A 115,343-nucleotide genomic window follows, 5' to 3' on the forward strand; every position below is an offset into this window, starting at 1 on the left:
CTCACTTCTCACCGCTGGCGGCGGTGCCCAGCGCCTTGTTCAGCGTCTGGCACAATATTTCCGGAGCACTGCTCTCGACCTATTTCCGGCGCATGGAAGGCACCGAGCCGGGCGCGTTGAAGACCGAACCTTGATCCGCCGCACTTGATCCATCGGGCAAGGATGGGCAACATGGTGTTCGGCGCCGGGACGACCCGGCGCCACTTTTCCTGCAAACGGGGACGACCCCATCTTCGATGAGGGTTTTTCCATGTCCTGGTTACTGTTGTTCTTCGCCGGTCTGTTCGAAGTGTGCTGGGCCATCGGCCTGAAGTACACCGACGGCTTTACCCGCCCCCTTCCTACCGTGTTGACCGTTGCCGCCATGGCGGCGAGCCTCGGCCTGCTCGGCCTGGCCATGCGTGAGCTGCCCTTGGGCACCGCCTATGCCATCTGGACCGGGGTCGGTGCGGTGGGTACGGTGATTGCCGGTATCGTGCTGTTTGGCGAGTCGATGGCGCTGATGCGGATGGTCAGTGTGGGTCTGATCATCCTGGGGTTGGTGGGGCTGAAGGTCAGCACTTGATCCTGTAACGCTCCTGTAGGAGCGGTCTGTGGCCGCGAACCGAGCGCTGCGGTGCGTCAGCCAATTTGCGGGGCCCTTTTCGCGGGCAGAGCCCGCTCCCACAATGAGACGATGTACCCGCATTCATTGTGGGAGCGGGCTCTGCCCGCGAAGAATCCCCACCAATCGATCCATCAAGCCAGGCTTTTGCTGACCACTTCGTAGACGTCGCTGGACAGCGGGCCGGAGGCGAGAATCCGTTCAAGCTCGGCTTTCATCAGTGCCTGCCGCGCACTGTCGTACTTTCTCCAACGGGTCAGCGGCGACAGTTGCCGCGAGGCGATCTGCGGGTTCAGGGCATTGAGCTCGATCACCAGGTCGGCCAGGAAACGGTAGCCCGAGCCATCGGCCGCATGGAAGTTGATCAGGTTCTGACCCGCGAAGGCACCGATCAGCGCACGCACCTTGTTCGGGTTCTTCAGGGTGAACGCCGGATGCTGCATCAGCGCCTTCACCCGCTGCAGCCCGCCCGGCAAGCCACTGGCCGCCTGCACGCTGAACCACTGATCCATGACCAGTGGATTGTCCTTGAAGTGTTCGGCAAAGGCTTGCAGGGCACGCGCCTTTTCCGCTTCGAACGGCGAATTGACCAACACCGCCAGGGCCGTCAGGCGCTCGGTCATGTTGTCGCAGGCATCATATTGTTCAAGGGTAGCGGCGAGCACTTCGGGACGTCCGCTGAGCATCAGGTAGGACAACGCGATGTTCTGCAGCGCGCGGCGGGCGAAATGCTCTTTCTCGGCCACGTACGCAGTGGCCCTGGAGACCTCGCGATTGGCCTGGTAGCGCGTCCACAGCCCATCGAACAGACCGTCGGCCAGCTGCTTGCGGGCGAACTCGCGAGCGGCATGGATCGCGTCGACATCGGCCACTTCGCTGATCTCGGCCAGATAGGCCTCGCTGGGCAACGACAACATCTCGGCAACCATCGCCGGATCCAGTTGCGGATTCTCCAGCACGCTGGCCAGGGCCGTGAGCAGGCGTGGATCCATCGACAACGACTCGCCGCGCTGGTACTGGCCGATCATTTCCTGCAGCACCTGGACCGACAGCTGCTGGCCGGCATCCCAGCGGTTGAAACCGTCGCTGTCGTGCTGCATGAGGAACATCAGCTGGTCACGGGTATACGGGAAGATCAGTTTGACCGGCGCACTGAAGCCGCGCAGCAGCGACGGCAATGGTTGCTCGGCGATGTCGACGAAAGTGAACGTCTGCTCCGCCTCGGTCACCGCCAGCACACGGCTGGTACCGACCGCCGCGGCCTCGTCGCTCAAACGCAATGGCAGCTCCTGGCCATTGGCGTCAAGCAGGCCCAGCGCCACGGGAATCACGAACGGCAGCTTCTCGACCTTGTCCGGTGTCTCGGGACAGCTCTGGCGCAGGGTCAGGCTGTAGGTGCGAGCCTGCGCATCGTAGCGTTCGCTGACCTGCAGCCGCGGCGTGCCCGCCTGGCTGTACCAGCGCTTGAACTGCTCGAGCTCGACACCGTTGGCGTCTTCCATCGCACTGATGAAGTCGTCGCAGGTCACGGCCTGGCCATCGTGACGCTCGAAGTACAGGTCGCTGCCCTTGCGGAAGCCTTCGGCGCCCAGCAGGGTGTGCAGCATGCCGACCACTTCCGAGCCCTTCTCGTACACGGTCAAGGTGTAGAAGTTGGAGATCTCGATGAAGCTGTCGGGGCGCACCGCGTGAGCCATCGGCCCGGCATCTTCGGCGAACTGATGGGTGCGCAGGTAGGCGACGTCCTGGATGCGCTTGACGGTCGGCGAATGCATGTCGGCGCTGAAGCCTGCATCACGGTATACGGTGAAGCCTTCCTTGAGCGACAACTGGAACCAGTCGCGGCAGGTCACCCGGTTGCCCGACCAGTTGTGGAAATATTCGTGGGCGACGATGGCCTCGACCCGCTGGTGGGCGGCATCGGTGGCGGTTTCGGCGCGGGCCAGCACGGCGCTGGAGTTGAAGATGTTCAGGCCCTTGTTTTCCATGGCGCCCATGTTGAAGTCGTTGACCGCGACGATCATGAAGATGTCCAGGTCGTACTCACGGCCGTAGGCTTCTTCGTCCCAATGCATGGACTTCTTCAGGCTGGTCATGGCGTGAGCGCACTTGTCGATGTTCTCCGGCTCGACATAGATGCGCAGCGCCACATCGCGACCACTGACGGTGGTGAAGCTGTCTTCCACGCACCACAGGTCACCGGCCACCAGCGCGAACAGGTACGCCGGTTTCACGAACGGGTCTTCCCAGGTGGCCCAGTGCCGGCCATCTTCCTGGGGGCCGTTGCCGACCGGATTGCCGTTGGACAGCAGGATCGGGTACTGCTGCTGGTCGGCGATCAACGTGGTGGTGAAGCGGCTCATCACGTCGGGACGGTCGAGGTAGTAGGTGATCTTGCGGAAGCCTTCGGCCTCGCACTGGGTACAGAACATGCCCGTGGACTTGTACAGGCCTTCCAGTGCGGTGTTGGTTTCGGGGTGGATGCGCACGCTGGTGTCGACGGTGAACGCCTCGCTGCGCGGCTGCAGGGTCAGGCTGTCGGCGGTCAGCTGGTAGTCGGCGGCACCCAGGTCGCTGTCGTCGAGCTTGACGCCGAGCAGTTCCATCAACTCGCCGTCGAGCACCAGCGGTGGCAGCCCGGCCCCGCGCGCCGGGTTGCGGCGCATGACCAACTGCGCGTGGACCAGGCTGTGATCGTCGAACAACTCAAATGTCAGGTGCGTCTCGTCGATCAGATAATCGGGCGCCTGATAGTCTTTCAGGTAGATCATTTTCGGTTGTTCGGTACGCATGCGAAAACCCTTCTACTGATGCACGGCCAATTGGTAAGCCGTGTACTTGCGAATATTGATGACGCCGGAGTCGAAGATCAGGTATTGACCCTTGATGCCCAGCAACGTGCCTTCGGCGATGGGGTTCTTGTCCAGGTTGAAGCTGGCGATCTTGCTCGGGTAGGTGTGCACCGGGTAGCGGATCTCGATGGGGTCCACATCGTTCAGGGCCTGGATCGCCTGCAGGCCGAAACGATCCTGCAGCATCTGGATACCGGCCGCGCAGCTGTCGAACAGTTGCTCGCGGATAGCCACCAGGTCCACCGCCGGGGCGTCACCCTTGAGCAGCGCGCGCCAGTTGGTGCGGTCCGCGACCTGCGAGCGGAACAGGTCTTCGACCAGCCCGGATTGCTGGCGGGTCGCCACGCGCATGATCGGCAGTGCCTGGCTGGCGCCCTGGTCGAGCCAGCGGGTAGGCAACTGGCTGGCGCGGGTGATGCCGACCTTGACCCCTGAAGAGTTGGCCAGATAGACCACATGATCGGTCATGCAGAACTGCTCGCCCCAGGCCGGATCGCGGCAGGTACCGGCGTCGTAGTGGCATTTTTCCGGAGCCATGATGCACACATCGCACTGGGCCAGCTTGGTCATACAGGGGTAGCAGTAGCCTTGGCTGAAACTGGTCTTGGTCTTGCGTCCGCAGTTCACGCAGTGGATGGCGCCGAGAAACTCCAGGCGCAGCTTGCTGCCGATCAAGGGATTGACGGCAATCTGCGTATCGCCCAGACGCAGCTGGTATTGCACCACTGGCGCCTCGAGCTGTGCGGACATCTTGCTGGCCGCACCGCGACCGAGCTCTTGCAGGGTGTCTTGCGCAAAGAGATCGCAGGTCAATGGATCGAATCCGACTTGAACAGGATGTTTTCGATCGGCGCGGACTTCGAGGCGCACTCTTGCGGGCCCATGTAGCCGGTACGCTGATCTTCGGGCAGGTTCTTCATTTCCCAGGCGATGATGGCCTGCAGGGTCAGTTCTTTCTGCTCGGCGGTCAGCTTGCGGCCGTCGGACCATTTGCCGATTTCGACGGCCAGCTTGAGGCTTTCGTAGATATCAGGGGTGATGTTTTCGATCATGTGGGCGAATGACGACATGCGGAGGCCTCCAATGGATGCTGGCATTTTAAACGGTGTACCGAGTGCGTAAAGCGAAATCCCGGCCCCCGGCCCTAGACCGCTAGGGAACCGAGCCAGCCGGGGTCAGTCGCGCGGTGAGGAATTCCAGCAGGGCATGCACCTTGGGCAGGGCTTCACGGCTTTTCAGCCACACCAGGTTCATTGCCAGGCCGTCGGTGGCCAATGGCGCGAGCACTTCGACCAGGGCGCCGCTGTCCAGATGCCGCTGGATCAGCCAGGTCGGCAGCTGGGCGATGCCCTGCCCGGCAAGCACGGCCATCACCTGCCCTTCGCCGTCGCCAACGGCCACGTGCGGATGAATGGTCCGTCGCTCCATGTCGCCGGGCTGGCGGCCCTTGAAGTACCACGGATAGACCGTGCCATCGGTCTGCCCATAGCCAACGCAGCGATGCTGTTCCAGCTCACGCTCGCCCTGTGGCGTGCCGTGCTCGTGCAGGTAGGCGGGTGCTGCGCAGAACACCAGCCGCTGACGCCCCAGGAAGCGTCGCCCGACGTTGCTCGGCCAGGCATCGGAACCCCCGATGCGCACGACGATGTCGATGCCTTCCTGGACAGGGTCGACGAAGCGGTCCGAGAACGACACGTGAGGCTGCAGCCGCGGATGCCGCGCAGCGAACTCGAGAATCAGCGGCAGCACGTGCAATCGGCCGTAGGACGCAGGCAGGTCGATGCGCAGGCGGCCATGGGGTTCGCGCTGCTCGGCGCTCATGGCCAGTTCCACCTCTTCGAGGTCGGCGAGCACGCTGGTGCAGGTGCGGTAGAAGGTCTGCCCTGCCTCGGTCAGCGCCAGGCGCCGCGTGGTGCGCTGGAACAACCGTACGCCGAGCCGCGCTTCCAGGCGCGCAACGCCTTTGCTGACCGCCGAGTTGCTGAGGTTCAGCCTTTCGGCGGCGGCGGTGAAACTGCCCAGGTCGGCGACGCTGACGAAGACGTCGATGCCCTTGAGGCGCTCCGAGGAAAACATCGCACCTCCGATTGGTGAATTCAGTTCAATTCACAAGGTAATTAATGGCCGGGATTTTCCAGGACTTCCCCAATAGGCTATTACAAAATCTTTCCGGAGTTAAGTTCGATGTCTTCTTCCCACATGGCCGAAGCCGCGCCGTCTGCCTTGAGCAGCAGCGCTTCCGGCGTGCAGATCCTGATCATGGCCGTGGCGGCCTTCATCATCGTGACCACCGAGTTCCTGATCGTCGGCTTGTTGCCGAGCCTGGCACGGGACCTGGATATTTCCATTGCCCTGGCCGGTCAGGTGGTGACCCTGTTCGCATTCACCGTGATGCTGTTCGGACCGTATCTGACGGCGCGCCTGGCGCACGTCGAGCGCAAGAAACTGTTCACCCTGATTCTGCTGGTGTTCGCGGCGTCCAATGTGCTGGCGGCGGTGTCCACCAATATCTGGGTGCTGGCCATCGCGCGCTTCATCCCTGCCCTGGCGCTACCGGTGTTCTGGGGCACGGCCAGTGAAACCGCCGGCCAACTGGCTGCGCCCGGACAATCCGGCAAGGCCGTGGCCAAGGTGTACCTGGGCATTTCCGCAGCGTTGGTGTTCGGCGTTCCGCTGGGCACCGTGGCCGCCGACCTGATCGGCTGGCGCGGGAGCTTCTGGGTGCTGGCTGGGGTGTCGCTGCTGATTGGCGTGCTGATGCATCTGGTGATGCCGAAACTGCCCGGCTCGCCCGCCGCCGCGGTCGGCGAGAAGCAGACGGCGATCCTGCGTCAGCCGCGCTTCCTGGCCCACGTGCTGCTGTCGGTGCTGACCTTTACCGCCATGTTCACCGCCTACACCTACCTGGCTGACATCCTCGAGCGGTTGGGTGGTGTGCCGGCAGGTCAGGTCGGTTGGTGGCTGATGGGCTTCGGCGCAGTCGGCATGCTGGGTAACCACTTGGGTGGCAGCATGGTCGACCGGCGTCCGCTCGGCGCGATGGTGGTGTTTCTGCTGGTGCTGGGCGCGGGCATGACCGCTGCCGTAGCGCTGGCCGAGCAGCGCGCCTGGTTGATCGCGGCACTGGTTGCCTGGGGCATCGCCTATACGGCGCTGTTTCCGATCTGCCAGGTACGCGTCATGCAGGCTGGCGCCAAGGCCCAGGCCCTGGCGGCGTCGCTGAACATCTCGGCGGCCAATGCCGGCATTGGTCTGGGCGCTATTTTCGGTGGCCTGGGCATTCGTCAGTTCGGCCTGGAATCCCTCGGTCTGCTGGCCACCGGCGTGGCGGTGCTGGCGCTGATCGTAGCCCTGCTGATGATCAAGCGCCCGGCAGCAGCCCAGTAATCGGATGGTCTGTAGCAGCGGCGCGAGCCGCGTCGGCGGGCAAGGTGGTGTGTCTGTATGAATGCGGTGAGGCCGGACGCGGCTTGCGCCGCTGCTACAGAGGAATGCGGTATGCAGCCTCAACGGCGATCGAATGTAGCAGCGGCGCGAGCCGCGTCGGCGGGCAAGGCGGCGTGTCTGGATGAACGCGGTAAGGCCGGACGCGGCTTGCGCCGCTGCTACAGGTCGGCGGGGATTGGATGTAGCAGCGGCGCGAGCCGCGTCGGCGGGCAAGGTGGTGTGTCTGGATGAATGCGGTGAGGCCGGACGCGGCTTGCGCCGCTGCTACAGGTCGGCGGGGAGTGGGTGTAGCAGCGGCGCGAGCCGCGTCGGCGGGCAAGGCGGTGTGTCTGGATGAACGCGGTGCGGCCGGACGCGGCTTGCGCCGCTGCTACAGGTCGGTGGGGAGTGGGTGTAGCAGCGGCGCGAGCCGCGTCGGTGGGCAAGGTGGTGTGTCTGGATGAATGCGGTGAGGCCGGACGCGGCTTGCGCCGCTGCTACAGGTCGGTGGGGAGTGGGTGTAGCAGCGGCGCGAGCCGCGTCGGCGGGCAAGGCGGTGTGTCTGGATGAACGCGGTAAGGCCGGACGCGGCTTGCGCCGCTGCTACAGGTCGGTGGGGAGTGGGTGTAGCAGCGGCGCGAGCCGCGTCGACTGTGGATGCAGCAAAGTGGAGGGATGCACGGTCTGAACCGGCAAGGAGTTTTCCACCATGCCCTCACTCAGTACCGACATCGAGCTGTTCTATCAGCCGCCTTTCGACTGGCAGCGCCTGCTCAGGTTCTACGGCGGACGCTCCAGCGCCTTGGTCGAGACCGTCATCGACGGCGTCTACCTGCGTACCGTCGAATGGCAGGGTGACGAAGGCCTGCTAAGTGTCCGCCAGGACCCGACCCGTGACTGCCTGATCGCGCGCATCGATGGACCGGCCAGCGTTCACCTGGCCGCGCTGGTGCCACGCCTGCGGCGCATGTTCGATCTGGATCTTGACCCGCAGCGGTTGCACGCGGCGCTGGACAGCGACCCCTGGCTTGGTCGCCTGCTGCTGCAGACGCCGGGACTGCGCGTGCCTGGCACCTGGTCGACCTTCGAGCTGATCGTGCGCACCATCGTCGGCCAGCAAGTCAGCGTCAAGGCGGCCACCACCATTGCCGGGCGTCTGGCCGAGCGGGCCGGGCGGCCGGTGGCGCTGCCACAGCACCCACAGGTCGCGTGGCAGTTTCCCACTCCCGCTGCCTTGGCCGAGGTCAACCTCGACCGCATCGGCATGCCCGGCAAGCGCGTGGCCGCGCTGCAGAACTTCGCCGCTGCAGTGGCTTGCAATCAGGTACAGATCGAAGCGTTCGTCGATGAACACACACGTACCGACCTGACGCCCCTGCGCCAAGGCCTGCTGGCACTGCCGGGTATTGGCCCGTGGACGGTCGAATACGTGGCGATGCGTGCCTGGCGCGACGCCGACGCCTGGCCGGGCAGCGATCTGGTGATCATGCAGGAGATCACGCGCGCACACCCCGAGCTGCTCAAGCCCGGTCATCAACGGCTGCGCAGCGAAGACTGGCGACCATGGCGTGCCTACGCCGTCATGTACATCTGGAATGAGCTCATGGACCGCACCGATGGCCAGCGTGGCGGCTGACACCGGAGGGCCATGACGCCCGGGTGTCAGCCATACGCTCAGCGCTGCAAGGGTGGCGTGCGCAGTGGAATCGCCCGGCGGTTGCCCGTGGCTTCGAAGGCCGCGGCGAACCGCAGCAGTTGCGTGTCGTCATAGGCGCGGCCGGCGAACGTGAGACCCACCGGCATGCCGATATCGGCCATCAGGCCCATCGGCACGGTCACGGTCGGCACGCCCAAATGGCGGATCGCCAGATTGCCGTTGGCCACCCACACACCGTTGCTCCAGGCGATGTCCGCCGCGGCCGGGTCGACGTCGGCATTGGCCGGCGCCACATCGGCGACGGTTGGGAACACCACGGCATCCAGCTGCAGTGCCTGCAACCAGTCTTCCAGGTCGATCTTGCGGGTGTGTTCCAGTGCACGCAGGCCGTCGGCGAGGGTGTCGATCCGGTCCCACGGGGTGATGCCCCGCTCGGCCATCTTCACGTACTCGTCCATGCCGGCGGCCAGGTCGCCTTCGCGGTTGGGCAGCGTGCCGGGGTCGTGCGGAAAGATCAGCGGCCCATCGACGTCCACCAGACGGTTGAGCGCCGGGTCGCCATTGGCGCGCAGGAAATCGTCGAACGCCCAGGCGGTCAGGTCCCACAGCTCATGGTGAAGGAACGCCGGGTCGACGATGCCGCGGTTGAACACGGTTGGCGCACCCGGTCGGTCGCCTTCGCAATTGGACACCAGGGGGAAGTCCACTTCCACGACTTCGGCGCCGGCAGCCTCGAGGGCACGCCGTGCCTGCTGCCACAGTTCGATCACCGAGGCACGGGTGTGGATGCGCTGCCCGGTCGGGCCGCCGATGCCCGGTTGCTCCGCAGTGCCCGCCAGCGGGTCGGCATTGATGTACATGCGCGGGACGCCGAAACGCTTGCCCGCCAGTGCCTCGGCGGGGGCGGCCAGCTCCAGGTAGGACGCCGGGCGCACGCTGGCGACCTGGGGTATCGGCACCCAGGGTTGCAGGCGCCACAGGTCGCCCCGGGTGTCGGGGTCGTCGGCGACCACCACGTCGAGGATTTCCAGCAGATCGGCCATGGTGCGAGCAAATGGCACAACCACATCCATGGTCGGCGTCAGTGGCCAGTTGCCGCGCACCGAGATGATCCCGCGCGAGGGTGTGTAGGCGCACAGACCATTGTTGGACGCCGGACCGCGCCCGCTGGACCAGGTTTCCTCGGCCAGGCCGAAGGCCGCGAAACTGGCGGCGGTCGCGGTGCCGGCGCCATTCGACGAGCCGGAAGCGAAAGGCGCCGTGAGAAAGTCGGCGTTGTACGGGCTTTCGGCGCGTCCATAGACACCGCGCTGCATGCCCCCATTGGCCATCGGCGGCATGTTGGTCTTGCCCAGGCAGATCGCCCCGGCCGCGCGCAGGCGCTCGACGGTGAACGCATCGCGCTGCGCCACCAGCCCGGCGAAGGCCGGGCTGCCGGAAGCTGCGGTCAGGCCCTTGACCAGGTAGCTGTCCTTGGCGGTGTAGGGGATGCCATCGAGCGGCCCCAGCGTCTGGCCACTGGCGCGACGTGCATCCGCCGCGCGGGCTTCGGCCAGCGCCGAGGGGTTCGGCACCACCAGCGCGTTCAGCGCAGTAGGCGTGTCGGCGCCGTCGTAGGCGGCGATGCGCTGCAGATAGGCCTGGACCAGCTCGACAGCGGTGGTCTGGCCGCTTTCCAGCGCGGCACGCAGTTGCGCGATGGAAACCTCGGTGACTTCGATCATGCTGCTCTCCTGCACGATCAGCCCTTGGCTGCCATGGCGGTGACTTCCACGCGCATGCCTGTGGCAGCGAGCGCGGTGATGCCCACCGCCGCACGCACCGGCCAGGGCTTGGCGAAAAAGCGCTGGTAGACCTCGTTGAACGCGGGACGATCAGCCATGTCGGTCAGGTAGATGGTCAGGTGCAGGACGCGATCGAGCGAACTGCCCGCCGCCTCCAGCGCCACTTTCAGCGCCTGCAGCGTGCATTCGCTCTGCTCGGTGATGCTGCCCAGCTCCAGGCTGCCGTCGGCGCGGGTCGGGATCTGAGTGGTTACCAGCAGGCCGCCGAAACCTGCGACGTCCGAGGAAATCGACTCGGGGTCGGGGTCTGGCAGGAACGTGATGTCGGAATGGGCCATGGGAGGCTCCTGAAATGAGGGATGGCAATGGCCGGCATGTTACCGCCCGGCCATTGCAAATTGAAACGGCGTGAAGCTCAACCCACCAGGTGCAGGAAGTGCATGTGCCGCTCGTAGTGGTCGAGAATGTCGCCGATCACCTCGTCGCGGGACCAGCCCATCACGTCGTGATCCTGGCCACCCTCGCGCAGATGCACTTCGGCGCGGAAGTACTTGCGCTCTTCGCCCGGCGGCCCGCTCATGACGAAGCTGGGTGTGGCATAGGCATGGGGCCTGATCTCGTAGATGAAGGCGGTGTCGGCAGGACCGACGCTCAGGCGCACGCCGCCCTCCTCGCCATCTTCCACGGTGCAGTCGTAACCCTGCAGGCGCCATTCCTCGGCAACGCCAAGGCACGCCGGACGTGCCACGTCCTCGATGAAACGAACCACGTGGGCACGCCGCGGAAACATCGCCAGGGTGCGCAGGCGGCGCTGCCAGGTGCCGCCGGTACGCGGCGTGCTTGGCGAGATGGCCAGTGCCTGGTGACGCAGGTCACGCTTGGTGGCGTCGAGCTTGAGCGCCTTGAGCAGGCCGCGCATGCTCAGCAGCAAAGCCAGGGTAAAGGGCAGCGCGCTGGCGATGGTTGCGGTCTGCAAGGCCTTGAGGCCGTCGGCCAGCAGCAGCGCGATCGCCACCAGGCCCATGCTCGAGGCCCAGAAGATGCGCTGGCGCACGGGGGTGTTTTCCGAACCGCCGGACGCAAGCATGTCGACCACCATGGCGCCGGAGTCGGCGGACGTCACGAAGAACACCACTACCATGATGATCGCCAGCGCGCTGATCACCCCGGAAAACGGGAAGTGCTGGAGAAACGCGAACAGTGCCAGGGAGGTGTCCTTGTCCACGGCAATGCCCAGGTCCACCATGCCCTGCTCGAGGATCATGTGGATCGCGGTGTTGCCGAACACGGTCATCCACAGCAGGGTGAACGCGGTAGGCACCAGCAGCACGCCGGTGACGAATTCACGAATGGTGCGGCCGCGCGAGATGCGCGCGATGAACAGCCCCACGAACGGCGACCAGGCCAGCCACCAGCCCCAGTAGAACAGGGTCCAGCCGCCGATCCAGTCGGTGGGCTGGTAGGCATTGAGGTTGAGCGTGCGGCTGACGATTTCGCTCAGGTACCCGCCGGTGTTCTGCACGAAAGTCTGCAGGATCAGCACGGTGGGGCCGAGAATCATCACCATGGCCATCAACAGCACAGCCAGCCCGAGGTTGAGCTCGGACAACCGGCGGATGCCCTTGTCCAGACCCGACACCACCGACAGCGTGGCCAGCGCAGTGGTGCCGATGATCAGCGCGATCTGGATCGGGATCGACACCGGCACGCCGAACAGCGCGTTGAGGCCGGTGTTGATCTGCGCCACGCCGAAGCCCAGCGAAGTGGCCACACCCAGCACCGTACCGATGATGGCGAAGATGTCCACGGCATGCCCGATGGGGCCGTAGATGCGCTCGCCGATCAGCGGATAGAGTGCTGAACGCAGGGTCAGCGGCAGGCCGTGGCGAAAGCTGAAATAGGCCAGGATCAAGGCAACGATGGCGTAGATGGCCCAGGCGTGCAGGCCCCAGTGAAAGAAGTGATCTTCATCGCCTCGCCCGCCGCAGCGACCGTGGCACCCTCCCCGTAGGGCGGGTTGAGGAAATGCATGACCGGCTCGGCGACGCCGAAGAACATCAGGCCGATGCCCATGCCTGCCGAAAAAAGCATGGCAAACCAGGTCATGCTGCTGTAGTCCGGGGTGCTGTGGTCCGGGCCCAGCTTGATGTCGCCGTAGCGACTCACGCCCAGGAACACCACGGTGCCCAGGATGATCGCCACGGCCAGGATGTAAAACCAGCTGACGTTGGTGAAAATCCAGTCTTGCACCACGGCAAAGAAGGTCTGCGCCTGCCGCGGCATCAGGCTGGCGAACAGCACCAGCAGCAAAAGCAAGATGGCCGATATCCAGAATACCGGTGGGTTGAGGGTCGAGGGTTCGACGGGGTCTGACTTCACAGTCATCGAAAAGCTCCTGGTGGGACGTGCAGCGCTTGCCTGCGGTGGAAAGTGTAGGTGTGACCGCACTGGGCCCTTGAGGTTTAGCGGACAGGAAAATCAGTCACCCGTTTGCGGTTGATGTATTTGCAAACATATTCATCCGTGCACTTGGGCAACGTTGGCCAGGCCTTCCGGTCTATCACTGAACAGGCGTTCGCGACGACGCTGCGTGACTATCTATTGGAGGATTCGATGGCATTTGTCGACAGCTATGTGAAAGAGATCATCGCACTGGAAGTGGCGCTCTTTCATGCGCGGGTACGTCTGCAGGCAGCGACCGACGTAGAGGCGCTGCACGATCTGCGCATTGCCGTACGGCGCATTCGCAGCCTGTTGATACCGGTTCGTGCGCTGCCGGCGCTGCAACCGCTGCTGAGCGCAGCCAAGAACGTGGGCCGCTTCACCACGCCCACCCGCGATCTGGAAGTCATGGTGCAGGAGCTGGAGCGGCGTGGCTTGCACGGCGCGGCCGAGAAACGTCGCGCGCGGCTTGCAGGCGAGCATCGGGTGATCGTCGACCATTCGAGCCTGAACGCCCTGTTCAGTGCGCTGGACACCTGGTCGGCCGCGTTCCGCGCCAGTGAACTGGGCAGCCACTCGCGAGCGTTCGAAAAGCTCGTGGTCAAGACCCTCGACAAGCACGTGCGCAAGCTGCGGCACGCCTTGAAGGATGCCGAGTTCGATCGCCACGAACTGCGGATCCTGGTCAAGCGCACACGCTACCTGATCCAGGCGTTCGGGGACCTGTCGCCGCTGTCGCCCAAGGCGGAGAAATCCCTCAAGGCGGTGCAGTCGGCACTGGGCTCGTGGCACGACCATCACCAGTGGTGCATCAAGGTCAAGGTCGAGCCCGACCTGCAGCCGCTGCAGCGGGTCTGGGAAGAGGCGTCGGCCACGGAGCTGGCCAAGGCCGAAGTGGAGATGCGCAAGCTGGCGCGGCTGCTGCCCAAGGGCAAGTAGCGCCAGCTGGCGGCGGGGCGCTCGCTCAAGCCGCCTTGATGCGCGCGGTGACCTGAGCCAGTTCCGCCGACAATTGATGCAGGTGGCTGCTGGCAGCCTGGGTGCGCTCGACGCTGCCCTGGTTGGTGGTGGCGATGGCGGTGATTTCAACCAGATTCTGCGCGATGTCTTCGACCACCGCGTTCTGTTCCTCGGCAGCGGTGGCAATCTGCCGGTTCATGTCCCTGATCGACTCGATGGCCTGGGTGATGCGGGTCAGAGTCTGACCCGCCGCCACCACTTGCTCGCCACCCTCGTCGCTGCGCTTCTGCCCGCTTTCGATGGCCTGCACGGCGTTCACCGCGCCGGTCTGCACGGTGTCGATGATCTGATGGATCTCCTGGGTGGAGGCGGCGGTGCGCTGCGCCAGGGTGCGCACTTCGTCGGCCACAACGGCAAACCCGCGGCCGGCATCGCCCGCGCGCGCGGCTTCGATGGCGGCGTTGAGCGCGAGCAGATTGGTCTGGTCGGCAATGCCGCGGATGACTTCCAATACCTTGCCGATGCGGCCACTGTCGTCGCGCAACTGACGAATGACATCGCCGGTCACGGCAATTTCACCGCGCATGCGGGTGATGGTATGGATGGTGGCTTGCATCGCCTGCTCGCCGTCCTGGGCTTCGCGGTCGGCGTCATCCGCCGCAGTGGCGGCGCCAGCGGCGTGGCGTGCGACTTCCTGGGCGGTCGCAGACATTTCCTGCATCGCCGTGGCCACCTGGTCGGTGCGTTCGAACTGCTCGCTGGTGCCCTGCAGCATGACTGCAGCGATGGTGTTGAGCTCGCCGCTGGCCTGGTCCAGATTGGCCGTGCTGCGTTGCAGGCGGGTGAAGGTGTCGGCGAGGAAATCACGCAGGGTGTTCGCGGCCACGGCCAGGCGACCCAGCTCGTCACGGCGATGGCTGACCACGCGCTCGGCCAGATGACCCTGGCTCAGGCGCGCTACGTAGTCGATCAGATCGCGTACCGGGGTGACCAGGTTGCGGTTGACCAGCCACAGGCTCAGGGCCGTGATCAACAGGCCCGACATCAGCATGATGACGATGCCCCAGATGATCGCCTGGTGGCCTTGGTGGTTGATCAGCAGCGATTGTTCGTCGGCGAGTGTACGCAGTTCGCTGACCAGGGCATTGAGCTGCTCGCTGGTAGCGCGATCGACGCCTGCCACGGCGCGGTCACCGCTGGCAGCATCGGCGCCGCTGGCCAGGAAGGCGTCGCGCCCCTTGCGATAGGCCGCACCCAGCACCGCGTGTTCGGCGCGCAGGCGTTGCGCATTCTGACTGATGCCGGCGGGCACCCCCGGCAGCTCGCCAAGCGCTTGCAAGGTCGCCGCCACCGCGCGCTCCTGCTCCTCGAACTGCGCCCAATACTTGTCCGCCGCCTTGGCATCCTTCCCGCGCAGCAGCACGTTCTTCCATTCCTGCACCTGGGTCTTGAACTGGACGTTGGCCCGGTCCACCAGTTCAGTGGCACGCAGGGGGCCCGCCACCAGCGCCGTGTAGTCATCCAGGCTGGCCGCAAGAAACTTGAAACTGCCCAGGGCGATCAGCAGCAGGATCAGCAACCCACTGGCCAGCAGCGCCAGGACCTGTGCGCGCAGAGACGTTTTGAACATGACAGACCTCGAGAAGGGGAACCCTGCGAAAGCATGGGCTGGCGTTGTATCGGCCACTCGAGGCGATTGATTGAATGAAGATCGCGGCGGCCGACGGCCGGTGGCGTCTGGCTCGGGCCATTGCGCTGGGCTGCGCATGCGCCGCGTAAAATATTTCGACACGAAGCCTGGTGAACTAACAGTTGGCGTCGGCGATCCCTTGCTATGCGCACCCTGCGCCCCTGACGAGCCGGTACACCCGTGCCGATGTTGTCCAACGATGAGGAACAATCGTGACCACTTCTACCCAACTCGCCTATCGACACAGGCCAGGCCCGCTGCATGCGATTTTTCTGGCTGGCACCGTGCCGCTGTTTCTCGGCGCCCTGCTCAGTGATATCGCCTACTACCAGAGCTACCAGATCCAATGGAGCAACTTCGCCGCCTGGCTCATCGCCGGTGGCCTGGTGTTCTGCGGGCTGGCGCTGGTCTTTGCGCTGATCAACCTGATCCGTGCCGAGCACAAGGGCGGCCGTGCGGTGCTGTATTTTCTGCTGTTGCTGATCACGTGGGTGCTGGGCCTGGTGAACGCCTTCGAGCACGCCAAGGATGCCTGGGCGGTGATGCCCACCGGGTTGGTCATGTCGGTGGTGGTGACCGTACTGTCGCTGGTGGCGGCATGGATCGGCTTGAGCAATCTGCGTTCGGGAGGTGTTCGATGAAATATTCAGGCGCATTGACGGCCTTGAGCATGGCGCTGCTGCTCGCCGGCTGCGGCAGCGAAGCCGACAGCACCCAGGCACGCGGGCCCGACCCGAAGTTGCCGGAAGCGCAGCGCGGCCTGCTGCCGAGCATGAAGATCGCCGAGCCGGTGGCGTGGGGTGACAGCAAGCCGACCGTGCCGCAAGGCTATACCATCAGCGCGATCGCCACCGGCCTGGCCATCCCGCGGCAGACCCTGGTCTTGCCCAATGGTGACATCCTGGTGGCCGAGGGTCGCGGCGGCAGCGCCGCCAAGCTCAAGCCCAAGGACGTGATCGCCAGCTACATCAAGGCCCAGGGCAACACCCAGGTCAAAGGCGGCAACCGCCTGACCCTGCTGCGCGACGCCGATGGCGACGGCACCTATGAGCTGAAAACGGTGTTCGCGGAAAACCTCAACGCGCCCTACGGCCTGGCCTATGCCAACGGCAAACTGTACGTGGCCAACCAGGATGCCCTGGTGCGCTTCGACTACACCGACGGGCAGACCAAAGCCAGCGCGGCACCGACCAAACTGGCCGACCTGCCGTCGGCGATCAACCACCACTGGACCAAGTCGCTGGCCATCAGTGACGACGCGCGCTACCTGTACGTGGGCATCGGCTCCAACAGCAACGTGACCGAACGCGGCATGGAGGTCGAGATCGACCGCGCCATGGTCTGGCAGATCGATGCGCAGACCGGTGCGCACAAGCCCTACGCGACCGGTATACGCAACCCGACGGCGCTGACCATTCAGCCGGGGACCGGCCAGTTGTGGGCGGTGGTCAACGAGCGTGACGAATTGGGCCCGGACCTGGTGCCCGACTACCTGAGCTCGGTACGTGAAGGCCAGTTCTATGGCTGGCCGTACAGCTACTGGGGCCAGAACGTCGATTCCCGCGCTCAGCCGCAAAACCCGGCGAAAGTCGCCGCTGCCGTCAAGCCCGACTACAGCCTGGGCTCCCACGTGGCTGCACTGGGTGTGGACTTCTCGATCCCGGCCATGGGCGAGAAATTTGCTCAGGGTGCATTCGTCGGTGAGCACGGCAGCTGGAACCGCGACAATCCCGTGGGCTACAAGGTGATCTTCGTGCCGTTCTCCGGTGACAAACCCGCCGGCGAGCCGATCGACTTCGCTACCGGCTTCCGCGGCGACGACGGCAAGACCCGCGGCCGCCCTGTCGGTGTAACGGTCGATCCGCGCGGTGCGCTGATCATCGCCGACGACCTGGCCAACACCATCTGGCGGGTCACCCCCAACCGTTGAGGCCGGCCTGGGGGCGCCCTGCCCTTGGGTGATCTGGATCTGCGCGGCACCCGCCGCGCAGATCTTCTATGGCAACCGCGTTCACTTACTCGCTCATCAGCGCCAAGGCGCTCGCCAAGGCATGCATGTCGGCCGGCGTGGTGTTGATGCCTGGCGTCACCCGTATGCAGGGCCCGCACGCCGAGCCAGCGCGGGCCACCGTGAAGATATTGAACTGCGCCAGCAACTGGTCGATCTTGCCTTGTTGATCCTCGACGTCGCGAAAGCGGAACGAGGCGATGCCGCACGCCAGGCGCGGATCGTCCGGCGTGAGCACTTCAATGCCGGGCAGCGCACGCGCCGCCGGCAACCAGAGGTCGCGCAGGTAGCGCAGGCGTGCACCCTTCACCTGCCAACCGCCGAGCGCCTCATGTTCGGCAAACACGGTCGGCAGGCTCATCAGCGCCGGTACATTGGGCGTGCCATAAGGTGTGAGGCAGCGTATGTCGCCGGCCGGGTAGCTAGGGTTGCCCATGTCCGGCGCGAAATCGGCCAAGCGCTCGCGGCGTACGTGAATGACCCCGAGGCTGAGCGGCGCGCCGATCCATTTCTGCAAATTGAAGCCGGCCATTTCCACGCCCATGTCGGCCAGATCGACCTCCATCTGGCCCAGTGAATGCGCGCCGTCGAGAATCACGTCGATCCCATGCGCCCTGGCCTCGGTGGCGATGGTTTTTACCGGCATGACCAGGCCGGTGCGATGGGTGACGTGGGTCAACGCCATGAGCTTGAGCCGTGGGTGGGTGGCGAAGGCCTCACGGTAGCTGTGCAGCAGGCCGTCGTGGGTTGCAGGGTGGGCATGGACCAGGGTGACCAGCTCGACCCCGCGCGCCTGCTGCAGCCAGTCGAACGCGCCCTGTACCGAACCGTAGTCCAGGTCGCTGATCAGCACCTGGTCGCCCGGCTGCAGACGCTGGTAATTGCGGATCAGGGAATAGAGGGCTTCCGACGCGCTGCGGGCGAAAGCCAGCTCGTCGGCAGGCACCCCCATCAGCTCGGCGAGTTGCTGGCGGATGGCTTCGGCCTGGTGCTTGTCGAAATGCTCACGGACCTGCACCGAGTTGCCGCGGTTGACCTGCCTGATCGCATCTTCATAGGCCTGTACCACGCCCTCGCTCATGCGCCCGAAATAGCCGCCATCGAGGTTGATTGGCCCATCGTCGCGCGGGTAACGCGCTGCAACGTCCTTCCAGAAGGTTTCATCCATGGCCAGTTCGGCAGGGCTTCGCGTTACGCAGGGCATGACAGCGCTCTCGGTTGGAAAAGCCTGTGAGCATCGCCGCGCCGCTCGCGCGAAGCAAGCGTCGGCGCCGACCGTCGCCGGGGATGAATACAGCGCCAATGGTTATTTGACCATTCGTTCAAGAATCCCTAGGGTAGCCAGCTTCATTTTTGTCCGAGATGCTCATGACCACCCGTTCCAAGCTTCCGCCGACCGTCTACCTGTTGGGTTTGACGATTTTCTCGCTGGTGACCGCCGAGTTCATGGTGGCGGGCATGATGCCTGCCCTGGCCTCGGCGTTTTCCGTGAGCCTGGCCCAGGTCGGCAACCTGATCGCCCTGTATGCGCTGGGCATGGCCCTGGGCGGGCCGCCGGTGACCATGCTGCTGCTGTCGCGCGGGATCAGCAACCAGCGCGCCCTGGTCGGGCTGCTGGCGGTGTATGTGCTGGCTGGCGCCTTGGCCGCCGCCGCGCCCACCTATACGGTGCTGGCACTGGCCCGGATCGTCATGGGGGTTTCCAGCGCGGCCTGCATCGGCCTGTGCATGACCTTGTGCGCGGGGTTGGTCAGCCTGCAGGACCGCGGCCGGGCCATTTCGGTGGTGCTGGCCGGGCTAATGCTGTCGCCGGTGGCCGGCGTGCCGGCGACCGCCTGGGTCGAGCATCACTATGGCTGGCGTGCCAGTGCCTGGTTGGTAGTGGCGCTGGCCTCGCTGTGCACGGTGCTGGTTGCCACCCGCCTGCCTCGCGCCGAGGCCGGAGACGAGCCGTCGCTGGGCAGCCAGTGGATCAGCCTGAAGAATCGCAGCCTGTGGGGTGCCTATGTCACCAGCGGACTGATCATCGGCGCCACCTTCGCCGCCTTCAGCTATTGCACGCCGATCCTCATCGAGGAAGTCGGTGTGGCGCCCGCCCAGGTGGCGCCGTTGCTGGCGCTGTACGGCGTGGCCAACGTGCTCGGCAACATGGTGGTAGGGCGCATCGCCGATCGGCACACCTACGCGGCGCTGGGTTGGGGCCTGGCGCTGCTGGTACTGGCCCTGGGCGGATTCGCCCTGGCCGGCCAGGTGTTCTGGCTGAACCTGGCCTGCTTCCTCACGGTCGGCCTGACCGGGGTGGCATTGAACCCGGCCATGGTCGCGCGGGTGATGAAAGCCGCCGAGCCCGGCGCACTGGTCAACACCCTGCACACCTCGGTCATCACCGCCGGGCTGGCACTGGGCAGCTGGGCCGGCGGCGCGGTGATCGATGCCGGGCTGGGTCTGCGAGCGCCCCTTTGGCTGGGCGCAGGCATGGCGCTGCTGGGCCTGCTCAGCCTGCTGCGACCCTGGTATCACGCTTCGCCAGCGGCCGCTGCGCGCTAGCCCCAGGTCGGTTACAGCGGCTTGGCCAACACCCCTGCCGGGGCATGGTCGGCCGCCGTGGCTGGTTCGCCCTGATCCAGTTCACGCGACACCGACAGGCGTTCCTCAGCGATGCGCTGGACCAGATTGAGCGCGCGCTCGGCGCTGCCCAGCAATGCCAGAATCGCGCCGCGTTCATCCCAGCCAAGCTTCTGTTCGCCCTGCAGGCTACGTTCGCGCAAGGCCAGCAAGTCCTTGGCGTGGGCATTCGGCAGGTAGACCCCTTGCGGCCCCTTGCGCACTGCCGGCTCGACGATATCGAGGATGGCGTCGATGATCTTGCGCGCGTTGGCGCTGAACACCTGACGCTCGATGCGGCGGGTGATCTGCGACAGGGTTCGGGTCAGGCTCGCGCTGAAATCCTCTTCCTCGATGAGGCTGGCCAGCAGGTTGGTCTGGCGCGCAGTCAGATCGTTCTTGAACATCTGCGCGGTGTAGCCGCGGATCTCCTGGCTCAGGGTGTCCAGCGCGTGCTCATGTTCCGTGGCGTTCTTCAGCGCCTGGGACTGGCCGCGCGCCGCATCCAGCAGCAAACCCATGCCTTGGCCATGGCGGGTCAGTTCCTGGCTGACCGCCGCGACACCGGTGTTCACGCTGGCCAGCGCGGCGCGGTCGAGATAGCGCGGCACGGCGTAGTCCTCCTCGTCGCTGCGGCTGGCGCCGATGCGCGACAGCACGCGGTCGAACACGCCGATGAAGGGAAACATCAGCGCCGTGTTGAAGATATTGAAGCCGATTGAATAGAGCCCCACTGCCACGGGCACCAGCGGGAAGCTTTCCTTGCCGTCGACCATTTCCGAGCGGGTGACGTCCATGCCGAACAGGCCCATGGCGCCTTGCAGGATGTCCATGGACAGAAAGAACAGCGGAAACATCACTGCCACGCCGATGAAGTTGAAAGCGATGTGCGCGTAAGCGGCGCGCTTGGAGTTCTTCGACAGGTTCAGCGAAGCCAGCCATGAGGTGACGGTGGTGCCCAGGTCGGCGCCCAGGGAGAACGCGACGGCGGTCTGCCAGTCCAGGATGCCCGCGGCGCCCAGGCCCATGACGATGCCGATGGTGGCTGAGGACGAATGGATCATCGCGGTGATGCCCGCGGCAGTCAGCACGCAGATGGCCAGCCCGGTATAGCTGTCGGCCTGCAGACTGGAAATGACCGACATCACCTCGGGCAGGCCGCGCAGGGGTTTGAGGCCGCCGGTGAGCAGGTTCAGGCCATAGAAGATCAGCGAGAAGCCAATGATGGCCAGCGCGAGGTGACGGGTTTTCTCGCTCTTGCTGAACACGTAGACCAGGGCAAACACCCCGGCGAAGATCAGCCCCAGCGGACCCAGCGGCATGGCGATCAGGCCGTTGCCCAGGGTGGTGCCGATGTTGGCCCCCATGATCACGCTGATGGCGGGTCGCAGGCCGACCACGCCGGCGTTGACCAGGCCAACCACCATGACTGTCATGGCCGTGCTCGATTGCAGCACGCCGGTGATCACCGTGCCGGCGGCCAAGCCTTTCACCGGCGTGCCGGCCAGCTTGGCGAGCCAGGCGCGCATGCGGTTGGCCGCCAGGTTGTTGATGCCATCGGACATGAACTCCAGGCCGAGCATGAAGATGCCCAGACCACCGATGACGGGGACCAGCAGGTCTTTGAAGATATCGATTTCCATGGCGGCTCTTTGCGGTAGGGAAGAAGGCCGGCGCCCGGGGTGTGATGATCGAAGCTAGACATGAAATGTGACATATGGGTGACGCGTCGGCCCTGTAGGCCCTGGCCGCGACCACCGGTACATCCGGGACCCCGTAGGAGCGGTCATCGGCCGCGAATGGAGCGCCACGGATCGGCTGATGCATCGTGGCGCCGGGTTCGCGGCCGATGACCGCTCCTACAAGCCAGCGAGCAATTCGCAGAATGGAAGGCGGTTTTTTTGATACGCCTGCGCCATGTGTAGGAATTTTCTGAGACAATAGTGCTAACGATTCGCATTAACCTTGTCTGGCCAGGAAGCTTTACATGTCACGCCCTACCCCGCTGCAACGCCCCCACGCTCCGCGCAATCTGTTGGCCATGGCCATCTGCATGGCCACGATGGCCCCGGCACTGGCCGCCGATGGCACCCAGACCCAGGGACAGACGGCCCCGGGCGTCATCGAATTGGGTGCCAGCCAGATCACCTCGGACTCGTTCCAGCTGGGCAGCTTCACCGAAGGCTCGCAGTCCTACACCACCGGCGCCATGGCAACCGCCACCAAGCTGCCGCTTAGCCTGCGCGAAACGCCGCAATCGGTGACCGTGATCACCCGTCAGCGCATGGATGACCAGGCCATGACCAGCATCAACGATGCGGTGCGCGCCACCCCGGGCCTGTTCCTCAACTATGCCAACGGCCCCGGCCGCCAGGCCTATTCGGCGCGCGGCTTCGACATCGACAACTTGATGTACGACGGCATACCCAGCGGCTATTCGGGCGTAACCATCGGTGCCCAGCCCAACCTGGCCATGTTCGATCGGGTCGAGGTCGTGCGCGGCGCGACAGGGCTGGTGACCGGTGCCGGCAACCCCTCGGCGGCGATCAACCTGGTGCGCAAACGGCCATTGGCCGAGCAGAAGGTGACCTTGACCGGCGCTGCCGGCAGCCACGACGACTACCGTGGCGAGATCGACGCGTCCAGCCCGCTCAACGAGGCCGGCACGTTGCGGGGCCGAGTGGTGGGTTCGTACCGAGACGCAAACAGTTTCATCGACGGCGTCGAAGAGGACCACGGCCTGTTCTACGCCGTCACCGAGGCGGACCTGGGCGAAGACACCCTGCTGACCCTCGGTTTCTCCCATCAGAAAGACAAGACCAACTACTTCTGGGGCTCCTCGATGATCGGCCAGGACGGCCATCATCTGGACCTGCCGCGTTCCTACAATCCGGGTACCGACTGGGAAAACAAGGACCAGGAAATCAATACCGTGTTCGCCGAAGTGCGCCAGCGCCTGGCCAACGACTGGAACCTGCAGGTCAACGCCAACTACGCCGAGCAGAACGGCTTGTTCTCCGGCTCTTATCAGTCGCGCTGGGTCAACAACACGCTGGCACGTACCGTCTACCAGTCCGCCCACGACGAAAACCAGGCCGGCCTCGATGCCTTTGCCAGCGGTCCTTTCCAGGCGTTCGGGCGAACGCACGAACTGGTCGTGGGGGCCAGCAAGCGCATCTACGACATGACCACCCACAACTACGACCCGTACGACACCAACTGGCCGATCGACGCCGGCAAGCCGAACTTCACCCACACCGACAACGGCCGCGAAGTCACTACCCAGGATGGCGTGTACCTGACCACGCGGCTGAGCCTTGCCGACCCGCTGAAGCTGATCCTGGGTGGTCGGGTGGACTGGTACGACTATGACAATCGCGACGGCGAAGGCGACTACAAGGTGACTCGCAACGTCACCCGCTACGCCGGCCTGATCTACACGCTGGACGACCACCATTCGGTGTACGCCAGCTACAGCGATATCTTCACCCCGCAGAGCGCGCAGGACACCAGCGGCACGCCGGTCAAGCCGATCGTGGGCAAGAACTACGAAATCGGCATCAAGGGCGAGTACTTCGACGGCGCCTTGAACGCCAGCCTGGCGTTGTTCCGGGTCGACCAGGAAAACCGCGCGGTGCAGATCTTCGTCGACAACTGCCCGCAACTCAGCTGCTACGAAGCCTCGGGCGAGGTGCGCAGCCAGGGTATCGACTTCGAGCTGCAAGGGGCGCTGACCGATAACTGGCAGGTGGGCGGTGGCTACACCTACGCGCGGGTCCACACGCTCAAGGACAACGCGAACCCACAGAATGAAAACCAGCGTTTCGACACCGACATTCCCGAGCACCTGTTCAAGGTCACCACCAGCTACCGCTTCCAGGGCCCGTTGGAAAAACTGCGCGTGGGCGGCACCTTGTCCTGGCAGAGCCGCCTGTACAACGACATCGACCTGGCCGACGGCAGCCGCTACCGCCTGGAACAGGGTGGCTATGCCATCACCGACCTGATGGCCGGCTATCAGGTCAACCGCAACCTGGACCTGCAGTTGAATGCCAACAACGTGTTCGACCGCAAGTACTACAATGCCATCGCCAACTCGACCAGCTATGGCGGCGACAGCTACGGCAATCCGCGCAACCTGATGCTGACGGCCAAGTACAGCTTCTGATCGGGCGCAACAAGCGGGTCGATGAGCAGTACTGGTATCATCGCCCCACTTTCCGCTTGGGCCACGCCATGAATCGCCGTAAGAAAATCAAACAGCTGTTGCAGGCACACGCCAAGAAGGCCAGCGCCAAGCTGGCGCCACAGAGCAAGGACCGCTACATCAGCAAGGCCGATCGGGCGAAGCTGGCGCTCGAGGCGGATGCCCCAAGCCCGGCCGCCGAGCAGGACTGACGCGAGTTCGGGTGGCGCGTCACGGGCCATGCGGCGGCAGTGTGCGGTCGCCTGTCAGGGCGCAGGGTAGCTATCCATGAACGCCCCCTTAGAACGTTCGACCGCAGTGCCGGGTCCTATCGGTACGATCCTTGTCCCGGGCGGTGCAGCATGGCGTTGATACCCGATCTATCCAGTGGCGCCTGCGCGCTGATCTGTGGTGCCAGTCAGGGCATCGGCTTGGCGTTATGCGAGCAGCTGTTGCAGCGTGAGGATGTCGCGCAGGTGTTTGCGGTCTCCCGCGAGGCCACCACGAGCGTCGAACTCGCGGCATTGGCCCAGCGCCATGGATCGCGGTTGGTCACCCATGATTGTGATGCGCGCGATGAGCAGGCGCTGCAGCGGCTGGCCAGTGCAGTAGCGGGCGATTGCAATCATTTGCACCTGGTGATCAGCACGCTGGGCATTCTGCATCAGGACGGCGCGCGGCCGGAAAAAGGTCTGGCGCAACTGGAGCTGAGCAGTCTGCAGGCCAGTTTTGCCACCAATGCCTTTGCGCCGGTGCTGCTGCTCAAGCATCTGCTGCCGTTGTTGCGCAAACAGCCTACGACCTTCGCGGCGCTGTCGGCCCGCGTCGGTTCGATCGGCGACAACCGCCTGGGTGGCTGGTACAGCTATCGCGCCAGCAAGGCGGCGCTCAACCAGCTGCTGCGCACTGCCAGCATCGAGCTCAAGCGTTTGAACCCCGCCGCCACGGTCCTGGCCTTGCACCCGGGCACCACCGACACCCGCCTGTCCCAGCCCTTTCAAGCCAACGTGCCGGCCGACAAACTGTTCGACCCCGACTTCGCCGCACGCTGCCTGCTCGAATTGATCGGCCAGCACGGACCGACGCAGACCGGCAGCTTCTGGGCCTGGGATGGGCAACCCATACAGTGGTGAGTCCGACGCACCGCGTAAGCTGTAACGAGGCTTGCGCCGCTGCTACAAGGGATTGAGGGATTCGATCCAGTCGATGTGTTCGGCCAGCTCCACTCGTTTGCTTTCGAGCCCGTTCTGCCGGGCGTGGGCCAGCCGCTCGAGGGTGCGGCGCTTGAGGTGCAGCAGGCGTTGCCACTTGGCCAGGAACGCCGGCGTGCGTTGCTGCAGTTGCAAGGGCCCGAAAAACAATTCCTGTGGGCTGTACGCGACCGGCTCGCCAGGGTCAGCGACGATGATCTCGTAGTCGAAGCGATTTTCCCGCAGCACCTCTTCATGGCGGATGCCATAGCCATTGTCCATCAGCCACTGCCGCAGGTGGCGTTCACCGCCATTGGGCTGCAGGATCAACCGCTCGCCGGTGCTCAAACGCGCCTTGCCCGCCTGCAGAATGTCGCGAATGGTTTCGCCGCCCATCCCGCAGAGGGTCACGGCCGTGATCCGGTCGCTCGCTTCGATTGCCGCCAGGCCGTCGGCCTGACGCACGCTGATGCAATGCGCCAGCCCGTTCTCGTCAACGCTGCGCCGGGCCGCCAGAAACGGCGTCAGGGCGACCTCCCCGACCACGGCCCGAGGGACGATGCCACGCAGGACCAAGGCCACCGGCAGGTAGGCATGATCCGAACCGATGTCAGCCAGGCGCGCGCCGGCGGGGACCTGGGCGGCGACCTGCTCCAGGCGGTGAGACAAGCTCTGCGGGTTCACGAGGCAACGATTCTCCAGGTTCAACGCGTGCCGTTCAGGCCCGCATGGGCGGGCATTCTGGCGAGCACGCCAGCGTATTTCAACTCATCCGGCAGGATCCTGCGCAGCGCGTGCCGCCAGCAGGCCCACGACCCATTCACGGCTGTACGCCAGCGCCCGCGCGGCCATGGGCGTGGGGAAGTGGATGAAGCCATGGGGCGAGGCCGGCAACAGGCGCAGCTCCACGCCGGCCACCCTGCCCCAGCGTTCGGCCATCAGCAGGGTATCGTCGCGCAATGGGTCCAGTTCACCGACGAACATCAGCGCCGGCGGCAGTCCATCCAGGTCGCCATGCAGCGGCGACAGCGACGGTTGCCGCCGTTGCTCGTCGTCCAGGCCGGGGGTTAGCCGACGGAAGGCCTCGAGCATGCCTGGCCCGTCCAGCACCAGGGTTTCGGGGCCCGCCTCGCGCACGCTGGGCGTGCCGGTCAGGTCGAATACCCCGTAATACAGCAGCGCCCCGCAGACGCGCTGCAGCAACGCCGGCCATCGCTTGAGCTGCAGCAGCGTGGCCGCTGCCAGGTGGCCACCGGCGGACTCACCGACCATGATCACCGGCAGGCCCTCGAGCTCGGGAAAGCCGCCACCGAGCACGCAGCGCGTGGCCGCCAGGCAGTCGTCGAGCAAGCCCTGCAGCGGGGTCGACACGGCCAGCCGGTAGTCCACCGAGACCACCGCCACGTCGCAGGCCTGAACCAGGGCGATGTTCACGTCATCGTTCATCTGCGCGTTGCCGATCACCCAGCCGCCGCCATGGAAATCCAGCACCAAGCCCTTGGCTGGCCCCTGCGGGCGGATGATGCGCACCCTCACCGGAACGGCATCGGCGCTGACCAGCACGCGATTCTCGATGGCCAGGCCATGGTTGACAGGCTTCAGCGCCTTGCCCAGCTGGCCGGCACGCAGCAGTGTCTGGATCAGCATTGGCGTGACGCGGTTGCGGATGCGGAACCGCGGCAGGCGCTCGAGGGTCTTGTTGAAGCGCTGCGCCTGCGCGATCTGCGCTGCATCGAACGACCAGCTTTGCTTGGTCTCCACCTGGAGTGTCCTCAGTGCGTAGGTATGTATCGGATATGGATGGGCTGAGGTCGACGCGGTTCCCATGCGAGCAGGTAGCGCCATTAGCGACTATGCTGGCCGTCCAGGAGCCTGCCATTGAAAGTCATCGGATCGTTGCCATGGGTCATCTGAACCGCACTTGCGGATTGCTGTTCAAGTCTGTCTGCGGTCTGCTGCTGTGCAGCGCTCTCCTCCCGGCTGCCTGGGCCGCGCACCCGCGCACCTTCGATCTGTACATGCCCGAGGCGCCGCCGCTGAGCATGGCGGGGGATGCGGGGCAGCAAGGTATCGTCGCTGACGCCGCTCGGCAGGCCATGACGTTGGCGGGTTATCACATGAATATCAATGTGCTGCCCTGGCTTCGCGCGCAACGGACTGTGCAGCACGGGCAGGACCTGCTTATCGTGCCGCTGTCGCGAACTCCCGACAGGGAAACCAGCTACACCTGGATCGCCCCGATCATGAGCATGGACCGGGCGTTTTTCACCCTCGACAAGCGCGTCGACAGCTTTGCCCAGGCACGTCGGACCTATCGACGGATCGCCGTGGGCATGGGCAGCGCGCAGGAGCGCAAGCTGTACGACGAAGGGTTCGATGCGTCGCAGATCTACCCGTTGCGCATCGGTGAGAATCCGGCGCAGATGCTGCTGCTGGGGCGGGTCGATGCCTGGTTCAACGGGGTGCCGGAATCGCAGTACATCTGGCGCCAGGTTTCCAAGCAGCCGCTGCTGATGAGCCCGGTGCTGATGACCACGGACCTGTACCTGGCGTGTTCGAAGACATGCTCGCCGCGCGTGGTGAGCAGTTTGCGCAAGGCGGTGGAGACGCTGCACCGCAACGGCTCCATCCAGCGTCTGCTGGACCACTACCTGCCTGCCGCGCCTTGAAGGCGGTGTTGCCTTTTTCCGTAGGAACGGCCCGTGGCCGCGAAAAGGGCACCGCGGTGGATCAGACAGTTCGCAGCGCGTTCTTCGCGGCCGATGACCGCTCCTACGGGCGGCTGAGTTTTCCGTAGGAGCGGTCCGTGGCCGCGAAAAGGGCAGCGCGGTGGATCAGACAGTCCGCAGCGCGTTCTTCGCGGCCGATGACCGCTCCTACGGGCGGCTGAGTTTTCCGTAGGAGCAGCCCGTGGCCGCGAAAAAGGCAGCGCGGTGGAGCAGACAGTCCGCAGCGCGTTCTTCGCGGCCGATGACCGCTCCTACGGGCGGCTGAGTTTTCCGTAGGAGCGGCCCGTGGCCGCGAAAAGGGCAGCGCGGGGGATCAGGCCCTGGCGCGGGCGCTGTGCAGTTTCTTGTAGCTGTCGATCAGGCGCAGGTGACGGTCCAGCCCTTCGAGCTTCATGCTGGTCGGGGTCAGGCCGTGAAAACGCACGCTGCCATCCACGGATCCAAGCGCCGCCTCCATCCGCGCGTCACCGAACATGCGGCGGAAGTTGACCTCGTAGTCGGCCATGTCCAGGTCGCTGTCCAGCTGCACCTCGAGCACCACGTTCAGCGCCTGGAAGAACAGGCCGCGCTCAAGCGTATTGGCGTTGTACTGCAGGAACATCTCGACCAGCTCCTTGGCGTCGTCGAAGCGCTCGAGCACCAGCTGGATCAGCACCTTCAACTCCAGAATGGTCAGTTGCCCCCACACGGTGTTCTCGTCGAACTCGATACCGATCAAGGTGCGGATGTCGGTGTAGTCATCCAGCTCCGACTCCTCCAGGCGCTGCAACAGATTGCCCAGCGCATCGTCATCGAGCTGGTGCAGGTTGAGAATGTCTTCGCGGAAAAACAGCGCCTTGTTGGTGTTGTCCCAGATCAGATCTTCGATCGGATAGATCTCCGAATACCCCGGCACCAGGATCCGGCACGCCTTGGCGCCCAAGTGCTCATAGACCGCCATGTACACCTGCTTCTCCATGTCGGCGAGAATCCCGAACAACGTCGCCGCTTCCTCGGCGTTGGCGTTGGCGTTCTCACCCTGTGCGGTGAAATCCCAATCGACAAAGGCAAAATCGGCCTTGGCACTGAAGAAGCGCCACGACACCACGCCGCTCGAATCGATGAAATGCTCGACGAAGTTGTTCGGCTCCATCAGCGCATGGCTTTCGAAGGTCGGCTGGGGCAAGTCGTTGAGCCCCTCGAAACTGCGGCCCTGAAGCAACTCGGTGAGGCTGCGCTCGAGCGCTACTTCCAGGCTTGGATGGGCGCCGAACGAGGCGAACACGCCGCCGGTGCGCGGGTTCATCAAGGTCACGCACATTACCGGGAAGCGACCGCCCAGGGAGGCATCCTTGACCAGCACCGGAAAGCCCTGCTCCTCCAGCCCCTGAATGCCGGCCTGGATAGCGGGATAGCGCGCCAGCACCTCGGCCGGGACATCGGGCAGCGCCAGTTCGCTTTCGAGAATCTCGCGCTTGACCGCGCGCTCGAAGATCTCCGACAGGCACTGCACCTGGGCCTCGGCCAAGGTGTTGCCGGCACTCATGCCGTTGCTCAGGTAGAGGTTTTCGATCAGGTTGGACGGGAAATACACCATCTCGCCGTCCGACTGGCGCACGAAAGGCAGCGAACAGATGCCCCGCTCCACGTTGCCCGAGTTGGTGTCGTAGAGGTGAGAACCGCGCAGTTCGCCGTCGGCGTTGTAGATGGCCAGGCAGTGGGCATCGAGTATCTCGGCAGGCAGCGCATCCTTGCGGCCCGGCTGGAACCAGCGCTCGTCGGGGTAGTGCACGAAGGCCGCATTGGCGATGTCTTCGCCCCAGAACTGATCGTTGTAGAAGAAGTTGCAGTTGAGCCGCTCGATGAATTCACCAAGGGCCGACGCCAGCGCGCTTTCCTTGGTCGAACCCTTGCCGTTGGTGAAGCACATCGGCGAGTAGGCATCGCGGATGTGCAACGACCAGACGTTGGGCACGATGTTGCGCCACGAGGCGATCTCGATCTTCATCCCCAGCCCGGCAAGGATGCCAGACATGTTGGCGATGGTCTGCTCCAGCGGCAGGTCCTTGCCCAGCACATAGGTGCTCGCCCCTTCCGCCTGCGCGGGCATCAGCAAGGCCTGGGCATCGGCGTCGAGGTTGTCGACCTCCTCGATGATGAAATCCGGGCCGGTCTGCACGACCTTCTTCACGGTGCAGCGGTCGATCGAGCGCAGGATGCCCTGGCGATCCTTGGCCGAGATGTCCGCAGGCAGTTCGACCTGGATCTTGAAGATCTGGTTGTAGCGGTTTTCCGGGTCGACGATGTTGTTCTGCGACAGGCGGATGTTGTCGGTGGGAATGTTGCGGGTGTTGCAGTAGAGCTTGACGAAGTAGGCCGCGCACAACGCCGAGGATGCCAGGAAGTAATCGAACGGGCCCGGCGCCGAGCCGTCGCCCTTGTAGCGGATCGGTTGGTCGGCCACCACCGTGAAATCGTCGAACTTGGCCTCAAGTCGAAGGTTGTCGAGAAAATTGACCTTGATTTCCATGGGGCAGCACCTGATGACAGCTAAAACGAATGGCCGGCATTATCCGGTTTTTTGGCGTCTTCGTCTTGGGCGATCTGTCGCTCCCATGGGTACGCTGGCGCCCGGACAACCGCTGCGATACTAAATCGCCGTCATCAGTGAATTATTTAGTGTCATTTTGTATCTCATGGGGACAAGCCGCTTTGACACAAGAGAAACACCCATGAAATCTCGCAGAAAAACCGTCAACCCGATCGGGTTGAACGACATCACCATCGTCGACGACGTCAAGATGCGCAAGGCGATCACCGCCGCCGCGCTTGGCAACGCCATGGAATGGTTCGACTTCGGCGTCTACGGCTTCGTGGCCTACGCCTTGGGCAAAGTGTTCTTCCCGGACGTCGATCCCAGTGTGCAGATGATCGCGGCCTTGGCCACCTTCTCGGTACCCTTCCTGATTCGCCCGCTGGGCGGCCTGTTCTTCGGCGCCCTGGGCGACAAGTACGGACGGCAGAAAGTCCTGGCTGCCACCATCGTGATCATGTCGTTGAGTACGTTCGCGATCGGCTTGATTCCGTCCTATGCCTCCATCGGCATCTGGGCACCCATCCTGCTGCTGCTGGCGAAGATGGCCCAGGGCTTCTCGGTGGGCGGTGAATACACTGGCGCCTCGATCTTCGTCGCCGAGTACGCTCCGGACCGCAAACGCGGCTTCCTCGGCAGCTGGCTGGACTTCGGCTCGATCGCCGGTTTCGTACTCGGTGCGGGCGTGGTGGTGGGCATCTCCGCAGTGATCGGCGAAGAGAAGTTTCTCGACTGGGGCTGGCGCGTGCCGTTCTTCCTGGCCCTGCCGCTGGGCATGATCGGCCTCTACCTGCGCCACGCGCTGGAAGAAACCCCAGCGTTCCAGCAGCACGTCGAGAAGCTCGAACAAGGCGACCGCGAAGGCCTGGCCGGCGGCCCCAAGGTATCGTTCAAGGAAGTGGCAACCAAGCATTGGCGCAGCCTGCTGACCTGCATCGGCATCGTCGCGGTGACCAACGTCACCTACTACATGCTGCTCACCTACATGCCCAGCTACCTGTCGCACAACCTGCACTACAGCGAAAGCCATGGCGTGCTGATCATCATCGCGATCATGGTCGGCATGCTGTTCGCCCAGCCGCTGATCGGCTTCGCCAGCGACAAGTTCGGCCGCAAGCCTTTCATTCTGTTCGGCAGCATCGGCCTGTTCTTCCTGGCCATCCCGGCCTTCATGCTGATCAACAGCGGCCAGATCGGTTGGATCTTCGCCGGGCTGCTGATGCTGGCCGTGGTGCTTAACTTCTTCATCGGCGTCATGGCGTCCACGTTGCCCGCGATGTTCCCCACGCACATCCGCTACAGCGCCCTGGCCAGTGCATTCAACGTTTCGGTACTGATCGCCGGCCTGACGCCGACGGCCGTGGCCTGGCTGGTGGAAAGCACCGACGACCTGTACATGCCTGCCTATTACCTAATGGTGTTTGCAGTGGTCGGCTTCATCACCGCCATCACCATGAAGGAAACGGCCAACAAGCCGTTGCGCGGCGCTGCGCCAGCGGCCTCGGACATCGCCGAAGCCCGAGAACTGCTGGTCGAGCACCACGACAACATCGAGCAGAAGATCGAGGACATCGACAGCGAGATCGCCGCGCTGCAAGCCAAGCGCGAGCTTCTGGTGCAACAGCACCCGCGGATCAACTGAGCCAAGCCCGGCCGGGGGCTGAAGACTGCACTCGCCGTCTTCAGCCCCTGGCCAGACGATCGCGCAGGTAGTCGACCACGGCTGCCTGATCGCCGGCGAACTCGATGCGCGCCGCCTTGCTCTCGCGTTGATAGGCGTACATCGGGTCGTAGTACTCGTGCAGCAGGCCTTCGATCCAGCCGCGGTGCAGGTCGACCAGGCCATAGCGCCGCTGCTCTTCCAGCGCGGCCTGCATCAGCCCCTGCAGACGTTGATGGCGCTCGCCGCCCAGACGCTTGTGGATGCGGTCCAGACTCTGCAGCAGACGCTCGGCAAACAGCGCTTCACCGCGCTCGCCATACAACCCGACGAAGTCTGCGCACAGGTCTACCACGTAGTCGCGCAGAATACGCTTGACGCGATTCTGGAAGCTGTCTTCCAGCCAGACCAACGGATACGCCTGCATGCCCTGATGCAGGCTCAACGGCACGTTGCAACTGCCCACCAGGCGGCTTTCGTCCTCGAGCACGAACTGCTCGATGCCGGCAGCCCGCTTCTTCAACACGTCGATCGCCAGGCTGTTCTCGAAATCGATCTGCGCAGGCTGCCCGGTCGCACGCTTGCCGAAGCTGGAGCCGCGGTGGTTGGCATGGCCTTCCAGGTCCAAAGCGTTGCTCAATTGCGCCAGTACGTCGGTCTTGCCGGTGCCGGTCATGCCGCCCAGCACGACGAACTGGCACTGTTCGACGGCTTGTTCCAGGGTGTCGAGCAGAAAGCTGCGCATGGCCTTGTAGCCGCCCAGTACCCGCGGGTACTCGACGCCTGCCTCGCGCAGCCAGCGCTGCACCGTCTGCGAGCGCAGGCCGCCGCGGAAGCAATACAGATAGCCCTCGGGATTGGCCTTGGCGAATGCCACCCAGGCTTCGACCCGGCGTGCCTTGATCTCGCCGGACACCAGCCGGTACCCCAACTCGATGGCGGCTTCCTGGCCGTGCTGCTTGTAGCAGGTACCGACTTTCTGCCGTTCCAGGTCGTCCATCAAGGGCAGGTTGTGCACCCCGGGGAATGCACCCTTGTCGAATTCGACCGGCGCGCGCGCGTCCATCATCGCTACCTCGCCGAGGAACAACGCGCGGTAGTCGCTGCTGTCTTCGCGCATCAGAACACCTCGACAGCGTGGGGCTGGCGCTCGATCAAGGTGCCGATCGGCGCCAGGTGCAGACCCAATTCGGCGGCCAGCGCGACGAACTCGGCTTCGCCGGCAGCGCTGACGGCTACCAGCAGGCCGCCGCTGGTCTGCGGATCGCAGAGCAGTTCACGCTGCTCGTCGCTCAACGCGGCGATGCGTTCGCCGTAGCTGTCGAAGTTGCGCTGGGTGCCGCCCGGCACGCAGCCCTCGCGCAGGTAGTGGTCGATGCCGGGCAGGCGCGGCACCGCGGCGTATTCCAGGCGTGCGGTTAGTTGGGCACCGTCGGCCATTTCGACCAGGTGCCCGAGCAGGCCGAAACCGGTGACGTCGGTCATCGCGGTGACCTCGCGCAGCTTGCCGAAGCGGCTGCCGGGCTTGTTCAGCGTGCACATCCAGTCGCGGGCCACGCCCACGTCTTCTTCACGCAGCCGGGATTTCTTCTCCGCCGTGGTGAGAATGCCGATGCCCAGCGGCTTGGTCAGATACAGGCGGTCGCCGACCTGGGCGGTGTCGTTGCGTTTCATGTGGCTCTTGTCGACCAGGCCGGTCACCGCCAGGCCGAAGATGGGTTCGGGAGCGTCGATCGAATGGCCACCGGCCAGGGGAATGCCGGCAGCATCGCACACCGCCCGACCGCCGCGGATCACCTCGCGGGCAACCTCCGGGGGCAGCAGGTTGACCGGCCAGCCGAGAATGGCGATGGCCATCAACGGATCGCCGCCCATGGCATAGATGTCGCTGATGGCGTTGGTGGCGGCAATGCGCCCGAAATCGAAGGGGTCATCGACGATGGGCATGAAGAAATCGGTGGTCGACACCACACCGCGCTCGTCGTCGATGGCATACACCGCGGCATCGTCGCGCGAAGCATTGCCGACCCACAGCTTCGGGTCCAGGTTCTGTGCGCCGCTGCCGGCCAGAATCACCTCCAATACCTTGGGCGAAATCTTGCAGCCGCAACCGGCTCCATGGCTGTACTGGGTCAAACGGATAGGCGAATTCATGGCAGCATTCTCGACGTCCTGGAATCAGGCTGCGAATTCTATCAAAGCTGGCCTTTCCTGCAGTGACTCTTATAATCGCGCCACCTCTATCCACGCGCCACGCGTGCCGGGCGTTGCCCGCGCTGCCTGCGTCATCTTTCGGAGACCCACCATGTTCAAGCGCTCCCTGTCACTGGTAGCCGGCCTCGCTCTTTGCGCCAGCGCCGTCACCAGCTTCGCCGCCGATGTCTTGCGGGTTTCGGCCATCCCGGACGAGGCGCCCACCGAACTGCTGCGCAAGTTCAAGCCGCTGGGTGCCTACCTTGAAAAGCAGATCGGCATGAAGGTCGAGTTCGTGCCGGTGGCCGACTACCCTGCCGTGGTCGAGGCGCTGGCGACCGATCGCCTGGACATGGCCTGGCTGGGCGGTTTCACCTTCGTTCAGGTCAACCTGAAGACCGGCAACGCGATTCCCCTGGTACAGCGCGAGCAGGATGCGCAGTTCACCAGCAAGTTCATCACCAGCGACCCGAACGTCAAGTCGCTGGCCGACCTCAAGGGCAAGACCTTCGCCTTCGGTTCGATCTCGTCGACCTCCGGCAGCCTGATGCCGCGCTACTTCATGCTGCAGGACAACATCAAGCCGGAAACCTACTTCAGCCGGGTCGCCTACTCCGGCGCCCATGACGCCACCGCGGCGTGGGTACAGGCGGGCAAGGTCGACGCCGGCGTGCTCAATGCCAGCGTGTGGGACAAGCTGGTCAACAGCGGCAAGGTCGATACCAACAAGGTCAAGGTGTTCGCCACCACGCCGACCTACTTCGACTACAACTGGACCGTGCGCGGTACCCTGGACCCGGCCCTGGCAGAAAAGATCAAACAGGCCTTCCTCGCCCTCGACCCGGCCAAGCCCGACGACAAGGCCATTCTCGACCTGCAGGCGGCCAGCCGCTTCATCGCCACCAAGCCTGAGAACTACAAGGGTATCGAGGACGCCGCTCGCGCTGCCGACCTGTTGAAATGACCCTGCGGCTGTCGGCCATCGACCTGCGCCACCGTAACGGTGTGCAGGCCCTGCGCGATGTGAACCTGAGCATCGAGCCCGGCGAGCGCGTGGCAATCATCGGCCCTTCGGGCGCTGGCAAGTCCAGCCTGCTCAACGTGCTGGCAACCGCTCTGCCGCCCAGCGCCGGTGAGCTGCAGGTGCTGGGCATGCAGCCCTGGCGCCTCGGCAGTCGCGCGCGCCAGCGTCTGCGCGCACGTATCGCGCTGATCCATCAGGCCCCGCCGCTGCCGCCGCGGCAACGGGTGGTGACTGCCGTGCTGGCCGGCAAGCTGGGGCAATGGGGGCTGGGCAAGAGCCTGCTCAACCTGCTGCACCCGGTGGACATCGACGGTGCCCGTGCGCTGCTGGCGCGGCTGGACCTGGACGACAAGCTGTTCGCCCAGTGCCAGCAATTGTCCGGCGGCCAGTTGCAGCGTGTCGGCATCGCCCGCGCCCTGTACCAGGCGCCGGAGCTATTGCTGGCGGACGAGCCCGTCTCGGCGATGGACCCGCGACTGGCCAGGCACACGCTGGACATGCTCTGCCAGCACGCCAGCGAACAGCACGTCACGCTGGTGGCCAGCCTGCACACGGTGGAGCTGGCGCTGGCCTGCTTCCCACGGATCGTCGGCGTGCGCGACGGCCAGATCGCTTTCGACCTGGAGGCCACGCAGGTCACCGCGCAGCGCCTGGAGGCGTTGTACGCGAACGAACACCTGAGCCGCGTGCAAACGCCGGCCGACACCCCTGCTCACTGGCTGCCGCGATGCTGAGCAGGGACCGACGCGACCCTGCCGCGCTGCCGCGCCTTCTGCTTGCCGCCCTGGCGGTGCTGTTGTTGTGGCCCGGCATACGCCTGGCCGAGCTCGATCCATGGGTCCTGTTCGACCCTGCCAGCACCCAGTCCATGGGGGCCTTTCTCGCCGACTTCTGGCCGCCCGCGCATGACCCCGCGTTTCTGACGCTGCTGCTGGACGCCACCTTGCAGACCCTGGCCATCGCCACGGCCGGCATGGCCCTGGCGCTGACCTTGGCCATTCCCGCCGGCCTGCTGGCCAGCCGCGCGCTGTCGCTGTCGGCTGCCAACCTCGGCGGCCAACCCGGATGGGCTGGCACCTGCGTACGCTGGCCGGTGCGTGGCGTGTTGATTTTTCTGCGCAGCGTGCCGGAAATCGTCTGGGCCCTGCTGTTCGTCCGCGCCGTCGGCCTGGGCCCGACGGCCGGCGTGCTGGCCATCGCCATCACCTACGCCGGCATGCTCGGCAAGGTGTATGCCGAGATCTGTGAGTCGGTCGACCAGCGCCCGGCCCAGGCGCTGCTGCGCGCCGGCGCCGGCCGGCTGGCTGCGTTCGCCTACGGCATTCTCCCGGCCGCTGCCGCCGAGCTGACCTCCTACACCGTGTACCGCTGGGAATGCGCCGTGCGCGCCTCGGTGGTGATGGGCTTCGTCGGCGCCGGCGGGCTGGGCCAGCAGATCGACCTGTCGATGCGCATGTTCGCCTCGGCCGAGGTGGCCAGCATGCTGCTGACGTTCATCGCCCTGGTGTTGCTCGCGGATCTGCTCAGTCGCCTGCTCAGGGGACGCTTCGCATGAGGCGCCTAAGCAACCTGCTGCTGGTGCTGGCGATGGTGCTGGCGGTGGTCGGCTCCTTCGTCTATCTGGGGCTGGACCTGTTCACCCTGGGCAATGTCGACAGCCTGCGGCACATGACCAGCTACGCGGCACGCTTCATGTCGCCTGACCTCAGTGCTACCCACCTGCGGGCGGTGGGCCATGGCGCGCTGGAAACCCTGGCGATGTCGGCGTTGGGCACGCTGCTGGCGGCGCTCGCCGGTCTGCTGCTGGCCATCCCCGCAGCCGGGCGCCTGGGCTGGCTGGCGCAAGGCGTGACAAAACTGGTGCTCAATGCCCTGCGGGCCATTCCCGAACTGGTCTGGGCGGTGTTGATGGTGCTAGCCGCAGGCCTGGGGCCGAATGCCGGCACCCTGGCCCTGGCGCTGCACACCGCCGGGGTCCTCGGCCGTCTGTTTGCCGAGGCCCTGGAAAACACCCCTGCCGCACCCGCCGCCGCCATCCGCCTGCAGGGCGGCAATGCCTGGCTGGCCTTCTGTTACGGCACCTTGCCCAATCTGTGGCCGCAACTGCTGGCCTACACCCTGTACCGCTGGGAAAACAACATCCGCATGGCCAGCATCCTCGGTTTCGTCGGTGCCGGCGGGCTGGGACAGATGCTCTACGTGAGCCTGAGCCTGTTCCAGGAAGCACGGGCCAGCACGCTCATTCTGGCCATGCTGGCCCTGGTGCTGGCGGTGGATGCCTTGAGCGGCTGGATGCGCCAGCGCTGGATTCGCCTGTAGCCAGGCCGTGCTGACCGCAAGCGGCATTCGACCTTGGTGTATTTCGACATTAGTCGCGTTGACAAGATCGCCGAGAGCTGTCGATAATCCGAAATAAGTCATACGACAACAGATGACAAAATAATAACGATAAAAGGACTCGCTCATGACAGGCACTCACTCCGTCCAGAATCCCTTCGATCGCCTTCTCCTGACCGGCGCCGCCGGCGGTCTGGGGAAGGTGCTGCGAGAAAGTCTGAAACCCTTCGCCCGCACCCTGCGGCTCTCCGATATCGTCCCGCTTCCCGCCTCTACCAATACAGCTACTCGTTCCGATACCCAGGAAGAATTCCAGTTGTGCGATCTCGCCGACAAGCAGGCAGTGCACGAGCTGGTGCAGGGCGTGGACGCCATCGTGCATTTTGGCGGGGTGTCGGTGGAGCACGCGTTCGAAGACATCCTGGGGCCCAATATCTGCGGGGTCTTCCACATCTACGAAGCCGCACGCCGGCATGGCGTCAAGCGCGTGGTGTTCGCCAGCTCCAACCATGTGATAGGTTTCTACAAGCAGGACCAGACCATCGACGCCCATTCGCCCCGGCGTCCGGACAGCTACTACGGCCTGTCCAAGTCCTACGGCGAAGACCTGGCAACGTTCTACTTCGATCGCTACGGCATCGAAACCGTCAGCATCCGCATCGGCTCTTCGTTCCCCGAGCCGGCCAATCGCCGAATGATGAGCACCTGGCTTAGTTTCGACGACCTGACCCGCCTCATCGAGCTGAGCCTGTTCACCCCGGACGTCGGCCACACGGTGGTCTACGGGGCTTCGGCCAACCGTGATCTGTGGTGGGACAACCGTTTTGCCGCGCACCTGGGCTTCACACCCAAGGACAGCTCGGAAGTGTTCCGCGACAAGATCGAAGCCCAGCCGATGCCTGCCGCCGACGACCCGGCGAGGGTCTATCAGGGCGGCGCCTTCGTGGCCGCCGGGCCGTTTGGCGACAACTGAATCCTTTGCGACTTTAAAACAACAACAACGCTGGAGTTATCCATGGATTTCAAACGCACGTTACTCGTAGCCGCTCTCCCGCTCGCCTTCTGCCTGTCCGGGCTGGCGCAGGCCGAGATCAAGATTAAGTTCGCCGAAGTGCACCCGGCCGGCTACCCGCCGGTGGTGGCCGAGCAGGCCATGGGCAAGAAACTCGAAGAGCAGAGCAAGGGCGAGATCAGCTTCAAGATGTTCGCAGGCGGTGTACTGGGTTCCGAGAAGGAAGTGGTCGAGCAGGTGCAGAGCAACGCGGTGCAGATGACCCGCGTGAGCCTGGGCATCGTCGGCCCGGTAGTACCGGACGTGAACGTGTTCAACCTGCCGTTCATTTTCCGCGACCAGGCCCACATGCGCAGCATCATCGACGGCGAGATCGGTCAGGAGATTCTCGACAAGATCACCAACTCCGAATTCAACCTGGTCGCGCTGGGCTGGATGGATGGCGGTACGCGCAACCTCTACACCAAGAAGCCGGTACGGCAGATCAGTGACCTGAAGGGCATGAAGATCCGCGTGCAAGGCAACCCGGTGTTCATCGACACCATCAACCAGATGGGCGGCAACGGCATCGCCATGGCCACCGGCGAGATCTTCAGCGCCCTGCAGACCGGCGTGATCGACGGCGCCGAGAACAACCCGCCGACCATGCTCGAACACAACCACTACCAGAACGCCAAGTTCTACACGCTCACCGAACACCTGATCCTGCCCGAGCCCATCGTGATGTCGAAGATCACCTGGAACAAGCTCAACCCGGAGCAACAGGCGCTGGTGAAAAAGCTCTCTCGCGAAGCACAAATGGAAGAGCGTGTGCTGTGGGACAAGAAATCCAGCGAAGCCGAAGCCAAGCTCAAGGCCGGTGGCGTGGAGTTCATCACCCTCACGCCCGAGCAGAAGAAAGCCTTCTACGACGCGACCCAGCCGGTGCGCGACAAGTACGGCGCGCCGTACAAAGAGTTGATCACCCGCATCGAAGCCGTCAAGTAAGTCTGTCCGTCAACACCACGGGGGACCGGGCATTTGCCCGCTCCCCCGCCGCTGGGTGAGCCTCATGAAAAACACTGTGCTGCGTTTCAACGACCTGCTTTACCGGGTGTGCATCGGGATCGCCGGCTTGTCGGTCCTGACCATGACCCTGATCATTCCATGGGGCATCTTTACTCGCTACGCGCTGGGCAGCGGTTCCAGTTGGCCGGAGCCGGTGGCGATCCTGCTGATGGTGGTCTTCACCTTCTTCGGCGCCGCCGCCAGCTACCGCGCCGGCGCGCACATGGCCGTGGCCATGGCCGTGGACCGCATGCCGGCGCAGGTTCGCCGAGTGGCGGCATTCGCGGTTCAGCTGCTGATGGCGGTGGTCGCGCTGTTCATGATTTTCAAGGGCTTCAAGCTGTGCGCCAACACCTGGAACCAGTACCTGGGTGAAGTTCCTTCCATGCGGGTAGGCATTTCCTACCTGCCCATCCCGATCGGCGGCATCGTGACTTTGGTCTTCATCCTGGAAAAGCTGTTCCTGGGTGACCAAAGCCACCGCGCCGTGATGCGGTTCGACGTCGTAGAAGCCAGTGAAGGTACTGCGTAAATGGATGCTCTCATACTGTTGGGCAGCTTCATCGCCTTGATCCTGGTGGGCATGCCGGTGGCCTATGCGCTGGGTCTGTCGGCGCTGATCGGAGCCTGGTGGATCGACATCCCGGCCGATGCGCTGATGATCCAGATCGCCGGTGGGGTGAACAAATTCTCGCTGCTGGCCATTCCGTTCTTCGTGCTGGCCGGTGCGATCATGGCCGAAGGCGGCATGTCGCGCCGGCTGGTAGCCTTCGCCGGGGTGCTGGTGGGTTTCGTGCGCGGTGGGTTGTCACTGGTCAACATCGTCGCTTCGACCTTTTTCGGCGCCATCTCCGGCTCGTCGGTCGCCGATACCGCGTCGGTGGGTTCGGTGTTGATTCCGGAAATGGAACGGGCCGGCTATCCGCGTGATTTCTCCACGGCCGTAACCGTCAGCGGCTCGGTCCAGGCCCTGCTGACGCCACCTAGCCACAACTCGGTGCTGTACTCGCTGGCCGCTGGCGGCTCGGTGTCGATCGCTTCGCTGTTCATGGCCGGGATCATGCCAGGGCTGTTGCTCAGTGCGGTGATGATGGGCTTGTGCATGATCTTTGCGCGCAAGCGCAACTATCCCAAGGGCGAAGTCATTCCGATGCGCCAGGCGCTTAAGATCGCCGGTGAGGCATTGTGGGGAATGATGGCGCTGGTGATCATTCTCGGCGGCATTCTCTCGGGCGTGTTCACCGCGACCGAATCGGCAGCCATCGCCGTGTTGTGGTCGTTCTTCGTGACCATGTTCATCTACCGCGACTACAAGTGGCGCGACCTGCCCAAGCTGATGCACCGGGCGGCACGGACCATTTCCATCGTGATGATTCTGATCGGTTTCGCTGCCAGTTTCGGGTACATCCTGACGCTGATGGAAATCCCGATGAAGATCACCACGGCGTTCCTGACGCTGTCGGACAACCGCTACGTGATCCTGATGTGCATCAACGTGATGCTGCTGATGCTGGGCACGATCATGGACATGGCGCCGTTGATTCTGATCCTGACACCGATCCTGTTGCCGGTGATCGTCAGCGTGGGTGTGGATCCGGTGCATTTCGGCATGATCATGCTGGTCAACCTGGGCATAGGCCTGATCACACCGCCGGTGGGTGCGGTGCTGTTCGTCGGTGCGGCGGTCGGCAAGGTGACCATCGAAGCCACGGTCAAGGCGCTGCTGCCGTTCTACCTGGCGCTGTTCATGGTGCTGATGCTGGTCACCTACGTTCCGGCCATCTCCCTCTGGCTGCCGAGTGTGGTGTTGTAAATCCAAGTATTGCGGGGTGTCCAACACCCTGCAACGAACCGATGCACTGAAATCCCTTGTAGCAGCGGCGCAAGCCGCGTCGGCGGTGCGTGCTATCCGCCTGTCACATCGCGGCGTATCCGGACGCGGCTTGCGCCGCTGCTACAGGGGGACGGAGGTGTTCCTCAAGGGCCTTCGTAGGAGCGGTCCGTGGCCGCGAAGTTGTCGCCGCGGTGTGCCAGACCATCCGCGGTGCCCTTTCGCGGCCGATGACCGCTCCTACGGGGAGTGCAGGCGCGTCGGCGGACACACACCCCCGCAGCCCCTGTAGCAGCGGCGCAAGCCGCGTCGGCGGTGCATGCTATCCGGCTGTCACACCGCGGCGTGTTCGGACGCGGCTCGCGCCGCTGCTACAGGGGACACAGGCGTGCCTGCAGGGCCTTCGTAGAAGCGGTCTGTGGCCGCGAAGCCGTCGCCGCGGTGTGCCAGATAATCCACAGCGCCCCTTCGCGGCCAATGACCGCTCCTACGGGGAGTGCAGGCGCCCCCACACACCCCCGCAGCCCTGTAGCAGCGGCGCAAGCCGCGTCAGCGGTGCATGCTATCCGGCTGTCACACCGCGGCGTATTCGGACGCGGCTCGCGCCGCTGCTACAGGGGATGGAGGCGTGCCTGCAGGGCCTTCGTAGGAGCGGTCTATGGCCGCGAAGCCGTCGTCGTGGTGTGTCAGATAATCCACAGCGCCCCTTCGCGGCCATTGACCGCTCCTACGGGGAGTGCAGGCGCGTCGGCGGACACACACCCCCGCAGCCCCTGTAGCAGCGGCGCGAGCCGCGTCGGCGGTGCATGCGATACCCGCGGGCTTTGGAGGGTTGGCCTGGTCGATCAACGCGCGCAACTGGCCAGCAGCAGCTCTTCGAACCGCGCGCCGTCCAGGGGCCGACTCAAGTAATAACCCTGGCCCTCGTCGCAGGCCACCGAATCCAGCAGCTGCAGCTGTTCCAGCGTTTCCACGCCTTCGGCCGTCACCGTCAGCGACAGTGCCCGACCCAGGCCGATCACCGCCTCGATGATGGCCAGGTCGGGTTGGCTGTCGCCCAGCCGGCCGACGAAACTGCGGTCGATCTTGAGCCCATCGAAGGGAAACGTGCGCAGGTAGCTCAGCGATGAATAGCCGGTGCCGAAATCATCCATGGCCAGCCGGACGCCGAGGCCCTTCAGCGCTCTCATCAGGGTCAACGCATTGTCGGCATCTTCGAGCATCACGCTTTCGGTAACCTCAAGCTCCAGCCTCGCCGCCGTCAGGCCCGACCTCAACAAGGCGGCCCTGACCCGCTCCACCAATTGTCCGCCCTGGAACTCCTTGGAAGACACGTTGACCGACACGAACAGCTCTTCAGGCCATTGACTGGCCTGCCGGCAGGCCGCGTTCATCACCCAGTCGCCAAGTGCGGTGATCAAGCCCGTGTCTTCGGCGATCGGAATGAATGCATCAGGCGCCAGCAGGCCACGCTGTGGATGCTGCCAGCGCACCAGCGCCTCGGCCCCGACCATCTGGCCGTCGGCAATGCGGAAGCGCGGCTGGTATTGCAGGCATAACTCGCCATGCTTGATCGCATAGCGCAGGTCGCTTTCCAGGCGCCGACGTTCGATGATCCGCTCATTCATGTCGCCATCATAGAAACGCCAGGTGCCGCGCCCGCTCGCCTTCGCCTCGTACAAAGCGATGTCCGAATAGCGCAGCAGTTCAGGGGCGTGCGCCGCATCGCCCGGCGACACGGCAATGCCGATACTGGCGCTGACATGGATGTCCTGGTCGTCGACCTCGATGACCTGCTCGATCAGCTCGATCAGCCGTCGACACAGTGCCTCGATCTCCGCATGCCCGACCGCGCCCGCCACGACCATGACGAACTCGTCGCCACCGACCCGGGCGACGATGTCCTGGCTGCGCACGCATTGCCTGATGCGCTCGCCGATCTGGTACAGCACGCGGTCGCCGGTAGCATGGCCGAGCAGGTCGTTGACCGGCTTGAACCGATCCAGGTCGATGGTCAGCATGACCAGGGGCTGGCGGGCGGCGAGCGCGTTTTCCAGACGGCTTTCCAGGTAGTCGCGCAACTGGCTGCGGTTGGGCAGGCCGGTCAGCACGTCATGGCGCGACAGGTACTCGACCCGTCGCCGCGCGTCGATCTCCTCGGTGACATCGGTGGCGGTACCCCGAAAGCCTTGATCGCCGATGGTCCGCGCAGCGATCCGCGCCGTACGCCGTTGCCGATGCACGTCCATATAGCTGCATTCGGTGGTCAGGTTGCCCTGCCCTGGATTGCCGCGCAGCCACGCCAGGAGCGTGCCCTGGGGCAATTCGACCAGGTCGTCGATCGAGATGCCCAGCCATTGCGCCTTGCCCACGCCAGTGACCGTCTCGAAGCGGTCGGACAGGTAGGTGACATGACCATCGCCATCGGTTTCCCAGATCCAGTCGGAGCTGGCTTCGGCTACGTCGCGAAAGCGCGACTCGCTCAGCGCCAGCGCCACCTGGCTGTCGCGCAGCAGTTCGTGGCTGCCGTCCAGGGCGCGCGCAGCGCGGGTATTGCGCCGCAGCATGACCCAGGTCATGCCGAGGATGATCAGCGTCGCCAGGATGATCATGGGCAATACCACGATGATCATCTGCCGCCCAGGCCTTGCTGCGTCCCACTGCATGTCGAAAGTCGTGCCGTGCTCGGCCGCGACCAGCGCGTGGGCAACCGTGGTGTCATCGGTACGGGCCACCCGTAGCCCGCGCAGGCCCATGCTCTCGCCGAGCGCTTGAAGCCGCTGCGGATCGAGACGATTGACCACCAGCATGACCGACGGCGGCCGGTCGTCGGTCTGCACCGTAGGGTCGGTGCTGGGCGTGATCGCTGCCGCCACGACCAGGGCCGGTGTTCCGGCCAGGCTGGTCAGTGCGGTGAAGACCTTTTCGTCGTCGGCCAGGGCGCGTGCGGCAGCGACCCACTCATCGACGGGGCGGCCCAGCCAATCCGCAGCCGCTATGGTTTCATACTTGCCGTCGATTACCGCATACACCGAGCGGTTGCCCGGCCCTATGACGAACGCGGCCTGGTAGCCGAAATCGTCGTACAACGCCGGACCGAAGTTTTCCCGCACATAGGCCCATTCCATGTCCACCTTGAGATGCAGGTGCCGATAGGCCTCCCCCCAGAACGAGTAGTCCTTGATGGTCAGTTGCAGGAGCCGGCGTTCGGACTCGATGCTTTTCTGCACCATCGACTGACCCTGGACGCGCTCGGTGCGATCCAGACCGTGGGCGAAATACAGGGACAGAGCGACCGCCAGTGCAAAGACCACGGCGAGGCTGGCGCAAAAGGTGACCAACGAGGTCTGCGCCAGGGCGGTGCTGCTCGCAGGCCTGGCGGGGGATGCCGGAGAGGTGAAACTGGACTTGAGCATGGATGGCCTGAAAGAGAATGCGCGGAACCGATACAAGGCTATCGGCCAGCCGCGCGCTTCCATGAACACCTAGGCTCTTGCCAAAGCAGACTCATATGGCCAGCAGCAGATTCATGTGGGCAGCAGCAGATTCATGTGACCAGCAGCAGATTCATGTGGGAGCGGGCTCTGCCCGCGAAGAGGTCCACGCTGGCCTCTTCGCGGGCAGAGCCCGCTCCCACAAAAGCCAGAACTAGCTCAAGCCTCCCACAGAAGCTAGCACTAGCTCAGGCCTTCGGTATCACACCGGCCGCGCCTTGCCGAACGTCAGCTTGCCCCAGACCAGACCCAGCACCGCCGCCACCGTGGACGCCGCCAGTACACTGAGCTTGGCCGAAGCCAGCAGGGTCGGGTCGGAGAACGCCAGCGACGCGATGAAGATCGACATGGTGAAGCCGATCCCGGCGAGCAGACCGACCAAGCCTACCCCACTCCAGGTCACACCCTCGGGCAGCCTGCAGATGTTCAGCCTGACCAGCAGAAAGCTGAACAGCAGCACGCCCAGCGGTTTGCCCAGCACCAGGGCCAGCATCACACCGCCAAACACATGCTGCGACACCGCGTCACTGAGGTTGGCGCCGGCGAAACTGACCCCGGCATTGGCCAGGGCAAACAGCGGCATGACGCCGAACGCCACCCACAGGTGCAGCCCGACCTGTATCCGCTGCACCGGCGGCAGCACTTCACGCTGCGCATCACGCAATTGCCTGAGCGGCTCGGCCACCGCCTCGCGGTTGTCCGTGCCGGGGGTGAAGCGTTCCATCAGCTCGTTGAAGTTGCGGCGGATGATATCCACCGGGCGCTCGCTCATCGGCTTGGAATAGACCGGCGTCATCAAGCCCAGAATCACCCCGGCCAGGGTGGGATGCACGCCCGTCTTGAGCAGACCGAACCAGACGATCGCGCCCGGCAACACATAGGCATACGCCTTGCTGATGCCCATGCGCTGGAACAGCAGCACCAGCAGCAGCCCGGCCACGGCCACCAGCAGACCCAGGTAGTCGAGGCTGGCGGTATAGAACACCGCGATGATCAGGATGGCGACGATATCGTCGATGATCGCCAGGGCCAGCAGCAGGATCCGCACGCTGGCGGGAATGGATTTACCCAGCAGCGCCAGCACGCCGACGGCGAAGGCGATGTCGGTGGCGGTCGGCACTGCCCAGCCGGCACTGGCCGGAGTGCCGTGGTTGAGGGCAAGGTAGAGCAAGGCGGGCATCAGCACGCCACCCAGTGCCGCACCCAGCGGCAGGGCTGCCAGCTGCAGGTTGGCCAGCGCGCCATCCTTGATTTCCTGGCGTATCTCGGCACCCACCACCAGAAAGAAAATGGTCATCAGGCCATCGTTGACCAGAAAATGCAGGGACTGCGAAACGCTGAAATCGCCGAGGCCCAAGGTGACCTGGGTGTGCCAGAAGTGCTCGTAGGAATCACCTACCGAACTGTTGGCCCAGACCAGTGCGGTGATCGCGGCGAGCAGCAACACGATGCCGCTGACGGCCTCGATGTGCGAGAAGCGTTCGAGCGCCGCCAGGGCGCGTTCGGTGAGCTGTTGAGGGCGGGGAATGGCAGGTGTCGCCGGTCTTTTTGCAGGCACGGTAGCTCTCCGCTGGCGGCCCGACCAACGCTGAACTTTAACCTGCCCCCTGCCGTATGCAGCGGTGCACCCGCGGCGATGATAGAAAGCCTGGGGCCAAGTTGCAACGCATCATCTCAATCCGGCACCGGTGTCGGCATCAAAGTGGCGATCAGCGCGCGAACCGTGCCGGGCAACGCCTCGAGCTCGCGTACCAGAATGCTGCGCTCACGTATCGCCCAGGGCTCGTCCAGTTCGATGGTCACCAGGCGCATGGTACGGCTGTGCCGCAGGGCCGCCGACTCTGGAATGATACCGATGCCGACCCCGGCCTCGACCATCCGGCAGATCGCTTCGAAGCTCGACACCTGGATGCGCAGCGACAGCCCCTGGCCGATTCGCTCGACGTGCTCGCGCAGAAAGCTGAGCAAGGTGCTGCCTTCGTGCAGGGCAATGTGCTGAAACGCCAGGGTCTGTTTCAGGCTGACGCGCTTGCACTGTGCCAGCTCGTGCCCTACGGGCACGGTGAGCACCAGGCGGTCGGTGCTGAAATGCATCACCTGCAGCCCCGCCGCTTCGACCGGGCCGGCGATGATGCCCATGTCGGTGCTGCCGTCGAGCACGCCGCGAACGATGTCGCGCGACAGCCGCTCCTGCAGATCTACGCTTACCCCGGGGCGCCGGGCGAGAAAACCGGCCAGCACTTCGGGCAGGAACTCGGTCACCGCCGTGGTGTTGGCGAAGATACGGATGTGCCCGGCCGAGTCGGCGCCCAGGTGGGTGAAGTCGGCCTTGAGGTAGTCGACCTGACGCATGATCAGCCGGGCATGCACGAGCAGCTTCTGCCCTGCCGGCGTCAGCTCCACGCCGCGGCTGTCACGGTACAGCAGGCGCGTATCGAGTTGCTGCTCCAGCGCCTTGATCCGGGCACTGGCCGCAGCCGGCGAGAGGAACGCCCGGCGCGCGCCCTGGGTCAGGCTGGGTGATTCGCCGATATGGATGAAAAGGCGCAGGTCGGCCAGGTCGAAGTGCATGGTGGGGATCCTACCTTCAAGCGTTCGGCAAATATGAACGCCGCCTTACGCAAATGCAAATTCACAGAATGCCGCGGCCCTCGCATCATCGCAGCACAACAAAAATGCAGAGGCCACCCATGAGCGCATCAGATTCAGCCATCGACTACAGCGCCTGGATGGGCCGCACCGAGCAGGCGCAGGATGTGCTCAGCCAGAACATTGCCGAGCGCATCGCCGCGACTTTCGGCGAACCTGCGCCAAAAGACGGCGAGCCGCTGCCGCCCCTGTGGCAGTGGTGCTTTTTCCAGGCGCCGGTCACCGAAGACCAGTTGGGCACCGATGGCCACCCGTTGCGCGGCGGCTTTCTGCCCGCCGCCGACAATCGCAACCGCATGTGGGCCGGTGGCCGTCTGGAGTTCATCGCGCCACTGACGGTGGGCAGCGCTGCCGAGCGCCTGTCCACTATCCTGCGTATCGAGGAAAAGCACGGCCACACCGGCGCGCTGCTGTTCGTCACGGTGCGCCACGACTACACCCAGGGCGGCCGCCTGTGCCTGCGCGAAGAGCAGGACATCGTCTACCGGGAGCCGAACCCTCCCAAGCTGTCCAGTGACCCTGCACCGGTCGCTGCGCAGTGGAGTGAAACGGTAAAGCCGACCCCGACCCTGCTGTTCCGCTACTCGGCCGTCACTTTCAACGGCCATCGCATCCACTACGACCACCCCTACGTGACTGACGTCGAGGGCTACGCTGGCCTGGTGGTGCACGGGCCGCTGATCGCCACCTTGCTGCTGCGCAGCTTCATCCGCGCCAACCCTCGAAAGCCTGTGCGCCACTTCGCCTACCGCGGCGTACGCCCTTTGACCGTGCCCACTGCGTTCCAGCTCAGCGGCTGCCTGCTCGAACAGGGCAAGGCGCGGCTGTGGGCCGGCAACGAGGCGGGCGTTGCGCAAAGCGCCGATGTCACCTTCGACTCCAGCTCCCCGCCCCAGTCCGGCCACTGACCGCGAACCCATCATCGACTCCGAGAACCGTGCCATGTCCGTCTACGATGAAGAAGACCTCAATGCCATCCGCGAGGGCGTTCGTGCCCTGTGCGCAGATTTCGACGCTGCCTACTGGCGCAAGATCGATGAGGACAAGGGTTTTCCCGAAACCTTCGTCAAGGCCCTCACCGATGCCGGTTGGCTGTCGGCGATGATTCCCAGCGAATACGGCGGCTCGGGCCTGGGCCTGGCCGAGGCCTCGGTGATCCTCGAAGAGGTCAACGCCTGCGGTGGTAACTCGGGCACGGTGCATGGGCAGATGTACAACATGTTCACCTTGCTGCGCCACGGCAGGGAGGCGCAGAAGCGCCACTACCTGCCCAAGCTGGCCAGTGGCGAATTGCGCCTGCAATCGATGGCGGTAACCGAGCCGACCACCGGCACCGACACCACCAAGATCAAGACCACCGCCGTGCGCCAGGGCGACAAGTACGTCATCAATGGGCAGAAGGTGTGGATCTCCCGAGTGCAGCATTCGGACCTGATGATTCTGCTGGCGCGTACTACACCGCTGGCCCAGGTGACGAAGAAATCCGAAGGCATGTCGATCTTCCTGGTCGATCTGCGTGAAGCGATCGGCAAGGGGCTGACCGTGCAGCCGATCGCCAACATGGTCAACCACGAGACCAACGAGCTGTTCTTCGACAACCTCGAACTGCCCGCCGACAGCCTCATCGGCGAAGAAGGCAAGGGGTTTCGCTATATCCTCGACGGCCTCAATGCCGAGCGGACGCTGATCGCCGCCGAATGCATCGGCGATGGTCGCTGGTTCATCGAAAAGGCCAGTGCCTACGCCCGCGATCGAGTGGTCTTCGGCCGGCCGATCGGACAGAACCAAGGCGTGCAGTTCCCGATTGCCGAAGCGCACATCGAGATCGAAGCAGCCGACCTGATGCGCTGGCGCGCCTGTGCCGAATATGACAGCGGGCAGAACGCCGGCGCCAGCGCCAACATGGCCAAGTACCTGGCGGCCAAGGCTTCGTGGGAGGCCGCCAATGCCTGCCTGCAGACCCATGGCGGCTTCGGTTTCGCCTGCGAATACGACGTCGAGCGCAAGTTTCGCGAAACCCGCCTGTACCAGGTCGCGCCGATCTCCACCAATTTGATCCTGTCCTACGTGGCCGAGCATCTGCTCGAATTGCCACGCAGTTTCTGAGGAGCTGTCGATGAACGCCACGCACCGTTTGGCCACCTTCCTCGCCGACCTGCACTACGAGCACATTCCCGAGCCCGTCCTCGCCCGTTGCGAAGACCTGTTCCTGGACTGGATGGGCTCGGCGCTGGCCAGCCAGGGGGCCCATCCCATTCCCCTGTTCGAGCGCTATGCGCGGCGCATGGGGCCCGGCGACGGCCCCGCCAGGATGCTGGGCAGCGGCCAAGGCACTTCGGCCTACTTCGCCGCGCTGGTGAACGGTGCCGCGTCGCACCTGGTCGAGCAGGACGACCTGCACAACAGCTCGGTACTGCACCCCGCCACGGTGGTGTTTTCCGCCGTCCTGGCTGCGGCTCAGGATCGCGGCAAGTCGGGGCGCGAGCTGCTGCTGGCGGCCGTGGCCGGTTACGAGGCCGGCATCCGCATCGGCGAGTTCATGGGCCGCTCCCACTATCGGATCTTCCACACCACAGCCACGGTCGGCACCCTGGCTGCCGCCGTGGCCGTGGGCAAGCTGCTGGAGTTCGACCGCGAACAGTTCGTCAACCTGTTGGGCACTGCCGGCACCCAGGCCGCCGGGCTCTGGGAATTCCTGCGCGATGCGGCCGATTCCAAGCAGTTGCACGCCGCCAAGGCTGCTGCCGATGGCTTGCTGGCGGCGTACATGACCGAAGACGGTTTGAGCGGTGCGCGCAACATCCTCGAAGGCGAGCAAGGCCTGGCGGCCGGTATGTCCAGCGACGCCGACGCCACCCGCCTGGACGATCGGCTCGGCAGCCGCTGGGCGCTGGCGGAAACCTCGTTCAAGTTCCACGCATCGTGCCGCCACACCCACCCTGCTGCCGACGCCTTGCTGCACTTGATGCAACGCGAGGGCCTGCAGCACGAACAGATCGCCAAGGTCGTCACGCGCGTCCATCAGGGTGCCATCGATGTGCTCGGGCGGGTGGTCAAGCCCAGCACGGTGCACCAGGCCAAGTTTTCCATGGGCGCGGTATTGGGTCTGATTGCCGTACACGGCAGTGCGCAATTGATCGAGTTCCGCGATCTGGCGCTGACCGACCCTGCTGTCGACGGCTTCCGAGATAAGGTCAGCATGGAGCTGGACCGCGAGGTCGACGCCGCCTACCCCGCGCGCTGGCTGGGACGGGTCGTCGTCACCACCACCGATGGCCGCACCTTGAGCGCCGCGATCGACGAGCCCAAGGGCGACCCTGGCAATACCCTTTCGCGCGCAGAACTGGAAGACAAGTTCCTGCGTCTGCTGGCCTTTTCCGGTGCACGTACGGCGAGCCAGGCGCGCGTGCTGATCGACAAGATCTGGCACCTGCGCGACGCATCGACCCTGAACGATTTGTTCTGACCCACAGGTGACCCCATGACCGAGCTCAACCCGCGTCCGCTGGACGGTATCACCGTCGTCAGCCTGGAACACGCCATCGCCGCGCCGTTCTGCACCCGCCAACTGGCCGACCTCGGTGCGCGCGTGGTGAAAATCGAACGCCCCGGCAGCGGCGACTTCGCCCGTGGCTACGACCAGCGTGTCGACGGCCTGGCGTCGCATTTCGTCTGGACCAACCGTTCCAAGGAAAGCCTGACCCTGGACCTCAAGCAGCAAGCCGCCGACGCGGTCCTGCACGGCCTGCTGGCCAAGGCCGACGTGCTGGTGCAGAACCTGGCACCCGGCGCTGCAGCGCGGATGGGCCTGTCGTTCGAGGCGTTGCACGCGCGTTATCCGCGACTGATCGTCTGCGACATTTCCGGCTACGGCGAAGGCGGCCCCTATGAGAAGAAAAAGGCCTACGACCTGTTGATCCAGAGCGAGGGCGGCTTTCTCTCGGTGACCGGCGGCCCCGGCGAAGACGAGCGGGCCAAGGCCGGCTGCTCGATCGCCGACATCGCCGCCGGCATGTACGCCTACACCGGGGTGCTCTCGGCGTTGATGCTGCGCGACAAGACTGGGGTGGGCAGCCGGATCGACGTGTCGATGCTCGAAAGCCTGGTGGAGTGGATGGGCTATCCGCTGTATTACGCCTACAAGGGTGCGCCACCGCCCGCCCGCGCCGGTGCGGCGCATTCCACGATCTATCCGTACGGACCGTTCCCGACCGGGCACGGCGGGACCATCATGCTCGGCCTGCAGAACGAGCGTGAATGGGCGCTGTTCTGCGACAAGGTGCTGCTGGATGCGTCGCTGGCCGACGACGCGCGCTTTTCCAGCAACTTCGAACGCTCGCGCAACCGCGATGAACTGCGGCAGATCATCGTCGACAGCTTTGCGCAGCTGTCGGTCGAACAGGTGCTGGCCCGTCTGGAAACCGCACAGATCGCCAATGCCCAGGTCAACGACATGGCCGGCGTCTGGCGGCATCCGCAACTCGCCGCACGCGAGCGCTGGCGTGAGGTGGACAGCCCCTCCGGCAAGCTTCCCGCTTTGTTGCCACCGGCCAGCAACACCGCGTTCGTCCCGCGCATGGACGCGGTGCCCGCGCTGGGACAGCACACGGCGGGAATTCTCGAGGAACTGGGCTACTCCGCCGATCAACGGGCGCAGATGAGCGCCAGCGGCGTGATCTGACGCACCAACCGGCACCTTCGGTATCGCCGCCGCCTGCTGCGGCGTGCCACGACCAACACGGGAATCCGCGCCATGCCGACCTCTCCCCTTCGCTCGGCGCTGTTCGTGCCGGGCAGCCGCCCCGAACGGTTCGCCAAGGCCCTCGCCGCTGGCGCCGACGCGGTGATCGTCGATTTCGAAGACGCCGTGGAAGAAGCACTCAAACCCCACGCGCGTCAGCACCTTGCAGATTTCCTCCGGCACACCGACACGGCGCAGGTCATGGTTCGAGTGAATGCCCCAGGGCATGCCCAGCACGCCAGCGACCTGGCCTTCTGCGCGAACTATCCTGGCGTGGTGGGGGTGGTGCTGCCCAAGACCGAGACCTGCGCGCAACTCGCCACGGCCTGCCAGAGCGGCAAGCCTTTGTGGCCCATCATCGAGAGCGCCAAAGGCTTGCTGGCGCTGCAGGCGATCGCCCATGGCCCCGGGGTGCAGCGCCTGTGCTTTGGCAGTCTGGACCTGGCCCTGGATCTGGGCCTGAGCCACGGTACGCCCGCGGCGGAGGCTTTTCTGGATCAGGGCCGCATGAGCGTGCAACTGCACTCGCGGGCCGCCGCCCTGCTGCCGCCCCTGGACGGTGTGTTCGCCGCCCTGGACGACACGCCGGGGTTGCAACGTGCCATCGAACACGCGCGCAACCTCGGCTACGGCGGTGCACTGTGCATTCACCCCAGACAGGTGGCGATCATTCATGCCGCACTGGCGCCCAGCGCGGCAGAGCTCCAATGGGCTCATGCGGTGCTGGCGGCCAGTACGGCTGCGGGAGGTGCGGGGGCTTTCCAGTTCGAGGGCCAGATGATCGATGCACCGGTACTGCTGCGTGCCAGGCGCCTGGTGCAATCGTCGGGCGGCTAGCCTGCGCATTGGCGTTCGCCAGAGCCGAACGCCGGGTTATGCAAATACAGATTTTCGCCACAGGCGCGATTGAGCGACCCTGAAGCTGAAAACACTTCTACGCTGCATCGGGCCGGTTGGCTCGAAACAGCCGCCGAAAATGGATTGTCCTACAACAATAACAAGGTGATCTCGATGTTCAAGCTGACCCAGGCGCTGCTCTGCGCCGCCGCCGTTTCGATGGCAACCCTGGCCCAGGCCGCCGATCCCGTCGTCATCAAGTTCGCCCATGTGGTGGCGGAGAACACCCCCAAGGGCCAAGGCGCGCTGCTGTTCCAGAAACTGGTGGCCGCCGACCCCAAGCTCAAGGACAAGGTGAAAGTGGAGGTCTATCCCAACTCCTCGTTGTTCGGCGACGGCAAGGAGATGGAAGCACTGTTGCTGGGCGACGTGCAGATGCTCGCCCCCTCGCTGGCCAAGTTCGAGCACTACACCAAGCAGGTGCAGATCTTCGATCTGCCGTTTCTGTTCGATGACCTGGCTGCGGTCGACCGCTTCCAGCAGGGGCCGCAGGGCAAGGCGCTGTTGACCTCGATGGACGACAAGGGCATTCATGGCCTGGCCTATTGGCACAACGGCCTGAAGCAACTGTCGGCGAACAAGAAGGTGATCCTGCCCAAGGACGCCCGCGGTCTGAAATTCCGTGTGCAAGCCTCCAGCGTACTCGAGGAGCAGTTCAAGGCGATCCGCGCCAACCCGCGCAAGATGAGTTTCGCCGAGGTCTACCAGGGCCTGCAGACCGGCACCGTGAATGGCACCGAGAACACCTGGTCGAACTACGAAAGCCAGAAGGTCCATGAGGTCCAGCCGTTCTTCACCGAGACCAACCATGGCCTGATCGACTACATGGTGATCACCAACTCCAAGTTCTGGAACGGCCTGCCCGACGATGTCCGCGGCGAACTGCAAACGCTCATGGACCAGGTCACCGTCGAGGTGAACAAGCAGGCCGAGGCCCTGAACCAGACCGCCCGGCAGAAAATCATCGATGCCAAGACCAGTGAGATCGACCCACTGACCGCCGAGCAACGCGAACAGTGGCGCGAAGCCATGCGCCCGGTCTGGGACAAATTCTCCGAGCAGATCGGACCCGACCTGATCAAGGCAGCCGAAGCCTCCAACAAGGCCTCGTAAGCGCCTGTCCCGTACCCATCACCGCTGGCCAGGGCCAGCGGTGATGGACGCGCGGCTGCCCGGTGGGCGGCGGTCGCTCTCACGACGTTCGGAGAATTCCTATGCAATCGCTCAGGCAAGTCTGGGAGCGTTTCGAGGAAGGCATGATCGCCTTCCTGCTGGCTGCCATGACACTGGTGACGTTCACTTACGTCGCGCTCAACAACCTCTACACGATGTTCTACGTCCTCAGCGACAAATGGGCGTGGAGCAGCGATCTGTTCGCCGGTATCGGTGATCACCTGATGGGTTACGCCCAGGAAATGACCTGGAGCATCGCGCTGACCAAAGCACTGTTCGGCTGGCTGATCTTCTTCGGCATCGCCTATGGCGTGCGTACTGCCGGCCACTTGGGAGTCGACGTGCTGGTCAAGAAAACCAGCAAGCCTGCCCAGCGTGTCCTGGCAATGATCGCCTGCGGCTGCTGCCTGCTGTATGCCGGCCTGTTCCTGGTCGCCAGCATCAAGTGGGTGTCGGCGGTTCTGGTCGCCGGCATCGGTGCCGAGGATCTGGATCGCTACGGCATCGAAGTCGGCCACATCGCGCTGATCGTGCCGATCGGCTTCGCCCTGATCATCGCCCGCTACCTGGAAATCATGTACCGCATTTACAGCCATCGGCAGACCGGGCTGGGCCTGGCCGACGAGGCTGCTGAAGCCAGCAAGCTGGCCCACCCTGGCGAGGAGCAACGCTGATGACCGTTATCTGCCTGTTCCTGCTGCTGTTCGTGTTCATGTTCCTGGGCGTGCCCATCGCCATTTCGCTGGGCCTGTCCGGCGCGGTGTCGATCCTGCTGTTCAGCCAGGACTCCCTGAGCTCGCTGGCGATCAAACTGTTCGAGACCTCGGACAGCTACACCTTTCTGGCGATCCCGTTCTTTCTGCTGTCCGGCGCCTTCATGACCACCGGCGGCGTGGCACAACGGCTGATCGATTTCGCCAACGCCTGCGTGGGCCATATCCGTGGCGGCCTGGCGATCGCTGCGGTGCTGGCCTGCATGCTGTTCGCCGCGCTGTCCGGATCGTCGCCGGCCACCGTTGCAGCGGTCGGTTCGATTGCCGTAGCCGGCATGGTGCGCTCTGGCTATCCACGCGAGTTCGGCGCCGGCATCATCTGCAACGCCGGCACCCTGGGCATTCTCATCCCGCCTTCGATCGTGATGGTGGTGTATTCGGCGGCCACCGAGACCTCGGTGGGCAAGCTGTTCATGGCCGGGGTGATTCCGGGCATCCTGCTCGGCGTGATCTTGATGGTGGTGATCTACATCGTTGCGCGGATCAAGAAACTGCCGGCGCAGCCCAGGGCCACCTTCCGCGAATGGCTGAGCACTGCCCGCCGTGCCTTCTGGGGCCTGCTGTTGCTGGTGATCATCCTCGGCGGCATCTACAGCGGCATGTTCACTCCCACCGAAGCGGCCGCCGTGGCGGCGGTCTACTCGGCGTTCATCGCGCTGTTCGTATACAAGGACATGCGCCTCGCCGAATGCCCGAAGGTGCTCCTCGAATCGGGCCGGCTGACGATCATGTTGTTGTTCATCATCGCCAACGCCATGCTCTTCGCCCACGTGCTGACCACCGAACAGATACCGCAGCAGATCACCAACTGGGTGCTGTCCGAAGGACTGACGCCACTGGGCTTCCTGATCATGGTCAACATCGTGTTGCTGGTGGCCGGCAGCTTCATGGAGCCTTCGGCGATCATCCTGATCCTGGCGCCGATCTTCTTCCCGATCGCCATGGAGCTGGGCATCGACCCGATTCACCTGGGCATCGTCATGGTGGTCAACATGGAGATCGGCCTGGTCCATCCGCCGGTAGGCCTGAACCTGTTCGTCACCTCGGCCGTCACCGGACTGACCCTGGGCCAGACCATTCGCGCCGCCCTGCCGTGGCTGTCGATCCTGCTGATGTTCCTGCTGCTGGTGACCTACGTGCCCTTCATCTCCCTGGCCCTGCCGAACTGGCTGGGCATGCCGTAGCTACCCGCTGCTGCCGGGCCCTGCAGGGCTCGGTGGCTCAGGATCGAACGCCGAGCAGTGCCTGTCGCAGTTCACTCGAAGCCCCGGACAGCGGCACGTGGCCGCGCATGAGGACCTGCGTGCTGCGGCGGTAGGCCGCGCTGTGGATCTGCAGATGCCCAGCGTCCAAGGCCGCCACAACCGTGGTGTCCAGGCGACCGGCCGGGTTTTCGATGCTGACCTGGATGTCCATCAGGGATACACCCGGTGTGGCAATACCCAAGGCCACGCGGTGGGCAGTGGTGCCCGGCAGCAGGCAGGCGGCAGCCAGGCAGCAACCGCCGGATACGGCCATGGAGGCGTGGCCGGTCTGAGGCGTGAAGTAGCGCACCGCGATGTTGCCGCCATCGCGTGGGGCGGCGACGATGCAGATTTTCGGAATGGTTTCGCTGCGGGCCAGTTCGGCGGCGGTCATCAACACGCCATCCTTGCGGCGCAGGCCCATTTTCAATCCGGCCTGGGTCCACAGGGTACGCAGCGTGGCCATGAAGGCTTGATCGGCCGCCAGTGTCGCCACAGGTTCATGGCCGGTCTTGCCCAGGCTGCTCGCCTCCACGATGACCATCGGCACCGCTACGTCCACGCAGGACACCTCGATGCCCTCGATGCGGTCGATTACCGCTCCGGTCGGCAGCAGGGCGCCGGTCTTGTTGCCCACCGGTGCATGGAGAAACAGATCGACCGCCGGATACTCGCCCAACACGCCGGGAATCGCCGATTCGGTGAAACGTCCTTGCGCATCACGCTGCATGCGCGCCGTGGTGATCACGCCGGTGTTGGTATTGCGAATGTCGACTTCGCAGAGGCCACTGGCCGATGCTTCGACCAGCTCCATGTCCAGCGCCCACAGCAGCAGCGCACTGGACATGTTGCCGCAGTTGACGCTCCAGTCGATCTGCGCGTGATCGCTGGCCAGCTGCGCCAGGGTGCTGATCAAACGGACACCGTCGCCGACGCGCTCGGTGTTCATCACGAAGACTTTGTTGCTGGTCGCCGGGCCACGGCCCAGGCCGGTGATCTGCCTATTGCCGGCATAGCTGCCCACGGCCGGCACACCCATCAATTGGCGCAGCAGCTGCTCGCGCAGCACGCTGTCGGCAGGCAGCAACGGCTCCCACAGGACAACGCCAGTCGACGTACCGCCACGCATGTAGTGCGCGGGGATTTCCACCGAGCCAAGGCGGCATCGCGACTGCCAGCCGGGTTGCAGATCTGCCGTGGTGGCAACGAATCGGTTCATCGACAACTCCTGCGAAGGCCTGCGCTACGACGCGCGGCTCAAAGGCTCATCAGCTCCCGGACCCTGGCAGCCAGGGAATCCATGGCAAACGGTTTGGTCAGCACCTGCATGTCCGGACCCAGATAGCCGTTGCCGATCGCTGCGTTTTCCGCGTAGCCAGTGATGAACAGCACCTTGAGGTCGGAGCGCACCTCACGCCCGGCATCGGCCATCTGCCGGCCGTTCATGCCGCCTGGCAAACCGACGTCGGTGATCAGCAGATCGATGCGCACATCCGACTGCAGGACCTTGAGCCCGGCGAGGCTGTCCGCCGCCTCGATCAGGGTATAGCCCAGATCGCCGAGCACATCGATCAGCAGCATGCGCACCGTCGGTTCGTCGTCGACGACCAGGATGGTTTCTCCGGCATGGGCCGCGGCAGCCAGCGACTCGCGGGTTTCCGGCAGTTCGTCATCGACCTCGCCATAATAACGTGGCAGGTAGATGCGCATGGTGGTGCCCTGCCCCAGCTCGGAATAGATCCGCACCTGGCCACCCGACTGCTTGGCGAAGCCATAGATCATCGACAGGCCCAGGCCTGTGCCCTGGCCGATGGGCTTGGTGGTGAAAAACGGATCGAACGCCTTGGCGATGATATCCGGCGACATACCGGTGCCGGTGTCGGTGACGCTGACCGACAGGTATTGCCCTTCGGGAATGTCATGGGTACGGGCCGCCTCCCGGTCCATCCAGCGGTTGGCCGTCTCGATGGTGATCTGACCGCCATCGGGCATGGCATCGCGGGCGTTGATGCACAGGTTGAGCAACGCGTTTTCCAACTGGCTGACATCGACCAGGGTCGGCCACAGGTTGATGGCGCCGACCGTCTCCACGCGAATACTGGGGCCTACCGTGCGCTGGATCAGCTCGGTCATGCCTTCCATCAGCACGTTGACATCGGTGGGTCGCGGGTCGAGCGTCTGTCGCCGCGAGAAGGCCAGCAAACGGTGGGTCAGCGCCGCCGCGCGCTTGGTGGCGCCTTGGGCAGTGCTGATGTACTTGTCGGTTTCCATCCAACGGCCTTGGGCAATGCGCGTGCTCATCAGCTCCAGCGCGCCGGAAATGCCCGCCAGCAGGTTGTTGAAATCATGGGCCAGACCACCGGTGAGCTGGCCGACCGCTTCCATTTTCTGCGACTGGCGCAGTTTTTCTTCGGCCTGGATCAGCTTGACCGTGCGCTCGGTCACTCGTTGTTCCAGCGTATCGTTGAGCGCGCGCAACGCAGACAGGGCCCGATCGCGCTCGGCCTCGACCGAGCGGCGCGCCTCGACGTCGATCAGCACGCCTGGAAAACGCAGTGGCTGGCCTTGCGCATCGTTCTCGACGCGACCGTTGGCTTCGATCCAGTAGTAGTGGCCGTCGGCCCGGCGCACCCGATACTGATGGGAATAACTGCCACCGCGCTGGATCACTTCATCGATGGCGGCAGCCAAGCCCTCCTGGTCATCGGGATGCACAGTGGCCACGATCGTCTCGAGGCTCAGGCCTTCGCGGCCCAATTTCGGGTCCAGCCCGAACGCCGCCGCAAACCCCTCATCGACCGCAAAACGATCGGTTGGCAGATGCCAGTGCCACGTCCCGATGATGGCCCCGGCCGCCAGTGCCAGCTGGACGCGCTCGACGTTTTCCCGGGCCACGGCCTCGCTGGCGCGCAGCCGCTCCTCGGCATTACGCCGCTCGGTAACGTCGCTGAAGATGATGGCTATGATGCGCTCGTCGCTGGAACCGAACTTCACCGCCCGCACATCGAACCAGCGCTTGAACGCTTCGGCGTAGTTCTCGAACGTCGCGGGCTCACCGGTCTTGGCCACATGGCCATAGGTGTCGAACCAGAACTGTTCCAGGTCCGGAGCGAATTCGGTCACCCAACGCCCACGCAGGTTGACCCCGGCCTGGCGCTCGAAGGCCGGATTGGCTTCCAGGAACCGGTAATCGACCGGCAGATCCTGCTCGTCGAACTTGACCTCGACGATGGCAAAGGCCGATTCGATGTTTTCAAGAATCTTGCGGAAGCGCTCTTCGCTTTCGCGCAGCGCGCTTTCGGCAGCGCGTGTGCGGGTCAGGTCGAGCATCGCACCGATCATGCGCACCGCCTGGCCTTCGGCATTGCGGATCACATGGCCGCGGTCGAGCACTTCGGCATAGCTGCCATCGTGCCGCTGGAAACGGTATTCACCGGACCAAGCCGACAGCGTGCCGTCTATCACTGCATGGATGGAAGTGTCGACGCGGGTGCGGTCTTCTGGGTGGATGTGCTCGATCCACCATTCGCCAGTGCCTTCCACTGAAGCCAGAGGATGCCCATAGGCCTGTTCCAGCGCCTCGTTCCACACCACATGGTTGCGGCTCAGGTCCCAATCCCAGATCGCGTCGTTGGTGGCCTTGACGGCCAGGCGGTAACGCTCCTGGGTTTCCTTGAAGCTTTCGAGGGCCGCTCGTTCACGGGCATCACTCGTGGCCTGCGATAGACCGTCAGCGTCATCGCCTGCGAGCTCTGGATGTGGAACCGACGCTTGCAGCTGCTCCAGGGCGGCACGGGTCCGAGCGTCGCCCGGATCGAAGCCTGCTTCTTGCAATACCCGGCGCAGACGCTCGACCTGAGAAGCAGTTGCCACGTTTGTCGTGTGATTCAGAACGCCTCCAACTACCCTATCAAGGTGATATCAATGGTTGCATCGCCATGCCTTATAGGCAGTGGCCTGACCGCACAGTTCCAGACGCGAGAGATGCCAGAAGGCCAAGGTAGCGACCACAGGCGTTTCGCCAGGCAATGTTCGAGGTCCCGTCAATAGAAGCGATCGCAACGGGATCGATGCACAGTATATTGTGGGTAGAGAGAGGATGGGACGAGAATGCTGGTTCAAGTGACCGGTTAATGGCAGGGGCGGCTGGATTCGAACCAACGCATGGCAGGATCAAAACCTGCTGCCTTACCGCTTGGCGACGCCCCTGTATCCGGTGCAAGAAGTGCCAATTGCTGGCCTCTGCATGAACGAGCGGGAATTTATCAGGTTTCTTTTCCACAGGAAACCCCATGCGCAACAAATATTCTTGAAAAACAGCTGGTTGCTACTCGACGGTACTGCAACGGGTCCCGAACGGTACGGGGATGAACTGTACCGGCCCGGGCCAAGTCCTATCTTCACCACATACTTCCCACGCCAGGCACGGGTGTTCAAGCACCGTGAAGGCACATCTCAAGCCCATCAGGAGGCGCACTGCATGAGCCCTACCCCCTACGTTCCGCCCAAGGTCTGGAAAAACGACGCAGACTCCGGCGGCCAGTTCTCCAAGACCAATCGCCCCACTGCCGGGGCCACCCACGAACAGCCATTGCCGGTGGGCAAGCACCCGCTGCAGCTCTATTCACTGGCGACGCCCAATGGTGTGAAGGTCAGCATCATGCTCGAGGAGCTGTTGGAACTGGGCCACGCCGAAGCTGAATACGATGCCTGGCCGATTCGCATCGGCGATGGCGATCAGTTCTCCAGTGGTTTCGTGGAAATCAATCCGAACTCGAAAATTCCCGCGCTGCTGGACCGCAGCGCAGGCGCAAGCGTGCGGGTGTTCGAGTCGGGATCCATCCTGCTGTATCTGGCGCAGAAATTTGGCGAGTTCCTGCCGGCGGACCCCGTCGCCCGTACCGAAGCGATGAACTGGCTGTTCTGGCAGATGGGCGCGGCGCCTTACCTGGGCGGCGGCTTCGGGCATTTCTACGCCTATGCACCGGAGAAGCTGGAATACCCGCTCAATCGCTTCACCATGGAAGCCAAGCGCCAGCTCGATGTGCTGGACAAGCAATTGGCCCAGACCCGTTATGTGGCCGGTGCCGACTACACCATTGCCGACATCGCCATCTGGCCCTGGTACGGGCAACTGGTGCGCGGCAATCTGTATGACGCGGCGCAGTTTCTGTCGGTCGAGGAGTACCCTCATCTACAGCGCTGGGCTGAAGAGATCGCCCAACGTCCTGCCGTGCAGCGCGGCCAGCGGGTCAACCGCACCTGGGGCGATGAAGCGACCCAAGTGCCGGAACGGCATAGCGCTGCGGATTTCAAATAACCCCGAGCTTGCCCCTGGGCATGCATCCCCACCGCGGCTTGCGCAATCCCTGTAGCAGCGGCGCAAGCCGCGTCAGGCCTCGCCGGTGAGCTGTAGGAGCGGTCAGCGGCCGCGAAAAGGGCACCGCGCACTGCCTGATCCACCGCGCTGTCCGGTTCGCGGTCACAGACCGCTCCTACAGATCGCCGACAGCCCTGCGCCGCATCACGCCTTGTGCAGGGCATCGGCGTGGTGGAGCGCCGAATGCCCGGTCTTGTCGCTCTTCACCTCGTACTGCGGTTCGTCCTTGGACGCCGGGCGGTGCTTGCCCATGAACTCCACATCCTTGACGTGGACCTTGGTCACCTTGCCGTGGATCTCGCCCGCTTCGGAATTCCAGCGTACCGCATCGCCTACCTTGAATGCATTGCTCATCTGCTCGCCCCTGTTGTGATTGAACACGCGTCAGACAAGTGAGTACGGCCTGCGCCGTTGATTCCAATCAGCTGCCGATTCATTGGCCGGACGGTACCGCACGCAAGGTGAACTCGGTGATCTCGGACGGCACGCCCAGGCGGATCGGAAAGCCGTTCCACAACCCGCTGCCGTTGCTGACATACAACTGCAGGCCGGCGCGGCGATACAAACCCGAGACGAACCCTTCGTTGGCCCTGGCCACTACCTGGTCGAAGCCGCGAATCATCCCGCCGTGGGTGTGCCCGGAAAGCTGCAGGTCGACCCCGGCAGCGATCGCCTCATCGATCCCCGCAGGTCGGTGGTTGAGCAAGACGATCGGCGCCCCGGCCGGTGCGCCGCGCAGGGCCAGATCCAGGTCCGGCGCACTGCCGCCGTACTGGGTGGCGACCTTGTCGGTGATACCGGCGATGACCAACTGCCCGCGCGCGTCGCCAACCACTTCATGCTGGTTGATCAGGCTGTGCATGCCGGCTTCGCGGAATCTGGCCATCCAGCCTTCGTTGCCAAAATAGTATTCGTGGTTGCCGGGGATGGCGATCACGCCATTGCGGGCGCGCAGTTGCGCCAACGGCCGCACATCGGTGGCCCGCGCCTGCAAGGTCCCATCGATGAGGTCGCCGGTGATCACCACCAGATCAGGCGCCAGCGCGTTGCTGCGCTTGACCACTTCTTCCACCCAGGGCTCGGGAAACAGCACGCTGATGTGCAGGTCGGACAACTGCACCAGCCTGAAGCCGTCCATCGACGCGGCAAGCCCGGGAATCTGCAGTTCCAGCTGACGCACTTCGGGCACGCGGGCGGCCTGGGCAACGCCGAAACCCGAGATGGCGACCGCCAGGGCCGCCACGCCGCAGCGCCACTTGGTCAGGGCTTCGCGCGACGGGCGATGGCGCCGTAGCAGACGGGTCAACAGCATGCCGAGGTCCAGCACCAGCACCAACACGAACAACAGGGCAAACGCAGTGAAGGCCCATCCGGCGCCATAGGCCACCGCGTACGGCACTTCGGGCGAGTACATCGTCCCGGTGAAGGCGAGGATCAACATGTGGTACTTGGACGCGGCCAGCAGTGCCAGGCCGATCAGCACGCGCCAGCCGGTGGCCAGGGGCAGCGGGTAGACGAAGCGCAGCGCAACATACAGGAAGGCGACAGTCGCATAGATATGAAACACAGGGATTCCTCATGGTCAGTGGCACTCTGACAGCTAGCCGCTTCGATGGTTGGTTGGCGAAGTTGCTACAGAACATGTAGGAGCGGTCTGTGGCCGCTAAATGAGCGCCGCGGTACGGCAGATAATACGCAGGGCGCCCTTCGCGGCCGATGAGCGCTCCCACAGGGGATCGGGTATCCGATCAACTGTCCGGAAACGGAATGGACAACAACCACTCGCGGAAGGCTACCAGCGACGGCAGCTGCTGGTTGTGCGTCGGGTACGCCAGGTAGTAGCCGCGCCCGCTTTCCATGGGTTCGAACAAGGTCACCAACTCACCCTGGGCGATCTCGTCCTGCACCAGGATGCGCGGCACCAGCCCGATCCCGATGCCGGCGATGACGGCCTGAATCAGATGCGCGGTGTGCTCGAAGCTCGGCCCCAGACGCATGCTCGGCGACCCTGCCAGCCCGACGCTGGCGAACCAGTCCGACCAGGCGTGGGGGCGCGACACTACACCCAGCAACAGCTGCCGAGCGGCGTCCTGCACCGACACGTGCGCATGCCCAGGCAGGGCCTTGGGGCTGGCCACCACCACCAGCTTCTCTGAAAGCAGCCGGTGCGCCATATAGCCGGGCCACTGGCCCGACCCCGCGCAGATGATCGCGCTCATGTCCTGCGCGCCTTCGGACAGGTCCCCACGCACGATTCTCGAATGGATATGCACCAGGCTGCCGGGATGGCGAGCGTAGAAATCGCCCATCCGCGGCATCAGCCATTTGGAAGCGAAGGTCGGCAGCACCGCCAGGTGCAGGGTATCGGCCTCGGCACGGTGCGAAATGGTCTGCAGGGTAGCGCCACGAATGCGCGCCAGCGCTCCGGCCAGTTCGTGCTGATACAGCGCGCCCGCCGCCGTCAGCTCGATGTGCCTGCCGTCACGCCTGAACAGCGTCACTTCCAGCAGCGCTTCAAGCGCCTGCACCTGTCGGCTCACTGCACTCTGGGTCAGGGCCAACTCGGCCGCCGCCCGAGTGAAACTGCCGTGGCGGCCGGCCGCTTCGAACGCCAGCAACAACGACATGGAGGGCGTGAGCCGTCTGGGATTCATTCATTGAACTCATGCAAAAACCGAAGGATATACGTTTGCCAGCTCGTCGTGCATTCGCGAAAATACGTCCACACCCCCTGTGTTGCAAGCAACCTGCAGCATGGGCAGGCCTGTCTCTGCAGAGCGACCGCGGTAAGTAGTGCCCACTGCCAGCCCGCATATTTCGAATGCAGACCCTTCAAACCAGCCGGATACCGCCTGCCATGATCGCCGAACTGTCCCGTCAGAAAGCCCCTCTTGCGCCCTACCAGGCACTGCTGCGCCAGCTCGAAGGTGCGGGCTTCCAGGGCGAGATCGTCGACGACTACGCCACCCGCACGGTCCTGGCCACTGACAACTCGATCTATCAGCGCCTGCCCCAGGCGGCGGTGTTCCCACGGCATGAGGCCGATGTGCAACTGCTCGCGCACCTGGCCAGCCAGCCGGAACATCGCGGCGTTGTGCTGACCCCGCGCGGCGGCGGTACTGGCACCAACGGCCAGTCGCTGACCGATGGCCTGGTGGTGGATCTCTCCCGGCACATGAACCAGGTGCTGGAGATCAACGTCGAGCAGCGCTGGGTGCGAGTGCAGAGCGGCGTGGTCAAGGACCAGCTCAATGCGGCCCTGAAACCCCACGGCCTGTTCTTCGCACCGGAGCTGTCGACCTCGAACCGCGCAACCATTGGCGGCATGATCAACACCGACGCCAGCGGCCAGGGCAGCTGCACCTACGGCAAGACCCGCGACCACGTGCTGGAACTGACCACCCTGTTGCTGGGTGGCGAGCGCCTGCACAGCCATACCCTCGATGCCGCGCAATTGCAGGCTAATCGGGTTGGCGACGGGCGGATCGCCGAAGTCTATCGCTGCGCATCGACCATCGCCGACGAGCAGGCCGAGCTGATCGACGCGGTGTTCCCCAAGCTCAACCGCTGCCTCACCGGCTACGACCTGGCCCACCTGCGCGAGGCCGACGGGCGCTTCAACCTGAACAGCGTGCTGTGCGGTTCGGAAGGCTCGCTGGGCTTCATCGTCGAGGCCAAGTTGAACGTGCTGCCGATCCCCAAGCATTCGATCCTGGTGAACGTGCGCTACGCCGGCTTCATGGACGCGCTGAACGATGCCAACGCATTGATGGCGCACCAGCCGCTGTCGATCGAAACCGTCGACTCCAAAGTCCTCTTGCTGGCGATGAACGACATCGTCTGGCATGGCGTGGCCGAATACTTCCCTACCGACGTGCAGGCGCCGACCCTGGGCATCAACCTGGTGGAATTCAGCGGCGACGACCTGGACGCGGTCGAGCAGCGTGTCGAGCAGTTCATCGCCCACTTGCAACAGGACGCCACGGTACGGCGCCTGGGGCACACTCTGGCGGTCGGCGCCCTGGCGGTGGGGCGCGTGTATGCCATGCGCAAGCGGGCGGTCGGCCTGCTCGGCAATGTCCAGGGCGAGGCCCGGCCGCAGCCGTTCGTCGAGGACACCGCGGTGCCGCCGCACAACCTGGCGGCCTACATCGGCGAATTTCGCGCGTTGCTCGACAGTCACGGCCTGCAATACGGCATGTTCGGCCATGTCGATGCCGGGGTGCTGCACGTGCGGCCGATCCTGGACATGAAGGATCCGCGCCAGGCGGCCCTGATCCGGCCCATTTCCGATCAGGTCGCGGCCCTCACGCAGCGCCACGGCGGCTTGCTCTGGGGCGAGCACGGCAAAGGCCTGCGCTCGCAATACGTGCCCGAGTATTTCGGCGAGCTGTACCCTGCCCTGCAGGCGCTCAAGGCCGCCTTCGACCCGTTCAACCAGCTCAACCCCGGCAAGATCGCCACGCCGGCCAGCGTCGCCAGTGCGCGCCTGACCCAGGTCGACGAGGTGACCCTGCGCGGCGAGCTGGATCGCCGCATCGACGAACGCGTCTGGCGCAGCTACGACAGTGCGTTGCACTGCAACGGCAACGGTGCCTGCTACAACTTCGATCCGAACGACGCCATGTGCCCGTCATGGAAAGCCACACGCAACCGCATTCATTCGCCCAAGGGACGTGCCTCGCTGATCCGCGAATGGCTGCGCCTGCAGGGCCTGCACGGCGCCAACGTATTGCACACCGCCAGCGGCAGCCTGTTCGAACGCGTCCGCAACAGCCTGGCTCGGCGCATGGGCCGCGAAGACTTTTCCCATGAGGTCTACGACGCCATGGCCGGTTGCCTGGCCTGCAAGTCGTGCGCAGGACAGTGCCCGGTCAAGGTCAACGTGCCGGAATTCCGCTCGCGCTTTCTGCAGCTCTACCATGGCCGCTACCTACGGCCGCTGAAGGACTACCTGATCGGTTCCCTGGAATTCAGCATTCCGTACCTGGCACGCTTTCCACGGGCCTACAACGCGGTCATGTCGTTCTCGCCGGTGCGTCATGCGCTGCAACACGTGGCCGGCATGGTCGACAGCCCGTTGCTCAGCCTGGTCGATTTCCAGGCTCACTGCCGGGACTGGAACGTACGCCCGGCGAGCGCCGAGCAGCTCGCCCGGCTGACCACCGAGCAGCGTCAGCGTAGCGTGGTCCTGGTGCAGGATGCCTTCACCCGTTACTTCGACACACCGGTCATGGCCGACTGGCTCGAACTGATCGCGCGGCTGGGTTTCGATATCTACCTGGCGCCCTTCGCGGCCAACGGCAAGCCGCTGCAGGTGCAGGGATTTCTCGGTGCTTTCGACAAGGCCGCGCGGCACAACGCGCAATCACTGCGCCAATTGCAGGCCAGCGGTGTCGCCCTGGTCGGCCTGGACCCGGCCATGACCCTGGTCTATCGCCAGGAGTACGCCAAGACCCTGGGCCAGGACCATGCGCCTACCGTACTGCTGCCCCAGGAGTGGCTCGCCCAGGTGCTGCCACAGACCGACCGGCCCGGCACCGCTGGGATCTACCAGCTGTTGCCGCACTGCACCGAAAAGACCAACGAGCCCGGCAGCATCACCCATTGGCAACAGGTGTTCAGCCGTCTGGGCGCGACCCTGCAGGTGCTGGCAAGTGGCTGTTGCGGCATGTCCGGGACCTATGGCCACGAAGCGCGCAATGTCGCCACTTCCAAGGTCATCTACGGGCAGTCCTGGCAGCCGTTGCTGGCCCGTTATCATGACACTGGCAATCTGCTTGCCGACGGTTACTCCTGCCGCAGCCAGGTCAAGCGCGAAGAAGGCCACACGGTCCGTCACCCGCTGCAGGCACTGCTCGAACACGTGAGAAAAAACACCGTTTGAAAACGCTGGCGAGCCTGACGCTGGTGGCTATGCTCCGGTAGACTAGCGGTCCGATTGGCCCCGCATGCTCGCTTGCGCAAACAGGAATTTCACGGATGTCGGTTCAGGCTCGCAACAATGTGGTGATCAAGGGCAAAGGCCCGCTGACACTGGTGTTTGCCCATGGTTTTGGCTGTGACCAGAACATGTGGCGATTGGTCGAGCCGACCTTTGCCGAGCACTACCGGACCGTGTTGTTCGACATGGTCGGCTGCGGCAATTCGGACGTGAGCGCCTACGACATCGACAAGTACTCGACACTGGCGGGCTACGCCGACGACATCGTCGAGATCATCCAGGAGTTCGGCGAGGGCCCGGTGGTGTTCATCGGTCACTCGGTCGGCGCGATGGCCGGCGCCATGGTCGCCAGGCGCAGCCCCGGACTGATCGGCGCCCATGCCATGGTTGGCCCATCGCCCTGCTACATTACCGATACGGACTATCCCGGCGGCTTCACCCGCGACGATATCGATGCCCTGCTCGCGACCCTTGAAAGCAACTACCTGGGCTGGTCCAGTGCCATGGCGCCGAGCATCATGGGCAATCCCGAACATCCGGAACTGGGCGTCGAGCTGACCAACAGTTTCTGCCAGACCGACCCGGACATCGCCAAGCGTTTTGCCCGCGTCACCTTCCTCACCGATAGCCGTGCGGACGTGCGCGAGCTGCGCGAGCCGGTGCTGGTGATCCAGTCTTCGGACGACTTCATTGCGCCCAAGGCCGTTGGCCAATACCTGACCGAAGCTATCACCGACTGCCGCATGGTGGTCATCGAGAACGAGGGCCACTGCCCGCACCTGAGCCAGCCCGCAGCCTGCATCGACGCCATCCAGACGTTCCTGACCCAGACCTGCGGCCGCCTGCACGCATGACCGCCGAGCCCGACGCCGAGGCGCTCTACCAGCAAGCGCCATGCGCCCTGCTGCTGACTAACGACAAGGGCCTGATCCTTCAGGTCAACCAGACCTTCTGCCACTGGCTGGGCTACACCCGCGAACAACTGGTCGGGGTGCGCAAGCTGCAGGAGCTGCTGACCGTGGGCGGCCGCATCTTCTATCAAACGCACTGGATGCCGTTGCTGGTGATGCAGCGCTCGATTGTCGAGGTCAAGCTGGACTTCCTGACGGCCACCGGCAAGGTCACGCCGATGGTGCTCAATGCCAGTCGCCGCGATCACTGCGGCGAGGTATTCGACGAGATATCGGCGTTCATCGTCGCCGACCGAATCCGTTTCGAACAGGAACTGCTGCAAGCCAAGCGGCAGGCCGAAGACGCGCTGCAGCGGCATGTGGTGCTCGAGCACGAACTCAATCGGCAACGGGAACTGGCGGTCGACCGCGCACTGTTCGCCGAGCAGATGATCGGCATCGTCAGCCACGATCTGCGCAACCCGCTGCAGGTCGTGTCCATGGCCGCGCAGTATTTGCGTTCTCTGGACATGACCGAGCGCCAGAGCACCATGCTTGGCCATATAAGCGATGCGACTGCTCGGTCGCAGCGCCTGATCAACGATCTTCTGGACTTCACCCAGGCTCGCATTGGCCAGGGCCTGGCCGTGAGCCGGGCGCCGGTGCAGCTGGACCGCGCCATTGCCGCCGCCGTGGATTCACTGCGCCTGCTGTACCCGCAACGAACGATTGTTTTCAGCGCCAGCGACGAAGCATTGTTCTGCCAGGCCGATGCAGACCGCCTAGCACAGTTGCTGGGCAATCTGGTGTCCAACGCCATGACCTATGGCGATGGCACCAGTCCGATCGAGGTCCGAGTCGCGGCAGCCCAGGGCGCGGTCGAAATCACGGTGCACAATCAGGGCAAAGCGATCGACGAAGCGCAGTTGAGCTCGATCTTCTCGCCCATGACACGGGGCTCGGAGGCAGGCCGCGAAGTACGCAGCGTGGGCCTCGGCCTGTTCATCGTCAGCGAGATTGCCAAGGCCCACGGCGGTATCGTCGAGGTAGTATCCAGCGCTCAGGCCGGCACCACCTTCACTACCCGGTTTCCCGCCTACGCGTCGGCCGGGCATTGACCCCCGGCCGGGTGGTTCAGCGCGGCTCGTGAATCGGGCAGCCGTTGTGCTGGGCGCGAAAGCCTGCGGACATTTCATAGGTCGGCTTGCGCACGCGCATGACGCCACCCAGAGGACGGTGCGCGGCCAGACCGTGCCACGGGCTGAATGACATCTGCTCGTTGATGGTCTGAATAGCCTCTTCGCTCCAGGCCGCCTGCGCCGGCACTTCGATACGCGCCACGGTGACGTAGGGGCTCAGCTCTTCGGACCAGACTTTCGAAGCGTCCTCGATCGGCATTTCGTCGAGATCGGTGGCCAGTTGGATACGCACTTCCCACGTACCCCCCTGGCTTGCAAAATAGTGACTGACCGCTTCACGCAGGCCGTCCGGTTTATCGTCCAGGTCGACAGGTTGATCCGTCAACTCGGTCAGCGTCGGTGCCACCGGCACCACCGCCAGCTTGGCGTAATGCTCGCCATACAGAAACGGCACCACACTGTAGAAGGTTTCACCGAGCACATGGGTCAGCGGATGCCCACCCATGCTCTTCAGCGTGCCGCTCTCGCCGCCCATGGTTTCGATCACCGACTCCACACCGCGCAGAAGCGCCGAAAAAGCTTTCTTCAGGCCCGGACCTTTGTCGGTGGTCTTGGCCAGCAGCTTGAGATTCTTCAGGAAAGCCTTTGGCGTGGCTGCCGTGAACGCCTTGGCGTTCTGCATGACGAAATCCTGGGTGACGTCCCCCTCGCTGCCCGGCAAACGCGCACCCTGTACCCCGACGATCTTCAAGCCAAGGCCCCGTGGGGTCGAAACCTTGTCGTCCAGCAGATCACCGGGATTGGTGGAAAAACGCATTACCACGGGGAACCTTTCAGGGGTGGCAAAAGCCCCCTGCGCCAACGGCGCAGGAAGGCCATCGAGCACCGTGATGTGCCCGCGTACCAACCCATGAGCCTTGGCATGCACGCCACGCAACGCGTGGCCGCCATCTTCGAACGTGGTGTCCAGAATGCTGCGCATCACTTCCGTCAGCTCTCGGCTGGTGTCTTCCTCGTCGTCGGGCACCTGCTCGAATGAGGGCTGAAACACCAGTGGAGTGACGGTCAGTCGATTGTCTGGCAATTGACTGTCTGGATATTGAGTGTCTGAAGAATGGCTCATGTACACACCTCGGCTCGGTTCAGGTCTTTATCACGGTGGATGTTCTTGTTATTTGGCCAGGTCGGCTTTCAGACGCTCACCGGCATAGGCCTGCGCTTCTTCGGCTTTTTTCACCACGGCTGCGGTGCCGAAGAATTCGTGGGTCACGCCTGGATAGACTTTGCGCTCGACGCTGACACCTGCAGTACGCAGCGCCTGTTCCAGCTGGGCACCATCGTCACGCAGTGGGTCGATTTCGGCGTTGATCACGGTGACCGGTGGCAGGCCTTTGAGGTCGGCATGCACCAGGTCGATACGTGGATCCTTGGCGTCGGCCGGACCTTTGGTCACGTTGTCGATGAACCACAGCATCATCGGGCGGTTGAGCGGCATGGCGTCGGCGTATTTGCGATAGGACTCGGTTTCAGTGTTGGACTGAGCGACCGGATAAACCGACAGCACGTGCTTGGGCGCGGTTAACCCGGCCTTGTGTGCGGCCACGGCGGTTGCCACGGCGAGGTTGCCGCCAGCGCTTTCACCGGCCAGTGCCAGGCGCTTCGCGTCACCGTTGAGCGAAGCGGCGTTCTTGCTCAACCAGCGATAGGCAGCCAGTGCATCTTCATGAGCTGCAGGAAACTTGTTTTCGGGCGCGCGGCGGTAGTCCACGGAGACGACCACGGCATTGGCTTGCTTGGAGATCCCGCGTGCGCCGCCGTCATACACCTTGCGATCGGCAAATACCCAACCACCACCGTGGAAATACAGGACTACCGGGAACGGGCCGGTGCCTTCAGGCGTGTAGACGGTTGCTGGCAAAGAGCCTGCGGCGCCAGGTACGGTGATGTCACGGGTGGTGACGCCGGGGACCAGTGCAGTCGGGGTGCTGTCGCGTTTCTCATCGGCGAGCACGCCTTTCACGGCGTCGGCGATGGTAGGTTGCTGCCGTGCCTCGACTGCCGTGATCTTCTCCACGGCCTTGGCATCGAAGCTGGCGAATTTGTTCAGGACGGTCTGCATGTCCGAATCGGTACGGAACATGCTCTTGGTGCCGCTCACGGCGAGTTCGGAAACCGAGCGTTTTTCTGGATCGCGAGCGCAACCGCTCAACGCCATTGCCACGCCGGCGGCGCACAGCGCTACCATCCATTTGCGGTCAGTCTTGATCATTGTTATTGCCTCGCACGAGAGTGGGAACGTTACGAAATATCAGGCCGTTGACAGCAACTTGATGTTCCAAAATTCCCGACTCGCGCCAGACGAACGGTTAATCCACTAAATACCGCGACCCCAGTTGCTACTCTCGGGAATCACTCTGCACACCGTCCCGTAGGAGCGGCCAGTGGCCGCGAACCAGACACCACGGTGCACCAGACAATCGCGGGGCCCTTTTCGCGCCCACAGACCGCTCCTACAACAGCATTTACAACAGATTACGCACTGGCATCCCAGGCACGGTCGCCGGAGGCGTCCTTGATGCGCGTCGGCAGGCCCATGGCGTCGAGCGCCCTGAGGAACGGCTCGGCCGGCAGCTCTTCGACGTTGGCCATGCGCTGCACGTCCCATTCGCCGCGGGCGACCAACAGGGCTGCAGCCACGGGCGGCACACCCGCGGTGTAGGAAATACCCTGGCTGTCGGTTTCGGCGTAGGCGTCTTCGTGATCCGCAACGTTGTAGATGAACATTTCGTGCGGCTGGCCGTTGCGAGTGCCCTTGACCAGATCGCCGATGCAGGTCTTGCCGGTATAGCCCGGTGCCAGCGACGACGGATCCGGCAGGACTGCCTTGACCACCTTGAGCGGCACTACCTGCAGGCCTTCGGCAGTCGTTACCGGCTGCTCGGACAGCAAACCGAGATTCTTCAGCACCGTGAACACGTTGATGTAGTGCTCGCCGAAACTCATCCAGAAGCGCACGTTGGGCACATCGAGATTCTTCGACAGCGAATGCACTTCGTCATGTCCGGTCAGGTAAAGGTTCTGCGAACCCACCACCGGCAGGTCATCGGTGCGTTTGACTTCGAACATGGTGTTGCTGGTCCACTGGCTGTTCTGCCAGCTCCAGACCTGCCCGGTGAATTCGCGAAAATTGATTTCCGGATCGAAATTGGTGGCGAAATACTTGCCGTGGGAGCCAGCATTGACGTCGAGGATATCGATCGAGTCGATACGATCGAAATGCTGTTGCTGCGCCAGCGCGGCATAGGCATTGACCACGCCTGGATCGAAGCCCACACCCAGAATGGCCGTCACGTTTTTCTGCTGGCACTCTTCCAGGTGTTTCCACTCGTAGTTGCCATACCAGGGCGGCGTTTCACAGACCTTGCCCGGTTCTTCGTGGATGGCGGTGTCCAGGTAGGCCACGCCGGTGTCGATGCAGGCACGCAGTACCGACATGTTCAGAAAGGCGGAACCGACGTTGATGACGATCTGCGATTCGGTTTCCACGATCAGCGCCTTGGTCGCCTCGACATCCAGCGCATCGAGCGCGAAAGCCTTGATGTCGGCGGGCTGCTTGAGGCTGCCCTTGGCCTTGACGCTGTCGATGATGGCCTGGCATTTGGAGATGTTGCGCGACGCGATGGCAATACGACCAAGTTCATCGTTGTGCTGCGCGCACTTGTGGGCCACCACCTTGGCAACACCTCCTGCACCAATGATAAGAACGTTCTTCTTCAATTTATTCACTTCTCCTCGGCTGTCCGCTCACGAAAGGCTGGACAGGTAGTCTTCGAAACCAAACTCACGAACCACCTCGACTGTACCGTCGAGTTGTTTCACTACGATGGACGGCATCTTCAAGCCGTTGAACCAGTTCTTCTTGACCATGGTGTAGCCCGCCGCGTCGACGAACGACAGGCGATCACCGATGGCCAGAGGGCGCTCGAACGGGTATTCGCCGAAAATGTCCCCGGCCAGACAGGATTTTCCGCACACCATGTAGGTGTGTTCGCCGCTGCTGGGCGCAAGCTTCGCATTGAGCCGGTAGATCAGCAGGTCGAGCATGTGCGCTTCGATCGAGCTGTCGACCACGGCCAGGTGCTTGCCGTTATAGAGGGTGTCGAGCACGGTGACTTCCAGCGAGGCACTGTTGGTGATCGCCGCCTCGCCAGGCTCCAGGTACACCTGCACGCCGTACTTCTGCGAAAAGGCCTTGAGCCGGGCGCAGAACTCGTCCAGAGCATAGCCTTCGCCGGTGAAATGAATGCCGCCACCGAGGCTGACCCATTCGACCTTGTGCAGCAGGTGACCGAAGCGCTCTTCGATGGTCCCCAGCATCTGGTCGAACAGGGCGAAATCACCGTTCTCGCAGTTGTTGTGGAACATGAAGCCGGAGATCTGCTCGATCACCGTCTCGACCTTGGCTGGGTCCCATTCGCCCAGACGGCTGAACGGACGCGCCGGGTCGGCCAACAGGTAGTCGGAGCTGCTCACCTGCGGGTTGACCCGCAGACCGCGGGTCTTGCCTTGGGACGCCTGGGCGAAACGCTGCAGTTGGCCGATCGAGTTGAAGATGATCTTGTCGCAGTTGGCGAGCATCTCCTCGATCTCGTCGTCGGCCCAGGCCACGCTGTAGGCGTGGGTTTCGCCGGCGAACTTCTGCCGACCCAGCTTGAGCTCGTACAGCGACGACGACGTGGTGCCGTCCATGTACTGCTCCATCAGGTCGAACACCGACCAGGTGGCGAAGCACTTGAGCGCCAGCAACGCCTTGGCCCCGGAGTGTTCACGCACGTAGGCGATCTTCTCCAGGTTGCCCAAGAGCTTCTGTTTGTCGATGAGGTAATACGGCGTATTGATCATTTCGAGGCCCCAGGCATGGCCAGCCAAAAAAAGGACCCGCATTGTGCCCGCAGTTACCCCGGACCGAAAGAGCAGCCGACCAATTTCCAACCACCCCCACCGCCGAGGCGGCTTGCGTTCAGCGAATCTTGCGGCGGGCCAGAAAGCCGCCGACCAGGCCGGTCGCGCAGCCGATCAGCAGGCCACCGACGTGCGCGCCATTGGCGATTTCGCCGAAGCCCAGCACGCTGACCAGCCCGCTCATGCACAGCGCCAGCCACACCAGCATCATCACCAGCACGCCGCGCGGCAGGCGGTAGATCGGGTTGGGCGCCAGCCACTGGTACAGCCAGCAGTGCCCCAGCAAGCCATACAGCACGCCCGACAGACCGCCGAACAGACTGGGCCCGCTGACCAGGTACTGGACCACGTTGGAGACCAGGCTGAACGACAGGGTCAGGCCGATCAGGTTGATGCGCCCCTGCAGCGCCTCGATGCGTCGCCCAAGCTCCCAGTACCACAAGGCGTTCATCGCCAGATGCAACAAGCCGAAATGAATCAGCATGGGGCTGAACAGCCGCCACCATTGGCCGCTGGCCAAGGTATCGGCCAAGGGCGTGAAATAGATGTATTCACCGTTGACCTGAAAATCAAGAAAGGTCAGCCAGCGCAGGTTGCCCAGGTTCTCGCCCAGAAGTGTCAACCCCGCCACCACCAGACAGGCCAGCAGCACCAGGGCGGTGGCGGGGCTGGACTTGAGCTGCTGGGCAAACCCCGGACCGCGCACCGGCGCATGCCGCGCCATCAATTCAGGATCGACCTCGGCATTGCCCTCAGGGTAGCGCTGGTACAGCTCGCGAACATCCTGGGCCAGACGCTCGTCGGGTACCCACAACACTTGACTGCCCTGCTCCTCGCTGACGCGATGAGGCACCTTCAGACGCCTCAACAGGCCCACGAAGCCACTCAGATCGGTGTTCAGCGGCAGACGCATTACAGCAATTGCACTCATCAAAACGCCTCCGGGCGCTCGACCTCGACCCACGCGAACTTGCGCGGATCGATGCGGGTTTCCTGATCCAGGCGGTACGCCACCAATTTGCCGTACAACACCGCGCTGTAGTCCAGGCAGGCCAGGTTCGGGCGTATCGCCGCCGGTCGCCCGCTGCGCCAGTAGTGACCGACGAACAGCAATGGCTCGTCGACCCCATAACGCAGCAGAGCGCTTTTCTGTTCAGGACTCAACGGCGCGCAGGCTACATCGTCAGGCAGTGCATCGGGCTGGAATACCACGTCGCCGTAGGTTTGCGGGTCGTCTTCCCAGAACTTGGTGCGAAAGAACGCACGGCTCAGGCCATCGGCGCCCGTCAGCGTCAGGCCGTCGGGCAGGCGCATGTCGGTGCCGCGCAACAACCGATCGAAGACCTGGCAGGCAAAGCTGCCCTTGACCGCCGATGCCTGGAGAAAATGGGCGTCGATGCAGCCATCCGGGTGCTGGCGGCGCAAAGGTTCGATCAGGCCGGCATCCCAGCACGCGTGCACCAGGCGAAAGCGCTCGGCATCGAGGAACAGCGGCAACTCGTAGAACCAGCCGAGGAAATCGTGCCAGTCGCCGGGGTGGTGGGCGAACTGGTCCAGCGTCGCCTGGAGCAGACGCTCGTGCCGCGGCACGTGCTCGCGCACGTACTGCTTGCCGCTGCCGGGTAATGCCGGGGTGCTCCAGCCCAATGCATTGAACTCGTGATTGCCCATGATGCAGCGCGCCTGATCGGCCTCGACCATGTCGTGGACAATGTGCAGCGACTCGCGGATACGCGGTCCGCGGTCGATGATGTCGCCCAGGAACAGCGCCTGGCGCGAGGCATGCCGCCACACGCCGCCCTGCTTGTGATAGCCCAGCCGGTCGAGCAGATGTTCGAGGGTATGCGCGCATCCGTGCACATCGCCGATCAGGTCATAACTTCGCGCCGGGTCAAGCATCAATCGCCTCCGGTATTGCCGAGCCGGCTGCCCCAGCCGAGTTTGGTCCGGCACACTTCGTAGTAGTTGTGGTCCAGTGGGTGGATCAGGCGCAGTTTCTGCGATTTCTTGCGCACCGTGACGGTGTCGCCCGGAGCGCAGGTGAAATGGTTCTGGCCATCGCACGAAACCTGCGGGTAGATCTGCATGTTCTTTGAGACAACGATTTTCATCTCGCTGTTGCCGTCGACGACGATCGGCCGACCCGAGAGGGTGTGCGGGTACATGGGCACGATCACGATGGCATCGAGCTTGGGATGCATGATCGGCCCGCCCGCCGACAGCGCGTAGGCGGTGGAGCCGGTCGGCGTGGCCAGGATCAGGCCGTCGGCTTTCTGGCTGCAGACGAACTGGCCGTCGATGTAGATCTCGAACTCGATCATGCGGGTCGACTTGCCGGGGTGCAGTACCACATCGTTGAGCGCGTCGCCCTGGCCAATGGCCTCGCCATGGCGGCGAACCTCGGCCTCGAGCAGAAAACGGTTTTCGACCAGGTAGTGACCATCGAGCACCTCGGCCACCTTGACCTCGAGCTCGTCGGGGCGGATGTCGGTAAGAAACCCCAGGCTGCCGCGGTTGATCCCCAGCACCGGCGTGTTGTGTCGCGCCAGTGCCCGCGCTGCGCCCAGCAGGCTGCCGTCGCCGCCGACCACGATGACCAGGTCGCAGACCTCGCCCAGCATCTTGCGCGATGACGTCTGCAGGTTGTGCCCCGGCAGCACTTCGGCGATCGTGTCCTCGAGAATGACATGCATGTGCCTGTCCAGCAGGAAGCGCTTGAGGCGGCGAATGGTATCGAGCACCTGCGAGCTGCCGAGGCGGCCAATGATACCGATGTTGCGAAATTGCTCCATGAGGCTCCTGCTCGGGTCTGGTCTGGCTATCGGGATGCGCCAGGCACATTCCACAACGCTGTCGCGCAACCGCCGGTTGCGGACACAAATACGGATCTGGATTATGGAGTAAAGCCGTTGCCGCACAAAACCCTTTCCACCACCGCGCCATTGACCGGGACCGTCCCATGAATCCATTCGCTGCCCTTGCCGACTTTCCGCGCCGCCTGCGCCAGCCCCAGGTGCGCGACCTGGCGTGGGTCATCCTCGCCCCACCCCTGCTGCACACGGCGCCCTGGCAGCAACGTCATCCACTGGCCGGCAGCACCTGGGCCGAACAGCCCGAGCACCTGCAGGTGTGGCTGAACGGTCTGGACGACGCCAGCCAACCGCTGCTCGACTGGCTGGCGCAGGCCCCTACCCGGCGCCTGGGCCTCTACTACGAGCGCCTCTGGCAGTTCGCCCTGCAGCAGGCTCCCGGTATCGAGCCGCTGGCGGCCAACCTGCCGATCCGCCGTGACAAGCACACCCTGGGCGAGCTCGACATGGTGATCCGCGACCGCGACGGGGTGCATCATCTGGAACTGGCGATCAAGCTCTACCTGGGCCCGGTGGCCGCCGACGGTCGCGATGTTTTCCAGTGGCTGGGTCCCAACAGCCAGGATCGGCTGGGTCGCAAGCTGACCCACCTGACCGAGCACCAGTTGCCCATCTCCACCTCCAGCGAGGGTCGCGAAGCCATGCTGGCCCTGGGCATCGAGCAGTTCGACGCGCACCTGTGGCTCGGCGGCTATCTGTTCTATCCCTGGCCCGGTAAGGCCCAGTCACCCGAGCACGCCCACCCTGATCATCTGCGCGGCAGCTGGGTGCATCAGCGCGACTGGCCCATTTTCGTCGAGCAACGCCCGGAGGGTCGCTGGCAGCCGTTGCCGCGCGATGCCTGGCTGGCGCCGGCACGCCTCGCCGCCGCCGACGCCTGGGCACCCGATCAGCTCAAGGCCTGGATGCAGCAACTGGACCCGCTCGCCGCGGCGCAGATGCTCGTGCGCCTGACCCGCGACGACCACGGCGACTGGCAGGAAGCCGAACGGGTTTTCCTGGTCGCCGATGCCTGGCCGGCCCTGCCGGGCGTGTGAATCGCAGGGGCGGCTAAAGATGTCCATGGCCGGCCCGATACCCTGTGCATGACCGCCCGAGTAGTCACCCGATGAACTGGAGAAACACCCACGCCCGCTATGGCAGCCTGTCCATCGCCCTGCACTGGTCGATGCTGGTCCTGTTGGCCGCCACCTATGCCTGCATCGAGCTGCGTGGCCAGTTCGTCAGAGGCAGTGGCGCACGCGCGCTGATCGTGCAGTTCCACTTCATGCTGGGCCTGAGCGTGGGGCTGCTGGTCTGGCTGCGTCTGCTGGTGCGCAGCCTGGGTGTCACGCCGCGCATCGTGCCGCCGCTGCCGGTGTGGCAGACGCGTCTGGCGAGCCTGATGCACGCCGCACTCTACGCACTGATGATCGGCCTGCCGCTGCTGGGCTGGCTGATCCTCAGCGCACAGAACAGGTCCGTATCATTCTGGGGCATCGAACTGCCCCACCTGATCGCCGAAGACCGCGACCTCGGCGGACGCTTGCAGGAATGGCACATGAGCATTGCCGGCTGGGGCTATTGGTTGATCGGCCTGCACGGCGTGCTGGGCCTGGCCCACCATTACCTGCGCCATGACAACACCCTGCGACGCATGCTGCCGCACCGCGACTGACCGTTCAGGCGGCGGCGCGCCATCCCTGCAAGCCACCGGTGTGCACGAACACCAGACGACAACCCGGCCGCAGCGAGCCTGCCGCACAGGCATCGCGCAATGCCCACAGCGCCTTGGCCGTGTACACCGGTTCCAATGGAATGCCCGACTCGGCTTCACAGGCGTGCATGAACGCGAGCAGTTCGCTGTCCATCCTGGCAAAGCCGCCACGACTGGCGTCGATCAAGCTATGCCCCTGGTCGCCACACAGCGCATTGACCTGCTCGTTCACGCCATGCTTCGGCCCTACCGCCACCGCCCCGTACACCCAGCGGCGGCCGGCTTCGGCGAGGACCAGGCCAGCCAATGTCGTACCGGTACCCACGGCCAGCCACCATCCATCGAAATTATCCCACCCCATATCAGCGAGCTGCGCCTGCACCTGCAAGGGCAGGTCGGCGCAGCCCTTGGCGCCCAGCAGCCCACCGCCGCCCTCGGGTACCGGCCGCAGATCGGGGTAGCGTGCCTGCCAGGGGGCCCAGAAGTCGTCCCGGTGGCGCTGACGATAGCCCTCGTAACCCAGCCAGTGCAGCTCCATGCCCCATTGCTGCAAGTCGCTCACGGTCGGCGTGGCCTGAGCATGGCCGCGCAGCAGCCCGACCGTGCGCAGGCCCAGGCGCTTGCCGGCGGCAGCCAGGGCATGCAGGTGATTGGAATGGGCCCCGCCCAGGCTGATGATGCCGCTGCAGCCACTGGCCTGGGCGGCCAGCAGGTGATGCTGCAACTTGAATGCCTTGTTGCCGCTGATGAGCGGGTCGACGAGGTCCAGGCGCAGCACGGCAGCCTCTATGCCGGCCGCGCCGAGCCAGGAAAGTCGCAAGGGTTGCAGCGGTGCACGCGGTAGATCGAGAAGCATGGATGCCTGGCCAGCCAAAGGAAACGAAGAGGGCCGCGTCGGGTCCGGCGCGGCAGCCGATTCTACAGCACCGCCGCCAGGCGCGAGCCTTGATCGATGGCCCGTTTGGCGTCGAGTTCGGCGGCCACGTCGGCGCCGCCGATAAGGTGCACGCGCTGCCCGGCTTCGCGCAGCCCCTGCTCCAGCTCGCGCAACGGATCCTGCCCTGCGCAGATCACTACGTTGTCCACTGGCAGCACCCGTGGCTCGCCCCCGGCGACCCGAACGTGCAGGCCGTCGTCGTCGATCTTCAGGTACTCGACGCTGTTGACCATGCGCACGCCCTTGTTCTTCAGACCGGCGCGATGGATCCAGCCAGTGGTCTTGCCCAGGCCGTCGCCCACCTTGCCGGCCTTGCGCTGCAGCAGATACACCTCGCGCGCCGGTGCATGGGTCTGCGCCGCAACCCCGGCCACGCCACCGCGGGCCTGCAGGGTCAGGTCGATACCCCATTCCTGCCAGAAGGCCTCGCGATCGAGGCTGGTGAACGGCCCCTGATGCACCAGGAACTCGCTGACGTCGAAGCCGATGCCACCGGCGCCGATCACCGCCACACGCGGGCCCACGGGCCGCCTTTCGAGCAGCACGTCGAGGTAGCCGAGCACCATGGGGTGGTCGATGCCCGGGATGTCGGGCAGCCGCGGGGCAATCCCGGTGGCCAGCACGATCTCGTCGAAGCCACCCTTGACCAGCGCAGCGACATCGACCCGCGCACCCAGGCGCACGTCGACGCCGAGGCGGGTCAGCCGACGATCGAAATACCGCAGGGTTTCGTTGAATTCTTCCTTGCCGGGAATGCGCTTGGCCACGTTGAACTGACCGCCGATTTCATCACGGGAATCGAACAGGGTCACCGCATGTCCGCGCTCGGCCGCCACGGTCGCTGCGGCCAGCCCTGCCGGCCCGGCGCCGACCACGGCGATCCGGCGCACCTGAGTCACGGGCAGGTAATTGAGTTCGGTCTCATGGCAGGCGCGTGGGTTGACCAGGCAACTGGTCAACTTGCCGGCGAAGGTGTGGTCCAGGCAGGCCTGATTGCAGGCAATGCAGGTGTTGATCTCATCGCCGCGGTTGGCCGCAGCCTTGTTGATGAATTCGGGGTCGGCCAGAAACGGCCGGGCCATCGAAACCATATCCGCGTCGCCCTCGGCGAGAATGCGCTCGGCCACCTCCGGGGTGTTGATGCGATTGGTGGTGATCAGCGGCAGCCGCACCGCCGTACGCAGCTTGGCGGTGACCTTGCTGAACGCCGCACGTGGCACCTTGGTGGCGATGGTAGGAATGCGCGCTTCGTGCCAGCCGATGCCCGTGTTGATCAGGGTGGCCCCGGCAGCCTCGACGGCCTGCGCCAGTTCGACCACTTCCTCCCAGATGCTGCCGCCTTCAATCAGGTCGAGCATCGACAGGCGAAAGATGATGATGAACTCGCGCCCGACCGCCTGCCGCACCTGCCCGACGATCTCCACCGCCAGGCGCATGCGATTGGCATAGCTGCCGCCCCAGCGATCGCTGCGCTGGTTGCTGTGAGCCGCCAGGAACTGGTTGATGAAGTAGCCTTCCGACCCCATGATTTCAACGCCGTCGTAGCCGGCCGACTGGGCCAGCCGGGCACAGCCGACGAAATCGGCGATCTGTTTCCGAATGCCCTGCTCGTCCAGCTCCAGCGGCTTGAACGGATTGATCGGCGCCTGGATGGCGCTGGGTGCCACCAGCTTGGGACTGTAGGCATAGCGCCCGGCATGCAGTATCTGCAGGCAGATCTTGCCGCCCGCCGCGTGCACGGCCTGGGTGACGATTTCATGCCGCTGCGCTTCCTCGGGCGTGCTCAGCTTCGCCGCCCCGGCATACACCCCGCCCTCTTCGTTCGGGGCGATGCCGCCGGTGACGATGAGGCCGACCCCACCCCGCGCACGCTCGGCGAAATACGCCGCCATGCGCTCGAAGCCACCGGGCTTTTCCTCGAGACCCGTGTGCATGGAGCCCATCAAGCTTCGGTTGCGCAGGGTGGTGAAGCCCAGGTCCAGCGGTGCCAGCAGATGAGGATAGGAAGCAGCGGCCATGGGAACTCCACAGGCGGATCACGGAAAAGTGCCAAGCCTCTTGCGGCGGGCTCGGTCACAGGTAGGGTCAAACAGTAGACACCCGAGCCGCACGCCTCAATGACCTGAAATGACAAGTCATTGATCATGCTGCACGCGACGTCTACCCTAGTGCGGATTCACGAACAGGAGCTGGTTGTTGTCCCTCATGCGCAAAATCCTGATGTCCGTGGTTGCCCTGCTTTGCCTGGCGGCGTTGAGTACCTACGCGCTTTGGACGACCCAGCGCCCCGCCGGGCACTACCTGTCCGACCTGCGCATCGAGCTCGATGGTGTCGACGGCGCGCCGTCCGAGCGCGGCAATCTGCTGGGGATCCAGCCCGAGCTGTTCCCGGCGGATTACCAGAGCGTCGAGCGCCTGCGCCTGAAACTGGCCGGATACCTGCAGCATGCCCAGGATGCAGGCCTTGTCGGCAGCAAGACCATCGTGGTCTTGCCCGAGCACATCGGTACCTGGTTATGGGCGGTGGGCGAGAAGAACGAGTTCTACCAGGTGGTGCAGCGTCGCGATGCCGAACAGTGGCTGGCCGCCAGCAATCCATTGCGCCTGCTTGGCGGCTGGGCCATGGCCGAGGGCGAAGATCGCTTCGCCGACGCCTACCTGCGCATGAAGGCCGCGAGCATGGCCGAGCAGTACCAGCAGCTGTTTGGCGGCCTGGCCAGGCAATTCAGGGTGACCCTGGTGGCAGGCTCGATCATCCTGCCCAAGCCTTCTGTCGTGGAGGGTCGCCTGCGAACCGGGAACGGCGCCTTGTACAACGCCAGTGTCGTGTTCGCGCCCGATGGCTCCGTGCTGGGCCAGCCACAGCTCCAGCATTTCACCAGCCATCCCACTCGCCGCTACGTGCAACCCTTGGGTGACGCACCGTTCAACGTGTTCGACACCCCGGCGGGCAAACTGGCCGTCCTGATCGGCACCGACAGCTGGCATCCGGCGAGTCACGCCCAGTTGCGCCAGCAAGACGTGCAGCTGCTCGCGGTGCCCGCCTCGGTACTCGGGCGTGGGCGCTGGTCCGAGCCCTGGCGCGGCTTTCGCATCGACGCAACGCCGAGCGATGCCGCCCTGCTGCCCGGCGAGGTCAGCGAGGCCCAGGCCTGGCAACGGCTGGTCGCAGAAAGCGCGCCACTGGCAAGCATGACCGTGTTCATGGGCGGGCACTTCTGGAATCAGTTCTACGAAGGGCACAGCTTCGCCCGCCAACGCGAGCGTTTCGGCCAGGTCGGTGACGGGCGTGGCGCGCGCCTGATCAATCTGTGGCTGTAGGCGCGTGAGCGGCCAGCGGATCAAACTCGGCGACCTGTCGGTCGGCTTCACCCAGAGCCTGGCACAGGCAGTACGCAGCCATGGCCACGACCCGCTGCCCCTGTTGGCCCAGTATGGGTTGGAGCCAAGCCGGCTCAACGTCGCCGGAGCGCGACTGACCATCGCCCGCTACATGCGCCTGGGCCATGCGGCGATCGCCCTTACCGGCGACCCCGCGCTGGGCCTGCGCATCGGCCAGGCAAGCCGCCTGAGCCAGGCAGGCCTGGCCGGCGTCACGGCCGCGCAGGCACCGACAGTGCGCGAGGCAGCCCGTACGCTGATTCGTTTCGAACCCCTGTACGCCGCCAACTATCGCGGGCAATCGAGTTTTCACGAAGACCGCGAAGGCGCCTGGCTGCGGTTCTATTCGATCAGTCCCTACAATGCCTACAACCGTTTTGTGGTGGACTCGCTGCTGACCGGCTGGCTGCAGCAACTGACTGTACTTGCCGGGCAGAACGTGATTGCACAGCGGATGGAAATCGAGTTCGACCCGCCCGGCTATGCAGCACACTACCCCGCCCATACCGCCTTCAACTGCGAGCACAACCAGCTGCGCCTGACCCATGCCAGCCTGAACCTGCGCAACCCCGAGCACTGCCCGAGCACCTGGCAGCATTTGTTGCAGCTGAGTGAACAGGAACTGGAGCGTTTGACGCGCGTGCGCACCGTTGGCGAGCGGGTCGCCCAACTGCTGGGTTCACAGCTCAACGGCGGACGCGAGCCGACGCTGGACGAAATCGCTGCCTGCCTGAAGATGCCGGCCTGGACCTTGCGGCGCAAGCTGACCCACGAGGGCACGCAGTTCCGCTCGATTCTCAACGACACCCGCCGTGACCTGGCGCAGACCTACATCCGCGACACCGAACTTGCATTCGGCGAAATAGCCTACCTGCTGGGATTCACATCGGCCGAGGCTTTTCAGCGCGCCTTCAAACGCTGGTGCGCAATGACGCCCGGCGAGTACCGCCGCGCCAGCCGTCAGTGACCCCAGCGCTCGCTCAGGGCTGCGAAACGGGCGCCTCTACAGAGGGCGCCTGCGGTACGACCTCAGGCGTCGCCTCGGTGGCCTCGGGAACCGGGATGACTTCTATGGGTGCCGGTTGTGCCGGGGGCGCGACAGGCTGCGAAGCCTCCTGCTCAGGCACCACCTCTGCCTGCTGCGCCTGAGCGGGCGGAGTAGGCGGAACCAGCGGCGCGGCTACAGGCACGACTGGCTTCGCAGTCGCAGGCGCTGCAGATGCAGATGCAGCGGGGGCCGCAGGTGCAGTGTCCGGCATGCCCAGCTCATCCTTGGCAGGCGGGGTCGATACGACCTTCTTCGCCTGCACGGGCATGAAGCTCTCCACCAGAGAGAAATAACGGTCGTAGAACTTGTCCGACGCCACCGTTTCACTGGCCACCTTGACCATGGAATCGTCGGTGGAACCGATCGGCATCGAGACCGAACCCAGCACCCCCACGCCTACGCTGGCCGAGTTGTTGACCTTCTTCAGCGCATAGCGATCCTGCAGCGCATTGGCGAACAGCGTGGAGCTGTGCTCGCTGTTGGCATCGGCGACGCAGACCACGTTGAAACTGATCTCCAGGTGACTCTCGCCGGTTTGCTGGAAGCTCTTGTGTCCACTCACCTGACGCGGATCGTTGCTGGTGATGATGTAGCCCTGGCTCAACAATGCCCGACGCGCGGCTTCACAGGAGGCGATATCGCTGACCGGGTAGTTTCGAGAAAACGTACCTGAGTCAGCAAAATTTTCATGTTCATAGATGGCGGTCTTGGGGGAAGAACACCCTGCCAGGCCGAGCCATGCAATAACCAGCACGGCGCCTGGAAGGTGTCGCCCGTAACGGAATGGAAATGACATTGTGGGTCCTGGAAAACGGTCTGCGGCTATTGTGCAACAGAACGCGCTGGCACGGCGCAGGAAATGCCGTTCGCTCAGGACACGCGGTAATACGCGATGTTTCCGCAGTGGATACGGAACCCTCAGGGCGTATTACTTGACCACCGCCTGCTGGGGTGCGGCGACAGTGGCTTTCGAATCGGTGGATGCAGCGGCCAGGGTTGCACGTTGCTCCGCTCGGGCCTTGGCGCGCAGCTGCTTGCGCCAACGGTGCTTGCTGCTCAGGGCGATATACCAGCCGAACAATGGGCCGATCAGCATGCCTGCCAGCACGCCTGCCAACACGAACACAGACACTGGCAACGACGGGGTGGACCAACCAAGAGCGCTCAACGCAACGGCCTGTTGGTTCTCCAGTACGAACACCAACACGACAGCAGCGACTGCCAGGAAAATCAGCACCAGCAGCAACTTCTTGAGATTACGCAAAGCCTTCTCCTTCAACGTCGATCAAGCGAGCTCTTCGTCTTCGTTCACCCGATCGCGCAACTCCTTGCCGGGCTTGAAATGCGGAACGAACTTGCCATCCAGGCTTACCGACTGCCCGGTCTTGGGATTGCGCCCGACCCGAGGGGCGCGATAGTGCAGGGAAAAGCTGCCGAAACCACGTATCTCGATCCTGTCACCTGTGGCCAGGCACTGCGACATTTGCTCGAGCATGGTCTTGATGGCCAATTCCACATCCTTGGATGAAAGTAGACCTTGATGGGTGACAATACGTTCGATCAATTCCGACTTCGTCATATTTTTCCCTTCTTTATCAAGCAGCTAGATCAGTGCTTAGAAGGTTTTAGCATGGCTTGACAGATTTGAACAGCCCGACTCTTGACTTCTTGAAAATGAGTTGTGCGTGCCCTATTTGAACGCAGTGCTCTTGCGGCATTTGACGATCATGCTGCGCGTTGAATAACCCGCGGGGTTGAGGCCGAAGACATAGTCGTCCGGTTCTTCCTTGACGTCGCTGGACTTGGCGAGGGTACGGTAACCGGCAGGGCCGCAGGCCGATTCGGCCTCTTTCTCGCACTGGGCCCAGGACGAGGTCAGCCCGGAACAGGTGATGTGCATTCCACGACTGCCGCGCTTGCCGTGGGACGTGGAGGTGGCGGCGCAGGCGGTCACCAGCAGCAATGCTGCGATGAGCAGGGTAAATTTCATGACTCGGGCCTTGTCTACTTCTGGGAGGGACACGGGTTCAAGGAGCAGGAATTCAATCGAAAACGATGACTGCCAATACACCACCTACCCTATCCAAGTAGATGGCCGATTGCTAATTTACTTCAGGCGGGTGTCAGAGACGTGACGGAAAAGTTTGTAACCATTCGTATGCCATTTACCAGCCGCAGGTCAGCTGGAGCAACTTCAAGGGCTACTCAACCTTGACCGTTGCAGCGCACGAACATGGTTCGGCTGGCCATGCCCGGATTCCAGCCGAGGAAGCCGTCTTCGGGCTCTTCCTTGATATCGGAAGTCTTCGCCAGGACTTTGTAGCCCATCGCGCGGCAGGCATGCTGCGCTTTGTCATAGCACTTGCCCCAGGACGAGCCCAGGCCACTGCAATTGATCTGCAATGCCTGCATGCCCCGATAATCTCGTTTGACCACCGACGTGGTGGAGCATGCGGATGTCAGACCCACTACGACGAACAGCACTGCGGTTACTACGGTTTTCATCCCTGGAGATCCTTGGGTATTCACTTATCCCTTTGAGCATCCGAGGTCGGGGTTAGTTCGGCGCCCGCCGCGTTCAACTCTCGACACGGCACGAATCGCAGGCACAAAAAAGGGCGACCGAAGTCGCCCTTTTTCTACAGGTCAAACAGAACTTAGTTCTGCTTTTCCATCTGAGCACGCAGCAGGTCGCCCAGAGTGGTCGGACCGGCAGCGATATCCGAAGTGGCTGGCTTCTCGCGCAGGCTCTGGATCGCTTCTTTCTCGTCTTCAACGTCTTTCGATTTGATCGACAGTTGGATGACGCGGGACTTGCGGTCGACGCTGATGATCTTGGCTTCGACTTCTTCGCCTTCCTTCAGAACGTTGCGCGCGTCTTCAACGCGGTCACGGCTGATTTCGGAAGCTTTCAAAGTGGCTTCGATGTCGTCGGCCAGGGTGATGACAGCGCCCTTGGCGTCAACTTCCTTGACGATACCGCGAACGATGGCGCCCTTGTCATTGACAGACACGTAGTTGGAGAACGGATCGTCTTCCAGCTGCTTGATGCCCAGGGAGATGCGCTCGCGCTCTGGATCTACCGACAGGATGACGGTGTCGAGCTCGTCGCCCTTCTTGAAACGACGTACGGCTTCTTCGCCCACTTCGTTCCAGGAGATGTCGGACAGGTGAACCAGACCGTCGATGCCGCCGTCCAGACCAATGAAGATACCGAAATCGGTGATCGACTTGATGGTGCCGGAGATCTTGTCACCCTTGTTGAACTGGCCAGAGAAGTCTTCCCACGGGTTCGACTTGCACTGCTTGATACCCAGGGAGATACGACGACGCTCTTCGTCGATGTCCAGAACCATGACTTCCACTTCGTCGCCGACTTGTACGACTTTCGAAGGATGGATGTTCTTGTTGGTCCAGTCCATTTCGGAAACGTGTACCAGGCCTTCCACGCCTTCTTCCAGCTCTGCGAAGCAGCCGTAGTCGGTCAGGTTGGTGACGCGCGCCATGACGCGGGTGCTCTCTGGGTAACGTGCCTTGATGGCAACCCATGGATCTTCGCCCAGCTGCTTCAAGCCCAGGGAAACACGGTTGCGCTCGCGGTCGTACTTCAGGACCTTGACATCGATCTCGTCGCCAACATTGACGATTTCCGATGGATGCTTGATGCGCTTCCAGGCCATGTCGGTGATGTGCAGCAGGCCATCGACGCCACCCAGATCGACGAATGCGCCGTAATCCGTGAGGTTCTTGACGATACCCTTGACTTGCTGACCTTCCTGCAGGGATTCCAGCAGAGCTTCGCGCTCGGCGGAGTTCTCGGCTTCCAGGACACTGCGACGGGAAACGACAACGTTGTTGCGCTTCTGGTCCAGCTTGATGACCTTGAATTCGAGCTCTTTACCTTCCAGGTGGGTGGTGTCGCGCACAGGGCGAACATCGACCAGGGAACCAGGCAGGAACGCACGGATGCCGTTAACGTCGACAGTGAAGCCGCCCTTAACCTTACCGTTGATAACGCCCTTGACCACTTCCTCGGCGGCGAAAGCTGCTTCCAGAACGATCCAGCACTCGGCACGCTTGGCTTTTTCGCGGGACAGCTTGGTTTCGCCAAAGCCGTCTTCTACCGCGTCCAGCGCAACGTGAACTTCGTCACCGACCTTAATGGTCAGTTCGCCAGCGTCGTTGTAGAACTGCTCGAGCGGGATGACACCCTCGGACTTCAGGCCGGCGTGGACAGTAACCCAGTCACCGTCGATATCAACAACGATACCGGTGATGATTGCGCCTGGCTGAAGATTGAGAGTTTTTAGGCTTTCTTCAAAGAGTTCTGCAAAGCTTTCGCTCATTTTAATTCCTGTAGATTTGGGCGAAACATACGCCCATCAGCCACGCTCCAGACAACGTGGGTTTCGTTCAAGTAAAAGAAAGCCACCGGGATGTTGACTGGGTTCCCGTATGGCTTCTTCGTCACCCGGCGATGTCGCGTAGTGCGATCTCGCTCATGATGCGTTCCAACACCTGCTCGATGGACAACTCCGTGGAATCCAGCTGTAAGGCATCGGCCGCCGGCTTGAGCGGGGCCACTGCGCGCTGGGTGTCACGCTCATCGCGTGCACGTATCTCATCTAGCAGACTCGACAGACTAACATCGTTGCCCGCTGCCTTCAACTGCAAGTAACGCCTGCGGGCACGTTCCTCCGCGCTGGCGGTGAGGAACACCTTCAACGCCGCTTCGGGGAACACCACCGTGCCCATGTCGCGACCGTCGGCCACCAGGCCCGGCGACTCCTGGAATGCTCGCTGGCGCTGCAACAGCGCGTCGCGCACTGCCGGCAGGGCCGCGACCTGGGAGGCGCCGGCACCCACCTGCTCGTTGCGGATGTCACGGGTGACGTCGTCGCCTTCCAGCACGATGCGCTGGGGCTGGCCGTCGGCGGCGGCGATGAACTGCACATCGAGATGGGCTGCCATCACCATCAGCGACGCTTCGTTGCTCAGATCGACGCCATGGTTGCGTGCCGCGTAGGCCAGCAAGCGATACAACGCGCCTGAATCGAGCAGCTTCCAGCCCAGGCGCTTGGCGAGGATACCGGCGATGGTGCCCTTGCCCGAACCGCTTGGCCCGTCGATGGTGATGACCGGCGCCTGGTTCACGACGCGCCCTCTTCGGCCACGTTGATACCCACCTGGGCGCAGAGACCGAGGAAGTTGGGGAACGAAGTGGCGACGTTGGCGCAGTCGTGGATGCGGATCGGCGCACTGGCGCGCAGCGAGGCAACACTGAAGGCCATGGCGATGCGGTGATCGCCGTGGCCGTGGACCTCGCCGCCGCCCATGGCCGGCAGCCCACGACCGACGCCGTCGATGATGATGCCGTCTGCGGTCGGCTCGCATTTCACACCGAGCGCCTGCAGGCCGTCGGCCATGACCTGGATACGGTCGGATTCCTTGACGCGCAGCTCTTCGGCGCCGCGCAGCACGGTGCGCCCTTCGGCGCAGGCCGCGGCCACGAACAGCACCGGGAACTCGTCGATTGCCAGGGGGACCAGCGCCTCGGGGATCTCGATACCCTTGAGTCGAGCCGCCCGCACGTGCAGGTCGGCAACCGGCTCGCCACCCACTTCACGCTGATTTTCCAGGGTGATGTCGGCACCCATCAGGCGCAGGATATCAATGACACCGGTGCGCGTCGGGTTGATACCCACGTGCTCGAGGGTCAGGTCCGAGCCTTCGGCGATCGAGGCGGCCACCAGGAAGAATGCGGAAGACGAGATATCGCCGGGCACTTCGATGTGGGTCGCCTTCAGCGTGCGGCCGGACTCGACCGACGCCTGCGGGCCATTGACCTCGACCGGATAACCGAAGCCGCGCAGCATCCGCTCGGTGTGGTCGCGGGTCGGTGCCGGCTCGGTGGTGGTCGTCCTGCCTTCGGCCCACAATCCGGCCAGCAGCAGGCAGGATTTGACCTGTGCAGAGGCCATCGGCAAGGTGTAGTCGAGCGCCTTGAGCCGCTGCCCGCCGCGGATCACCATCGGCGGACGACCCTCGGCCGCCGTCTCGATGACCGCGCCCATTTCCCGCAGTGGATTGGCCACGCGGTTCATCGGGCGCTTGGACAGCGAGGCGTCGCCGGTCAACGTGGTGTCGAAGCTCTGCGCCGCAAGAATGCCGGCGAGCAGGCGCATCGAGGTCCCGGAGTTGCCCAGGTAGATCGGCCCGGGCGGCGCCTGCAGGCCGTGCAGACCAACACCATGGATGGTCACCCGGCCCTGGTTGGGACCTTCGATGACCACGCCCATGTCGCGGAAGGCCTGCAGGGTCGCCAGGGCGTCCTCGCCTTCGAGGAAGCCTTCGACTTCGGTAGTGCCCTCGGCCAGGGAGCCAAGCATGATCGAGCGGTGCGAAATGGATTTGTCACCCGGTACGCGAATGCGGCCCTTGAGGCTGCCACCGGGTTTGCCCAGGAAGATCAGGTCGTCGTTGGAGTTCATAGCGTCCACATAGGCCCGACGGGCCAGGATTTTACTGAAATGCTCGCGGGCCACCTTGGCGCGTGTGAACACGCCCAGCAGGTGATGCCCATCCCCTGCATCGACCGCGTCGCGCAGGGCGTCGAGATCGCTGCGAAATGTATCGAGTGTGCGCAGTACAGCCTCGCGGTTGGCGAGGAAGATGTCGTGCCACATGACCGGGTCACTGCCGGCGATCCTCGTGAAATCACGGAAACCGCCCGCAGCGTAGCGGAAGATTTCCAGGTTTTCACTGCGCTTGGCCAGCGAATCGACCAGGCCGAACGCCAGCAGGTGCGGCAGGTGACTGGTGGCGGCAAGCACCTCATCGTGACGCTCGACCTGCATATGCTCGACGTCCGCACCCAGGGCGCGCCACAGGCCATCGACGCATTGCAACGCATCGGGCGCGGTTTGGGCCAACGGCGTGAGGATCACCTTGTGCCGCTTGAACAGCTCGGCATTGGCCGCCTCTACCCCGCTCTGCTCTGAACCGGCGATCGGATGGCCCGGAACGAAGCGTGACAGGTCCCCGCCAAAAGCGTCGCGAAAGGCCCGTACCACATTGCCCTTGGCGCTGCCGACATCGGTGATCACGGCTCGGCCCAGGTCAAGCCGGGCCAGGGCCGCCAGCAATTTTTCCATGCCCAGGATCGGCACCGCCAACTGGATCACATCGGCGCCGACACAGGCACGGGCCAGCTCGCTTTCGCAGCGGTCGACCACGCCCAACTCGACGGCCCGCAGGCAGGCGCGCGAATCGAGATCGACCCCCACCACTTCGTCAGCCAAGCCACTTTGCTTGATGCCCTTGGCGAACGAGCCGCCGATCAGTCCCAGCCCCACAACCACCAGGCGGCCTATTCTGGCAGCGCCCGGTTGCAATTGCGTGAACTCAGACACGGGCCAGCACCAGGCGCAACGCCTCCAAGAAACGGTTGTTTTCTGTGGCCAGGCCGATGGTCACGCGCAAGTGGTTGGGCATGCCGTAGCCGGCCACCGGGCGCACGATCACCCCTTCGCGCAGCAGGCCCTGATATACCGGCCCGGCAACGCGACCCACGTCCACGGCAATGAAATTGCCCTTGGAAGGAATCCAGTCCAGGCCCAGCTCGGCGAACCCCGCCTCCAGCTGCTGCATGCCGGCACTGTTGAGTTCGCGGCTGCGCTGCAGGTAATCGGTGTCCGTCAACGCGGCGCAGGCCGCAGCCAATGCCAGGCTGTTCACGTTGAACGGCTGGCGGACACGGTTGAGCACATCGGCAATGACCGGCGAAGACAAGCCATAGCCTACCCGCAGCCCAGCCAGGCCATAAGCCTTGGAAAAGGTGCGCGAGACCAGCAGGTTCGGGTAGCGCGCCAGGTAGTCGAGGCCGTCGGGCAGCTCGCCACCGACGGCGTACTCGATATAGGCCTCGTCGAGCACCACGACCACGCTGGGCGGGACCGCGGCGAGGAAGTCCTCCAGCGCCTGCGGGCCGAACCAGGTACCGGTCGGGTTGTTCGGGTTGGCCAGGAACACCACGCGGGTCTTGTCGTCGATCGCTGCCAGCATCGCCGGCAGGTCATGGCCGAACTGCCTGGCCGGGATGACCCGCGCACCGGCATTCACGGCCTGCACGACCAATGGATAGACGGCAAAGGCGTGCTCGCTGAACACCGCGTTCAAGCCCGGTGCCAGGTAGGCTCGGGCGACCAGTTCGAGAATGTCGTTGGAGCCGTTGCCCAGGGTCACCTGGTCCAGCTGTACGCGGCACTGCTGCGCCAGCAGGGTCTTGAGGTCGAAGCCGTTGCCGTCGGGGTAGCGTGTGAGCTCGGCCAGTTCGCGTTCGATCGCGGCACGGGTCTTGGGGCTTGCACCCAACGGGTTCTCGTTGCTGGCCAACTTGATGATGTTGGCCGGATCCAGGTTCAGCTCTCTGGCCAGCTCATCCACCGGCTTGCCGGGAACGTAGGGGGACAGTTGTTGAACGCCGGTCTGGGCCAGGGCAAGGAAATCGGTCATGCGTACTAACCCTTCTGTTAAAGAACCGCTTTGGGGTATGAGCCCAGCACCTTGAGTGCCACGGCTTCCTGACTGATCTGCTCCAGCACGCCCTTGATCAACGGGTCGCGATGATGGCCGATGAAGTCGATGAAGAACACGTAGGTCCATTTGCCGCTGCGCGATGGCCGTGTCTCGATTCGGGTAAGGTCGATGCCGTTGTCGTGAAACGGCACCAGCAGCTCGTGCAACGCACCCGGCCGGTTGCTCATGGACACGATGATCGAGGTCTTGTCGTCGCCGGTAGGCGGCACTTCCTGGCTGCCGATGATGAGGAACCGTGTGGCGTTGTCCGGACGGTCTTCGATCTTCTCGGCCAGGCGCTCCAGGCCATACAGGCCGGCAGCCATGTCGCCGGCGATGGCCGCCGAGTTCCATTCGCCCTTGACCCGCTTGGCCGCCTCGGCATTGCTGGCGACCGCGATGCGCTCGACGTTCGGGTAGTGCGCGTCCAGCCACTTGCGACATTGCGCCAGCGACTGTGCGTGGGAATAGATGCGACTGATGCTGTCGGTCTTGGTGTTGTCGCCGATCAGCAGGTGGTGGTGGATGCGCAGTTCGACTTCGCCGCAGATCACCATGTCGTGTTCGAGGAAGCTGTCGAGGGTGTGGTTCACCGCGCCTTCGGTGGAGTTTTCCACCGGCACCACGCCGAAGTTCACTGCACCTGCAACCACCTCGCGGAACACTTCGTCGATCGCCGCCATGGGCTTGCTGATCACAGCGTGGCCGAAGTGTTTCATGGCAGCTGCCTGGGTGAAGGTACCTTCGGGGCCCAGGTAGGCGACCTTGAGCGGGTTCTCCAACGCCAGGCAGGATGACATGACCTCGCGGAACAGGCGCGCCATCTCCTCGTTGCTCAGCGGCCCCTTGTTGCGCTCCATGACCCGCTTGAGCACTTGCGCCTCGCGTTCGGGCCGATAGAACACCGGCACTTCGCCTTCGGCCAGCGCGGCCATCTTGACCCGCGCGACTTCTTCGGCGCAGCGGGCGCGATCACTGATCAGCTCGAGAATCTTCTCGTCGAGGCTGTCGATGCGTACCCGCAAGGCCTTGAGTTCATGTTCGGACATCAGCCGTTTTCCTTTTCGAACTCCGCCATGTAGCCGACCAGCGCTTCGATGGCGTCAAGGCCCAGGGCGTTGTAGATGGAGGCGCGCATGCCACCGACCGAACGGTGACCCTTGAGGTTGAGCAGACCGCGCGCATCGGCGCCGGCCAGGAATGCCTTGTCCAGACGCTCGTCGGCCAGGCGGAACGGCACGTTCATCCAGGACCGGGCGTTGACCGAGATCGGGTTGCTGTAGAAATCGCTGGCATCGATGAAGCCGTACAGGCGGTCTTTCTTGGCACGGTTGCGGGCTTCCATGGCCGCAACGCCGCCCTGCTCCTTTAGCCACTCGAACACCAGGCCCGAGAGGTACCAGGAGTAGGTCGCAGGCGTGTTGTACATCGAGCCGTTGTCGGCAGCGATCCGGTAATCGAGCATGGTCGGACAGGCGCTGCGCGCCTTGCCCAGCAGGTCTTCGCGCACGATCACCACGACCAGGCCGCTGGGGCCGATGTTCTTCTGCGCGCCGGCATAGATCAAGCCGAACTGGGACACGTCAATGGGACGCGAGAGAATGTCCGAGGACATGTCGACGACCAGTGGCGTATCACCGGTCTGCGGCACCCAGTCGAACTGCAGGCCACCGATGGTTTCATTGGAAGCGTAATGGACGTAGGCCGCGCCGGGCGTCAGTTTCCACTCGTTCTGGCCGGGGATGGCCAGGTAGTCGTAGGGCTTGGCGCTGGCAGCGACATTGATGTTGCCGTAGCGACGCGCTTCCTCGATGGCCTTCTTCGACCAGATACCGGTTTCGACGTAGTCCGCCGTGCCGCTTTCGGGAAGCAGGTTCAGAGGGATTTCGGCGAACTGCTGGCTGGCGCCACCCTGCAGGAACAGGACCTTGTAGTTGGACGGGACGCCAAGCAGGTCGCGCAGGTCTTGTTCGGCCTTTTCGGCGATGGCGGTGTAGTCCTCGCTGCGATGGCTCATCTCCATCACCGAAAGGCCCTTGCCACGCCAGTTCAGCATTTCCGCCTGGGCGCGCTGCAGCACAGCTTCGGGAAGCGCAGCGGGGCCTGCGCAGAAGTTAAAGGCTCGATTGCTCACATCCACTCTCGCTCTGCTTGAATTCGGGCCTGGCCCGGGTGTGTCCGCCGGAAGATCGGCGGTGCTGCCTTCGCGGCGGCTGACCGCTCCCACGAGGCTCCCGATGCAACGGAGAACTTGTGGGAGCGGGCTCTGCCCGCGAAGGGCGCACCGCCCAATCCCCTGCCCTACAGCTTACTCCTCGGGCGCTTCGTCGGCGGCATCGGGCTCGACATCACCCTGGGCCACTTCGGAATCGACCGCATCGCCGCCTTCGGCGCTTTCAACGCCTTCGACACCCTCTTCCAGCTCGTCATCCTCGACTTCCGATGGCTCCTGGACTCGCTCCAGGCCCACCAGCTTCTCGTCGGTGACCAGCTTGATCAGGGTCACGCCCTGGGTGTTGCGGCCAAGGCTGGAGACTTCGCCAACACGGGTGCGCACCAGCGTGCCCTGGTCGGAGATGAGCATGATCTCTTCACCTTCCTGGGACTGGATCGCGCCGACCAGCTTGCCGTTGCGCTCCTTGGTGACCATGGCGATCACGCCCTGGCCGCCACGGCCGCGACGGGGGAACTTGCTCAACGGCGTGCGCTTGCCGAAGCCGCGTTCGGAGGCGGTGAGAATCTGCGCGCCGGATTCGGGGATCAGCATGGAAATCAGCTGCTGGCCCTTGCCCAGGCGCATGCCGCGGATACCGCGGGCACCACGGCCCATCTGCCGCACCACGCCTTCGGCGAAGCGGATCACCTTGCCGGCGTCGGAGAACAGCATGACTTCCTTGGCGCCGTCGGTGATGGCTGCAGCGATCAGGGTGTCGCCTTCCTTGAGTTTCAAGGCGATCAAGCCGCTGGAGCGCGGACGGGCGAACTGCGCCAACGGCGTCTTCTTGACCGTACCGAAGGCGGTCGCCATGAAGATATAGGCACCGGTAGGCTCGGCCACCAGCTCGGGGGTGTCGCCCTCGTCGCCTTCAACGGCTTCGACGACTTCTTCGGCTTCGACGATTTCGCCTTCGATGACGGTATCGTCGGCGTCGTCCAGGTCTTCGTCGGCGCCGGCGGTGGCCTGCAGGGCCTCGAGGTCGATCTGCAGCATGGTGGTGATGTACTCGCCATCATCCAGCGGCAGCAGGTTGACCAGCGGACGGCCGCGCGCAGCACGGGACGCCTCGGGAATTTCATAGGTCTTGAGCCAGTACACCTTGCCCTTGCTGGAAAACAGCAGCAGCGTGGCATGGCTGTTGGCGACCAGCAGGTGCGAGATGTAGTCCTCGTCCTTGACGCCGGTGGCCGACTTGCCCTTGCCGCCCCGGCGCTGGGCCTGGTAGGACGACAGCGGCTGGGTCTTGGCGTAACCACTGTGGGAAATGGTCACCACGCGCTCTTCTTCCGGGATCATGTCGCCCAGCGTCAGGTCAAGGCGCGAATCGAGGATCTCGGTCCGGCGCACATCGCCATATTCGGAGCGAATCAGTTCCAGTTCCTCGCGGATCACTTCCATCAGGCGCTCGGCGCTGTTGAGGATGCGGATCAGCTCGGCGATCTGGTTGAGAATCTCCTGGTACTCGGCCAGCAGCTTCTCGTGCTCCAGACCGGTCAGGCGATGCAGGCGCAGCTCGAGGATGGCCTGGGCCTGTTCCGGCGACAGGAAATACTTGCCGTCGCGCAGGCCGTACTGTGGATCGAGGTTTTCCGGACGCGAGGACTCGGCACCGGCACGTTCGACCATCGCCACCACGGCGCTGGACTCCCATGGCGTGCTGATCAGCGCCTCCTTGGCTTCGGACGGCGTCGGCGAGGCCTTGATCAGGGCGATGACCGGATCGATGTTGGACAACGCAACCGCCTGGCCTTCGAGAATGTGGCCGCGCTCGCGCGCCTTGCGCAGTTCGAACACGGTGCGCCGGGTGACGACTTCACGGCGGTGGCGAACGAAGGCTTCGAGCAGGTCCTTGAGGTTGAGGATGCGCGGACGGTTGTCGATCAGGGCAACGATGTTGATCCCGAACACGGCCTGCAGCTGGGTCTGGGCATAGAGGTTGTTGAGGATCACCTCCGGCACTTCACCGCGGCGCAGCTCGATGACGATGCGCATGCCGTCCTTGTCGGACTCGTCGCGCAACTCGGAGATGCCTTCGAGTTTCTTCTCTTTTACCAGCTCGGCGATCTTCTCGATCAGGCGCGCCTTGTTCAACTGGTACGGCAGCTCGGTGACGACGATCTGCTGGCGACCGCCGACCTTGTCGATGTCCTCGACATGGGAGCGGGCGCGCATGTAGATCCGGCCACGACCGGTGCGGTAGGCCTCGATGATGCCCTGGCGACCGTTGATGATGGCGGCAGTCGGGAAGTCCGGCCCGGGAATGAACTGCATCAGTTCATCGATGGTGACGTCCGGGTTGTCGATGACCGCCAGGCAGCCGTCGAGCACCTCGCCCAGGTTGTGCGGCGGGATATTGGTCGCCATGCCCACGGCGATACCGCTGGAACCGTTGACCAGCAGGTTGGGGATGCGCGTCGGCATGACCGCAGGGATCAACTCGGTGCCGTCGTAGTTGGGCACCCAGTCGACGGTTTCCTTGTGCAGGTCGGCCAGCAGCTCGTGGGCCAGCTTGGTCATGCGCACTTCGGTGTAGCGCATGGCGGCGGCGTTGTCGCCGTCCACGGAACCGAAGTTGCCCTGGCCATCGACCAGCAGGTAGCGCAGCGAGAACGGCTGGGCCATGCGCACGATGGTGTCGTAGACCGCGGTATCACCGTGCGGGTGATACTTACCGATCACGTCACCGACCACACGGGCCGATTTCTTGTAGGGTTTGTTCCAATCGTTGCCCAGCTCACTCATCGCAAACAGAACGCGGCGATGCACGGGCTTCAAGCCATCACGTGCATCAGGCAGTGCACGACCGACGATCACGCTCATGGCGTAGTCGAGGTAGGACTGTCTCAGCTCGTCTTCGATATTGACCGGGAGGATTTCTTTGGCCAGTTCGCCCATGAGAAGCCTGATTCCTTTTTCTGGTGAAACTCCGTTGCCTCCCTGTGAGAAGAACGAAGCTTGCCACCGCTGGCCGATGCCAACGGCGACTTACGACAAATCAACGAGTTACGCCTTGGACCTGCGGCGTTGGGGGGACACCGCGATGCACCCCCGAAAACCGCCGGATGGTAGCACAATCGCCGTCAGACACCTATCCCCTTAAACCCTGACAGGACCCTTGATCGAGTGAGATCAAGCCTCTCACACGGCGCTGCGGCGCTGCTAGGCCAGGCCCGCATCGAAAAAAGGCCGATTTGTCGGTGCGACGGACTCAATGCAGGCGCCGGCGACACATCAGCTGCGCCAGCTTGGCCGTATCAGGCCGCTCGACGATGCCCTTTTCAGTGACGATCACGTCGATCAGGTCGGCCGGCGTCACGTCGTGGACCGGGTTGAACGCTTCGACATCCGCGCCGATGCGTGTCCCGGACACTTCCAGAAGTTCTCGGCCATCGCGTTCGAGCAGCGGAATGTCATCGCCGCTCTCCAGCGCCATGTCGATCGCCGCACTGGTGGCTACCACCATGAAACGAACACCGTGGTGCATCGCGCATACAGCCAGCTGGTAGGTGCCGATCCGGGCCGCGATATCGCCGTTGGCGGCGATCCGCTCGGCACCGACGATTACCCATGTGATGCCCTTGCTTTTCATCAGGTGCGCAGCTGCCGAGTCGGCGGCCACGGTCACCGGCACGCCCTCGCTGGACAGCTCCCAGGCGGTCAGCCGCGAGCCTTGCAGGCCCGGCCGGGTTTCGTCGACATAGACACGTTCGAGCATGCCGTCGTGGAACGCGGCGCGCACCACCCCCAGCGCCGTGCCGAACCCGCCGCTGGCCAGGGCACCGGGATTGGCGTGGGTCAGCACGGTCTGCAGATTGCCCTGGTGCCGACGGATCAATTCCACGCCCAACTGAGCCATGGTCAGGTTGGCTTCGCGGTCGCTTTCGTGAATGGCCAGGGCTTCGGCCTCGAGCGCGGGCAGCGGGTCCTCGCCGGCACGCACCCGGCCCAGGCGCTCGCGCATGCGCTCCAGCGCCCAGAACAGGTCGGCGGTGGCCGGGCGGATCGCCGCCAGCAGGCGCAGGTCCTCGTCCAGCGCGGTGCGCCAGTCAGGCCCGGCCGCACGGTGCAGGCGTGCCGCCAGCACTACCGCATAGGCAACGCTGATGGCAACGGCCGAGGCACCGGCCACGACCCCGATGCGGACCGCGTCGGCCACGCCGGGTGCATCGATACAGGGGCGCCAGACCTGCTGCGCAGGCAGCGCGCGCTGGTCGAGCAGGTGCAACGCGTCACCTCGCCAATCAACGGCTTTGACCCGTTCCGCCGCCAACAATCGATCACGCATGCCCCACTCCGTACTCAGACACCAAAAGCGCTCGATTATAGCGAGCCCCCGTCCAAGACGCTCGGGTATACTTCGCCATCACCTGCCGAAGCCCCGGAACTTGCCATGCCCGATGTCGATACCGCCCTGGACCTGCTGCTACTGCCCACCTGGCTGGTACCGGTCGAGCCCGCCGGTGTCGTGCTCGAAGACCATGCCCTGGGTATCCGCGACGGCCAGATCGCATTCATCGGCCCGCGCAGCGCAGCCGCCCGGCTGCAGGCGCGAGAAACCCGCGAACTGCCGGGCCAGCTGCTCGCTCCGGGGCTGGTCAATGCGCACGGGCACGCGGCCATGACGCTGTTCCGCGGCCTGGCCGACGACCTGCCGCTGATGACCTGGCTCGAACGACACATCTGGCCCGCCGAGGCACGCTGGGTCAGCGAGGCGTTCGTCCGCGACGGCACCGACCTGGCCATTGCCGAGCAACTCCAAGGCGGCATCACCTGCTTTTCCGACATGTATTTCTTTCCCGAAGTGGCCGCCGAGCGCGTGCACGCCAGTGGCATGCGCGCACAGATCACCGTGCCGGTGCTGAACTTCCCCATTCCCGGCGCGCGTGATGCCGACGAGGCGCTGCACAAGGGGGTCGAGCTGTTCAACGACCTCAAGCACCATCCACGCGTCAGCATTGCCTTCGGCCCCCATGCGCCCTACACGGTGAGCGACGAAAACCTGGAAAAGATCCGGGTACTGGCGGACGAAATGGATGCCGCCATCCACATGCATGTTCACGAAACCGCAGGCGAAGTGCACGATGCCCTGCAACAGAGCGGCGAGCGTCCGCTGGCCAGGCTGGCCCGCCTCGGCCTGCTGGGGCCGCGCTTCCAGGCGGTGCACATGACTCAGATAGACGACGCCGACCTCGCGCTGCTGGTGGAAAGCAACAGCAACGTCGTGCACTGCCCGCTGTCCAACCTCAAGCTGGCCAGTGGCTTCTGTCCGGTGGAAAAGCTCTGGCAGGCCGGCGTCAATGTGGCCGTGGGCACCGATGGGGCGGCGAGCAACAATAGCCTCGACCTGCTCGGCGACACGCGCATCGCAGCGCTGCTGGCCAAGGCCGTGGCCGGTTCGGCGACCGCATTGGATGCCCATCGCGCACTGCGCATGGCCACCCTCAATGGCGCCCGAGCCCTGGGCATGGAGACGCACATCGGCTCGCTGGAGGTTGGCAAGGCTGCGGACCTGGCGTCGTTCGACCTGTCCAGACTGGCTCAGCAGCCGGTCTACGACCCGGTGTCGCAACTGATCTACGCCAGTAGCCGCGATTGTGTCCGGCATGTCTGGGTCGCCGGCAGGCAACTGCTCGACGAAGGTCGCCTGACCCGCCTGGACGAGCAACTGCTACGTGACAAGGCATGCGCCTGGGGCGAGCGTATCGCCGCCGAGCGATGACGACTGCGCCGCCCGGCCCTACAGAATTCAAGAATCACATCGTTTAGAGGACACCCAATGAGCAACGTCGACCACGCTGAAATCGCCAAGTTCGAAGCCCTGGCGCACCGCTGGTGGGATCGCAACAGCGAGTTCAAGCCGCTGCACGACATCAATCCGTTGCGCGTCAACTGGATCGACGAGCGCGTCAACCTGGCGGGCAAGCAGGTCCTGGATGTAGGTTGCGGCGGCGGTATCCTGAGCGAGGCCATGGCCCTGCGCGGCGCCAAGGTCACCGGGATCGACATGGGCGAGGCGCCGCTGGCGGTTGCCCGCCTGCACCAGCTGGAATCCGGGGTGGAAGTGGAATACCGCCAGATCACCGCCGAAGCCCTGTCGGCCGAATGCCCGCAGCGCTTCGATGTGGTCACCTGCCTGGAAATGCTCGAACACGTGCCAGACCCATCGTCGGTGATCCGCGCCTGCTTCCGCATGGTCAAGCCTGGCGGCCAGGTGTTCTTCTCGACCATCAACCGCAACCCCAAGGCGTACCTGTTCGCGATCATCGGCGCCGAGTACATCATGAAGCTGCTGCCGCGCGGCACCCACGACTTCAAGAAATTCATCCGCCCTTCCGAGCTCGGCGCGTGGAGCCGCGAGGCCGGACTGACCGTCAAGGACATCACCGGCCTGACCTACAACCCGCTCACCAAGCACTACAAGCTGGCGTCGGACGTCGACGTCAACTACATGATCCAGACCCTTCGCGAGGAATGAGCATGCGCCTTCGAGCGGTACTTTTCGATATGGACGGCACGCTGCTCGATACCGCGCCGGACTTCGTCGCCATATGCCAGGCCATGCGCGCCGAACGCGGCCTGGCGCCGATCGACGAGCAGCGTGTGCGCGACGTGATCTCCGGCGGCGCCAAGGCCATGGTCCAGGCGTCGTTCGACCTGGCACCCGAGTCAGCTGAGTTCGAAGCCTTGCGCCTGGAGTTCCTCGAGCGCTACCAACACGGCTGCGCGGTCCACAGCCATCTCTACGAAGGCATGGCGCAACTGCTCGCGGATATCGAGCAGGCCAAGCTGATCTGGGGCGTGGTGACCAACAAGCCGTTGCGCTTCGCCGAGCCCATCATGCAGCAACTGGGGTTGGCACAGCGTTCGGCGGTGCTGATCTGCCCCGACCATGTAACGCGCAGCAAGCCGGACCCCGAACCCGTGCTGCTGGCCTGCAGCAGGCTCGACCTGGACCCGGCCAGCGTGCTGTTCGTCGGTGATGATCTGCGCGACATCGAATCGGGCCGCGATGCCGGGACCAGGACCGCCGCAGTGCGCTACGGCTACATCCATCCCGACGACAACCCGGATCACTGGGGCGCCGACGTGGTAGTCGATCACCCGTCGGATCTGCGCCGTGTGCTCGACCAGGCCCTTTGCGGCTGCTGAACCGTACTACTTTCCAGGAGTTTCCATGTTCGATTACTCAGCCCGCCCCGACCTGCTGGCCGGGCGCATCATCCTGGTGACCGGTGCCGGCCGTGGCATTGGCGCTGCCGCCGCGAAAACCTTCGCCGCCCATGGCGCCACCGTGCTGCTGCTGGGCAAGACCGAATCCAACCTGACCACCGTGTACGACGAAATCGAAGCCGCCGGGCATGCCCAGCCGGTGGTCATCACCTTCGACCTGCAGAGCGCGCGAAGCGAACAGTACGCGCAATTGGCACAGGTGATCGAGACCACCTTCGGCCGCCTCGACGGCCTGCTGCACAACGCCTCGATCATTGGCCCGCGCACACCACTGGACGTGCTGCCCGACGACGAGTTCATCCAGGTGATGCAGGTCAACGTGAACGCCACGTTCATGCTCACTCGCGCACTGCTGCCTCTGCTCAAGCAGGCGGCAGATGGCTCGGTGGCGTTCACCTCCAGCAGTGTCGGTCGCAAGGGGCGCGCCCACTGGGGCGCCTACGGCGTGTCGAAGTTCGCCACCGAAGGCCTGATGCAGACCCTCGCCGACGAGCTGGAAGGTGTCAGCGCGGTACGTTCCAACAGCATCAACCCCGGTGCCACGCGCACGGCCATGCGCGCGCAGGCCTATCCGGCCGAGGAGCCTGGCCGCAACCCGTTGCCCGAACAGATCATGCCGGTGTATCTGTACCTGATGGGACCCGACAGTATCGGGGTCAATGGCCGGGCGTTGGACGCCCAGTGAAATGTGTCCTCAGGGCGGGCACCCACCGCTGTAACGACCGGCCAGCCAGCCTGTCGCGCAACCGTGGTGCCGCCTGAGGCGATCCTGCTAGTCCTGCGTCATGCCCCTACCCTGTTTCAAGCCACGACCCTTTTGTCCAGGGTGGTGGTGCGCTGCAGCTCCAGCGCCATGCAGCGTTCCAGGAACAGGAACATGAAGTCGTAGCTCTTGCAGATGGCGTTGCGCAGCTCGGCCTGCTGCAGTTCGGTGGCATGGTTGCCAACCAGGGTGCAGATGATCTCCAGAGCTTCCCACGGATGCTCGTCGTCGTACTGGGCATGCAGGCTCAGCCAGCGCATGGCGCGCTTGCGGTTCTGCTCGGGAAACGCCTGGGCATAGGTGTCGTCGGCGCAGACCACCGCCGACCACTCGCCGGTTGCACCCTCGATGGCATAGTTGGTGGCCGCCATGGCAACCGCCAGCGAGTCGGTGGCACAGCTCTGCCAGCACCAATGGCTGAGCGCGTGCAGCTCGGCCGGCACGTCCTGGGCGATGAGATCCTGGAGACTGACGCCATGCGCCTGGCTCCAATGCACCCAATAATCGGCGTGATTGAGTTCGACTCGAATGTTGCGCATCAACCAGCGCCGCGCCATGTCCTCGCCCGGATGCCGGGCAAAACGCGTCTTGGTCAGGTTCTGCGCCATGTACAGTGAAAACTGCTCCACCACGGGCCAGCCGCCGATCAGGTAATGACGCATGGTGCGCGAGCTCAGCTGGTTGTCGCGCATGCGCGCGTAAACCTCATGCTCGACGACCCGACGTTTGTTCGGCGCACAGTCTTCGATCAGTTTCTGTGCCCACTCGGGATAACTTTTTGCGTCCATCAGCGGACCCAGGCGAATAAAAGGATCGTTCACTGGCAAACCTCCATTTAATTAAGTGAAGAACAGCGGCAAATTGCCCTTATCGGAAAGTGTCGGGAACGCCAAAGCGCAACGGCCGCAGTCTGCCCAGGTGACGGCGCAGACTGTCACAGGTGAAAACCTGCGGTCGCTCGATCAAATATCCTTGTGCGTAGTCCACACCAATTTCCAGCAAGGCCTGTTCTATCAGAGGCGTCTCGACAAACTCGGCAATGGTGCGCTTGCCCATGACGTGGCCAATATGGTTGATCACTTCCACCATCGCCCGATTGATCGGGTCGTCCAACATATCTTTAACGAAGCTGCCGTCGATTTTCAAATAATCGACAGGTAAATGTTTCAAATAGGCAAACGAAGACATACCGGCGCAGAAGTCGTCGAGTGCAAAGTGACAACCCAAGCCCTTCAATTCATTGATAAAACGGATTGCGCTGCCAAGATTTGCGATGGCGCTTGTCTCGGTAATCTCGAAACATATCAGCTCGGCCGGAATGGCGTGCAGGCGAAATTGTTCACGCAGGAACTCAAGGAACTCGTCATCACCGATGCTGATGCCGGAAAGGTTGATCGCACACACCGCCAACGGCCCCTGGTCGGGCTGGTCGAGCGTCTGGCGCACCACCTTGAATACGTTCTGCACCACCCAACGGTCCAGGGCGGTCATCAGGCCGTAGCGCTCGGCAGCCGGGATGAACACCTCGGGCATGATGATGCGGCCGGTTTCATCGCTCAGGCGCAGCAGGATCTCGATGTGCCCACCCGGCGGGCCGTCCTGTATCCCCAGGGCGGCGATCTCCTGCGCGTACAGGCAGAACCGGTTTTCCTCCAGGGCCATGTGCAACCGTTGGACCCACGCCATCTCGTCGACGCGCACGGTCAGTTCGCTGTCGGCGGCGTGGTAGACCTGAACGCGGTTGCGGCCGCGCTCCTTGGCCAGGTAGCAGGCCATGTCGGCGGCGCGCATCGAGGCTTCGAGGGTGATCGGCGCCTGGGTCAGGTGCACCATGCCGACGCTGACGGTGGTGACGAACGGGCGCCCCTTCCACACGAAGTGCAGGTTCTGCACGGTGTGGCGCAGTGTTTCGGCCAGTTTCTCCGATTCGGCGGCCGAGCAGTTCTCGATGAGGATGCCGAACTCGTCACCGCCCAGGCGCGCCAGGGTGTCACCCTCGCGCAGCCCGGACTGCAGCAGTGCGCAGATGTGGCGAAGCAGTTCGTCGCCCGCCGCGTGACCGCAGGTGTCGTTGACCAGTTTGAACTGGTCCAGGTCGAGGAACATCAGTGAGTGGCAGCCAGGATAACGCTGCAGCGCGGCCAGCGCCTGCTCGAGACGGAACTCGAACTCGCGGCGGTTGGCCAGCCCGGTCAATGCATCGTGCGTGGCCTGCCACGACAGGTTGGCGATGTATTGCCGCTCCTGGGTCATGTCGTGCAGCACCAGCACGGTACCGCTGATGTGCTGGTCGGTCTGGATCGGCGCGCCTACGAGCGTCACCGAGACCGTACTGCCGTCCAGGCGCTGGATCAGCTTGGCGTGTTCGCTGCCGCCGCGCAGGTCGCCACTGACGATGTGGTCGATGAGGGTGAAGCTGTCCTTCTCGGCGTTTTCGTCGAGCAGGTTGAACAACGCCGCCAGCGGCAGCCCCACGGCCTGATCGGCGCTCCAGTGGGTCAGTCGCTCGGCGGCCGGGTTCATGTAGAGGATCGCGCCCTCGACATCGGTAGTGATCACCCCATCGCCGATGGACGCCAGGGTTACCTGGGCGCGGTCCTTTTCCAGTTGCAGGGCATAGGCGAAGGCATGGCGCTGGTTGAGCAGCTTGCGCGTGCGCCACAGCGCCAGCACGATCAACAGCAGCGCCACCAGCAGGTTGCTGACCACCAGCAGGTACTGCACCGCGCGCGAGCCCTCGCCCAATGCCGCGCTGAAGGCCATGGCGGCGGGCGTCACCGCGTCATTGATGAGCATGATCTGGTGCTTCCAGCGCGCCATGTCCGCTTCGCTGGCGGTGCCGGCCTGTTGCGCCGCGTGCATCTGCTGCGCCAGGGCGTCGAGTTCGACCAGGTAGGTATCGCCGATCTTCCAGTGCGCGATGGCCCTGGACATGTAGCTCACATCGCTGAAGTGACGGTACAGCCAGATGATGTTCTGCATGTCGTCAGGGTGGTTGTTGCCCTTCAGAATGCCGGTCCGTGCAGCCGCCAGATCAGGCTCGGGCTGGTCGAGGGCGAGGCGCAGCTGATGACCGCCCTGGGGAATGGCGATGGCGCGCAGGTACTTCTGGAAGACTTCCTCGTCACGGCTGTCGGCATACAGGTTCAGGTAGTAGATCGCGTCTTTCTGACCCTTGGACCAGAAGCTTTCGCCCGCGACATAGCTGCGCACCGCGGACAGTGCGTAGAGGCTGATGCAACCCAGCATTGCCATCAACCCCACGACGGCGATGAATGGCCAGACAATCCCCAGCAATCTCGGTGTATCGAGAGTCTGTGTGTGCTTCATGAGGTTCCTTGCTTCAGCGATCCAGGCAACGTCCAAGTCAGAACTTCAATCACCACTGGCACACTCTAGGCTAGTTTCGGAAAGGACCGGCACAGTTTTCGTCGGTGCCGAATCTTTTTTTTATGGCTGGGCGCGCCGCCAGCCGCGGACTCAGACCTGTTGCAGATAACCGTACAGACGCGCATACAGCCCGCCCTCGGCGATAAGCTGCTGGTGATCGCCATCTTCGGCGATCCGGCCGCCGTCGAACACCAGCACGCGGTCGGCCTGCTTCACCGCAGAGAGCCGGTGGGCAATGATCAAGGTAGTGCGCCCTCGCAGGAATCGCGCGAGGGCCTGGTGCAGGTTGTACTCGGTGGCGGCATCGAGCGCAGAGGTGGCTTCGTCGAGAATGACCACCTTGGGCTCGGCCAGCACCATTCGAGCAATCGCCAGACGCTGCCGCTGACCCCCGGAAAGGCGTACGCCGGACCGGCCGACAATGCTGTCCAGGCCGTGGGGCATGTCCCGCACGGTGCTGTCCAGCTGGGCGATCTGCAGTGCATTCCAGCAGGCATGGTCGCTGGCAGTGCGGCCCATGGTCAGGTTGGCACGAATCGTATCGTTGAACAGCGATGGATGTTGCAATACCACCGCGACATTATCGCGCAGGGTCTCCAGGCCCATCGCCTGCTGCAGCGTGCCACCAAAGCGCACCTCCCCGGCCTGTGGCGTATAGAGCCCGAGCAGCAATTGCACCAGCGTGCTCTTGCCACCCCCGCTGGCGCCGACGATGGCGACCTTTTCACCGGGCGCGATGCTCAGGTCCAGGCGGTCCAGCACCTTGTCCTCGGCATAGGCGAAGGTCAGGCCACGGATCTCGATACCCACCGTCTCGCGATCGCGGAACGGATCGCTGCCGCCCGGATACCTGGGTTCATCGGCGCGAGCGAGCAATTCATTAATCCGTTTCAGCGCACCACCTGCAGCGTAGTAGGCGTATTGCAGATTCAACAGCTGTTCGACCGGGGTGATCATGAACCAGAGGTAGCTGAACACTGCCAGCATCTGGCCAATGCTGAGGTCGGAGAACAGCACCGTGAGCATGGCTGCAGCGCGGAAGATATCGATGCCGAACTGGAACAGCAGCGCGCTGGCGCGGCCCGACGCGTCGCTCTTCCACATCGAGGCGACCGCAAAGTCGCGCACTTCGCGAGCGCGCAGGCCGAGGCGGCCCAGAAAATAACCCTGACGGTTGCTGGCGCGGACTTCCTGGATGGCGTCCAAGGTTTCGCCGAGCGCCTGGGTGAAGCGCGCGGTGCTATCGTTCTCGAGCTTCTTCAAGTGTTTGACGCGCTTGCCCAGCACCACCGTGGCGTACACCACGAGGGGGTTGAACAGCAGGATGAGCAGCGCCAGCTTCCAGTGCATCCACATCAGGATGCCCGCGGTGCCGGCCAGGGTCAGCATCGCCACCAGGAAGCGGCTCAGGGTTTCGCCGACGAATTTGTCGAGGGTTTCCAGGTCGGTGACCAGATGGGTAGTGACCGTCCCGCTGCCCAGGCTTTCGTATTCGCTGAGGGAGATGCGCTTGAGCCGTTCGATGAGACGCAGACGCAGGCGATACACCACGTCCTTGGCCAGGCCGGCGAACAGCCGCGCCTGCACGACGTTGAAAAGCAATGACCCACAACGCAGGGTGAAACTGATCACCAGCATCAGCCCTATGAAGCCGACGGGGATCTGCCAGGCGGCGGGCAACACCTGACTCATCCAGCGCGTGGCACTGCCGGCATGCCCGAGCAAGACCTCATCGACCAGCAGCGGCAACAGCAGGGGTATCGGCACGCTGCACAAGGTAGCGAGTACGGCGACGCCATTGGCGGTCCACAGCGTACGCTTGTGCTGCAATGCCAATCGGCGTATCTCGCCCCAACTCAGGCGGTCTGCCACGGGCGTGGTTTGCGACCCTGCCACCCCGACGGGGCCCGGTCGCTCATGCATCGGCAGCACGTTCCAGCCAGCGCGCCAACAACGGCGCAAGATCGGCCAACGGTCGGTAACCATTGGTCAGCAAAGCCAGCTGGCCATCGCGCTCGGCGAGCAACGTCGGAAAGCCGGCGATGCCCAGCCCCTGCGCCCAGGCGAAATCGGCCTGGGTAGTTTGTACCCTGCGATCGCTGTCGAACGCCTCGACGAACTCGATGCGCGGCACACCGGCCTGTTCGGCCAGGGCAGCCAACTGCACCGGCTGGGTCACATCCAGGCGCAGGGTGTAGAACGCCTGCTGGATCAGCTTGACCAACGGCCAGGCCAGATCGGGGGCCAGTTCGCGCACCGCCACGATCGCTCGGCAAGCCGGCTCGGTGTCGTAGACGAAGCCTGCCGGCAGTGCGCCCTCGAACTCGAAGGCCTGGCCGCTGGCCTCGTGCACCGCATGCCAGTGCTCGATGATGTAGTCGCGGGTGGTTGGCTCCAGCGCCGCGCCGCCGCTGCGCAGCCCGCCCACCACGATATGGGTCTTGACCCCTGCCGCCTCGGCCTGATCGATCAAGGCCTGGGCCACGGGCGCGAAACCCCAGCACCAGGAGCACATCGGGTCCATCACGTAGATCAGGCGGTTGCGCGACATGGGCTCAATCCTGGGCAGCTTTGCGATAGTTGTGGCCGATAGGGTGCGGCAGATTGCGCGCGCGAGCCAGTTCGATCTGCTTCTGACGATCAATGGCGCTCTTGCGGGTCTTTTCGCTCAGGCTGTTCCAGCAGTGCGGGCAACTGACGCCGGGCACGTAGTGCTCGCTGGCACGATCTTCGACACTGATCGGTGTGCGGCAGGCATGGCACTGATCGTAATCGCCCTCGCTGAGGTCGTGGCGCACCGTGACGCGGTTGTCGAAGACGAAGCAATCACCTTCCCACTTGCTCTCTTGCTGGGGCACTTGCTCCAGGTACTTGAGAATGCCGCCCTTGAGGTGATAGACCTCTTCGAAGCCTTCGCCAAGCATGTAACTGGACGCCTTTTCGCAGCGGATACCGCCGGTGCAGAACATGGCGACCTTCTTGTGCACCGCCGGGTCGAAATGAGCCTTGATGTAATCGGGAAATTCGCGGAAAGACGCGGTCTTGGGATCCACGGCGCCGTGGAAGGTGCCGATGGCAACTTCGTAGTCGTTGCGAGTATCGATCAGCAGGACTTGCGGGTCGTCGAGCAACGCATTCCAGTCCTGCGGCTCGACATAGGTGCCAACCGTGCGGTTGGGGTCGACACCGGCGACGCCGAGGGTAACGATTTCCTTCTTCAGCTTGACCTTGGTGCGATAGAACGGCTGCTCGTCGCAGTACGATTCCTTGTGGTCGATGTCGTCCATGCGCGGATCGAGCTTGAGCCAGGCCAACAGGCCGTCGACGCCTTCGCGGGTACCGGATACGGTGCCGTTGATGCCTTCTGCGGCTATCAGCAGCGTGCCTTTTATATCGTTGTCGAGCATGGCCTGCAGCAGCGGCTCACGCATTTCGACGTAATCTTCCAGGGTGACGAACTTGTACAGTGCCGCCACGACGATCGCTTGGGTCATGGGTAAAACGCTCCAGGTGGTCGACCGCGCAAGGGCCGGACCGGATTTTCTTGGGGGACAGTTCACCGGACGAGCCAGGCGACAGGTCAGTGAACAGAAATGAAAAAACCCGCCAACGGCATGCCGCTGGCGGGTTGCAGATTCTAGCAAATTCCGTTGCCTAGTGCCCACCGCCGGCGCAGGTGGGCGACGCCGGTGCGGCCCCTGCCTGCGCCCATTCCTGGGGCGTATAGGTGTGCAGCGCCAGCGCGTGGAACTCGCCCATCAGTTCGCCGAGCGTGCCGTACACCAACTGGTGACGCTTGACACTGTTGAGCCCGGCAAAGCGGTCACTGACCAGCACCGCCTTGTAGTGGGTCTCGGTGCCTCGGCTGTGCATGTGGCTTTCGTCCAGCACCTGCAGATGTGCGGGTTGCAGCATCTGCAGGGTGGATACGATGCGTTCCTTCATAGACATCAGCAACGACTCCGTTACGGCTTCGCTGGCTTGGCCGGACCGGCAGCAGCCTTGGCAGCGCCCTGTGGGTCCAGTTCCTTGGTCATGTCAGCCAACAGGTTGTTGACCACTGGCACTGCGCTTTCCAGCTTCTGCTGGGTAAGCTGGGCGGACTGTTGGGTCACGGCGGGCATTTTTTCCAGGACTTTCTTGCCCAGCGGCGACTGGTAGAACTTGACCAGGTCCTTGAGCTCCTGCTCGGAGAAGTTGGTGGTGTACAGCTTGACCATGTCTGGCTTGAGCTTGGGCCAGCCGATGGCCTGGTCCAACGCGGCATTGGCCTTGGCCTGGTAGGTTTCCAGGGTTGCCTGCTTGCTGGCCGGGGCTTTGGTCTGCTCGAAGCGCTGAGCGAACATTTGCTGCACTTGCATGTACACCGGCGTCCCCAGTTTGTCCGCATGAGCCATCATCAGGAAGGCTTCGGCGCTGGCATTGTGGCTGGCGGTGTCGGCGAGTACCTGGCCACTGGCACAGACGAGAACTGCCGCGGTGCAGATGGCGCGAAAACGAGTCATCGAGTTTCCTTATCTAGCAGGCGAGGTAAAACCCCAGAAACGATCATTTTGCGCTCAAGCTCGTGCGTCTCTCAACCCCAGACTGCGAACCGCAGGTGCAGTTTCATGGAACCTGACGCCAGGTACGTACCCTAACAGCAAGGCTGCCGATGAACAGCAGCGAGACCCGCCCGTGCATCTTCGGGGTGTGACGCGAGATCGACAACAAGGAGCATGAACCGCATGAGTCGTATCGAAACAGACAGCCTGGGACAGGTCGAAGTTCCTGAAGAGGCTTACTGGGGCGCCCAGACCCAACGTTCGCTGGTGAACTTCGCCATTGGCGAGGAGCGCATGCCGCTGCCGGTTTCGCACGCCCTGGCGCTGGTCAAGAAGGCCGCGGCGCGGGTCAACGATCGCAACGGCGACCTGCCGGCCGACATCGCCCGACTGATCGAGCAAGCCGCCAACGAAGTGCTTGCAGGCGAGCATGACGATCAGTTTCCCCTGGTGGTCTGGCAGACTGGCAGCGGCACCCAGAGCAACATGAACGTCAACGAGGTGATCGCCGGGCGCGCCAACGAACTGGCCGGCAAGGGCCGCGGCGGCAAGTCGCCAGTGCATCCCAACGATCACGTCAATCGTTCGCAGAGCTCCAACGACTGCTTCCCCACCGCCATGCACATCGCCGCCGTGCAAGCCGTGCAGGCTGACTTGTTGCCGGCAATCGCGGTGCTCGGCGAGGGCCTGGCCGAGCTGGCCGGACGCCACACGCAGCTGGTCAAGACCGGCCGCACGCACATGATGGACGCCACGCCGATTACCTTCGGTCAGGAAGTCTCGGCCTACGTCGCGCAGCTCGAATACGCCCAGAAGGCCATCCGCAACGCCCTGCCCGCCGTGTGTGAGCTGGCCCAGGGCGGCACTGCGGTGGGTACCGGGCTCAATGCACCCAAGGGGTTCGGCGAAGCCATCGCCGCCGAGCTGGCGGCGCTGTCCGGGCTGCCGTTCGTCACCGCGCCGAACAAGTTCGCGGCATTGGCCGGCCACGAGCCGTTGACCAGCCTCTCGGGAGCGCTCAAGACCCTCGCCGTGGCCTTGATGAAACTGGCCAACGATTTCCGCCTGTTGGGTTCGGGGCCTCGGGCAGGGCTGGCCGAGATCAAACTGCCGGCCAATGAGCCGGGTAGCTCCATCATGCCCGGCAAGGTCAATCCGACCCAGTGCGAGGCGCTGTCCATGCTCGCTTGCCAGGTCATGGGCAACGACGTGGTCATCGGCATCGCCGCAAGCCAGGGTCACCTGCAACTCAACGTGTACAAGCCGGTGATCATTCACAACCTGCTGCAGTCCATCAAGCTGCTGGCCGATGGCTGTCGCAATTTCCAGGAACACTGCGTCGCCGGTCTGGTGCCGGATGCGCAGCAGATGGGCGAGCACCTCGAGCGTGGCTTGATGCTGGTCACCGCGCTCAACCCGCACATCGGCTACGACAAGGCCGCCGAGATCGCCAAGAAGGCCTACGCTGAAGGCTTGACACTGCGCGAATCGGCACTGGCCCTGGGCTACTTGAGCGAAGCCGAGTTCGACCAGTGGGTGCGGCCCGAAGAAATGCTTTAAGCTCTCGCCCGATCCACATCCAAGATCCATTTCTACACAGGACGCACATCATGTTTGGCAAGCGTGCGCAGGACCTTGTTGAAACCACGCACTTTCGTGCCGAACGATTCAGCACGGTCAACGGTTTCTATTTTTTCAGCACTCGGGAAAAGACTCTGGAAGGCCCCTTCGCGACCCGCGAGGAAGCTGAACGCGAAAGCCGGGCGTATGTCTCTCGCGTCTCGGGGCGTCAATCCTATCGCTAGGCCTTTCAGGGCTTGGCTGCAGGGTTGCGCACCACCACACGGCGAGCAGGTTGCGCCAGCACGGCCACTTTGGCTGGCGCAAAGATAGGCAGCAATCTGCCGCTGGCGTGCATCTGCTGCATCAGGGTGGTGAACTCTTCGGCACTGATCGGCGCACCGGGGCGAATAAGCGCGTAGTGTCGGTAGATCTGGTCCAACCGTTGCGAAACCAGCAGCTGCGAGCCGATATCCGGGTTGCGTGCGACGAAATCGCTCAGAAATGACCGGGTGACCATCGCAATATCGGCCCGCTTGCGCACCACCATCATCAGGTTGCTTTCGTGGGAATACGTCAGCACGGCGTTGAACCTGCGCAGCAGATACTGCGGGTTGGCGTCGAAATCCGCGAACGCGTAGTGATAACCGTAGAACAGCGCCATGCGCTTGCCATTCAGATCGGCGAAGAAGTCCTGGTCATTGCCCTGCTTCAGCGCCACGAACACCTCGGCATCCTCCAGCCCGAGATCGACCGCACTGTGCTTGATGCGCTGCCACCCCCACAGCGGGTTCTCGAAGATCGCCATGTCGACCCGGCCGCGTTCGAAATCCTGATAGCGTCGCGCGATCGAAGTCGGCACCAGAACGAAGTGCCAGGTGGTCTGCACCTGGTTGAGCTGTTCGATGAGCGAGGGCAACAGGCCTTCGTTGCGACCCTGTTCGGGGTGCACGACGTACGGCGGAAAATGCGCCGCGCCGATGCGTACTTCCTGGGCCGCTTGCGTGCCCGATGCCCACAGGGCCGCTACCCATGGAACCAGTGCAGCCAGCAACAGACGTGGCAGGGCCGCCTTAACATAACCGTACTTCAAGACAGAAAACCCCCACCAGCCGTTTCGCGAAGCACGTACGCTAGGGGTTTTACGTCGGGCTGACAACTGCTAAACCCTGTGCCGGTGCCCGGCACTCCCCCGTCCGCCTGCGGCAGGCAGCATCGAACTGCGCTATTGCGCGGTTGCAGGGATATCGGAACTCTTTGCCTGCGGTTGTGCTCTAGGCTCTAAGCGCATGTGCCTGGGAGCCTGGTATGCCGCATTGGCTGGTCGTCGACCTGGAAGCCACCACCGATGAAGGTGGTTGGCCGGTCACTGAAATGGAAATCATCGAGATCGGTGCAAGCCTGGTCAACCGCGACGGACGCGAGGTGGATCACTTCCAGCGATTCGTCAAACCGTTGCGACGCCCCAGCCTGACCCCGTTCTGTCGGACGCTGACCCACATCGATCAAGCGGACGTGGACGCCGCGGCGGTGTTGACCCAGGTGTGGAAAAGCTTCGAGCAGTGGCTGTCACCCCACCGCGGGCAACTGCAGGGCTGGGTCAGCTGGGGCGATTACGACCGGCTGCAGTTGCTGCAGGACTGGCAGCGGCTCAACCTGGAAAGCGCACTGGCGCGAGTGCCCCACATCAACCTCAAGCAGCGCTTTGCCAAGGCTCGCCAGCTGCCGCGGCCGCTCGGCCTGACCAGTGCCCTGCAACTGGCCGGACTGCAGTTCTGCGGCCAGCAGCACCGCGCCCTCGAAGACGCACGCAACACGGCGCGGCTGCTGCCCATGGTGCTCGCGCCGTAAAGCGGATGACGACCTGCCAGGGCTTGGGCATACTGGCCAGCCCTTTCCAATCCTCCGCAAGGAACCGCCTCATGTTCAAGGTCAACGAGTACTTCGACGGCACCGTGAAGTCCATTGCTTTTTCCGAAACGGACGGCCCTGCCACCATCGGCGTCATGGCACCGGGCGAGTATGAATTCGGTAC

At 63.9% G+C, this 115,343-nt stretch carries 96 protein-coding genes, 1 tRNA gene and 2 pseudogenes (2 of these 99 running past the window's edge); 45 read left to right on the top strand and 54 right to left on the bottom strand.

Annotation, left to right across the window (positions count from 1 at the left end):
- Together H7993_RS05830 and sugE are read left to right on the top strand one after the other, a co-directional pair.
- A protein-coding gene (locus tag H7993_RS05830) for a bile acid:sodium symporter family protein (RefSeq protein WP_185793757.1) crosses the window boundary here: on the top strand, nt 1-134 show its 3' portion. The gene continues 823 nt to the left of window position 1, outside the view; the window shows 134 of its 957 coding nt (coding positions 824-957); its start codon lies beyond the left edge, outside the window; its stop codon occupies nt 132-134.
- 116 nt (nt 135-250) lie between these two features.
- Entirely contained in the window at nt 251-565 is a 315-nt protein-coding gene (gene sugE / locus H7993_RS05835) for a quaternary ammonium compound efflux SMR transporter SugE (protein ID WP_122478945.1), read from the top strand.
- A gap of 173 nt (nt 566-738) precedes the next feature.
- Here the strand turns inward: sugE and pepN are convergent, their stop codons facing one another.
- The 4 genes from pepN to H7993_RS05855 form a co-directional block, all read right to left on the bottom strand.
- Complete coding sequence (gene pepN, locus H7993_RS05840; RefSeq protein ID WP_185793758.1) at nt 739-3,396, bottom strand: aminopeptidase N; 2,658 nt, start codon at nt 3,394-3,396, stop codon at nt 739-741.
- Nucleotides 3,397-3,408: 12 nt separating this feature from the next.
- Nucleotides 3,409-4,239 carry a DUF2797 domain-containing protein gene (locus tag H7993_RS05845; protein ID WP_185794187.1) on the bottom strand — a complete coding sequence of 277 codons (831 nt, stop codon included), beginning with the start codon at nt 4,237-4,239 and terminating at the stop codon, nt 3,409-3,411.
- Nucleotides 4,240-4,265: 26 nt separating this feature from the next.
- Nucleotides 4,266-4,526: a YeaC family protein gene (locus H7993_RS05850; RefSeq protein ID WP_122478948.1), complete on the bottom strand. Its 261-nt coding sequence runs from the start codon at nt 4,524-4,526 to the stop codon at nt 4,266-4,268.
- 82 nt (nt 4,527-4,608) lie between these two features.
- Nucleotides 4,609-5,532, bottom strand: a complete 924-nt coding sequence (locus H7993_RS05855; RefSeq protein WP_185793759.1) for a LysR family transcriptional regulator — start codon at nt 5,530-5,532, stop codon at nt 4,609-4,611.
- 108 nt (nt 5,533-5,640) lie between these two features.
- Here H7993_RS05855 and H7993_RS05860 point away from each other — a divergent pair, with 108 nt between their 5' ends.
- A complete protein-coding gene (locus H7993_RS05860; RefSeq protein WP_185793760.1) occupies nt 5,641-6,843 on the top strand; it encodes an MFS transporter in 1,203 nt (400 codons plus the stop codon).
- Between the two features lie 748 nt (nt 6,844-7,591).
- On the top strand, nt 7,592-8,518 hold the full coding sequence (locus H7993_RS05865; RefSeq protein ID WP_185793761.1) for a DNA-3-methyladenine glycosylase family protein: 927 nt from the start codon (nt 7,592-7,594) through the stop codon (nt 8,516-8,518).
- A gap of 38 nt (nt 8,519-8,556) precedes the next feature.
- On the opposite strand, the gene H7993_RS05870 is transcribed toward H7993_RS05865, so the two are convergent.
- From H7993_RS05870 to H7993_RS05880, 3 genes and pseudogenes are all read right to left on the bottom strand, one after another.
- Nucleotides 8,557-10,263: an amidase gene (locus tag H7993_RS05870; protein WP_185793762.1), complete on the bottom strand. Its 1,707-nt coding sequence runs from the start codon at nt 10,261-10,263 to the stop codon at nt 8,557-8,559.
- Between the two features lie 17 nt (nt 10,264-10,280).
- Nucleotides 10,281-10,661, bottom strand: coding sequence for a RidA family protein (locus H7993_RS05875; protein WP_122478956.1), 381 nt, complete (start codon nt 10,659-10,661; stop codon nt 10,281-10,283).
- A gap of 77 nt (nt 10,662-10,738) precedes the next feature.
- Nucleotides 10,739-12,702 (bottom strand): annotated as a pseudogene (locus H7993_RS05880) (BCCT family transporter).
- Nucleotides 12,703-12,936: 234 nt separating this feature from the next.
- On the opposite strand from H7993_RS05880, the gene H7993_RS05885 reads away from it, so the two are divergent.
- Nucleotides 12,937-13,704: a CHAD domain-containing protein gene (locus H7993_RS05885; RefSeq protein WP_185793763.1), complete on the top strand. Its 768-nt coding sequence runs from the start codon at nt 12,937-12,939 to the stop codon at nt 13,702-13,704.
- 25 nt (nt 13,705-13,729) lie between these two features.
- Here H7993_RS05885 and H7993_RS05890 read toward each other — a convergent pair.
- Nucleotides 13,730-15,010: pseudogene (locus tag H7993_RS05890) on the bottom strand (methyl-accepting chemotaxis protein); the annotation flags it as partial.
- Between the two features lie 617 nt (nt 15,011-15,627).
- Here H7993_RS05890 and H7993_RS05895 point away from each other — a divergent pair.
- Complete coding sequence (locus H7993_RS05895) at nt 15,628-16,056, top strand: DUF2231 domain-containing protein (protein ID WP_185793765.1); 429 nt, start codon at nt 15,628-15,630, stop codon at nt 16,054-16,056.
- Nucleotides 16,053-17,345 (top strand): PQQ-dependent sugar dehydrogenase, encoded by a 1,293-nt coding sequence (locus tag H7993_RS05900; RefSeq protein ID WP_185793766.1) that lies wholly within the window; start codon nt 16,053-16,055, stop codon nt 17,343-17,345. The genes H7993_RS05895 and H7993_RS05900 overlap by 4 nt, the downstream gene beginning before the upstream one ends.
- An 85-nt stretch (nt 17,346-17,430) precedes the next feature.
- Here H7993_RS05900 and H7993_RS05905 read toward each other — a convergent pair whose 3' ends face one another.
- On the bottom strand, nt 17,431-18,627 hold the full coding sequence (locus tag H7993_RS05905; protein ID WP_185793767.1) for an aminotransferase class V-fold PLP-dependent enzyme: 1,197 nt from the start codon (nt 18,625-18,627) through the stop codon (nt 17,431-17,433).
- 164 nt (nt 18,628-18,791) lie between these two features.
- Between H7993_RS05905 and H7993_RS05910 the strand changes: the two genes are divergently transcribed.
- Complete coding sequence (locus H7993_RS05910; protein ID WP_185793768.1) at nt 18,792-19,970, top strand: MFS transporter; 1,179 nt, start codon at nt 18,792-18,794, stop codon at nt 19,968-19,970.
- Nucleotides 19,971-19,981: 11 nt separating this feature from the next.
- Here H7993_RS05910 and H7993_RS05915 read toward each other — a convergent pair whose 3' ends face one another.
- Nucleotides 19,982-21,670 carry a Na/Pi cotransporter family protein gene (locus H7993_RS05915; RefSeq protein WP_185793769.1) on the bottom strand — a complete coding sequence of 563 codons (1,689 nt, stop codon included), beginning with the start codon at nt 21,668-21,670 and terminating at the stop codon, nt 19,982-19,984.
- A 344-nt stretch (nt 21,671-22,014) separates the two neighbouring features.
- On the opposite strand from H7993_RS05915, the gene H7993_RS05920 reads away from it, so the two are divergent.
- From H7993_RS05920 to H7993_RS05930, 3 genes are all read left to right on the top strand, one after another.
- Nucleotides 22,015-24,195, top strand: a complete 2,181-nt coding sequence (locus H7993_RS05920; RefSeq protein ID WP_185793770.1) for a TonB-dependent siderophore receptor — start codon at nt 22,015-22,017, stop codon at nt 24,193-24,195.
- A gap of 68 nt (nt 24,196-24,263) precedes the next feature.
- A complete protein-coding gene (locus H7993_RS05925; protein ID WP_185793771.1) occupies nt 24,264-24,425 on the top strand; it encodes a DUF2986 domain-containing protein in 162 nt (53 codons plus the stop codon).
- Nucleotides 24,426-24,575: 150 nt separating this feature from the next.
- A complete protein-coding gene (locus H7993_RS05930; RefSeq protein ID WP_185793772.1) occupies nt 24,576-25,346 on the top strand; it encodes an SDR family NAD(P)-dependent oxidoreductase in 771 nt (256 codons plus the stop codon).
- Nucleotides 25,347-25,388: 42 nt separating this feature from the next.
- On the opposite strand, the gene H7993_RS05935 is transcribed toward H7993_RS05930, so the two are convergent.
- A complete protein-coding gene (locus tag H7993_RS05935; protein ID WP_185793773.1) occupies nt 25,389-26,087 on the bottom strand; it encodes a tRNA (adenine(22)-N(1))-methyltransferase TrmK in 699 nt (232 codons plus the stop codon).
- Nucleotides 26,088-26,171: 84 nt separating this feature from the next.
- A complete protein-coding gene (locus H7993_RS05940) occupies nt 26,172-27,164 on the bottom strand; it encodes an alpha/beta hydrolase (RefSeq protein WP_342345032.1) in 993 nt (330 codons plus the stop codon).
- 140 nt (nt 27,165-27,304) lie between these two features.
- On the opposite strand from H7993_RS05940, the gene H7993_RS05945 reads away from it, so the two are divergent.
- Nucleotides 27,305-28,072, top strand: coding sequence for a substrate-binding periplasmic protein (locus H7993_RS05945; RefSeq protein WP_185793774.1), 768 nt, complete (start codon nt 27,305-27,307; stop codon nt 28,070-28,072).
- A 373-nt stretch (nt 28,073-28,445) separates the two neighbouring features.
- Here the strand turns inward: H7993_RS05945 and H7993_RS05950 are convergent, their stop codons facing one another.
- Nucleotides 28,446-30,641 (bottom strand): OsmC domain/YcaO domain-containing protein, encoded by a 2,196-nt coding sequence (locus tag H7993_RS05950; RefSeq protein WP_185793775.1) that lies wholly within the window; start codon nt 30,639-30,641, stop codon nt 28,446-28,448.
- A gap of 202 nt (nt 30,642-30,843) precedes the next feature.
- Here H7993_RS05950 and proP point away from each other — a divergent pair, with 202 nt between their 5' ends.
- On the top strand, nt 30,844-32,346 hold the full coding sequence (gene proP, locus H7993_RS05955) for a glycine betaine/L-proline transporter ProP (RefSeq protein WP_122478977.1): 1,503 nt from the start codon (nt 30,844-30,846) through the stop codon (nt 32,344-32,346).
- Nucleotides 32,347-32,386: 40 nt separating this feature from the next.
- Here proP and mnmH read toward each other — a convergent pair whose 3' ends face one another.
- Together mnmH and selD are read right to left on the bottom strand one after the other, a co-directional pair.
- Nucleotides 32,387-33,484 carry a tRNA 2-selenouridine(34) synthase MnmH gene (gene mnmH / locus H7993_RS05960; RefSeq protein ID WP_185793776.1) on the bottom strand — a complete coding sequence of 366 codons (1,098 nt, stop codon included), beginning with the start codon at nt 33,482-33,484 and terminating at the stop codon, nt 32,387-32,389.
- Nucleotides 33,484-34,518, bottom strand: a complete 1,035-nt coding sequence (selD, locus tag H7993_RS05965; RefSeq protein WP_185793777.1) for a selenide, water dikinase SelD — start codon at nt 34,516-34,518, stop codon at nt 33,484-33,486. The genes mnmH and selD overlap by 1 nt, the downstream gene beginning before the upstream one ends.
- A gap of 151 nt (nt 34,519-34,669) precedes the next feature.
- On the opposite strand from selD, the gene H7993_RS05970 reads away from it, so the two are divergent.
- The 8 genes from H7993_RS05970 to H7993_RS06005 all read left to right on the top strand — a co-directional run bounded on the left by H7993_RS05970 (nt 34,670) and on the right by H7993_RS06005 (nt 41,790).
- Nucleotides 34,670-35,521, top strand: coding sequence for a putative selenate ABC transporter substrate-binding protein (locus tag H7993_RS05970; RefSeq protein WP_185793778.1), 852 nt, complete (start codon nt 34,670-34,672; stop codon nt 35,519-35,521).
- Nucleotides 35,518-36,315 (top strand): phosphonate ABC transporter ATP-binding protein, encoded by a 798-nt coding sequence (locus tag H7993_RS05975; RefSeq protein ID WP_185793779.1) that lies wholly within the window; start codon nt 35,518-35,520, stop codon nt 36,313-36,315. Before H7993_RS05970 ends, H7993_RS05975 begins: the two co-directional genes overlap by 4 nt.
- Nucleotides 36,309-37,136, top strand: coding sequence for a PhnE/PtxC family ABC transporter permease (locus H7993_RS05980; protein ID WP_122478987.1), 828 nt, complete (start codon nt 36,309-36,311; stop codon nt 37,134-37,136). Before H7993_RS05975 ends, H7993_RS05980 begins: the two co-directional genes overlap by 7 nt.
- Complete coding sequence (gene phnE / locus H7993_RS05985; RefSeq protein WP_185793780.1) at nt 37,133-37,900, top strand: phosphonate ABC transporter, permease protein PhnE; 768 nt, start codon at nt 37,133-37,135, stop codon at nt 37,898-37,900. Before H7993_RS05980 ends, phnE begins: the two co-directional genes overlap by 4 nt.
- 145 nt (nt 37,901-38,045) lie before the next feature.
- The gene (locus tag H7993_RS05990; protein ID WP_185793781.1) at nt 38,046-38,891 is read left to right on the top strand and encodes an NAD-dependent epimerase/dehydratase family protein; all 846 of its coding nucleotides are present in this window, start codon (nt 38,046-38,048) and stop codon (nt 38,889-38,891) included.
- 42 nt (nt 38,892-38,933) lie between these two features.
- Nucleotides 38,934-39,917 carry a TRAP transporter substrate-binding protein gene (locus H7993_RS05995; RefSeq protein ID WP_185793782.1) on the top strand — a complete coding sequence of 328 codons (984 nt, stop codon included), beginning with the start codon at nt 38,934-38,936 and terminating at the stop codon, nt 39,915-39,917.
- A gap of 64 nt (nt 39,918-39,981) precedes the next feature.
- Nucleotides 39,982-40,509 carry a TRAP transporter small permease gene (locus tag H7993_RS06000; protein WP_185793783.1) on the top strand — a complete coding sequence of 176 codons (528 nt, stop codon included), beginning with the start codon at nt 39,982-39,984 and terminating at the stop codon, nt 40,507-40,509.
- A complete protein-coding gene (locus tag H7993_RS06005; RefSeq protein WP_185793784.1) occupies nt 40,510-41,790 on the top strand; it encodes a TRAP transporter large permease in 1,281 nt (426 codons plus the stop codon).
- Nucleotides 41,791-42,653: 863 nt separating this feature from the next.
- Here H7993_RS06005 and H7993_RS06010 read toward each other — a convergent pair.
- From H7993_RS06010 to H7993_RS06020, 3 genes are all read right to left on the bottom strand, one after another.
- A complete protein-coding gene (locus H7993_RS06010) occupies nt 42,654-45,224 on the bottom strand; it encodes a bifunctional diguanylate cyclase/phosphodiesterase (protein ID WP_185793785.1) in 2,571 nt (856 codons plus the stop codon).
- Between the two features lie 280 nt (nt 45,225-45,504).
- Complete coding sequence (gene nhaA / locus H7993_RS06015; RefSeq protein WP_185793786.1) at nt 45,505-46,860, bottom strand: Na+/H+ antiporter NhaA; 1,356 nt, start codon at nt 46,858-46,860, stop codon at nt 45,505-45,507.
- A 116-nt stretch (nt 46,861-46,976) separates the two neighbouring features.
- Nucleotides 46,977-47,873, bottom strand: coding sequence for a LysR family transcriptional regulator (locus H7993_RS06020; protein WP_185793787.1), 897 nt, complete (start codon nt 47,871-47,873; stop codon nt 46,977-46,979).
- Nucleotides 47,874-47,992: 119 nt separating this feature from the next.
- Here H7993_RS06020 and H7993_RS06025 point away from each other — a divergent pair, with 119 nt between their 5' ends.
- The 8 genes from H7993_RS06025 to dctM all read left to right on the top strand — a co-directional run bounded on the left by H7993_RS06025 (nt 47,993) and on the right by dctM (nt 56,719).
- Nucleotides 47,993-48,859 carry an HTD2 family dehydratase gene (locus H7993_RS06025; RefSeq protein ID WP_185793788.1) on the top strand — a complete coding sequence of 289 codons (867 nt, stop codon included), beginning with the start codon at nt 47,993-47,995 and terminating at the stop codon, nt 48,857-48,859.
- Between the two features lie 34 nt (nt 48,860-48,893).
- Nucleotides 48,894-50,057, top strand: a complete 1,164-nt coding sequence (locus H7993_RS06030; RefSeq protein ID WP_185793789.1) for an acyl-CoA dehydrogenase family protein — start codon at nt 48,894-48,896, stop codon at nt 50,055-50,057.
- A 10-nt stretch (nt 50,058-50,067) separates the two neighbouring features.
- Nucleotides 50,068-51,417 (top strand): MmgE/PrpD family protein, encoded by a 1,350-nt coding sequence (locus tag H7993_RS06035; RefSeq protein WP_185793790.1) that lies wholly within the window; start codon nt 50,068-50,070, stop codon nt 51,415-51,417.
- Nucleotides 51,418-51,432: 15 nt separating this feature from the next.
- The gene (locus tag H7993_RS06040; protein ID WP_122479012.1) at nt 51,433-52,632 is read left to right on the top strand and encodes a CaiB/BaiF CoA transferase family protein; all 1,200 of its coding nucleotides are present in this window, start codon (nt 51,433-51,435) and stop codon (nt 52,630-52,632) included.
- Nucleotides 52,633-52,704: 72 nt separating this feature from the next.
- Nucleotides 52,705-53,529: an HpcH/HpaI aldolase/citrate lyase family protein gene (locus H7993_RS06045; protein WP_185793791.1), complete on the top strand. Its 825-nt coding sequence runs from the start codon at nt 52,705-52,707 to the stop codon at nt 53,527-53,529.
- Nucleotides 53,530-53,703: 174 nt separating this feature from the next.
- A complete protein-coding gene (locus H7993_RS06050; RefSeq protein ID WP_122479700.1) occupies nt 53,704-54,702 on the top strand; it encodes a TRAP transporter substrate-binding protein in 999 nt (332 codons plus the stop codon).
- 101 nt (nt 54,703-54,803) lie between these two features.
- Nucleotides 54,804-55,436 carry a TRAP transporter small permease gene (locus H7993_RS06055; RefSeq protein ID WP_185793792.1) on the top strand — a complete coding sequence of 211 codons (633 nt, stop codon included), beginning with the start codon at nt 54,804-54,806 and terminating at the stop codon, nt 55,434-55,436.
- Nucleotides 55,436-56,719 carry a C4-dicarboxylate TRAP transporter large permease protein DctM gene (dctM, locus tag H7993_RS06060; RefSeq protein ID WP_122479017.1) on the top strand — a complete coding sequence of 428 codons (1,284 nt, stop codon included), beginning with the start codon at nt 55,436-55,438 and terminating at the stop codon, nt 56,717-56,719. The genes H7993_RS06055 and dctM overlap by 1 nt, the downstream gene beginning before the upstream one ends.
- Nucleotides 56,720-56,756: 37 nt before the next feature.
- On the opposite strand, the gene H7993_RS06065 is transcribed toward dctM, so the two are convergent.
- The 3 genes from H7993_RS06065 to H7993_RS06075 all read right to left on the bottom strand — a co-directional run bounded on the left by H7993_RS06065 (nt 56,757) and on the right by H7993_RS06075 (nt 60,988).
- The gene (locus H7993_RS06065) at nt 56,757-57,998 is read right to left on the bottom strand and encodes a PrpF domain-containing protein (protein ID WP_185793793.1); all 1,242 of its coding nucleotides are present in this window, start codon (nt 57,996-57,998) and stop codon (nt 56,757-56,759) included.
- 38 nt (nt 57,999-58,036) lie between these two features.
- Nucleotides 58,037-60,652 (bottom strand): PAS domain-containing protein, encoded by a 2,616-nt coding sequence (locus tag H7993_RS06070; protein ID WP_342345033.1) that lies wholly within the window; start codon nt 60,650-60,652, stop codon nt 58,037-58,039.
- Nucleotides 60,653-60,913: 261 nt separating this feature from the next.
- Nucleotides 60,914-60,988, bottom strand: a tRNA-Gln gene (locus H7993_RS06075).
- Nucleotides 60,989-61,259: 271 nt separating this feature from the next.
- On the opposite strand from H7993_RS06075, the gene yghU reads away from it, so the two are divergent.
- Nucleotides 61,260-62,099, top strand: coding sequence for a glutathione-dependent disulfide-bond oxidoreductase (yghU, locus tag H7993_RS06080; protein ID WP_185793794.1), 840 nt, complete (start codon nt 61,260-61,262; stop codon nt 62,097-62,099).
- A gap of 204 nt (nt 62,100-62,303) precedes the next feature.
- Here yghU and H7993_RS06085 read toward each other — a convergent pair whose 3' ends face one another.
- The 3 genes from H7993_RS06085 to H7993_RS06095 all read right to left on the bottom strand — a co-directional run bounded on the left by H7993_RS06085 (nt 62,304) and on the right by H7993_RS06095 (nt 64,813).
- Nucleotides 62,304-62,513 (bottom strand): hypervirulence associated TUDOR domain-containing protein, encoded by a 210-nt coding sequence (locus H7993_RS06085; protein WP_122713597.1) that lies wholly within the window; start codon nt 62,511-62,513, stop codon nt 62,304-62,306.
- A 79-nt stretch (nt 62,514-62,592) separates the two neighbouring features.
- The gene (locus H7993_RS06090; protein WP_185793795.1) at nt 62,593-63,726 is read right to left on the bottom strand and encodes a metallophosphoesterase; all 1,134 of its coding nucleotides are present in this window, start codon (nt 63,724-63,726) and stop codon (nt 62,593-62,595) included.
- A gap of 181 nt (nt 63,727-63,907) precedes the next feature.
- The gene (locus H7993_RS06095; RefSeq protein ID WP_185793796.1) at nt 63,908-64,813 is read right to left on the bottom strand and encodes a LysR substrate-binding domain-containing protein; all 906 of its coding nucleotides are present in this window, start codon (nt 64,811-64,813) and stop codon (nt 63,908-63,910) included.
- A 203-nt stretch (nt 64,814-65,016) separates the two neighbouring features.
- On the opposite strand from H7993_RS06095, the gene ydiJ reads away from it, so the two are divergent.
- The 3 genes from ydiJ to H7993_RS06110 all read left to right on the top strand — a co-directional run bounded on the left by ydiJ (nt 65,017) and on the right by H7993_RS06110 (nt 70,111).
- Nucleotides 65,017-68,046 carry a D-2-hydroxyglutarate dehydrogenase YdiJ gene (gene ydiJ, locus H7993_RS06100; protein WP_185793797.1) on the top strand — a complete coding sequence of 1,010 codons (3,030 nt, stop codon included), beginning with the start codon at nt 65,017-65,019 and terminating at the stop codon, nt 68,044-68,046.
- A gap of 95 nt (nt 68,047-68,141) precedes the next feature.
- A complete protein-coding gene (locus H7993_RS06105; protein ID WP_185793798.1) occupies nt 68,142-68,957 on the top strand; it encodes an alpha/beta fold hydrolase in 816 nt (271 codons plus the stop codon).
- A complete protein-coding gene (locus H7993_RS06110) occupies nt 68,954-70,111 on the top strand; it encodes a PAS domain-containing sensor histidine kinase (RefSeq protein WP_185793799.1) in 1,158 nt (385 codons plus the stop codon). Before H7993_RS06105 ends, H7993_RS06110 begins: the two co-directional genes overlap by 4 nt.
- 16 nt (nt 70,112-70,127) lie before the next feature.
- On the opposite strand, the gene H7993_RS06115 is transcribed toward H7993_RS06110, so the two are convergent.
- The 7 genes from H7993_RS06115 to H7993_RS06145 all read right to left on the bottom strand — a co-directional run bounded on the left by H7993_RS06115 (nt 70,128) and on the right by H7993_RS06145 (nt 77,886).
- Nucleotides 70,128-71,255 carry a catalase family protein gene (locus H7993_RS06115; protein ID WP_185793800.1) on the bottom strand — a complete coding sequence of 376 codons (1,128 nt, stop codon included), beginning with the start codon at nt 71,253-71,255 and terminating at the stop codon, nt 70,128-70,130.
- Nucleotides 71,256-71,303: 48 nt separating this feature from the next.
- On the bottom strand, nt 71,304-72,401 hold the full coding sequence (locus tag H7993_RS06120; protein ID WP_206682967.1) for an alpha/beta hydrolase: 1,098 nt from the start codon (nt 72,399-72,401) through the stop codon (nt 71,304-71,306).
- 263 nt (nt 72,402-72,664) lie between these two features.
- The gene (locus H7993_RS06125) at nt 72,665-73,909 is read right to left on the bottom strand and encodes a saccharopine dehydrogenase family protein (protein WP_122797405.1); all 1,245 of its coding nucleotides are present in this window, start codon (nt 73,907-73,909) and stop codon (nt 72,665-72,667) included.
- A gap of 27 nt (nt 73,910-73,936) precedes the next feature.
- Nucleotides 73,937-75,034, bottom strand: coding sequence for a carboxynorspermidine decarboxylase (locus tag H7993_RS06130; RefSeq protein WP_122479703.1), 1,098 nt, complete (start codon nt 75,032-75,034; stop codon nt 73,937-73,939).
- Nucleotides 75,035-75,152: 118 nt separating this feature from the next.
- Entirely contained in the window at nt 75,153-76,025 is an 873-nt protein-coding gene (locus H7993_RS06135; RefSeq protein WP_122479034.1) for a rhomboid family intramembrane serine protease, read from the bottom strand.
- Nucleotides 76,025-76,993 carry a metallophosphoesterase gene (locus H7993_RS06140; protein ID WP_185793801.1) on the bottom strand — a complete coding sequence of 323 codons (969 nt, stop codon included), beginning with the start codon at nt 76,991-76,993 and terminating at the stop codon, nt 76,025-76,027. Before H7993_RS06140 ends, H7993_RS06135 begins: the two co-directional genes overlap by 1 nt.
- Complete coding sequence (locus tag H7993_RS06145; RefSeq protein WP_122479037.1) at nt 76,993-77,886, bottom strand: NAD(+) kinase; 894 nt, start codon at nt 77,884-77,886, stop codon at nt 76,993-76,995. The genes H7993_RS06140 and H7993_RS06145 overlap by 1 nt, the downstream gene beginning before the upstream one ends.
- 167 nt (nt 77,887-78,053) lie before the next feature.
- Between H7993_RS06145 and H7993_RS06150 the strand changes: the two genes are divergently transcribed.
- Together H7993_RS06150 and H7993_RS06155 are read left to right on the top strand one after the other, a co-directional pair.
- Nucleotides 78,054-79,001 carry a DUF1853 family protein gene (locus H7993_RS06150; protein WP_185793802.1) on the top strand — a complete coding sequence of 316 codons (948 nt, stop codon included), beginning with the start codon at nt 78,054-78,056 and terminating at the stop codon, nt 78,999-79,001.
- A gap of 71 nt (nt 79,002-79,072) precedes the next feature.
- Nucleotides 79,073-79,621 carry a cytochrome b gene (locus H7993_RS06155; RefSeq protein ID WP_122479040.1) on the top strand — a complete coding sequence of 183 codons (549 nt, stop codon included), beginning with the start codon at nt 79,073-79,075 and terminating at the stop codon, nt 79,619-79,621.
- 4 nt (nt 79,622-79,625) lie between these two features.
- Here H7993_RS06155 and H7993_RS06160 read toward each other — a convergent pair whose 3' ends face one another.
- Entirely contained in the window at nt 79,626-80,516 is an 891-nt protein-coding gene (locus H7993_RS06160; RefSeq protein WP_185793803.1) for a 1-aminocyclopropane-1-carboxylate deaminase/D-cysteine desulfhydrase, read from the bottom strand.
- A gap of 62 nt (nt 80,517-80,578) precedes the next feature.
- Entirely contained in the window at nt 80,579-82,615 is a 2,037-nt protein-coding gene (locus tag H7993_RS06165) for an NADPH-dependent 2,4-dienoyl-CoA reductase (protein WP_185793804.1), read from the bottom strand.
- 187 nt (nt 82,616-82,802) lie between these two features.
- Here H7993_RS06165 and H7993_RS06170 point away from each other — a divergent pair, with 187 nt between their 5' ends.
- Nucleotides 82,803-83,918 (top strand): nitrilase-related carbon-nitrogen hydrolase, encoded by a 1,116-nt coding sequence (locus H7993_RS06170; RefSeq protein ID WP_185794191.1) that lies wholly within the window; start codon nt 82,803-82,805, stop codon nt 83,916-83,918.
- Nucleotides 83,919-83,922: 4 nt separating this feature from the next.
- Nucleotides 83,923-84,945 carry an AraC family transcriptional regulator ligand-binding domain-containing protein gene (locus tag H7993_RS06175; RefSeq protein WP_185793805.1) on the top strand — a complete coding sequence of 341 codons (1,023 nt, stop codon included), beginning with the start codon at nt 83,923-83,925 and terminating at the stop codon, nt 84,943-84,945.
- Nucleotides 84,946-84,958: 13 nt separating this feature from the next.
- Here the strand turns inward: H7993_RS06175 and H7993_RS06180 are convergent, their stop codons facing one another.
- From H7993_RS06180 to mtnA, 13 genes are all read right to left on the bottom strand, one after another.
- Nucleotides 84,959-85,822, bottom strand: a complete 864-nt coding sequence (locus H7993_RS06180) for a DUF2242 domain-containing protein (RefSeq protein ID WP_185793806.1) — start codon at nt 85,820-85,822, stop codon at nt 84,959-84,961.
- A 132-nt stretch (nt 85,823-85,954) separates the two neighbouring features.
- Nucleotides 85,955-86,290: a lipopolysaccharide assembly protein LapA domain-containing protein gene (locus H7993_RS06185; protein ID WP_122479050.1), complete on the bottom strand. Its 336-nt coding sequence runs from the start codon at nt 86,288-86,290 to the stop codon at nt 85,955-85,957.
- Nucleotides 86,291-86,311: 21 nt separating this feature from the next.
- Nucleotides 86,312-86,605: an integration host factor subunit beta gene (gene ihfB, locus H7993_RS06190; protein ID WP_043187734.1), complete on the bottom strand. Its 294-nt coding sequence runs from the start codon at nt 86,603-86,605 to the stop codon at nt 86,312-86,314.
- Between the two features lie 111 nt (nt 86,606-86,716).
- On the bottom strand, nt 86,717-87,016 hold the full coding sequence (locus H7993_RS06195) for a hypothetical protein (protein ID WP_185793807.1): 300 nt from the start codon (nt 87,014-87,016) through the stop codon (nt 86,717-86,719).
- A gap of 215 nt (nt 87,017-87,231) precedes the next feature.
- Nucleotides 87,232-87,531 (bottom strand): hypothetical protein, encoded by a 300-nt coding sequence (locus tag H7993_RS06200; RefSeq protein WP_122479053.1) that lies wholly within the window; start codon nt 87,529-87,531, stop codon nt 87,232-87,234.
- Between the two features lie 152 nt (nt 87,532-87,683).
- Nucleotides 87,684-89,372 carry a 30S ribosomal protein S1 gene (rpsA, locus tag H7993_RS06205; RefSeq protein ID WP_185793808.1) on the bottom strand — a complete coding sequence of 563 codons (1,689 nt, stop codon included), beginning with the start codon at nt 89,370-89,372 and terminating at the stop codon, nt 87,684-87,686.
- Nucleotides 89,373-89,493: 121 nt separating this feature from the next.
- On the bottom strand, nt 89,494-90,180 hold the full coding sequence (gene cmk / locus H7993_RS06210) for a (d)CMP kinase (RefSeq protein ID WP_185793809.1): 687 nt from the start codon (nt 90,178-90,180) through the stop codon (nt 89,494-89,496).
- A complete protein-coding gene (locus tag H7993_RS06215; RefSeq protein ID WP_425311975.1) occupies nt 90,177-92,438 on the bottom strand; it encodes a bifunctional prephenate dehydrogenase/3-phosphoshikimate 1-carboxyvinyltransferase in 2,262 nt (753 codons plus the stop codon). Before H7993_RS06215 ends, cmk begins: the two co-directional genes overlap by 4 nt.
- Nucleotides 92,431-93,540, bottom strand: coding sequence for a histidinol-phosphate transaminase (gene hisC / locus H7993_RS06220; protein WP_185793810.1), 1,110 nt, complete (start codon nt 93,538-93,540; stop codon nt 92,431-92,433). Before hisC ends, H7993_RS06215 begins: the two co-directional genes overlap by 8 nt.
- A 17-nt stretch (nt 93,541-93,557) precedes the next feature.
- Nucleotides 93,558-94,652 (bottom strand): prephenate dehydratase, encoded by a 1,095-nt coding sequence (pheA, locus tag H7993_RS06225; RefSeq protein ID WP_122479059.1) that lies wholly within the window; start codon nt 94,650-94,652, stop codon nt 93,558-93,560.
- The gene (gene serC / locus H7993_RS06230; protein WP_122479705.1) at nt 94,652-95,737 is read right to left on the bottom strand and encodes a 3-phosphoserine/phosphohydroxythreonine transaminase; all 1,086 of its coding nucleotides are present in this window, start codon (nt 95,735-95,737) and stop codon (nt 94,652-94,654) included. Before serC ends, pheA begins: the two co-directional genes overlap by 1 nt.
- Nucleotides 95,738-95,911: 174 nt before the next feature.
- Nucleotides 95,912-98,716 (bottom strand): DNA gyrase subunit A, encoded by a 2,805-nt coding sequence (gyrA, locus tag H7993_RS06235; protein ID WP_185793811.1) that lies wholly within the window; start codon nt 98,714-98,716, stop codon nt 95,912-95,914.
- 313 nt (nt 98,717-99,029) lie between these two features.
- Nucleotides 99,030-100,106: an S-methyl-5-thioribose-1-phosphate isomerase gene (gene mtnA / locus H7993_RS06240; RefSeq protein WP_122479062.1), complete on the bottom strand. Its 1,077-nt coding sequence runs from the start codon at nt 100,104-100,106 to the stop codon at nt 99,030-99,032.
- 105 nt (nt 100,107-100,211) lie between these two features.
- Between mtnA and H7993_RS06245 the strand changes: the two genes are divergently transcribed.
- Genes H7993_RS06245 through H7993_RS06260 form a run of 4 tightly spaced genes read left to right on the top strand, consistent with a single transcriptional unit; the run spans nt 100,212 to nt 103,736 of the window.
- Nucleotides 100,212-101,540, top strand: a complete 1,329-nt coding sequence (locus tag H7993_RS06245) for a TRZ/ATZ family hydrolase (RefSeq protein WP_122479064.1) — start codon at nt 100,212-100,214, stop codon at nt 101,538-101,540.
- A 57-nt stretch (nt 101,541-101,597) separates the two neighbouring features.
- Entirely contained in the window at nt 101,598-102,296 is a 699-nt protein-coding gene (gene ubiG, locus H7993_RS06250) for a bifunctional 2-polyprenyl-6-hydroxyphenol methylase/3-demethylubiquinol 3-O-methyltransferase UbiG (protein WP_122479065.1), read from the top strand.
- A 2-nt stretch (nt 102,297-102,298) separates the two neighbouring features.
- A complete protein-coding gene (mupP, locus tag H7993_RS06255) occupies nt 102,299-102,970 on the top strand; it encodes an N-acetylmuramic acid 6-phosphate phosphatase MupP (RefSeq protein WP_185793812.1) in 672 nt (223 codons plus the stop codon).
- Nucleotides 102,971-102,995: 25 nt separating this feature from the next.
- Nucleotides 102,996-103,736 carry a YciK family oxidoreductase gene (locus H7993_RS06260; RefSeq protein ID WP_185793813.1) on the top strand — a complete coding sequence of 247 codons (741 nt, stop codon included), beginning with the start codon at nt 102,996-102,998 and terminating at the stop codon, nt 103,734-103,736.
- Between the two features lie 116 nt (nt 103,737-103,852).
- On the opposite strand, the gene H7993_RS06265 is transcribed toward H7993_RS06260, so the two are convergent.
- From H7993_RS06265 to H7993_RS06295, 7 genes are all read right to left on the bottom strand, one after another.
- Nucleotides 103,853-104,635, bottom strand: coding sequence for an iron-containing redox enzyme family protein (locus H7993_RS06265; RefSeq protein WP_122479071.1), 783 nt, complete (start codon nt 104,633-104,635; stop codon nt 103,853-103,855).
- A 46-nt stretch (nt 104,636-104,681) separates the two neighbouring features.
- A complete protein-coding gene (locus H7993_RS06270) occupies nt 104,682-107,144 on the bottom strand; it encodes an EAL domain-containing protein (protein WP_122479073.1) in 2,463 nt (820 codons plus the stop codon).
- 150 nt (nt 107,145-107,294) lie between these two features.
- Complete coding sequence (locus H7993_RS06275; RefSeq protein WP_122479074.1) at nt 107,295-109,127, bottom strand: ABC transporter ATP-binding protein; 1,833 nt, start codon at nt 109,125-109,127, stop codon at nt 107,295-107,297.
- Complete coding sequence (locus H7993_RS06280; protein WP_185793814.1) at nt 109,120-109,755, bottom strand: DsbA family protein; 636 nt, start codon at nt 109,753-109,755, stop codon at nt 109,120-109,122. The genes H7993_RS06275 and H7993_RS06280 overlap by 8 nt, the downstream gene beginning before the upstream one ends.
- Before the next feature lie 4 nt (nt 109,756-109,759).
- Nucleotides 109,760-110,698, bottom strand: coding sequence for an oxygen-dependent tRNA uridine(34) hydroxylase TrhO (gene trhO, locus H7993_RS06285; protein WP_122479078.1), 939 nt, complete (start codon nt 110,696-110,698; stop codon nt 109,760-109,762).
- 160 nt (nt 110,699-110,858) lie between these two features.
- Nucleotides 110,859-111,155 carry a BolA family protein gene (locus tag H7993_RS06290; RefSeq protein ID WP_122479080.1) on the bottom strand — a complete coding sequence of 99 codons (297 nt, stop codon included), beginning with the start codon at nt 111,153-111,155 and terminating at the stop codon, nt 110,859-110,861.
- Nucleotides 111,156-111,169: 14 nt separating this feature from the next.
- Entirely contained in the window at nt 111,170-111,709 is a 540-nt protein-coding gene (locus H7993_RS06295) for a DUF2059 domain-containing protein (RefSeq protein ID WP_122479082.1), read from the bottom strand.
- A 222-nt stretch (nt 111,710-111,931) separates the two neighbouring features.
- On the opposite strand from H7993_RS06295, the gene H7993_RS06300 reads away from it, so the two are divergent.
- Nucleotides 111,932-113,308 carry a class II fumarate hydratase gene (locus H7993_RS06300; protein WP_122479084.1) on the top strand — a complete coding sequence of 459 codons (1,377 nt, stop codon included), beginning with the start codon at nt 111,932-111,934 and terminating at the stop codon, nt 113,306-113,308.
- A 50-nt stretch (nt 113,309-113,358) separates the two neighbouring features.
- Nucleotides 113,359-113,553 (top strand): DUF6316 family protein, encoded by a 195-nt coding sequence (locus H7993_RS06305; RefSeq protein WP_122479086.1) that lies wholly within the window; start codon nt 113,359-113,361, stop codon nt 113,551-113,553.
- 5 nt (nt 113,554-113,558) lie between these two features.
- Here the strand turns inward: H7993_RS06305 and H7993_RS06310 are convergent, their stop codons facing one another.
- Nucleotides 113,559-114,401 carry a substrate-binding periplasmic protein gene (locus H7993_RS06310; protein ID WP_122479088.1) on the bottom strand — a complete coding sequence of 281 codons (843 nt, stop codon included), beginning with the start codon at nt 114,399-114,401 and terminating at the stop codon, nt 113,559-113,561.
- Nucleotides 114,402-114,616: 215 nt separating this feature from the next.
- On the opposite strand from H7993_RS06310, the gene H7993_RS06315 reads away from it, so the two are divergent.
- Nucleotides 114,617-115,159: a 3'-5' exonuclease gene (locus H7993_RS06315; protein WP_185793815.1), complete on the top strand. Its 543-nt coding sequence runs from the start codon at nt 114,617-114,619 to the stop codon at nt 115,157-115,159.
- 71 nt (nt 115,160-115,230) lie between these two features.
- A protein-coding gene (gene ppnP / locus H7993_RS06320; protein ID WP_185793816.1) for a pyrimidine/purine nucleoside phosphorylase crosses the window boundary here: on the top strand, nt 115,231-115,343 show its beginning. Its footprint extends 169 nt past the window's final position; 113 of the gene's 282 nt are visible here — the first part of the coding sequence; it begins with the start codon at nt 115,231-115,233; its stop codon lies off the right edge, out of view.

Origin of the sequence: Pseudomonas baltica (assembly GCF_014235765.1) — a bacterium.
Taxonomy (GTDB): Bacteria; Pseudomonadota; Gammaproteobacteria; order Pseudomonadales; family Pseudomonadaceae; genus Aquipseudomonas; species Aquipseudomonas baltica.

Bases quoted from the DNA above. Each gene is read 5' to 3' on its own strand.
- sugE (WP_122478945.1), top strand. From the start codon at position 251: ATGTCCTGGTTACTGTTGTTCTTCGCCGGTCTGTTCGAAGTGTGCTGG.
- pepN (WP_185793758.1), bottom strand. From the start codon at position 3,396: ATGCGTACCGAACAACCGAAAATGATCTACCTGAAAGACTATCAGGCG.
- H7993_RS05850 (WP_122478948.1), bottom strand. From the start codon at position 4,526: ATGTCGTCATTCGCCCACATGATCGAAAACATCACCCCTGATATCTAC.
- H7993_RS05855 (WP_185793759.1), bottom strand. From the start codon at position 5,532: ATGTTTTCCTCGGAGCGCCTCAAGGGCATCGACGTCTTCGTCAGCGTC.
- H7993_RS05860 (WP_185793760.1), top strand. From the start codon at position 5,641: ATGTCTTCTTCCCACATGGCCGAAGCCGCGCCGTCTGCCTTGAGCAGC.
- H7993_RS05865 (WP_185793761.1), top strand. From the start codon at position 7,592: ATGCCCTCACTCAGTACCGACATCGAGCTGTTCTATCAGCCGCCTTTC.
- H7993_RS05870 (WP_185793762.1), bottom strand. From the start codon at position 10,263: ATGATCGAAGTCACCGAGGTTTCCATCGCGCAACTGCGTGCCGCGCTG.
- H7993_RS05875 (WP_122478956.1), bottom strand. From the start codon at position 10,661: ATGGCCCATTCCGACATCACGTTCCTGCCAGACCCCGACCCCGAGTCG.
- H7993_RS05885 (WP_185793763.1), top strand. From the start codon at position 12,937: ATGGCATTTGTCGACAGCTATGTGAAAGAGATCATCGCACTGGAAGTG.
- H7993_RS05900 (WP_185793766.1), top strand. From the start codon at position 16,053: ATGAAATATTCAGGCGCATTGACGGCCTTGAGCATGGCGCTGCTGCTC.
- H7993_RS05905 (WP_185793767.1), bottom strand. From the start codon at position 18,627: ATGCCCTGCGTAACGCGAAGCCCTGCCGAACTGGCCATGGATGAAACC.
- H7993_RS05910 (WP_185793768.1), top strand. From the start codon at position 18,792: ATGACCACCCGTTCCAAGCTTCCGCCGACCGTCTACCTGTTGGGTTTG.
- H7993_RS05915 (WP_185793769.1), bottom strand. From the start codon at position 21,670: ATGGAAATCGATATCTTCAAAGACCTGCTGGTCCCCGTCATCGGTGGT.
- H7993_RS05920 (WP_185793770.1), top strand. From the start codon at position 22,015: ATGTCACGCCCTACCCCGCTGCAACGCCCCCACGCTCCGCGCAATCTG.
- H7993_RS05925 (WP_185793771.1), top strand. From the start codon at position 24,264: ATGAATCGCCGTAAGAAAATCAAACAGCTGTTGCAGGCACACGCCAAG.
- H7993_RS05930 (WP_185793772.1), top strand. From the start codon at position 24,576: ATGGCGTTGATACCCGATCTATCCAGTGGCGCCTGCGCGCTGATCTGT.
- H7993_RS05945 (WP_185793774.1), top strand. From the start codon at position 27,305: ATGGGTCATCTGAACCGCACTTGCGGATTGCTGTTCAAGTCTGTCTGC.
- H7993_RS05950 (WP_185793775.1), bottom strand. From the start codon at position 30,641: ATGGAAATCAAGGTCAATTTTCTCGACAACCTTCGACTTGAGGCCAAG.
- proP (WP_122478977.1), top strand. From the start codon at position 30,844: ATGAAATCTCGCAGAAAAACCGTCAACCCGATCGGGTTGAACGACATC.
- mnmH (WP_185793776.1), bottom strand. From the start codon at position 33,484: ATGCGCGAAGACAGCAGCGACTACCGCGCGTTGTTCCTCGGCGAGGTA.
- selD (WP_185793777.1), bottom strand. From the start codon at position 34,518: ATGAATTCGCCTATCCGTTTGACCCAGTACAGCCATGGAGCCGGTTGC.
- H7993_RS05970 (WP_185793778.1), top strand. From the start codon at position 34,670: ATGTTCAAGCGCTCCCTGTCACTGGTAGCCGGCCTCGCTCTTTGCGCC.
- H7993_RS05975 (WP_185793779.1), top strand. From the start codon at position 35,518: ATGACCCTGCGGCTGTCGGCCATCGACCTGCGCCACCGTAACGGTGTG.
- H7993_RS05980 (WP_122478987.1), top strand. From the start codon at position 36,309: ATGCTGAGCAGGGACCGACGCGACCCTGCCGCGCTGCCGCGCCTTCTG.
- phnE (WP_185793780.1), top strand. From the start codon at position 37,133: ATGAGGCGCCTAAGCAACCTGCTGCTGGTGCTGGCGATGGTGCTGGCG.
- H7993_RS05990 (WP_185793781.1), top strand. From the start codon at position 38,046: ATGACAGGCACTCACTCCGTCCAGAATCCCTTCGATCGCCTTCTCCTG.
- H7993_RS05995 (WP_185793782.1), top strand. From the start codon at position 38,934: ATGGATTTCAAACGCACGTTACTCGTAGCCGCTCTCCCGCTCGCCTTC.
- H7993_RS06000 (WP_185793783.1), top strand. From the start codon at position 39,982: ATGAAAAACACTGTGCTGCGTTTCAACGACCTGCTTTACCGGGTGTGC.
- H7993_RS06005 (WP_185793784.1), top strand. From the start codon at position 40,510: ATGGATGCTCTCATACTGTTGGGCAGCTTCATCGCCTTGATCCTGGTG.
- H7993_RS06010 (WP_185793785.1), bottom strand. From the start codon at position 45,224: ATGCTCAAGTCCAGTTTCACCTCTCCGGCATCCCCCGCCAGGCCTGCG.
- H7993_RS06020 (WP_185793787.1), bottom strand. From the start codon at position 47,873: ATGCACTTCGACCTGGCCGACCTGCGCCTTTTCATCCATATCGGCGAA.
- H7993_RS06025 (WP_185793788.1), top strand. From the start codon at position 47,993: ATGAGCGCATCAGATTCAGCCATCGACTACAGCGCCTGGATGGGCCGC.
- H7993_RS06030 (WP_185793789.1), top strand. From the start codon at position 48,894: ATGTCCGTCTACGATGAAGAAGACCTCAATGCCATCCGCGAGGGCGTT.
- H7993_RS06035 (WP_185793790.1), top strand. From the start codon at position 50,068: ATGAACGCCACGCACCGTTTGGCCACCTTCCTCGCCGACCTGCACTAC.
- H7993_RS06040 (WP_122479012.1), top strand. From the start codon at position 51,433: ATGACCGAGCTCAACCCGCGTCCGCTGGACGGTATCACCGTCGTCAGC.
- H7993_RS06045 (WP_185793791.1), top strand. From the start codon at position 52,705: ATGCCGACCTCTCCCCTTCGCTCGGCGCTGTTCGTGCCGGGCAGCCGC.
- H7993_RS06050 (WP_122479700.1), top strand. From the start codon at position 53,704: ATGTTCAAGCTGACCCAGGCGCTGCTCTGCGCCGCCGCCGTTTCGATG.
- H7993_RS06055 (WP_185793792.1), top strand. From the start codon at position 54,804: ATGCAATCGCTCAGGCAAGTCTGGGAGCGTTTCGAGGAAGGCATGATC.
- dctM (WP_122479017.1), top strand. From the start codon at position 55,436: ATGACCGTTATCTGCCTGTTCCTGCTGCTGTTCGTGTTCATGTTCCTG.
- H7993_RS06065 (WP_185793793.1), bottom strand. From the start codon at position 57,998: ATGAACCGATTCGTTGCCACCACGGCAGATCTGCAACCCGGCTGGCAG.
- yghU (WP_185793794.1), top strand. From the start codon at position 61,260: ATGAGCCCTACCCCCTACGTTCCGCCCAAGGTCTGGAAAAACGACGCA.
- H7993_RS06085 (WP_122713597.1), bottom strand. From the start codon at position 62,513: ATGAGCAATGCATTCAAGGTAGGCGATGCGGTACGCTGGAATTCCGAA.
- H7993_RS06095 (WP_185793796.1), bottom strand. From the start codon at position 64,813: ATGAATCCCAGACGGCTCACGCCCTCCATGTCGTTGTTGCTGGCGTTC.
- ydiJ (WP_185793797.1), top strand. From the start codon at position 65,017: ATGATCGCCGAACTGTCCCGTCAGAAAGCCCCTCTTGCGCCCTACCAG.
- H7993_RS06105 (WP_185793798.1), top strand. From the start codon at position 68,142: ATGTCGGTTCAGGCTCGCAACAATGTGGTGATCAAGGGCAAAGGCCCG.
- H7993_RS06110 (WP_185793799.1), top strand. From the start codon at position 68,954: ATGACCGCCGAGCCCGACGCCGAGGCGCTCTACCAGCAAGCGCCATGC.
- H7993_RS06115 (WP_185793800.1), bottom strand. From the start codon at position 71,255: ATGAGCCATTCTTCAGACACTCAATATCCAGACAGTCAATTGCCAGAC.
- H7993_RS06120 (WP_206682967.1), bottom strand. From the start codon at position 72,401: ATGATCAAGACTGACCGCAAATGGATGGTAGCGCTGTGCGCCGCCGGC.
- H7993_RS06130 (WP_122479703.1), bottom strand. From the start codon at position 75,034: ATGATCAATACGCCGTATTACCTCATCGACAAACAGAAGCTCTTGGGC.
- H7993_RS06135 (WP_122479034.1), bottom strand. From the start codon at position 76,025: ATGAGTGCAATTGCTGTAATGCGTCTGCCGCTGAACACCGATCTGAGT.
- H7993_RS06140 (WP_185793801.1), bottom strand. From the start codon at position 76,993: ATGCTTGACCCGGCGCGAAGTTATGACCTGATCGGCGATGTGCACGGA.
- H7993_RS06145 (WP_122479037.1), bottom strand. From the start codon at position 77,886: ATGGAGCAATTTCGCAACATCGGTATCATTGGCCGCCTCGGCAGCTCG.
- H7993_RS06150 (WP_185793802.1), top strand. From the start codon at position 78,054: ATGAATCCATTCGCTGCCCTTGCCGACTTTCCGCGCCGCCTGCGCCAG.
- H7993_RS06155 (WP_122479040.1), top strand. From the start codon at position 79,073: ATGAACTGGAGAAACACCCACGCCCGCTATGGCAGCCTGTCCATCGCC.
- H7993_RS06160 (WP_185793803.1), bottom strand. From the start codon at position 80,516: ATGCTTCTCGATCTACCGCGTGCACCGCTGCAACCCTTGCGACTTTCC.
- H7993_RS06165 (WP_185793804.1), bottom strand. From the start codon at position 82,615: ATGGCCGCTGCTTCCTATCCTCATCTGCTGGCACCGCTGGACCTGGGC.
- H7993_RS06170 (WP_185794191.1), top strand. From the start codon at position 82,803: ATGCGCAAAATCCTGATGTCCGTGGTTGCCCTGCTTTGCCTGGCGGCG.
- H7993_RS06180 (WP_185793806.1), bottom strand. From the start codon at position 85,822: ATGTCATTTCCATTCCGTTACGGGCGACACCTTCCAGGCGCCGTGCTG.
- ihfB (WP_043187734.1), bottom strand. From the start codon at position 86,605: ATGACGAAGTCGGAATTGATCGAACGTATTGTCACCCATCAAGGTCTA.
- H7993_RS06195 (WP_185793807.1), bottom strand. From the start codon at position 87,016: ATGAAATTTACCCTGCTCATCGCAGCATTGCTGCTGGTGACCGCCTGC.
- H7993_RS06200 (WP_122479053.1), bottom strand. From the start codon at position 87,531: ATGAAAACCGTAGTAACCGCAGTGCTGTTCGTCGTAGTGGGTCTGACA.
- rpsA (WP_185793808.1), bottom strand. From the start codon at position 89,372: ATGAGCGAAAGCTTTGCAGAACTCTTTGAAGAAAGCCTAAAAACTCTC.
- hisC (WP_185793810.1), bottom strand. From the start codon at position 93,540: ATGACCGATTTCCTTGCCCTGGCCCAGACCGGCGTTCAACAACTGTCC.
- pheA (WP_122479059.1), bottom strand. From the start codon at position 94,652: ATGTCCGAACATGAACTCAAGGCCTTGCGGGTACGCATCGACAGCCTC.
- gyrA (WP_185793811.1), bottom strand. From the start codon at position 98,716: ATGGGCGAACTGGCCAAAGAAATCCTCCCGGTCAATATCGAAGACGAG.
- mtnA (WP_122479062.1), bottom strand. From the start codon at position 100,106: ATGCGTGATCGATTGTTGGCGGCGGAACGGGTCAAAGCCGTTGATTGG.
- H7993_RS06245 (WP_122479064.1), top strand. From the start codon at position 100,212: ATGCCCGATGTCGATACCGCCCTGGACCTGCTGCTACTGCCCACCTGG.
- ubiG (WP_122479065.1), top strand. From the start codon at position 101,598: ATGAGCAACGTCGACCACGCTGAAATCGCCAAGTTCGAAGCCCTGGCG.
- mupP (WP_185793812.1), top strand. From the start codon at position 102,299: ATGCGCCTTCGAGCGGTACTTTTCGATATGGACGGCACGCTGCTCGAT.
- H7993_RS06260 (WP_185793813.1), top strand. From the start codon at position 102,996: ATGTTCGATTACTCAGCCCGCCCCGACCTGCTGGCCGGGCGCATCATC.
- H7993_RS06270 (WP_122479073.1), bottom strand. From the start codon at position 107,144: ATGAAGCACACACAGACTCTCGATACACCGAGATTGCTGGGGATTGTC.
- H7993_RS06275 (WP_122479074.1), bottom strand. From the start codon at position 109,127: ATGCATGAGCGACCGGGCCCCGTCGGGGTGGCAGGGTCGCAAACCACG.
- H7993_RS06280 (WP_185793814.1), bottom strand. From the start codon at position 109,755: ATGTCGCGCAACCGCCTGATCTACGTGATGGACCCGATGTGCTCCTGG.
- trhO (WP_122479078.1), bottom strand. From the start codon at position 110,698: ATGACCCAAGCGATCGTCGTGGCGGCACTGTACAAGTTCGTCACCCTG.
- H7993_RS06290 (WP_122479080.1), bottom strand. From the start codon at position 111,155: ATGTCTATGAAGGAACGCATCGTATCCACCCTGCAGATGCTGCAACCC.
- H7993_RS06295 (WP_122479082.1), bottom strand. From the start codon at position 111,709: ATGACTCGTTTTCGCGCCATCTGCACCGCGGCAGTTCTCGTCTGTGCC.
- H7993_RS06300 (WP_122479084.1), top strand. From the start codon at position 111,932: ATGAGTCGTATCGAAACAGACAGCCTGGGACAGGTCGAAGTTCCTGAA.
- H7993_RS06305 (WP_122479086.1), top strand. From the start codon at position 113,359: ATGTTTGGCAAGCGTGCGCAGGACCTTGTTGAAACCACGCACTTTCGT.
- H7993_RS06315 (WP_185793815.1), top strand. From the start codon at position 114,617: ATGCCGCATTGGCTGGTCGTCGACCTGGAAGCCACCACCGATGAAGGT.